Source organism: Frankia sp. QA3 (assembly GCF_000262465.1).
Taxonomy (GTDB): Bacteria; Actinomycetota; Actinomycetes; order Frankiales; family Frankiaceae; genus Frankia.
This window is the reverse complement of sequence record NZ_CM001489.1, coordinates 1615975-1729967: the sequence shown is the minus strand read 5'-3', so window position 1 is coordinate 1729967 and position 113993 is coordinate 1615975. Positions and strand designations below refer to the sequence as shown.

The window sequence follows — 113993 nt, the reverse complement described above, 5'->3', positions numbered from 1 at the left end:
GGCAGATCTTCGGCAGGATCTCGGCGCGCTGGTCCTCGGTGCCGACCCGCAGGATCGTCGGGCCGATCTGGCGGTCGGCCGTCCAGTGGGCGGTGACCGGGGCACCGGCGCGCAGCAGCTCCTCGGTGACGACGAACCGCTCGGTGTTCGACCGCCCGCCGCCGCCGTACTCGGTCGGCCAGGTCATACCGATCCAGCCGCGGCGGCCGAGCTCGCGGGTGAAGTCGGGGTCGTAGCCGCGCAACCAGCTGTCGTTGCGCGCCGCGATGCCGGCCGCGGCGACGAACGCGCGGACCTCCCGGCGCAGCCTGTCGTGGGGGTCGGCCATCAGCCGACCTCGTCGCGGACGACGATCATGATGGTTCCTCCGGGTGCGCAGCCGCCGTGGGACGGCGCTCGCACCGATGTCGGCGGGATGCTTCGCACCGCGGCCCGGGGGGTGCGATCCAGCCCGCACATCGTAGTTGACGATTTCGTCAGGAGTAAACCGGTGCGCCGGCCGCCGGGCCGGCGCGAGCGGGTCCCGGCGGGGGCGGGCGGGTCCCGGCGGGGACGGGTCCCGCGGGCGATGTCCGCCAGCTTGTCTGGGAACGCCGTTCCCACGTAGGGTGCACCCATTCCGGGAGGTTCTGCAGGCCGGGAGGATGCGGAGGTCGGGGCAATGAAGCTGCACGGTTTGGACCTGGCGTTGACCGGGTGGTTCCAGGTGGCGTGGTCGGTCGACATCGGCCCGGAGCAGGTCGTCCCGCTGCGGTATTTCGGCCAGGATCTCGTCGCCTACCGGGGCCGCGACGGCGTGGTCCGCGTCCATGACCGGTACTGCCGGCATCTCGGCGCGAGCCTGGCCCACGGCGGCTGCGTCGTCGACGACGGCATCCGCTGCCCATTCCACGGCTGGGTCTGGAGCCCGCAGGGGCGCAACGTGTCGATCCCCTACCAGGAGCGACCCAACCGCGGTCCGAAGCTGGGGACCTGGACGGCGGTCGAACGCAACGAGGCGATCTACGTCTGGCACGACGCGGCCGGCCGGGAGCCGCTGTGGGACGTCCCCGACGCGCTCGGCGACGCCCCGCACGCGGCGAGCCGGCGCTTCCACCCGGCCGGCGTCGAGGGCCGTCAGCACTTCCGCGACCTGCGCGCCCACCCGCAGATGGTGCTGGAGAACGTCGTCGACCCGCACCACTTCCGGTTCGTCCACCACACCGCGGCCAGCCCGGTGGTGCTCGAGGAGCGGGTGGAGGGGTCGCAGTGGTGGTCGCGGGTCGGCTTCGGCCGCGGCTGGGCACAGCACCCCAACGACGCCGAGGGCAAGCTGCGCACCGACAGCGCGAACACGATCGAGATCCTCTGGTCCGGCCCCGGCGTCAGCGTCAACGTCGAGCACATGGGCGAGGGCGTCCGGGTGATCTCGATCAACACCACGCCGGTCGAGGACGGCCGCACGGAGATCTTCGCGACCTACTGGATCGACGAGCTCGACGGCGACCTCGCCGACGGGACCTACGAGCGGCGCCTGGCCGACGCCAAGCTGGCGCTACCTGACGACATCGTCATCTGGGCCAACCAGACCTTCCTCGACGCGCCGGCGCTGGCGACCGAGGAGGCCCGCGGGTTCCGCGCGCTGCGCAGCTGGTCCGCGCAGTTCTACCCGGACGCGGCGGTCAGCCCCGAGGCCCGTAGGACCGCCGCCGCGCCGGAGGGAGCTGCTAGAGCTGCAGCAGGGACTTGAGGTTGTCCGACAGGATCAGCTTGCGGTCGGAGTCGGAGAGCACGGCGGCGTCGCGGACGAAGGCACCCGGAGTCGGCAGGCCCTCGGGGTGCGGCCAGTCCGAGCCGAAGATGATGTGCCCGACGCCGAGGGCGTCCTTGAGCGCGAGCAGGTCGTCCTCGTAGAACGGCGCGACCCAGACGTGCTCGCGGAAGCTCTCCACCGGGTCGACGGCGAACTTCTGCGGGATCTTGCCGTAGGCGCTGCGGATCCGCCGGACGAGGTCGAGCACCCAGGTGGAGCCCGCCTCGATGGTGGCGACCTTCAGCGCCGGGTGGCGCTCGAACACACCGTGGCCGACCAGCGCCGCGATGGTGTCCTGGATGGGCCGCTCGACGTGCAGCTGCATGATCTCGGGCAGCGGCGTGGTGCGCAGGCCCTCGAAGGCGCCCTCGCCCCACTTCTCGGCGACCCACTCGTAGCCGGCCTCACCGGTGTGGTACGACACCACGATGCCGGCCTCGGCGGCGGTCGCCCAGAACCGGTCGAAGATCGGGTTGCCCGGGGAACGGGTGATCGCACCGGCGCGGACCGGGCCCGGCACCAGCACGACGATCCGCGCGCCGGCGTCGCGCACCCGCTCCAGCTCCTTGACGGCCAGGTCGGGGTCGGCCAGCGACAGCACCGGCGTCGAGATGATGCGGTCCTGGTACGAGTAGCCCCACTCGTCCTCGATCCAGCGGTTGAACGACTCGACGATCGCGTGCAGCGCGTCGGGCTTGTCGGTGAGCAGCCCCTCGACGGCGACCCCGACCGTCGGCAGCATGATGGTCGCGGCGACGCCCTGCTCGTCGAGCTTGGCGATGCGCGCGTCGCGGTCGGTGTACTCGGGCTGGCTCTCCTGCAGCTTGCCGACGAACGCCGCGAGCTCCCGGCCCTCGGTGTTGTTGCTGCGGAAGTACTGCTCGAACACGCCGGGGGCGGCGACGGTGGGGAACGTCGGGTCCGGGTTGGTGGTGTAGAGCTTGTTGTTGATCACCATCCGGGTCCGGCCGTCGGGCGTCTGCAGAATCTTGATCAGCCGCTTGTACTCGGGCGCCAGGTGGCGGGTGAGCGCGTCGGCCGTCTCGTAGTAGTGCTGGTCGGCGTCGTAGAGCGGGTAGCCCAGCGACGGGGTCACGGCCGCGTCGCCGGGGGCTGCCAGGGTGGTCATGGACTCTCCTCGTTCCAGTTCATGCGGATGGTCGGTCGTCGTCTGGGGGGCGGCCCGCCTACGGGGCGGGGGCCGTAGGGGCGGGGGCCGGGGGCGCGAGGGCCTTGCCGAACAGTTCGATCTCGGCCAGGCAGTCGTCGATGCTACGGGCGTGCGACTCGACCGAGAGGTGCGTGACGCCCGCGGCCTCGTACCCGGCGACGGCGGCGGCGAGCGTCTCGGCGGCGCGGGCCGGGTCCCGGCTGACCTGCGGGGTGAAGCAGACGTCGAAGGCGGTCGGGCGGCCCGCCGCCGCGCGCAGCTCGCGCAGGGTGGCGATCCGCTCGCCGATCTCGTCGGCGGCCAGGCTCGGGGTGGTGGTGATCTCCGCCATCTGCGCGGGCTGCTCGAAGGGCAGCCAGCCGTCGGCGACCTCGGCGACCCGGCGCATCGCCGCCCGGCTGTTGCCGCCGATCCAGATCGGCGGGCCGGGCCGCTGCGCCGGGCGGGGCAGCATGACGTGACCCGACGCCGGGAAGTACGGGTCGTCGTCGCGCTCGACGACCTCGCCCGTCCAGGCGGCGTGCATCGCGGCGATGGCCGCGTCGAACCGGCCGCCACGGCCGTCGAACTGCGCGCCGAGCACGTCGAACTCGGGCTTCTGGTACCCGGCGCCCATGCCCACGACCAGCCGGCCGCCGGAGAGCAGGTCGAGGCTGGCCGTGGACTTCGCGGTCAGGTAGGGGTTGCGGTAGCCGGCGACGAGGATGAACGTCAGCAGGCGCACGCGCCGCGTCGCCGCCGCCATGAACGCCAGCGAGACGAACGGGTCGAAGGAGTGGTGGCCGCCGCCGGAGATCCAGGCGCTGGACGGGAAGGGATGGTCCGTCGTGGAGACGATGTCGAAACCGCTCTCCTCAGCGGCGACCGCCACATCGGCGAGGTCACGCTCGCCGATCCACCGCTCCCAGTGCTTCACCGCACGGGTCGGAAACTGGTAGTTGAGTTCCACGGCGTCAGACCGCGACCGGAGTCCGGTCGCCGGCGGGGTCGCGCACCGGCAGGCCGAGCAGCCGCCGCGCGTTGTCACCCATGAAGTCGCGGGTCCGCTTCTCGTCCATGCCCTCGGCGTAGGCGTAGTAGCCGCGCGGCTCGGCGAGCCCCTCCGGGTGCGGGAAGTCGGAGCCGAACAGCACCCGGTCCCAGCCGACCGTGGAGATCACGTCGGCCACGGAGCCCTCCCAGAACGGGCTGACCCACACGTTGCGACGGAACACCTCCAGCGGGTGCTCGGGGAACGCCTGCGGCATCTTGCCGTAGGCGGCCTGCAGGTCGTCGAACAGCGGGTGAATCCAGGCGCTGCCGTTTTCGATGCTGGCGACGCGCAGCTTCGGGAACCGGGTGAACGTGCCGTGGCAGATCAGGCTGGTGAGCATGTCGGCGATCTCGCGGTGACCGAGCGTCACCCAGCGGAACGCGCTCATCTCGGTGAAGTCGTTGGAGTCCGGCGGCTCCCACCGGTTGATGTAGTCGTCCAGCGGCGGCTGGCTGGAGTGCAGCACCACCGGGATGCCGGCGCGCTCGACGTCCGCCCAGAACGGGTCGAACTCCGGCAGCGCCGGGGAGCGCCAGCCCCGCAGACCCTTGACCGGAGCCGGCTTGATCAGGACGACCTTCGCCCCGTTCTCCAGGACGTAGTCGAGCTCGCGGCGAGCGTCGTCGACCAGGGCGCAGCTGATGACCGGCGTCATGAACAACCGGTCGGCGTGGGTGAAGCCCCAGGTGTCGAGCATCCAGCGGTTGAGCGCGTGGATCATCGCGACCACGAGCTCGGGGTCCTCGGCCGCGGAGTGCTCCACCAGGTTCGCCAGCGTCGGGTAGACCAGCGCCTCGTCGACGCCCTGGGCGTCCATCTCCACCAGGCGCGGGGCGGGCTCGCGGAACGACGGGCGGGACTCGATGGCCCGCCCGGTCATCTCCCGCAGCGACTGGCCGTCGCGGTTCTGGCCGGAGAAGAACTTCTCCCAGGCGCCGGGCGCCGCCACGCGGTCGAACGTCGGATTCGGGATGTAGTCGGTGATCTTTCCCTGGATCGCGATCCGGGTCGCCCGGCCGACCTGCACGAACTGCACCGCGCGCCGGTAGCGCTCCGGCAGGTGCCGGGTGAGCGCGTCCGGGGTCTCGTACATGTGCTGGTCGGCGTCGAAGATCGGCGCGTCGGTGAACTGCGTCACGGCTGCTGCTCCTCGCTGCCCGGGGGAACCCGCCGCCCCGTCACGTGCCATCGGCCGTGGGCGACCGGGCTTTCGCCACCTCGGTGCTGTCTCGGGTACTGCTGCGCGAGGCAACAGTAGGCCGACTTGACGAAACTGTCAACTTTGGCGGAACGTACCTGACACGGACATGTGGGGCGCCACCGGGTCGCTTCTACCGACGGCGGGGACCGGCTTCGACATGTCCGTCAGGCCCGGCCGAGAGGCGCCCTCCTACACTGGGAGAATCATGGACGACTCCTCTGCCACCGATGCCGTCGACGCGTCCGCCCCGGGCAGCGCCGTGACGAACTCCGGGGGCGGGATCGGCGAGCCGGGCGGCGGGTACTCCGCCGACGGCATCCTCAACACGGGTGGCGCCGGCACCGGTGCGACGCTCTCGACTACAGCGAGCAACGGCAGGAGCATGGGCCGGCGGGCGGTTCGCACCCGCGACGCGATCCTCGACGCCTCGCGCAAGTTGTTCCTCGAGCGCGGCTACGCGGGCACCCGCGTCAACAACATCACCGACGCCTGCGGCATCTCCCGCGCCGGCTTCTACACGTACTTCCGCGACAAGCGGGAGATCTTCGATACCCTGGGCCAGGCCACCCACCAGGAGATCCTGCAGGTCGTGGCCCTGTGGGAGAGCCTCCCGCGCCCGTGCACCCGGGCCGACGTCGCGGCGTGGGTGTGGGAGTACTTCGCCTTCATGGATCGCCATGGCGCGTTCATCCTGTCCGCCCAGTCCGGTCCCGCCGACGAGGCGGTCGACAAGGCGAGCAAGAAGATGCAGCTGCGCGTGGTCTGGCTGCTCGGGGTCCACCTGCGGGGCCGGCAGCGGACGCCGACCGATGCCCCGGAGGCGCTGGGTCTCGCGGTCCAGTCGATGATGGACCGCGCCTGGTACCACTGCCACGCCCAGCACCTGCCAGTCGACGATGCAGACGTCGTCAACACGATCGCCGGGTTCATCATGGCGGTCCTGACCGTCTGACGGCCGCACCGCACCAACCCCTACGCCCGATCAGAGCTGGCGGGGCTCGAAGCGGGCGCGCAGCTGGGCCTTGGCGACCTTGCCGAGCCCGGTGCGTGGCATGACGTCGATCAGCTCGAGCTGCTCGGGAAGCTTCTGGCGCATCAGCCCGGCCTCGCGCAACCAGCCCGTCAGCTCCGCGAGCGACGGCACGGGCCGACCGGGGCGGCCGACGACGACGGCGCACACCCGCTCGCCGCGCTCGGCGTCGGGCAGGCCGATCACGGCGACGTCGGCCACGTCGGGGTGGCGGCCGAGCAGCGCCTCGATCTCCTGGGGGGCGATGTTCTCGCCCTTGCGGATGATGAGGTCCTTCAGCCTGCCGACGATCTCGATGTGTCCGGTGGGGGTCAGCCGCCCGAGGTCGCCGGTACGGAACCAGCCGTCGGCGGTGAACGCCGCCCGGGTCGCCTCCGGATCGGTGTAGCCGTGGCACACCCCGTGCCCGGCGACCTGCACCTCGCCCACGGAGCCCGGCGCGAGCGCCTCGCCCCGCTCGTCGGCGAAACGCAGCCGGTTGACCGGCACCGGCCGGCCGTCCGTCGCGGCCAGGACGTCCGGCGCGTCCGCGAGGGAGGCCACCGCCACCATCGGCACCTCCGTCATCCCGTAGTCGTGCGCGAGCACCGCGCCGAGCACCCGGTTCACCTCGCCGACCAGGTGCGGCGGGCAGGGGGCGCCGCCGCCCTTGAGCGAGCGCAGCGTCGGGACCAGCCGCTCGCCCGGTCGGGATGCGGCGAGGTCCAGCAGCGCGGTGTAGAAGGGCGTGCTGCCGCCGGTCGTGGTGACGCCATACTCGCGGAAGAGCTCCACGGCCCGGTCGGGCACGAACGCCTCCAGCAGCAGGATCGGGAAGCCGGCGGCGAGGGCGGCGACGAGGTACTGGATCCCGCCGACGTGCGCGACCGGGTAGCCGATCGCGCCGACCTCACCCGCCGCCCGACCGAGACCGCTCAAGCCAGCGAAGCTGACCGCGGGGGCGATCAGCGTGCCGTCGGTGTGCCGGGCGCCCTTCGGAATGCCGGTGGACCCGGAGGTGAAGTAGATCCAGTGCACCTCGTCCGGGACGGGCTCGGGGCGTGCGCCCGCGCCGGGCGGGTCGGCCTCCGGCGCGTCGTGGCCGACCTCCAGCAGCCGCGGCGTGGGGCCACCGCTGGCGGCGACCTCCCGCGCGATCGCCGTGAAGTCGGTGCCCCGCCACGTCCCCGGCACGAGGAAGACCTCCGCCTCGGCGGCGGCGAGCGCGGCACCTACCTCGCGCTCCCGGTAGATGGGGATGACAGGCGCCTGCACGGCGCCGAGCCGGCGCAGCGCGATCATCACGAGCAGGGTGCTGATCCGCGTCGGAAGCTGCCAGGCCACCCGGGTGCCGGCCGTGATGCCCTCGGCCGCCAGCGCCGCGGCGACCCGGTCGACCTTCGCGTCGAACCCGGCGAAGGTCAGCCGGGCGCCGTGCTCGTCGATCAGCATGGGAGCGTCGGGGGTCGCCTGCACGCGGCGGGCCAGTAATCCGTCGACCGTCGGGGCCGCGAGCAGCCACGGCCACTGCTCGGCGGCCCGCATGATGTCCACAGCCTGCTCTGTCCCCGCCGCGCGCCCATTGGCGTCGGAGACGGAGGCGGAGGCGGAGACGGAGTCGGTGGCGGAGACGGAGTCGGTGGCGGAGACGGTGGCGGAGACGGTGGCGGTGGCGGTGGCGGAGTCGGTGGCGGCCCGACCGCCTGCCGCGGGCTGCTCGCTCGGCACGGACGTCATGACGGCCTCCTGAGGAATTCGGCGCCCGGCGAGCAGACCGCTGCGCCTCCGGCGGCGCAGTGGGAGTCCGTGATTGACGGCAGTGTCGGACGGTGCTCTCCTTGACCAGGGCAACCACATCAAAGAGTTGAATCCTTTGTCAACAACGCGCAGGCCGCCGGCGATGGTCGCCGGGTCGACGACCGCCGCACGCATGGAACCATCGCCGCACGCCTAGAAACAGAAGGAGACAGCGGATGCTCGAACGCGGCGATCCGACCACGGCCGCTCCCGTCGGACCGCGGGTCGGCTGGTGAGCGCCGCGACCCCGGCGGCCGGCGGTCCGCTCGCCGGGCTGCGGGTGCTCGACGCCGCCTCCCTGTACGCCGCGCCCCTGCTCGCGAGTCTGCTCGCCGATCAGGGCGCGGACGTGGTCAAGCTGGAGCCGCCCGGCGGGGACGCCTACCGGGCCACCGGGTTCTGGCCGCTGGTCGCCCGGGGCAAGCGGTCGGTCGTCCTCGACCCGGCCGACGCCGACGGGCGGGCGGCGCTGCGCGGCCTGGTCGCCGCCGCCGACGTCGTCGTCGTCAACGAGCCGGCGGCGCGGCTGGCGGCCCGCGGCTTGGATCCCGACACGATGCTCGCCGTCAACCCTGACCTCGTCGTGGCGCACGTCAGCGGCTACGGCGCCGCCGGCCCCGCCGCGGGGCGGCCGGGCAACGGGACGATGGGCGAGGCGTTCGCGGGTCTGACCCACATGACCGGCGACCCGGGCGGGCCGCCGATGCTGCCCTCGGTCCCCCTCGGCGACGCGGTGATGGCCTACGCGGGCGCCTTCGGGGTCGCCGCCGCCTGCCACGACGTGCGGGTCAACGGCGGACCCGGCCGGGTCGTCGACGTGAACCCGGTGGAGGCGATGCTGCACGTCGTCGGCCCGACGCTGGTGGCCGCGGCGGCGGGGATGGCGGCCGGCGCCGAGCCACCCGGCCGCCTCGGTGGGGGGCTCGCGGGCTCGGCGCTACGCGACGTGTTCGCCTGCGCGGACGGCGGCTGGCTCGCGGTGAGCGTCTCCACCCCCCGCCAGCTGCGCGACCTCGCCGTCGTCGTCGGCGCGCCGGTCGGGACGGCGGGCGCGGCGCTCGGCGAGGCGGTGCGGACGTGGGCGGGCGGGCTCGACCGCGCCGAGGCGGTGGAACGCCTCGCCGCCGCGCGGCTACCGGGCGCGCCCGTCAACACCGCCCACGACGTGGTGACAGACCCGCACCTGCGCCACCGGCGAGCCCTGCGCACGCTGCGCACCCCGGACGGCGCCACGGTGACCGTGCCGGCGCCGGCCCCGCGCGCCGGCCACGACCCAAAGTCCGGTCGCCACCCGTCCACGGGCGGTGGGCCGGACGCCGGTGTGCTGCCCACGGCGGGCCAGCACACCGGCGAGGTCCTGCGCGAGTGGACGGCGCCGGCGGCGGCTCAGGAACCGGCGGCGTCGGCGAAGTAGTACCGGGCCAGCAGCTCGACGACGCAGCCGGGCTTGGCGGAGCCGTCGACGTCGATCGTCACCCGGTTGGTGACCTGGACGGCTCCGTCGTCGAGCTTGCGCAGGTCGATGAGGGTCGCGCGGGCGCGGATGCGCGCGCCGGCCCGCACCGGCGAGGGGAAGCGCACCCGGTCCAGGCCGTAGTTGATGCCCATCCGGATGCCCTCGATGGTGCGCAGCTTGTTCATGAAGTACGGCACCAGCGACGCGGTGAGGAAGCCGTGGGCGATCGTCGCGCCGTACGGGCCGCCGGCGGCCCGCTCGGGGTCGACGTGGATCCACTGGTGATCCTCGGTGGCGTCGGCGAACAGGTCGATTCGCGACTGCTCGACGGTGAGCCAGTCGGTGGGGCCGATCTCGGTGCCGAGCGCGGCCTCCAGGTCGGCCGCGCTGCGGTAGATCTCCATCTGGGCGTTCTCCCTCTGCGTCGTGGCGGTGGCGTCGTCCCCGTGGCTCAGCGGGTGCTGAGCAGCATTGCGCCGCCGACCGGGCCGCCGCCGACGCCGACCACCGCGACCTCGGGGTTGTTGCGCGCCTGGCGCTCGCCGCCCTCGCCCCACAGCTGCACGCACGCCTCGTGCAGGAAGCCCATGCCGTGCAGCCGGCCGCCGGAGAGCTGCCCGCCGGAGGTGTTCAGCGGCAGCGGGCCGTCCAGGGCGATGCGCTCGCCGCCCTCGATGAACGGCCCGACCTTGCCGTGCTCGGCGAAGCCCAGCGCCTCCAGCCACATCACGGTCAGGAAGCTGAACCCGTCGTAGAGCTGGGCGTGGTCGACGTCGGCGGGCCCCAGGGTGGTGTGCTCCCACAGGGTGGCGGCCACGTCGTGCGCCGCCATGGTGGTGACGTCGACGCGCTGGTCCCAGGTGGCCCGCTCGAACATCCCGGTGCCGACCGACTCCACCGTCAGCGGGTGGCGCGGCAGGCCCGCCGTGGCGTCGCGCCGGGAGATGATGACCGCGGTCGCCCCGTCGCAGGGCACGTCGCAGTCGAACAGGCACAGCGGCTCGGAGATCATCCGGGCGCCCAGGTAGTCGTCGAGGGTGAGCGGGTCGCGGTAGATCGCGTCCGGGTTGAGCCCGGCGTTGGCGCGGGCGTTGAGCGGAATCGCGGAGAGCTGCTCGCGGGTGAGGCCGAAGTCGTGCATGTAGCGCTGGGCGGGCATGGACAGCCAGTTCGCCGCGGACAGCGCACCGAAGGGCCCCGTGTACTCCAGGTGCCCGGACAGCGCCCCGCCGCCGAACAGCACCGACGCCCGGCCGGCGCCGGCCTGCGCCGTCGACTCCCACACCGAGCGGTAGACGACGACGTGGTTGGCCAGCCCCAGGGTGACGGCCATGCACGCCTCGATCGCCGGGCCGATCTGCCCGGCGGTCTCCGTCGAGGACAGGTACCAGCGGCTGCGCAGGCCGAGGGCGTTGCGGACCTCGGTGATGGTGGCCCCGGAGAAGCCCAGGTCCGGCACGCCGGGCCCCGGGTAGCTGGCGATGCCGTCGATGTCGTCGACGGACAGGCCCGCGTCGGCGATCGCCCGGGTCACCGCCTCGATGGTCAGGTCCAGCCCGGTGCGGCCGAGGCGCCGGCCCACCTGGGACTTGCCCGCCCCGGTGACGACCGCCTTACCGTCGAACGGCCCGCCGCTCATCGCGCACCCCCGACCGCCGCCGTGGCCGGCCGGAACAGCGGCAGCCACACCGGTGAGTCATCCGGACCGGGCTCGGCCGGCCACTGTTCGAAGAACACCTCTACCTCCAGGCCCACGCGCACCTCGTCGAGCGGGACGTCGACGATGTTGGTGATGAGGCGGACGTCCGGCTCGTCGGCGAGCTCCACCATCGCCACCACGTACGGCGGCGGGTAGCCGGGGATCCACGGCTGGCGGTTGATCGTGTAGGCGGCCACCGTCGCCCGGCCGGAGACCGGCTCCGGGCCGACGTCGGTGCTGCGGCAGCGCCAGCACACCGGGCCCGGGGGATGGAAGAAATGTTTGCAGGCCCGACAGTGGCTGATCAGCAGCCGACCGTCGCGCCCGCCGGTCCAGAACGCCTCCGACTCGGCGGTCGGCTGCGGCAACAGCCGCCGCTCGGGCCTCGCGTATGCCGGGGAACTCGCTGGTGCCGGGGAACTCGCATGTGCCGGGGAACTCGCATGTGCCGGGGAATCCGTGTCCGTCACGCCGCCTCCTCCCACGGCCCCCGGCGCCGTCGCGGTGGACGGCACCGGCCGGGCCGCGCGCTCGTCGGACGGCGCCCTCGATGCCGCCGTCCGCAGGTCCCACAGTGGACCTCGGGGGCGGCTGACGCCGCCACCAGCAGCACCCTAGGAGAACTTGACATTTCCGTCAAACAACGGTCTCATGGCCGGGGTGGCGCACCACGGGTGGCGTTCCCAGGCAGGGTAGTGGGCAGTTGACGGGAGATTCACCCCCGGCGGACGAAAGCTGGCCGGAGGCTTCCCGGACGCCCACCGCCCCACGACTGGGCGCCGGGCCCGTACCCCACCCGGCGACGAAGCGGCCGGGGCGTTCGGGCCCGTCCCCGCGGACGCGCCCGCCGCGGACCTACAGACCTTTCAGACCTACCGCATCAGACCTAGCGCATCAGACCTATCGCAGGCGCACAGCAGGACCGACAGGAGAACTGATGGACAACCCGTTCGCGCCGGAGCTGCTCATCGAGGAGAGGGGTCCAGTCCGCCTCGTCACCCTGAACCGGCCGGAGGCGCTCAACGCGACGAACGAGGCGCTGCACCACGCCCTGGTCAGGGTGTGGCGGCACCTGGCGGAGGACCCGGGCGCACGCGCGGTCGTGCTGACCGGAGCGGGCCGGGCGTTCAGCGCCGGCGGCGACTTCCAGCACTTCGTCGAGCTGTGGGACAACCGTGAGCTGCGCCGCGCCGAGATCGACGGCGCCCGGCGGCTGCTCAACGAGATGGTCGACTTCCCGCTGCCGGTGGTGGCCGCGGTCAACGGCGCCGCGGTGGGCCTGGGCTGCAACCTGGCGGTGTGCAGCGACATCGTGCTGCTCGCCGAGAGCGCGTTCATCTCCGACCCGCACGTCGGCGTCGGGCTGACCGCGGCCGACGGCGGCGCGCCGACCTGGCCGCTGCTCATGGGCATGCTGCGCGCCAAGGAGTACCTGCTGACCTCCGAGCGGATTCCCGCCCACCAGGCCGTCTCGCTGGGCCTGGCGAACCGGGTGGTGCCCGACGCGGAGCTGCTCGACGAGGCGCTGAAGGTCGCGGACAAGCTCGCCGCCCAGCCGCCGCAGGCCGTGCAGAGCACCAAGCGCGCGCTGAACATGCACATCAAGCGGGCCGTGGCCGGCGTGCTGGAGTACGCCCTCGGCGAGGAGTTCGCCTCCTTCGACACCCCCGAGCACCAGGCGCTCGTGCGCAGCTTCCTCGAGCGTTCCAAGGCCCGCGCGGCCGCGGCAGGGCGCCCTTCATGACCACCACGACGGCGAGCGGCCCGACGGCCACCGAGGCGGCGGTGACCGACCCGGCGGTGCTGCGCGACGACCTCGACGCCTACGCCCGCGGGCTGCGCGCGTGGCTGGCCAGCGAGCCGGCGCTGGACCGGTGGCGCGGGCGGCACTACCCGAACACCGAGGAGCGCATCGCCGACCACGGCCTGCTCATGGGTGTGCTGTTCCGTGCCGGCTGGAACCGCTACGGCTGGCCGGAGTCGGCCGGCGGGCTCGGCGGGGACGAGCGCCACCGCGCCGTCCTCTACGACGGCCTCGCCGCCGCCGGGCTGCCGATCCCCGCGCCGCACCTGATGCTGGAGACCCTCGGCCCGCCGGTGGTGCACTTCGCCCCCGAGCTCGCCGCCGCCTACCTGCCGGCCTACCTGCGCGGCGAACAATGGTGGGGGCAGGGCTTCTCCGAGCCGGAGGCCGGCAGCGACCTGGCGTCGCTGCGCTGCCGCGCCCGGCGCGAGGGCGACACCTACGTCCTGTCCGGATCGAAGCTGTGGACCAGTCACGGGGCGACCTCGAGCCGGCTGGTGTGCCTGGTGCGCACCGGTACCCCGGAGTCGCGCCACCGCGGCCTGTCCATGATCATGCTCGACGCGGACGCGCCGGGCGTCACGATCCGGCCGATCGCGCTGGCCAGCGGCGAGAACGAGCTCGCCGAGGTCTTCTTCGACGACGTTGTGGTCCCCGCGTCCAACCTCGTGGGCGAGGAGGGCAAGGGCTGGGCCGTCGCGATGTACCTGCTGCAGTGGGAGCGGGCGATGTACGCCTGGCTCAGCGCAGCCGACGCGCTGCGCCGGCTGCGGGACCTGCGCGGGCAGGTCGCCACCCGGCTCGCCGCCGGCGCCCGGCTGCCCGACGGCTCGGCCGCGCGCCTGGGCGCCGTCTACGAGCAGATCATCGCCCTGCGCGCGCGCAGCGCCGCCACCGTGCGCCGCCTCGCCGCGGGCGACACGGTCGGCCCCGAGGCCAGCGTCGACAAGGTCCTGCTGGCCACCGTCGAGATCTCCCTGTTCGACCTCGCCCGCGACCTGCTGGGCACCGAGTTCGTCCTCGGCGCCACCGACGAGGTCAGGGCCTGGCGCAACGAGTGGTGGTTCTCCCGCTCGGCGACGATCCTCGGCGGCTCCGCCGAGGTCCAGCGCACGATCATCGCCGATCACGTCCTCGGCCTGCCGAAGGAGGCGAAGTGACCACTCCGGGACTCGATGACGCCACCGCCGAGCTGCTGGCCGGCTCCCTGCGGGAGGTCCTCGCCGAGGGCGGCGACCTCGCCGCGGCGCTGGCGGAGCTCGGCTGGGCCGAGGTGCTCGCCGACGACCCGGCCCGCGCCACCACCCTGCTGTTCGCCGAGCACGGGCGGGCGCTGGCCCACTCCCGCGTCCTCGACGACGTCCTGCTCGCCGAGCTCGCCGGCGCCCTGCCCGCCGCGACCGGCCCGCGGGCCCTGCTCTACCCGCTGCACTCCGACCAGCCGGCCGACCCACGCGGCCCGCTGACCGGGCTGCTGCTCGGCGGCCTCGACGGCATCACCGAGGTCGTCGTGCCGACCGCCCTCGACGCCGCCGACGCGGGCGACCCGGCCGACGCGGGCGGCGCCACCCTGCGGATCCTGCCGGCCGAGCTGGTCGCGGCGGCCACGCAGCCGGTGCGCGGCTTCGACACCGCCGCGGGCTGGCTCACCGTCTCCGCGGCGCCGGCGGGCGCGGCGGGCCCCGCCACCCCGGCCGGCGAGGCGTGGACCCGCGCGGTCGCGGCCGGGCGCCGGGCGCTCGCCGCCGAGATCATCGGTGCGTGCGAGGCGGCGCTGGCGATCGCGGTCGCGCACACCTCGGCGCGGGTGCAGTACGGCCGGTCCATCGCGACCTTCCAGGCCGTGCGCCACCGCCTCGCCGAGGCGCACGTGGCGGTCGAGTCGCTGCGCTCGGAGCTGACGGTGGCCTGGGGCAGCGCCGGGCAGGCCGACGGCGGCGCCTGGGCGGCGCGGCTGGTCAAGCTGCGGGCCGGGTTCGCCCAGGCCGAGGTCATGCGCCACGCCGTGCAGGTCTGCGGCGCGATGGGGCTGTCGCTGGAAAGCGAGCTGCACCGCTTCGTCGCGCGGACCGCCGCCCTCGACCTGCTGCTCGGCGACTACCACACCCTGGCCGAGCAGCTCGGCACCGAGCTGCTCGCCGGCGCCGAGCTCGAACCGGTCGTCGCGATCTGACCACCGCCGCCGTGGCCGGCGGTCGCCTCGTGCGGCCGCCCGCCACGGCGGCCACGGTCGACGCATTCGAGATGATGGCCATGCAACCGTCCGACACTCCCCGACAACGCGCCCCCGTCTCGGCGGCGGACCTCGGCCCGCGCGCCGCGCGCACCCGGGCTGTCATCGTCGACACCGCCCGCGGGCTGTTCCTGCGCCACGGTTACGCGGGTACCAGCGTCGCCGACATCACCGAGGCGTGCGGCATCTCGCGCGCCGGGTTCTACACCTACTTCCGGGACAAGCGGGAGATCTTCGCCGAGCTCGGCCGGGCCGGCTACCAGTCCAGCCTCGCCGTCGTCGCCCGGCTCACCGCGGTGCCCGACGACTGGCCGGCCACCGCCGTCGAGGAGTGGATCCGGCTCTACTTCACCCATCTCGACCAGCACGGGGCCTTCGCACTGGCCGCGATGCTGTCCGCGCCGACCGATGCGGCCTTCCGCACCGACTCCCACCGCACGCAGATCCGCGTCGCCCGCAAGCTCGGCGAGCTGCTCCACGCCCGCCAGCACGATCCCGCCGGCTCGCCGGAGGCGGTCGGCCTGGTCGTGCTCGCGATGCTGGACCGCTGCTGGTACAAGATCCGGGCCACGGAGATCCGGATGGATGAGGCCGACGTCATCGCCGAGGCCGCGGCCCTGCTCGTCGCCACGATCCACCCCGGCTGAGCCGGGGTGGACTGCCCGCCGCCAGAGTCAGGCAGGCGGGGTCGGGCGGGTCGGGCGGGTCAGGCGGGTTCGGCGGGTCAGGCGGGTTCGGCGGGTCAGGCGGGTTCGGCGGGTCAGGCGGGTTCGGTGGGGCGGCGCACGGCCGAGCGGGGGCGGTCGACGAACTCGACGACGGCACCGTCCGGGTCGTGCAGGAACAGCACCGTGAAGCCGCCGGTCGGCGTGTCCGGCATCGGCATGACGACCGGGTCGTCGACGTCGCCGAGCGCGCCGTCGGCGACGAGCGAGGCGTGCGCCTCGCGGACGTCCTCCACGGCGAGCGCGATCCGGTAGAGGCCCTGGACGTTGGCCGGCGGCGTCGCCGTGGCTCCGGCGGGCGCGGGCTGCTGGACGAACTCCAGGGAGAACGTCGGGTCCTCGGGCAGAACCAGCGACGCGGTGGGTCCGGTCGGGCTCTCGCCGCGGTCGCGCACCGTCCAGCCGATCCCGGTGTACCAGGCGAGGGTGCGCTCGAGGTCGGTGCAGCGCATCCGCTCGTGGGACAGCAACGGCAGCCGGCGCGGGTCGCCGGGGGCGGCGGGGATCTCGACGACCTCGATGGCGGCCCCGTCGGGATCGGTCAGCCGCAGCGCCGGACGGACGGCGCCACGGACCGCCAGGCCCTCGGGCACCGGCGTGAACGCGACGCCGGTGGCCTCCAGGCGCGCGGTGACGATGCGCAGGGACTCGACGCGGTAGCCCAGCGCCGTGAACCCGGTGGGCCGCTGGTCGGCGGTGGCGGGCACGGTGGGTGGCTTGGTCCAGCCGACCAGCTCGACGGCGGGGGCCGAGCGCGGGCCGCGCAGGTCGTAGAGGAACGTGGTGACGCTGGCCGTGCCGGAGCCCAGGCCCATGGTGGCGGTGTCGCCGTCGGTGCTGATCGAGCGCATCCGCGGCTCGCCGCCGAACAGCGCCAGGTGGAAGGCGGCGGACCGGTCGACGTCGACGGTGTTGAGGTTGCAGTGGAGCACGGCGTGCGCATGGTGGGCCGGGCTGGCAGAGGGGGCCGGGCTGGCAGAGGGGGCCGGGCTGGCAGAGGGGGCCGGGCTGGCAGAGGGGGCCGGGCGGCCGGACGGCGACGCCGCCGGGACGCCGCTCGCCGTCGGCTCGGTGCTGGTGCTCATGGGGCGCCTCCGGGATGGGGAGCCGGATCGGCCGCGGGGACCACGGCCGGTCCGGCGGTGCGGTCACGTTCGGTGCGGGTACGCGATGACACTCGGCGGACCGTCACGGGCCCGGCACCGCGGCCATCGGGCTCCGCCTGACCCTAGCCAAAGTTGACACTTCCGCCAACACCTGTCGCGAGGAGCCGCCGGCGGCTCGGCCGGCCCGGCGGCTCAGACAGCGGCGGTGGCGGCGGCCCAGGACGCGGCGAGGTCGTCGACCGTGGTGACGCGGGCGAGCATGGCGATGGTGTTCGCCAGGATGTGCTGGCCGTACTCGGCCGGGGTCGAGGCGGCCGCGTCGCGCGGGACGAGGACGTGGAAGCCCTCGTGGACGGTCTGCCCCACCGCGAGCGGGATGGCGACGTTGAGCGAGACGCCGGCGAAGACGACCGTATTCACCCGGTGCCCGCGCAGAACCGGCAGCAGCTCGCTGCCCCAGGTCGGCGACAGTCCGTGGTGGCGCGGGATGATCAGGTCGGTCGGGTCGAGCAGGTCGGGCACGACCTGGGTCGCCGGGTGGCCGGGGCCCCAGTCCTTGCTGCTCTGGGCGGCGGTCCTCCACAGCGGCGCGGTCCCGGGGTCGGTGGAGCCCAGCCAGCCCTCGAACGTGGCGTGCACGACGAGCACCCCGGCGGACCGCGCGGCGGTGACCAGCCGGCGCAGGCCGTCGCGGATGTCGGCCGCCTCGGCCGCGAGCGACGGCAGCATGGAGTCCGGGCCGAGCACCCCGTTCTGGCACTCCACCAGGACGACCGCGCTGGTCCGGGGGTCGATCGGCCGCGGGGGGCGCTTGCCCGGGGTGTCGTTGTTTGACATCATCGTCAAACATTAACGCTCGGAGCTTCGACGGAGTAGCCCGTGCCGACGAAACACATCCCGGATCCCTGCCTCGCCGACATCCTGCGCCGCAATGCGGAGCGGTTCGGCGACGTTCCCGCCTATCTGTACGAGGGGCGCAGCGTCACCCATCGTGAGCTGCTGCGTCGCGCGACGGCCATCGCGGCGGCCCTCGCCCGCGCCGGCCTGCGCCGCCAGGACCGGGTGGCCCTGCTCGGTCGCAACAGCATCGCCTTCGGCGAGGTGCTGGCCGCCGGGCAGCTCAGCGGCATCGTCATCGCGACCGTCAACTTCCGCCTCGCCGCGCCCGAGATCGCCCGCATCCTCACCGACGCCAAGCCTCGGGCGATCTTCGTCGACGCCGAGTTCCTGCCGATCGTGGCGGCGCTGCGCGCGGAGCTCGGCCTCGAACTGGTCGTCCGCCTCGACGACCCGGCCGCGAGCCCGGATGGCGCGAGCGTGAACGGCGCGAGCGTGGCCGCGGACGGCGCGGGCGGCGAGGTCGTGGGCCTGGCGGAGTTCCGCGACGCCGCGCTCGACGACGCCCTGCCGTTCGCCGCCCGGCCCGACGACATCGCCTGCCTGATCTACACCAGCGGCACCACCGGCCGGCCGAAGGGCTGCATCATGGGCCAGCGGGAGATGTTCCGCGTCGGCCAGACGATGAACGTCGAGATGCGCACCGGCAGCGACGACCGGATCCTGCTGGTGATGCCGCTGTTCCACATCGGTGCGATGGCGATGGCCTTCGGCCTGCACGCCCGCGGCGGCACCGCGGTGCTGCACCGGCAGTTCGACCCGGCGGCGCTGCTGGCCACGGTGCCGGCCGACGGCATCACCGTGCTGCACCTGGCGCCGAGCATGCTGCAGGCGGTGCTGACCGAGGCCGGGGCGGGGCCGGGCGCCGCCGAGCCGGAGCCGGTGGCGGCGCTGCGCGGGGTGCGCTCCATCGTCTACTCGGCCGCGCCCATCACGGCGCCGACGCTGGCCGCGGCGCTCGCCGCGATGCCGGAGACCGGCTTCCTCAACCTGTACGGCCAGACCGAGGTGATCACCTCGGGGCTGCCCCGCGAGCTGCACCGCGGTAGCGGGCCCGACCGGGACCGCCGGCTCACCTCCGTCGGCTTCCCCTACCCGGACACCGAGATCCGCATCCTCGACGACGACGGCGTGGAATGCCCGCCCGGCGTGCCCGGCGAGATCGTCGTGGCCTCCCCGGCGATGTTCCGCGGCTACTGGAACGACTCGGCCACCACCGGCGTGACGCTGGCCGACGGCTGGTGCCACACCGGCGACGTCGGCGTGCTCGATGAGGAAGGCCTGCTGCACCTGGTCGACCGCAAGAAGGACGTCATCATCAGCGGCGGGGAGAACATCTACTCCCTCGAGGTCGAGGACGCCGTGCTGACCCACCCCGCCGTCGTGCAGTGCGCCGTGGTCGGCGTGCCCGACGAGCGCTGGGGCGAGGCCGTGTGCGCCGTCGTCGTCCTTGCCGCCGGTGGGGACCTCACCTCCGGCGAGCTTCGCGAGCACGTGGCCACCAAGATTGCCCGCTACAAGTCGCCGCGGTCCGCGGTGATCGTCGACGAGCTACCCGTCCTGCCCACCGGAAAGATCGACAAGAAGGCGCTGCGTGCCCGGCTGGCGGCCGCGCCACGAGAGGTGCCTGCATGAGCTACCGCTACCTCGACTACGACACGCTCGCCGACGGCCGGATCGCGCGGATCACCCTCAACCGGCCGAAGGCGCGCAACGCCCAGAACCGGGGCCTGCTCGTCGAGCTCGGGGAGGCGTTCGCCCGGGCGGAGGCCGACGACGGCGTGCGCGTGGTCATCCTGCGCGGCGCCGGCGCGTCGTTCTCCGCCGGCCACGACCTCGGCACCCCGGAGAGCCTCGCCGAACGCGACCCGGACAGCCCCGACCTGCACCCCACCTACCAGTGCAACGGGGCCTCCTACGGCGGCGCGGAGAACCGCACCCGCCAGGAGTGGCACTACTACTACGAGAACACGAAGCGCTGGCGGAACCTGCGCAAGATCACCATCGCCCAGGTGCACGGCAACGTGCTGTCCGCAGGGCTGATGCTGGCCTGGTGCTGCGACCTGATCGTCGCCGCCGACGACACCGTGTTCGCCGACGTCGTCGGCACCCGCCTGGGCATGTGCGGGGTGGAGTACTTCGCCCACCCCTGGGAGTTCGGCCCGCGCAAGGCCAAGGAGCTGCTGCTCACCGGCGACTCCCTCGGCGCCGACGAGGCGCACGCGCTGGGCATGGTCAGCAAGGTCTTCCCCGTCGCGGACGTCTCCGAGCGGACGGTGGAGTTCGCCGCCCGGATCGCGAAGGTCCCGACGATGGCGGCGCTGCTGGTCAAGGAGTCGGTCAACCAGGCGCAGGACGCGATGGGCTTCAGCTCGGCGCTCGACGCCTGCTTCACCCTGCACCAGCTCAACCACGCGCACTGGAGCGAGGTCTCCGGCGGCAAGGTGTACGTCGGCACCGCCGAGTACGGCCTGGACGACTGGCGCAACGCCCCCGCCATCCTGCCGGCCGCCAAGGACCGGCCCTGAGCGCAGCCGGCTCGGCTCCTGGCGGGGTCAGGGCCGCCGATCCCCGCACCGCCGTGGTGATCTCCTGGCTGGAGGACCACCTCGGCCGGGTCACCGCGATCGAGCGCCAGCCGCGGTGGCGCCCGGTGTGGTTCGCCGACGTCGAACGCGGCGGCGAGCTGCTGCGGCTGTGCGTGCGCGGGGAGCGCGCCGACACCGACCTGGTGTTCCCGCTGGCGCACGAGATGCGCTTCCAGCGGGTGGCGCACGAGCACGGGATCCCGGTGCCCGCCGTCCATGGCTGGATCGACGAGCTGCCCGCCTTCGTCATGGACCGGGTGCCCGGCCGGCCCGACTTCCCCGACCTCGCCGCGGCGCTCGCGAGCGGTGCGGGCAGGGGCGGTGCGGGCAGGGGCGGTGCGGGCGGGGGCGGTGCGGGCGGGGGCACGGCCGGCGCGGGTGGGGCCGGGGAGGCGGACGGCGAGCTGGCGCGGGCCGTCGCCGAACGCGACCGGGTCGTCGACGAGTACCTGCGGGCGCTCGCCGCGCTGCACAGCGTCGACGTGACCGCGTTCGCCGCCGCCGGGATCGACCGGGCGCGGCAGCCGGAGGACTCGGGCCTGCTCGGGATGCGGCGCTTCGAGGAGCTCTACCGCCGCCAGCAGGTGCGCCCCGACCCGTTCCTGGACTTCTGCCTGGGGTGGCTGCGCCGCCACCCGCCGCGCAGCCACGGCCGCGAGGCTGCGGTGGTCTGGGACTCCGGGCAGTTCCACCACGCGGGCGGGCGGCTGACCGCGCTGGTCGACCTGGAGCTCGGCCACGTCGGCGATCCGATGATGGACCTGGCCGGCTGGCGGATGCGCGACAGCATCATGCACTACGGCGACTTCGACGCGCTCTACCGCCGCTACGGCGAGCTCGTCGGCGAGCCGGTGGACCTGGCCGCGGTTCAGCTGCACCACATCGCGTTCACCCTGACCAACCAGCTCTCGTTCGCCCACACCCTCGCCGAGCCGCCGCCGGCCTCGGACTACGCGACGAACCTGCAGTGGTGCAACGAGACGAACCTGTACGCCACCGAGGCGATCGCCGAATACCTCGGCCTCGAGCTGCCCGGCGTGGAGGAGCCCGAGGTTCGGGACTCCCCCGTCGCGGGCGCGCACGGCCATCTCGTCCGCATGCTGCGCACCGTCCAGGTCGACGATCCCTACGCCCGCCAGCAGATCCGCTCGGCCTTCCGGCTGGCCAACCATCTGCGCCGCAGCGACGAGATCGGCGACGCGCTGAGCGCCGCCGACGTCGACGACGTCCACCGGCTGCTCGACCGGCGTCCCGACGGCTGGCGCGACGCCGAGCGGGAGCTGGAGCGGTTCGTGGCCGCCGACGCCGACCACGGCCGCCACGACGCCGAGCTGCTCGCACTGTTCCACCGGCGCAACCTGCGCGCGCAGATGCGCAACGGTCCGGCGGGCTCCGCGATGAGCCGTCACATCCCCATCCAGCCGTTCGCCGCGCCCCTGACCCCCCACTCCGCGGGTTTCTGAGCCACGCCTTCCTGAGCCACGCCATTCCTGAGCCACCGTGTTCGCGAGCAGTCGCGACGCGGTGGCTCAGGCATTTCCGGCGACTGAACGCTTGTTCAGGTTTTTGAACAGCACTTTGACACGGTGACGGCGATCCGTGAGGGTCATCACATCCCCCTCGCCCGCAACAAGCGGCGACGATCCTCGACCTTGGAGCGCGTCATGATCACCACTGAGAAGCATGCCGAGGTCCGCGAGCTGCTCGACGCCGAGCGGGCGGCCGGGCGGCGGGTCGCCATGGTCGGCACCAGCGGCGGCACCCACTCCGGGCACATCTCCCTGGTCGAACAGGCGAAGAAGGAGTGCGACGTCGTCGCGGTGTTCTGGAACGGCGCGCTGAAGCTGGAATGGGCCTCCGGCGGCGTGCAGGCCTACAACCGCGACCTCGCCCACGACCAGGCGCTGTTCGAGGCGGCCGGCGTCGACGTGTTCTACATCCCGCTGCGCCACGACCTCTACCAGCGGCCCTCGAACACCTTCCTGGCCATGCCGGGGATGCTGCGCCACCTGACCGGCATGCCCGAGGGCGAGCACATGGAGCTGCTCGTCACGATGGTCGCCACCCTGCTCAACATCGCGGGGCCCTGCACGACGTTCTTCGGCGAGAAGGACTGGCAGCAGCTCGTGATGTTCCAGCGGATGGCCGAGGACCTGCACCTGCCGTCGCGGGTCGTCGGCTGCCCCACCCGCCGGGAGCCCGACGGGGTGGCGATCTCCAGCCGCAACACCAAGCTCTCCCCCGAGCAGCGCGCCGCCGCGCCAGCGCTGTACGCCGCGCTGACCGCCGCGGCCGACGCGATCGCCGCCGGGGAACGCGACGCCCACGCCGCGGCCGAGGTCGCCCTGGCCCGGCTGCGCCCGGTCGCCGACCCGGACTACGTCGTCGCCGTCGAGGCCGCGACGCTGCGCCCGCTGGACACCCTCGACCCGGGCGCCGAGGGCGGCCCGAGCGACGGCGAGGTCCGCCTGCTCGCCTCGGTCCGCTTCGGCACCACGCCGCTGGTCGACAACATCGGCGTCACCGTCCCCACCGCCTGAGCGGCCGCACATACGCCCACCGCCTGACAGCCGCCCACGCCAACCGCCACCCACTGACAGGAGCGCCCCCATGGATGTCGGTGACCTCATCCTCGTCAGCGTCGACGACCACGTCGTCGAGCCGCCCACCATGTTCGACGCGCACATCCCCGCCCGCTACCGCGACCGCGCGCCCCACGTCGTCGAGACCGCCGACGGCAACCAGATCTGGACCTACGAGGGGCAGATCACCCCGAACATCGGCCTCAACGCGGTCGCCGGCGTCCGCCCCGAGGACTACGGCTTAGACCCGACCCGGTTCGACCAGATGCGGCCGGGGTGTCACGACATCGACGAGCGCATCCGGGACATGAACGCGGGCGGGGTGCTGGCCAGCCTGAACTTCCCGACGTTCGCCCAGTTCTGCGGCCAGTTCCTGACCCGGGCCACCGCCGACCGTGAGCTGGGGCTCGCCGTCGTGCGCGCCTACAACGACTGGCACATCGACGAGTGGGCCGGCGCGCACCCCGGCCGGATCATCCCGCTGGCCGTCATGCCGCTGTGGGACGCCGAGCTCATGGCCGCCGAGATCCGCCGGGTCGCCGCGAAGGGCTGCCACGCGGTGACGTTCTCGGAGAACCCGGCGAAGCTCGGCCTGCCGAGCCTGCACAGCCGCTCCTGGGACCCGTTCTGGGCGGCCTGCGCCGAGACGAACGTCGTCGTCTGCCTGCACATCGGCTCGTCGTCGCAGGTGCCGGTGACCGCCGAGGACGCGCCGATGGAGGTCTCCATCGCGCTCAGCCCGATGAACACCCAGTCGACCCTGACCGACCTGCTGTTCTCCGGCGTGCTCCCCCGCTTCCCGGACCTGCGGATCGCGCTGTCCGAGGGCGGCATCGGCTGGATCCCGTACACCCTCGAGCGCTGCGACTACGTCTACCGCCACCACCGCGCGTGGACGGGCACCGAGCTCGGCGACCGGCTGCCCAGCGAGCTGTTCCGCGACCAGATCTACAGCTGCTTCATCGACGACCCGGCCGGGCTCGTGCTGCGCGAGCGGGTCGGCCTGCACACGATCATGTGGGAGTGCGACTACCCGCACGGCGACTCGACCTGGCCAAACAGCCCCGAGGAGCTGGCCCGTTCGCTGGCCGGCATCCCCGACGACGAGGTCAACGCGATCACGCACGGCAACGCGCTGCGGGCGTTCGACTTCGACGCCTTCTCCCACCGCCCGCGCGAACGCGCCACCGTCGCCGCGCTGCGCGCCGAGGGCGCCGACGTCGACCTGACGCTGCGTCACATCCTGCGCGAGCACCGCGGCAGCACGCCCGCGGAGCTGGCGGCGATCGCCGTGCAGGCCGCGGGCAGGGGATGAGCGCGCCGCACCAGCAGCAGATCCGGTCGTACCGGTCGCACCGAGAGGACGGCACATGAGGCTTCAGGGCAAGGTCGCGCTGGTCACCGGCGGCACCGCCGGCATCGGCGCCGGGATCGTGCGGATGTTCGTCGACGAGGGCGCGGCGGTGGCGTTCACCGGGCGCAACGAGTCCACCGGCACCGCGCTGGAGAAGGAGTTACGCGACGCCGGCGGCACCGCGACGTTCGTGCGCGCCGACAACAAGATCGAGTCGGACGTCGCCGGCGCCGTTGCCGCGACCGTCGACGCCTACGGCCCGGTCACCGTGCTGGTGAACAACGCGGCGGCGACGGACGTGACGATCAGCGGCGTCGACAACCACGTCGACGAGATCACCAACGAGGACTTCGACTACACCGTCCGCACCGCGCTGTACGGGACGCTGTGGGCGAGCAAGTACGCGATCGGGCACATGCGCGCGGCGGGCGGCGGCTCGATCATCAACATCTCGGCGTCGTCGAGCATCCTGTCCGTGCGCTCCCGACCCGCCTACCAGGCGTCCAAGGGGGCGATCAACTCGCTGACCCGGCAGATGTCGGTCGACTACGGCCCGGACTCCATCCGCGCCAACGCGATCATCGTCGGGTTCATCAACACCGACGGCGACGTCATGCGCAAGCTGCTCGCCGACGAGGAGTACATGCACGTCATCCGCAGCATGCTGTCGCTGCCGCGGCTCGGCGAGCCCGCCGACATCGCCGCCGCCGCGGTCTACCTGGCCGCCGACGAGTCGAAGTACGTCACCGGCACCCAGCTCACCGTCGACGGCGGCGCGACCAGCCACCAGCCGGTCGTCCCCCGCGTCGTCCCCAACGAGCCGGTCGCCGGCTAGACGACAGGTTCGCCAGCACCAGCGATCATGGTGTTCCGAAGAACGCCGGAACCAGTCGTCCAGCTGCTCCGTGGTGGGCGATCCGTGAGCGAAGCATGGCACCGGTCGGGCCGGATCCGCCGGGCGACGGGCGGATCCGGCCCGGGTCACGGGCGGCGGCTCAGGCGGCGGGGGGCTCGCCGAGCACGCCGTCCTTGGTCAGGCGGTCGATCTCCTCGCCGTCGTAGCCCACCTCGCGCAGCACCTCGCGGGAGTGCTCGCCGAGCGCCGGCGCGCCCAGGCGCATCACCGGATGCGCGTCGTCGAACTGGGCCGGCGCGGCGGGCAGGCGCAGCCCGGGGCGGGTCGGATGGGCCATGAGGTAGCCGTTGTCGACGACGGCCGGGTCGCCGACGACCTCCTGCGGCACCGCGTAGAACGAGAAGATGCAGTCCTGCTCCCGCAGCCGGGCGTCGAACTCGGCGCGGGTGAGCGCGCCGATCGCCGCCCGGAACCGCTCGCCCAGCTCGCCCCAGGCGGACCGGCGCGACGCGGCGTCCGGGTAGGCGTCGATCAGCTCGGGCAGGCCGACGGCGGTGCAGGCGGGCTCCCAGTAGCGGGCCTCGTCGAGCATCACGAGGTTGACGAAGCGGCCGTCGCCGGTGCGGTAGGTGTTGACCAGGGGGCTGCGCGGGCCGCCGCCGGTCATCTGCATCTGGCGGCCGGTCAGCGAGCTGTAGGCGAGGTCGGGGCCCATCGTCCAGGTCGCACCGCCCAGCAGGGCGGTGTCGACGACGACGCCCTTGCCGGTGCGCAGGACGTGGACGAGGCCGGCGCAGACCGCGCCGGCGAGGTACATGCCCGTCGGCACGTCGCCGAGGGCCGGGCGCTGCATCGTCGGCTCCGGCGCGTCCGGCGCGGTGAGCACGTGGGCGACGCCGCCGCGGGCCCAGTAGGAGACCCCGTCGTAGCCGCCGGCCTCGGCGTCCGGGCCGGCCTGGCCCTGGCCGTGGCCCTTGGCCACGACGAGCTTCGGGTTGAGGGCCAGCAGGTCCGCGGGCTCGGTGCGCAGCTTGCGCCGCACCCGGGGAAGCTGGTTGGTGATGTACACGTCCGCCCAGCGGACGAGCCGTTCGAAGACCTGCCGGCCGGCCGCCGTCTCCACGTCGAGCGCGACGCCCCGCTTGTTGCGGTTGACCAGCTCGAACATGAACTCCTCGCCGTCGGCCTCGGGCACGAGGCGGTTGGCGTGGATCTGGCGCATCGGATCGCCGGTGGGCCGTTCCAGCTTGACGACGTCCGCGCCGAAGTCGGCCAGCGCCGCCGCGGCGGACGGCACGAACCCGTGCTCGGAGAACTCCAGCACCTTGATACCCGCGAGCGGAAAAGTCATAAGATCAACACCCGGCCTCCCTGTGGTCGGCCTGCCGGCCGCACCCTCTGGTGATCACCAAGTCGTGATCAACTCGTCAGTCTTTCGGGGCAGCCAAAACTTGACGGGATCATCAAGTATCCCCCGCACCGGCCCGGCGCAGGGGGCGGTTTGGCCGCCCACGCCCCGGGCTGCGGCGCCGCCGATGCGTTGACGCTTCCGCCAGGACGTTCCTAGAATTGTGTTCTACATCGCGGCCGCCGGCTTGACCACACCTCGCTCACGGGGCGATCAGCGCTCACAGGTCGATCAGGTCGGGCCTGCCCGCGCCGCGCCCACCGGCGCCCCGCAGGCCGCGATGGGCCGGTGCGACCGGCCGCGTCCCCACCCCGACCACCCACGACGGTCGTGTCCCACCCCGCCGCGAGGCGCAGGCCCCGGACCCGACCGGCGACTCCCGCCCGGTCCCTCGGCCCTCGGCTCGCCGGCCGGGCGAACGAGCGGGCACTGACGCCCAGGAGGCACAGCGCATGGATCTCGGCATCGCCGGCAAGGTCGTCTTCTTAACCGGCGGGAGCAAGGGGATGGGCCGCGAGGCCGCCCGCATGCTCGCCGCCGAAGGCTGCAAGGTCGCGATCGTCGCGCGGACGAAGACCGCCATCGACGCGGCGGTCGAGCAGATCACGGCCGAGGGTGGCACCGCGATCGGGGTCCCGGCCGACCTCACCGACCGCGCCGACGTCGACCGGGCCGTCGCCGAGGTCACCACGACGCTCGGCCCGCCGCTGATCGTGATCGGCCAGACGGTGTTCAACATCCCGGGCGACTTCGCCGACATCACCGAGCCCGAGCACTACGTCGACTCGTTCCGCAGCTACACGATGAGCCAGGTCTACCTGCTGCATGCCGTGCTGCCCGGGATGCGCGAGGCCGGTTGGGGCCGCTTCGTCCACATCGGCTCGGCGACCGCCAAGGAGCCGGTGGGCGCGATCCACCACGCCATCGCCAACGCCACCCGCCCGTCGACGATCGGCCTGCTCAAGACCGTCGCCGACGAGTACGCCCGCTACGGCATCACGGTGAACACGGTGGCGCCGGGCTGGATCGAGACCGCCAACGCGATCGCGTACATGGACGCCAACGTCGGCGTGCACGACGCCCACGCCCGCCGCGAGTGGATGCGCACCAACGCGCGGGTGCCCGCCGCGCGCCTCGGCCGCCCGGACGAGATCGCCTCGATGATCGTGTACCTCTGCTCGGAGCAGGCCGGCTACGTCAACGGAAACTGGATCGAGGTCGACGGCGGCCACCACCGCTCGGCGTTCTGATCCCCACCGGATCGGGTCCCCACCGGATCGGATCGCCACCGGATCGGATCCCCGCCGGGATCGGGTCGCTGCCCGGATCGGGGCGGGTCGTGCGGTTCGATCCGCTGGCGCCCCTTCCATCCTGACAGTAGTCTTAGTAGTGTTGCAGCTCATAGAGCTGCGTCACGTGCCCGCGGCTCACCACCAGGCGAGCGGCCCGCATCGCCGGGCCGCGGCGGCCTGGTCGCCGGGTCTGTCCCGCCGCCCGGCAGCGGACGAGCCGCGCGCTGCGGGCACGGCCCAAACCACCGACGAGGAGCAGGGAGGCATCCGGTGAGATCCGCGCCCTCCCACCGGGACCCGGCAGGACCGGTGCACCCGGACCCACGCACGCTGGTGCGTTCTTCCGCCCTCTGTAAGCGTCAAGGAGTGTCATGCAGGTCGAAGACCTTATCCTGATCAGCGTCGACGACCACGTCGTGGAACCCCCCACGATGTTCGACGCGCACATCCCAGCGAAGTACAAGGACCGGGCTCCGCACATCGTCAAGGGCCCGAACGGCGGCGACCTGTGGGCGTTCGAGGACGGCTTCGCCCCGAACGTCGGCCTCAACGCCGTCGCCGGCTGTCCCCCGGAGGAGTACGGGCTCGACCCGACCGAGTACGCCCAGATGCGCCCCGGCTGCTACGACGCCGACGAGCGCGTGCGGGACATGAGCGCCGGCGGCGTGCTCGCGGGCATCAACTTCCCCACCTTCCCGCACTTCTGCGGCCAGCTGTTCCTGCGCGCCAAGGACAAGGACCTCGCGCTGGCCAGCGTGCGCGCCTACAACGACTGGCACATCGACGAGTGGGCCGGCTCCCACCCGGACCGGTTCATCCCGATCAGCCTGCCCGTGCTGTGGGACCCCGAGCTCGCCGCCGAGGAGGTCCGCCGGGTCGCGGCGAAGGGCGCCCGCGCGGTGACCTTCTCGGAGAACCCGGTCAAGCTGGGCCTGCCGAGCTACCACAGCGACTACTGGGACCCGTTCCTGCGCGCATGCGCGGACAACAACGTGGTCGTCTGCATCCACATCGGCTCGTCGTCGACGGTGACCGTGACCGCCCCGGACGCCCCGCCGGAGGTCATGATCTCCCTGACCCCGGTGAACAGCCTGATGGCGGTCACCGACCTGGTCTTCTCCGGGATCTTCAAGCGGATCCCGAACCTGCAGATGGCCCTGTCCGAGGGCGGCATCGGCTGGCTGCCCTACGCCCTCGAGCGCGCCGACTACGTCTACCAGCACCACCACGCGTGGACGTTCACCGACCTCGGCGGCAAGCTGCCCAGCCAGGTCTTCCACGACCACATCTGGACCTGCTTCATCGACGACCCGGTGGGCGTGAAGCTGCGCGAGGACGTCGGCGTCGACAAGATCATGTGGGAGCTGGACTACCCGCACTCGGACTCCACCTGGCCGTACGGGCCCGAGAAGCTGTTCAAGGACCTCGCCGGGGTTTCCGACGACGAGATCAACAAGATCACCCACGAGAACGCGATGCGGGCGTTCGACTTCAACCCCTTCGCTCACCGGCCGAAGGAGAAGTCCACCGTCGCCGCGCTGCGCGCCGAGGCGGCCGACGTCGACATCGAGCCCAAGAGCATGGGTCGCCGCAAGGCGGAGGCCGACGGCGGCAACACCGCGCTGCTGTCCTCGGTGGCCGCCACGGGCAGCTCCAAGTAGTTCCCCCGCAGTAGTCCCCCCGCAGTAGTCCCCACCCGCGCGGGTCGGCCCCCGGCCGGCCCGCGCGTCCACCCGCGCGCTCGCGCCGGCGCCTGCCAGACGGCGTGTAGCGCCAGCGGCCCGGGAAGGACCTCGTGGCGATGGGAAAGCGCAGGTCGGAACAGGCTGCCACCGACACCGTGAGCGCCGTACTCGTACCGGCAAGCAGGGGTCGGCTCCGGCTAGGCGGTCCCCAGGGTTCGGGGCCGGCGTCGGGGCGGGGCCTTCACCCCTCCTCGGCCAGAGTGAAGTACACCGTCGCAGTGATCTCTTTTATCGACGGATCGGAGGGCCTGGTGTAGGTGATGTCCAGAATGTTGATGGGGCCCAGCCCCTCGATGCTGTCGGCCAACCGGCGCAGGAGGGCCGCGGTGTCGCCCTCGTGATCCGTGATCGCGAACTGGTTGCACGTCCAATCCGTGACCAGTGCGCGGAGGGAGTGGGCGGCGCCGTCCGACATGTCATCCCCCACCACGTTGCTTGCGCTTGTTACGTTCACCTTCGTACTTCTCGTTCTTGATCTGCTTCCGCCTCGCCCGATCGTAGGTCGCTCGGTCGTATGGCTCTCCCGCTTCTTTCCGCCGAATCGCTTCCTCTTCCTCGGCCGTGAGCGTCTCCGGCTGCGCACCGGCCATAAGGTAGCCAATGCCGATCAAGCCTACGGCGACGATCGCGACCGTACCGGCCACCGCCCACCCCGGCGGCCCGGCTGCGGCTTCCACTGGCGCGGCCTCGGCGTCAGCTGTCAGTAGGAACGAGCCAGCCGCGATGAGCGCGGCGGCCGCATCCCGCTGGACGATGAACTCGCTGCCGGCGCGGTGTCGCATCACCGGAATATCACCGACTGCCAGCAGCCGGGACGCGATGTCCGGCAGCGGCTGGCGGGAGACGCCCGGCGCATCGCTGCGGTCCTGCGCCCCGTCCACCCCTACGCTGGCGTCGGGCTCGGAGGCAAGGGTGAGCTGGGCGGCGGCCACCCGCAGGCGGTCGCCGGTAAAGGCAGACACGAGCATCGCCGCCGCCGTCTCGTCACCGTCAGCGGCGACCGCACGCATCTGCTCGAGCGTGCTCGCAACCGTGGGCAGGTACCGCTCGGAGTCCGGTCCGGACCCCGCGTCAGCGTAGATCTGCTCCACTCGTCTGATCAGCTGTCGCAGCGTCGCCTTCGAGTCCGGCACCGATGTCTGCGACGGGGCGTCGTCTGCCTGGCGTTGCACAACCGGGGACAGGGACGGGAGCAGGGCGAGCACGCTCCGAGAAGACGCGGCTCCAGGACTCCGCAGCATGCCCACCGCCGCGTTGCCTGCGCAACGCTGGAGGCCGAGGACATCATCGGCGCCACGCAGTCCCCCGAGGGGTGCCTGCCGGATCTGGCGCGTCACGGTCCGTCCACGGGACTGATGGGGCGACGGCGCGTCGCGGTCTCTGTGACGATCCTGCATAGCCGCCTCCTCGGCCGGAACTATACCGGCGAGCTTCGGCGCCCGTGACCCGCTACGAACAGCCACCGGTGCCGACAGGTCTGCCCGAAAGCCTGACCGGAAGGGTATAGCCGGGTCACCGCCTGCCCACCCGGCGGCGCCCGGAAAAATAGCACGGCGAATACCGCGCAGCGCGACCACGAGGTAGCGAAGAAAGGGGGTAAGGCAGCGCAGGGCCGCCCTCTCCTCGCGAAAGAAGTGCGCCCACAGGCGGCGTCCGGCCTCTCTGGCGGCGATGATGAACGACCGCAACCGCGGGATCACTCGATCACCCCACCCAGGTCAACACGCCGGCGGCGATGCACGACGGCACCTACCGCAATGCTCCGGCCTGGCCTCGAGAACTCGGCGATTGTGTGCGGCGGCTTCGGAGGCGTGGCGGCCGGGTCAGGAGGCGGCGCCTGCTGGGTTTCCGAACCTTTCCTCGAGCACGCGCATTTTGAGTCGAAAATCGGTCATGTCGCTGTCGTGGAACCGCTGGAAGAACCAGTTAGGTACCCGTGGCTGTTGCCGGCGGAGCTGGAACAGCACGTCCTGTATCTGGCGGGTGAACAGAGTAAGAGCAGGTTCCGTTGCGAGGGCAGGGGAGGTGGCATCCTCGCTCGCCGCGCGGAGCAAACCGAGCACTCGAGTGCGTTCACTGGTGATCGAAATCTGTGCCCGATACGTGTCCAGGCAGAGCAGCAGCAGCCCGAACGACGGGACGAACCATCCGCTTGCCAGTTCGCTGATGGTGCTGTTGGTAACGATTCCGACGACTACGCCTGCCGCACACCAAAGCGTGACGACGGCGACCAGCGCAGCTGCGAAACGTCGGCGGACACGTGACCCCCAGGCAAGGTTCTGTTCGAGGCAAAAAAGCATGTCATATGGTGGGGGAACGGCAGCCACCAGGTAGTAGTCACGCAGCCGGCTCTCGTCATGGCGGAATCGGCGGCTGAGCCGGCTTAGTTCGTCCTCGGGCACACGGTCGCCGGCGACGACCGCGTTCCACGGCAGGTTGAACAGTACGACATCGAACATCTCCTGCAATGTCGCGCTGGTCTGCAGGTGCCGTCCAGACCACGGGACGACGAAGATCGCGTACGTGACAGCCCAGAGGGCGCCGACGAACACCGTCGTCGGTGTCATCGCGGGAACCAGCGTGGCCGCCAGGCCCAGGCCCGCGACAACCAGCGATACCGCCAGGCTGACACTCTGTGCCCGCTGGGCATGCCGGTGCGTCACCGCGACTGCCCTCAGCAGGGCCAGACAGTGCTCACTGTTTTGCAACTGATCGATCCGACGGATACCTGTCATCGACCCCTCCGAACACCACGGATCACGACTCGTTGACGAGTCTTGCGTAGGAGGCGGCCATCCTGGTACCGAAACCGTGTGAACGACAACCGGTTACCTCACACTGGTGACCCGGACGAGGCGGAGGGCAGGATCGCAAATGTGCCGTCAATGCCCAGCTCGAAGGGTGCCGGGGTTTGAGACTCCGCGGTTGTCGTGTCGAACCGCCCCAGCCGCCGCCTGGCGACGACTGCCTTGGCGCCCAACGTCCCCGTCAGTCTGACTACGTCGGCCGGCAGGTCGAGGATTACCAGCATCACCCGACTCCTGGGACGCAACCCACAGGCCGGATCGACGGGGCAGAGATCCCAGGCGAGCCGGGGACGACCGACTCCTCGCACGTCGATGCGCACCGTCTCGTCATCACTGGGGCCAGGCGCATCGTAAGCGGGCGGAAGGATGTCAAGGGCTACCACAGCCTCGTTGTCGAACTCGATGTCCACCGTCATCGACTCGTACCTGCGGTTCGCCGGCAGCTTCTCGAGGTCGAACGGCCACTGCACCAACAGGAACTGCTTGCGGTGCAGGTCGGGGCGTAGCTTATGCAAGCCCGTGAACTGGTCGGCTCGAACGGGGTGGACGGTCGGCCGACCGAAGCTGACACTTGCCTGCCGAACCAGACGCGGCTCCGGAGCGGCGAGCACCTGCTCCCGGTTGTACAGGTCGAGACGCAGGATGGTATCCGTGGAGACGGACACCTCGAACCCGGGACCTGTCCCGTCGCCAGCCACCCTGCCATCATAGTCAGCGCAACAGCCCAGCTCAGCGGCGAGGAGTACCGCGTGACGACGGAGCCGGACGCCGTGAGCCGAGCTGCCCTCTCCGGCTTGCTCGGCGCCGACGCCGCAGCCGCCCTGATAGCTTGGGGCGAGCGAGAGGCATTGACGGTCCAGGTACCCGCGGACGCCTGGAAAAACGGGGGTTACACGGCTGCGATCCTGGCGCCCGTATACGTCACCGACACCTGCACTGGCACCCAACTAGTCGTGGTCAAGTGTCTGCCGCCGGAGCAGTCAGCGGAGACGGATGCGCACGGCACGGCCATTCACGAGTGTCCTGCCGAATTCCGCCAGCATCTGGTCGAGCAGCTGTACCCTCCGATCGCGACGGCCGGCGGTCGAACATTGATGTTCCAGTCACAGGCTGGAACGAGTAGCGAATGGCGCCCACTGGCCGAGTTGCCGCCACGCCGTCTGGCCGCCGCCTGCGAGGCGGTTACCCGTTCACTAATCGCCGATTGGAACCCCGATCGACAGGTGCGGACGACCGGGGCCGTCGACTACCTGCGCGGCGAGGTCGACAAGGCCCGGTCCCTAGGTCGCCAGACCCTCGGCCAAGGTGCGGTGGCGCACTTACCATGGGTGCGCACCGGCGAGGATCTGCCGATGCCCAACCCGCTACTCCTGCACACGGGTGAATCCCTGCTCGGCGAGTTTCAGATCGATCTGGTAGTGGGCCGCGCGCACGGCGACCTGCATGGGCAGAACGTGTTGTTGCGCCAGTACGCCGACCATGCCGAGCCGGACACCTTTGTGCTCGTGGACCTGATGACCTACGAGTCGCGTTGTCCGCTGGATCGTGACCTGGTGACGCTGTTGCTGTCCGCGATTTCGCCACTGCTCGCCGACGCGTCAGACCGGCAGCGGCGGTTGATGCTGGACGTCATGGTCGACCAGCAGGCGCCGTGCGACGAGATCGCGCCGGCGTTTGGCGCTACCGTCAGTGCTGTTTGGAGAACCGCGGACGACGCCCTGCGACGTTGCGGGCGCGAGGTGTGGCGCAGGCAGTATCTGCTGTCACTGATCGCCCACGGCTTGATTTTCACTACATTCGATGACCTTGGGCCGGATCGTAGGTGGTGGTACTACCGTCTGGCCGGCTACGCTGCCCGCGAATTGCTTCGTGCCGTTGACGCTGCGCCGGTGCCCGATCAGGTACCGGTTGTGTCCAACCCGTTCACGTCGCCGGTTTCTCCCGGCGGCAGCGATCAAATCGATATTCCCGCCAGCGGAGGCTTGTTGTCGAGTACCGAGGTGCGAGGGCTCGATCTTGGCGGTGCTGGCCGGATTGGCCGTCGCGAGGTCTCCTATTCTGGCCCGGTAAAGGTCCGGGTTTGCCAAGGCTTGTACGCCGAGTGGCCGGAGCTCGCCGACTACGTCGGCGTCCCGGCCTGGGAAAAGGCTCGGTTTAAGGCTGGTCGCGGGGCGTCCGAGGTCTGGGAGTGGTTGGAGCGGCGTTTCCGGATGGACGAGTTGGCGCCTGCGCTGCGTGAGCTGGGCCGTCCGGAGCTAGCGGACATCCTCGACCGGGATCTGACTGGTTAGGCGGCGTCGAGGACAGTGCCGACTGGTATCAGCGGTGCCCAGTGGAAGATTGGTTCGGCACGCATGTCTCCATCTGACAGCAGCCAACGGGTGGCTCGATGTAGCGCGTCTGGCAGGGAACAGTGGGCCATGCCGTTGAGGATCTGTTCCGCGTAGCGGGCGGCTGGATGCGAGTCGCCCAGCTCGCCGACCGTCGCGAGTACCTCGTCCGATCTGGCCGCGAGCGCGAGGGTGGCGAGACTGATCGGGTCGCTGGGCCGTGTCTGGCTGATCGAGCCCGCCCCGCACGCCAGCAGGGCGAGCCTGCGTGGTGTGGAGGCACCGAGCAGATCGGCGGGCACCAACCAGTCGGCATGGTCGAACTCGAGGTAGTGCCCCATCCCGGGAGCCGGTCGACCGTGTCCGATCACCACCATCATCTCCCCGCCGTCGCGCAGTCGGGCGCGGGCTTCAGCAGACGACGGGAGTGGACGAAGATCGAGACGGGCATCGGTGTCGATACCGGTGAGATCGTGGTGCTCCACCAAAGGACTGCGCCAGACATCCACCGTGGTGTCGCCGTCGATGCTGATGGGCGTGCCCGCCTCCGCGGCCCGCGCCGCAAGTAGCCGCTGCACCATGAGTGACGGGCATACGGCGTAGCGGACATGCTCACCGAGCACCGTCTGGTCGGACAGGGGGACGGCGCTCCAGGGAATCATCCACAGCTCACCGACCGGAACAATGAGTAGACGCTGCTCGGGCGCTGACATGAGCGAATCGGTAAATCCCGGCGGCAAAACGGATGCCAACGGCCTGAGATCCCAGATGTGCAGCTGGATACGTGCGGACTCGTCGCCGCAGAGCGTATCCAGCAGCTCCCGAGTGGTGCCGTCGAGCTTGCTGAAACCGAGTCGTGGCGGCTCGCCGGGCGGTCTCCAGAGCCAGCCTATCCGGTCCGACTCGGTCGGATCTGCGAGCAGCTGCAGCAGGTGTGCCCCCGTCGGTGCGGAGGCTAGCAGCGGCGCACCGTCACGCTCGGGCGGCAGGTAGACAGCAGCGAGCTGGTCGTCGAGGGACAACTCGGCCTTGTCAGCCAACCCGTACCGGATGCCCATCGACCCGAGTAGCCGGATGCGCTGTTCGCGGCGACTCTCGCCCTCGACGTCGCGAGGCTGCCTGCGATGCTGGACCAGTCGCTGATCGGCATGTGCCAGCAGACCCTGTAGAAGTTCCAGCTCCTGGCCGGACGTGGGCGCGCCGGCTTCGATGAGTCCGGCCAGACGGCGCCCGGCAAGGCAATCGGCCACCACCGCAAAGACATTGGCGTCACCATGGGTTATTGCGGCGGCCAGCGCACGCGAATACGCCTGGGCAAATCGGTTGCGGTATTCTCGCTGGGAACGTTCATCGCGGTGCGCCGCGCGGAACGCCTCGACCGAGAAGACCGATTCAAGTCGGGTGCGTACCACGGCGTCAGGTTGTTCGAGCTCGGCCTGAGCTTCGGCTATCTTGTCCAGGGCGTGTGTCACACCGTTGATGTCGTCGATCTCTCGGTAGGCGGCCAGCGCCTGCTCGAATTTGGTGACAGCGTCCGCCCACTGGCCGCGGCCGCGCGCCAAACGTGCAATGTCCTGCAACGCGTGGGCCCGAGCACGCGGTAGCCTGGCTTCCTTGGCCTCCTGCAGACCGGCTGTGTACCACCGCTCTGCAGGCTCGAAATCCTGCCGGTCGAGGTGGAGATCGCCGAGACCGCTCAGCACATTAGTCAAACCGACCGGGTCGCGAATCTCGACGTACAGGCTGTGTGCCTGTTCCAGCCACGGGGATGCTTCCGCCAGCCGGCCAGCGCGGTGCAGCAGGGCACCCGTCCGGTGCGCCGCGTTCGCTTTGCCAATCGGTGAGCCAACCTGTTCAAATGCGGTGTACGCGGTGCTGGCGAGATCGATCGCGCCATTAAGGTCACCGGAACGCTCGGCGCAGTCCGCGAGGCCGAGCGCGGCATTGGCCCGATACAGTGGATCTTCGAGTTCGGCGGCCAGCGACTCGGCGAGAGTGAACCGCTCCGTAGCTGTACCCGCGGAGGCGTAAGCGATGGTCAGGTAGCCGAGTGGTACCAGTGCGCGTAGCTGCCCGAAACGGTAGCGGTCGGTGACCGACAACGACAGTGCTTCCTCGTAGGCGGCGATAGCGCTGTCGACCTCGTCCACCGCCCGCGCAACGTCGCCAGCTCCTATGAGCGCGTGTATCCGTACTACCCGGTGGCCCGCCGTGGACTCATGTTCGGCTAGTTGCGTGAACGCCTTTCGCGCCCGGTCGTGGTCGCCTCGCCGGATCGCCAGGTCGCCCTCTGTCTCCAGGTCCAACACCTCACGCCACTGTGACGGCTCCAGACCGGGTTGGAGCGGGCCGTCGGGAGCGATCGGATCGCGCAGATGCCGGTACCTGCTGCGCAACGCAATCGGTCCTGGCGCGGGCACTGCTTTGAGGATCTCCAGTCGCGTGCTGCGATCAGGAGCAAGCCACGCGCGGTAGAGCGGTTCGACCGCATCATGATCCATTTTTCTGCTCTTTCCGAACGGCGCCCGCTCGCAGAACAGCCGGCAGCCGACTGTCCCGCCGAATCGGCTTCTGCCGCTGGTGGGCCGGTCGCATCAATGGTCCGGCCACGCCAGCACGAGGGCGCCCTGACGGCACCAGATCAGGACCTTCCGGCGGCCCACTACAGCGATCGACAACACCCGTGAGCCTAGCGCGATGCGGTGCAACGGCTGCTCTTGGAGCCCGTCCTCGCCGACAGGCGTGATCAGAACCGTGCCGACCCGGTCGCCGGTGACCGCGAATCCCGTACCGTCGACCACGCTGAGGGCAACAGCCGTCACCGGCGTCGCGTGAGAAACGGCTGACTCGCCGTACGGACGCGGGATGGAGGTACGCAGCGACCAGAGCCGGACCGCACCTGCGGCGTCGCCGGTGAGCAGGAGGTCGCCCGACACGGCCGTGCAGGTGTCTGCCTGGCCCAGTGGCCACGTCGGCGCCGCGTCCCAGTCGTCGAGCTCGGCCCAGGCGCGTAGCCGTACGACACCATCCACGTCGCCGCAGGTCACCACCGGGGTGCCGTCAGCGGCGTCCCCGACGGAGATCGAGATGGCGTTGCGAACGCCTGTCTGCACCGTGCGGGACGTGGCCCCGTGCGGCCCGGACACCTCGAGACTGCCGTCGTGCTTGAGGGCGAGCGTGACGAGTTCGCCGTCGATGGTGCTGATCGCGAACGCCCGGAACGGATGGATAAGTATCGGCCGGCGCCGGGAACCGGGCTTGGCCGGTCTCGTCACCAGGTCGGCCCGAAAGGCGCGAAGGTTTCCGTTGCCGTCCACCGTGCCGGTGACCATGACGCCTTCGGTGGGGCCGGGTAGGGGCCATTCGACGAGCTGGTCCTCGGGCCCGAGGGTCCACCGTTCAGCGCCGGATCCCACGCGGCGGAGCACTGAGACCGATGTGACCCCGGCGGAGGCACCGGCGATGTCGATGTCATGCTGCTGTGTGTTTGGAGGGACTGGCGTTCCCGAGAGCGGCCAGACTGCCACCTTGCCGTCGCGGCCGTAGCTGACGCCCATGGTGCCGGTTTCGGTGCGCACGACCGACAAGGCGATCACCTCGTCCTGATGCGGGCGGCCGCGTCGGCGAACCGTGAGGTTCCCGTCGTCGTCGAACACCCAGTAATGCACCATGCCGTCGCCGTCGCCGATGAGGATTCCTCCGTTCGCCGTGTCCGCTGTCCGCGGGACGAACGCGAGGGCGGAGATCCCGGACGTCGTCACGCCCGACCCGGTACCGACCAGCCGAGCGGGGCCGGAGGTCGACTGGTAGAGATAGAGCTCTCGGCCGCCGGTACCGAGTGCAACCGTCGCTGTTTCCCCGTCGCTGACGGTCGCCACCGACCCGATCGACCAGCGCCCGGCCACGCCCAGCGGCTCGACCTGGAAACCGCCTTGTCCATCGGGACGGAACAGCGCGGCGTGGCCGTCCGATGTTGCGCCGACCAGCACCGGCACGTCGCCGGCCAGGAAGAGCGCGACGTGACGGACACCTGGCCTCTCGCCGCGGGCGAGTACCCGGAGGGTGCCGTCGGCGTTGACCCCCGCCAGCGTCAGCGCGCCCACCACGTCGCAGACTGCAAGCAGCGGCCCGGTCTGCAGGGTGAGCGCGGCCAGTTCGACGGCCTGCGCGGCGCCGTGGGCCATCGCCCCAAACGGCACGAGCAGGCCGGCGTCGAGATGCCAGAGTCGTAGGCTGCCGTCCCGTCCAGCGCTGCACAGCAGATGTCGACCGTCCGCCAGTTGGGTGCCGGTCACCGCGGCGATCGGTACGGACGGGGAGTGCGCGGCGTCGCCCGGCAGCGGATAGGCGATCACACCGATCAACTCTCGGACCCGAAGCCGGCTGTCGCGGTCGCCGCTCACCACGACTACCGAGCCGTCGTTGCCGCGCAACAGCGTCGCTGCGGTGGTGCCGTCCTCGAGTTGCGCCGCGACCTCGTGTTCGTCGGGCGTCCGCCAAGCCCCGCCGGTCACCGTCCACGGCAGTGTCAGACCGCAGGAGACGAAGGAGTCGCGTAGGGCGACGTCACCGAGTTGCTGCGCGCTGAGCGCGAGGCAGGCGGCGCGGTGGGCGGAATCGCTCGTGGTCTGCGGCAGTCGACGGTAGGCGCGGGCGACGCGTCCCCCGATGTCGGTACGTACGCGGGCAAGCGCCGGGATCAATCCCACCGGATCTGCCGTCGCCACGAACCGCAGGTCCGTGACCAGCGAGTCGAGCTGGTCGGCCTGCGCGGCGTGCTGGGCCAGATGTGCCGTCAGGTAGGGGTCGGCAGCGTCCCAGTCGAGGTGGCCGTCCGGGGCAGGTGGCACGACCGACCGCCACGCCCGCACCAGCATCGCTTCGGCGTTCCGCTTGCGGCAGCGGTTCCGGAGGTACTGCGCCAGCGCGTCGTGGAACAGCCGGTAGGTACGGCGATCAGTGCGATCGGAGGCGACCAGGTAGGTGGCGGACTCGTCCAGAATGGTGTGGACGTCGGTCGTCGAGTACCTGTGAGCCGGTTGGCTGAGCACGTTCGCCGCAGTTGTCCACAGGTCGTTGTCGGGCAGCCCGTCGCCCAGCGCGAAGGCCAGCGGCGCCAGCAACTCGCGTACGTACCGCTGCCGGTTCTCGTCGCCGAACCGCGCGATGTACTGGTCCATCGCGCCTTCGACGTCGGTCGGGAAAGTGGCCCACCATCGGTGTCGGGTCACATCCACCCGCTCGTCCCGGTCGACCAGGTTGCGGCCGGCCAGCTGCGATACCAGGAAGTTTCCGCCGGCACGCGTCACGACCGCGCTCGCGACGCGGCCGGCCAGATTCTCATGACCCACGTACGGCGAGCGAGGTCGAGCAGTCCCCGAATCGTCTAGCCGGCTTCGTACATAGTGAACGACGTCAGCGAATTCCAGGTAGGGCGCCCGGTCGACCTCGAGCATCGAGTCCGCGGTCGCGCCAAGTACCAATTTTGTGATGTCGTCAAGCGTGGTGCCGTCGGGAGCCCGCCTGACGCTGATCACCACCCGGATTCCCCGACGATCCGGGTCCCGGCTCAACCGAATCAGCAGCGTGGCGATCTGCCTGATGTGATCGCGTTCCGCTTCTTCCAAGCCGTCGATGACGATGTGGAATCCGCCCTGTTGCCGGTGCAGCGCCGCAACCAGGTGGTCTTGATCGGTTGACTCGACCCGGGCGGCCCGTGCCAACTCGGCGACGACGTGCCCGACGGTCTTGCCGGTGGCGCGGACGGCCACGTCGACCGCGCCGACCAACCGACGAGTGCCGACCAACCGACGAGTGCCGGCCGTCCGGTAACGCCGCGGCATCTTCCGCCGCAGTTCCGGGTCCGCCAGCACGAGAACATGGGCCAGCAGCGACGATTTCCCGCTGCCAGGTTCGCCCAGGACGACCAGAGGGGACCGACGGGCCGTCGGTCCGGTCAGGAATTCGGTGATGCGGGCAACGGCGACGCGCCGTCCGCTGAAGTACCAGCCGTCGCCGGCGCTGTCCGGATCGGCGCCGCGGGCGCGAGGCAGCCAATGGGTATCGAGATCTGTGTCCTCCTGGAGTGTCCAGGCGCTTGTGCCCCGTGGTTCAACCACCTGCGCCGGACTCTCGTCAGCGACTGCCTCGACAGGCGAAGGGCGGTCAGCGTCGAGTAGTTCGACGAGGTCGTCACGGTCGATCGTGCTGAGCGCCTCCCGCAGAGCGCCGAGACGGCCTCGGGCGTCCAGCCACTCCCAGATGCCGCGTGCCTGATCACCGCGCTCCAGGCGACCCCGCTCGAAAGGTGACATACCGACCAGATCAGCCAAATCGGTCCAACCCGGGCCCATCCGGTGCGCGAATTCGACCTTGGTCTGCGACGAATACAGGTGGCTCAAGGGTGTTCCCGACGTATCGAGACCGGCCTGCCGAGCCCCATGCCGGCCGCCGCCGCATCAGGATCGGCCGCGGCGGGTCCACGCAGCGGGACGTCGGCCTCCGACCTGGCGATTCGGGCTCCGCCGGCAACGTCCCAGGTCGTCGGCTCGCAGGCGCGGACCGCGCGAAACACCTGGTCTTCCGCGTTCAGTGCCAGCCGCCCGAGGCCGCGTCCGCCCACGTCAACCAGACCACGGAGCAGAATTGTAGCCAGACATGCCTCGATGGAGGAGAAGCGGGAAGCACTGCGCAAACTCGAATTATCTTGCCGCTTTTCGGGTGGACGGTCAGCGACCGCGCCAGGCGGCGAGGATCTCCTCGGCGGGTTCGGCCTCGGTGTGCGGGCGCGGCGGCGGCGCCGGGGTGGCGGAGAAGCGCGGGGTCGGCGCGGCCTGGGTGATCCCGTCGACCTCGACGACCGTGCCGCGGGCGGCGATCTGCGGGTGCGCGGCCACCTCGTCGAAGGTCAGGACCGGGGTCAGACAGGCGTCGAGGTCGGCGAACACGGCCACCCACTCGTCGCGGGTGCGGCGCGCGAAGGCCTCGGTGAACCGGGCGCGCAGCACCGGCCAGCCGCCCTCGTCGTCCTGCGGCGGGAGGTCGGCGTCGGCCAGGCCCAGGCCGCGCAGCAGGTTCGCGTAGAAGGCCGGTTCCATCGCCGCGACGGCGACGAACCGGCCGTCGGCGCAGGTGTAGGTGTCGAAGAACGGGGCGTGCCCGTCGAACAGGTTGCTTTCGCGGGCGTCGTTCCACCGCCCCTGGCCGCGAAACGACCACACCATCTGGGCGAGCAGGCTCACGCCGTCGACGATGGCGGCGTCGACGACCTGGCCGCGCCCGCTGCGTTCCACCTCGTGCAGGGCCGCGAGCACGCCGACGACGCCCATCATCGCGCCGCCGGCGAAGCCGAGCAGGTTCAGCGGCGGCAGCGGTCGTTCCCCGGCGCGTCCCAACGCCCCCAGCACCCCGGTCAACGCGATGTAGTTGACGTCGTGGCCGGCCTGCTGGGCCAGCGGCCCCTGCTGGCCCCAGCCGGTGATCCGGGCGTAGACCAGCCGCGGGTTGCGGGCGAGGCAGTCCTGCGGGCCGATCCCGAGCCGCTCGGCGACGCCGGGGCGCATCGCCTCCAGCACGACGTCAGCCGCCGCGGCGAGGTCGAGGGCCGTGTCCCGGCCCTGCGGCGAGCGCAGGTCAACCGTCACGTGCCGGCGCCCGCGCAGCACCGGATCGCCCGCCGTGGCCGGGTAGGGCCCGCCGCCCGGGCGGTCCAGGCGCACCACGTCCGCGCCGAGGTCGGCGAGCGCCATCGCCGCCATCGCCACCTGCCCGAGCCCGGCGATCTCCAGCACGCGCAGTCCGGCCAGCGGTCCCGCACCCCGATCCATCTGACCTCCGGGTCTCGGCGAAAAGGTAGCTCTACCTATGTGTTTAGCGGATTTCGCCGGGACCGGCTCCCCGCGGCGCGGCGTCGGTCAGCCGGTTGCGCTGGACGCCGGCAGCTCCCGGCCGCACAGCCGCTCGTCGAGGACGTCGAAGGACCCGGCGGCGTTGGCCTGGACGAACGCCAGGCAGGTGGTGGGCCGGCCCAGGTTGGTGCTCAGGTCGATGGGCGAGATCAGGCCCCCGGCGTCGTAGCTGCGCACCGAGCGCAGGGCGTCGACGAAGCCCCGTCGCGTCGGGCAGGCGCCGGCCTCCTGCAGCCCCCGCAGGAACAGGTCGGTGTCGATGTAGCCGATCATCGCGAGGTCCTGGCGGGGGTTGGCGATCTGGGGGGCGTGGCGCGTCATCGCGTCGACGTAACCGGTGATGGGCGCCCCGCCGGCCTCGAAGGGCCGGTAGAACAGCGGCACGACGACGCCGGTCATGGCGCCGCCCGCGTCGGCCAGCAGCTCGCTGTCGTAGCCGCTGGCCGAGAGGATCACCTTCGGGGTCCACCCGGCGGCCGGCAGCTCGCGCAGCACCGCCGGCAGGTCGGGGGTGCCGACGACGGTCACCAGCGTGTCGGCGCCGGTGGCGGCGAGCCGCCGGGCGATCGCGGCCGGGCTGTCGGCGTTCGCGGTGTAGCCGATCTGGTCGACGACGGGGATGCCGACCCCGCGCAGGCTCGCGGCGAACCGGCCCCCGGCGCCGCTGACACCGGCGGACAGGGCGGTCGTGAGCAGGACCGCCCGGGTGCCGCCGCGGGACTTCACGAAGGTGCCGTAGGTGTCGGTCGACGAACCGGTGGTGTAGGAGAAGGAGAACATGTTCCGGTTGGTCGACCAGCTGTCGCTGGCGGCCAGCCCCGCCACCGGCACGTCCCGCTCGGCGAGGTAACGCGCGCTGCCGTCGGCGGCCAGGGAGTACTCGAGGATGCCGAAGTCCTGCTTGCCCTCGATGAGGTCCCGGGCGGCGGTCGCGTTCGCCTCCGTCGTGCCCTGGTCGTCCCGCCAGTCGTAGACGATCTTCCGCCCGTGGATGCCGCCGTTGTCGTTCGCCAGCCCCAGCCGGGCGTCGATGCCGGCCCGGACGGCGGCCAGCGACGACGCGGTCGGGCCCGAGTCCGGGTAGAGCAGGCCGAGGCGGACCTGGTCGGCGGTGACGCCGGGGGTGTCGCAGCCGGCGGCCGCGGGCTGCGTGCCCGACGAGCAGCCGCCCGCCAGACCGGCCAGCGCCAGCAGCACGATGGCCAGAACCAGAGATGAGTACATACGAGGCATACCGGCGGGACTCCCGAGCGAACGCGAGGGGCGTACGGAACACGGACCCGCGGACGCGAAGGATGTCTCCGGGAATCGCCGGACGCGCGCACCCCCGTACTCGCGGATCGTCGTAGCACGGCCGGCCCGGCCATCCGCGCGGCTCCCGCCGCGGCGAGGCACGCTGACCAGCCGTTGGTGACAGTACCGAAATATTGCGACATCCGCCACCTGGCAGTCATCGCGCCGCTGCCGTGGTACGCGGCCCGCGGGCGGCCCGACCCTACCGACACCCGTCCCCGAGAGCTAAATTATCTATATTTTAGAATGCCCCGCACTCCTCCCTCCGCCCGCCCGACCGAAGGAGACAGCGTGGCCGCAGGCGGTCCGCAACGGCCACGTGACGCCATCGGCCGGCGGATGCGCGTGCCGAAGATGGCCGAGCTGGTCGCCTCGGATCTGCGGCAGGCCATCATCCGCAACACCCTCGCCGAGGGCCAGGCGCTGCCGCCCGAGGCGGTGCTCATGGGGCAGTACGGGGTCTCACGGCCCACCCTGCGGGAGGCGCTGCGCATCCTGGAGGCGGAGTCGCTCATCACGGTCCGCCGGGGCGCGGGCGGCGGGGCCCGCGTCCAGTCACCGAACCCGACGGCCGCGGCCCGCTATGCGGGGCTGGTCCTGGAGCACCGCGGCACCACCATCGCCGACGTCTGGGACGCCCGGCTGCTGCTCGAACCGCCGACCGCCGCCGCGCTGGCGCGCCGGCGCACCAAGGCCGACCTGCGGGCGCTGCGCGCCTCCCTGGCCGAGCACGACGCGGCCACCGAGCGGGTGCAGGGGGTGCGGCTGCACAACGAGTTCCACGCCCTCGTGGTCCGCCTCGCCGGCAACGAGACGCTCGCCCTGCTGATCAACCTGCTCAGCGAGATCATCAACCGGACCACCTGGACCCGTGTCAAGGCCGACCTCGGCACCCCGGAGCTGGAGCGCGCCGAGCGCGGCACCGTGCGGGTGCACGCCATGCTGGTCGATCTCATCGAGGCCGGGGACGCCGCCGGCGCGCAGGACCTGTGGCGGCGCCACCTCGGCGCCGGCGCCCGCTACCTCGGCCAGGGCGGGCGCAACGAGGCCACGCTGGACCTGCTCGGGCGCCCCGGCGAACCCGGGGCGCCCGACGCCTCAGGCGGCTGGTTCGCGGGGTAGGCCGAGGACGCGCTCGGCGAGGATGTTGCGCTGCACCTCCGAGGTGCCCGCGTACACCGTCCCCGCCCGCGCGTTCAGCGAGACCTCCCACCAGCTCGTCGTCGACTCCGGGTCGGCGCCCGGGTCGTCGGTCCGCAGCGGCCGCGACGGTCCCTTGCCGACGAGTACCAGGCCGTCGAGGCCCTCGATGTCCAGCGCGAGCTGCGTGACCTCGCGGTGGTACTCGCTCCAGTAGAGCTTCGACACCGACGACGCCGCCCCCAGCTCGCCGCCGGCCAGCACGTCGCTGAGGATCCGGTAGCCGAGGAAGCGCATGACCTCCACCCGGGCCCGGAAGTACGCCAGCCGCCGGCGCACGGTGGGATCGTCGGCCAGTCCGCGCCGGCGGGCCAGCTCCACGAGCCGGTCGAGCTCGGCGGCGAACAGGATCGGGTTGGTCGCCGCCTCCTCGCCGCGCTCGTAGGTCAGCAGGGTCGAGGCGACCTTCCAGCCGTCGCCGGGCCGGCCGACGATGGCGTCCGCGGGGCAGCGGGCGTCGGTGAAGAACACCTCGCAGAAGTCCTCCCCGCCGGTCATGTGCCGGATCGGGCGGACCTCCACGCCCGGCTGGTCCAGCGGCACCAGCAGGAAGGACAGCCCCCGGTGCTTGGCCGCCTCGGGCTCGGTGCGGGCCAGCACGAAGATCCCGGTGCTGCGGTGCGCCCCCGACGTCCAGATCTTCTGCCCGTCGATGTGCCACTCGCCGTCGACCAGGCGCGCTCGTGTCCCCGCCGCGGCGAGGTCGGAGCCGGCGTTCGGCTCGGAGAACCCCTGGCACCAGATCTGCTCGCCGGAGAGCAGCCCGGGCAGGATGGCCGCCTTCTGCGCCTCGGTGCCGTAGCGCAGCAGGGTGTTGCCGAGCATCTTGAACCCGGTCGAGTCCTGCGGCTGCACCCCGAACGGCACCCCGGCCCGGGTCAGCTCCTCCACCAGCACCACCTGGTGCAGGGTGGTCAGCCCCCGGCCGCCGTGCTCGACCGGCCAGGCCACCCCCAGCAGCCCGCGGCGGTGCAGCGTCCGGCGCCATCCGGTCACGAACTCGCGCACCGCCGCCGCGTCGCCCAGGGCGCCCGTCCCCGGCCAGCCCGGGGGCAGTTCCTCCGCCAGGACCGCCCGCACCTCGGCACGGAACTGCTCCACCTCCGCCGGATACCGCGTGTCCACCGGACCTCCCCACACCCGCGACGGCTAGAATCAGATAAACAATATCCCTATCCTTGTGTCTCGAGCACAGGGTCCCGCCGACGTCCACCGACCTCGCCGACGCACTCGGTGTCGCCGGGCCCGGTCACCCCGCTGGAGGTTCCGTGCAGTTCCGGTACAGTCCCGAGCACGACGAGCTGCGCCGCGGCATCCGGCGCTTCTTCGCCGAGGTCGCCGACGCCGATGCGGTGCGGCGCGACATGGCCACGGACACCGGGTGGGACCCGGTCACCTGGCAGCGGCTGTGCGACGAGCTGGAGCTGCCGGCTCTCGCCGTGCCGGAGGAGTACGGCGGGGCCGGGTACGGCCTCGTCGAGCTGGGCATCGCGCTGAGCGAGGCCGGCCGCAGCCTGCTGTGCGCGCCGCTGCTGTCGACCAGCCTCGCCACCCAGGCGCTGCTGCATGCCGGCGACGCTGCGGCCGCCGCCGCCCACCTGCCAAGCCTGGCCGCCGGCACCACCACCGGCACCCTCGCCGCGCGCGAACCCGGTCAGGCCTGGGACGCCACACCCGCGACCACGGCCGAGCGTGCCGGGGACGGCTGGGCGCTGACCGGCGTCAAGGACTGGGTGCTCGACGGGCGCAGCGCCGGGCTGCTCGTCGTCACCGCCACCACCGCCGCCGGGACGTCGCTGTTCCTCGTCGACGCCGGCGCGGCGGGCCTCGCAGTCGAGGCGCTGCCCGTCGTCGACCCGACCCGCCGGGTCACTCGGGTGACCCTCGCCGGCACGCCCGGTGTCCTGCTCGGCACCGACGGCGCCGGCGCGCCGGCCCTGGCCCGGGCCCTGGACGCGGCGGTCACCCTGCTCGCCGCCGAGCAGCTCGGCGTCGCCGAGGCGGCCCTGGCGTCGGCGGTGGACTACGCCAGGCAGCGCGAGCAGTTCGGCCGGCCGATCGGCTCCTTCCAGGCGATCAAGCACAAGCTGGCGACCGTGCTGCTGGAGGTGGAGGCGGCCACGTCGGCGGCGATGTATGCGGCATGGACGGCCGACGAGTCCCCCGCCGAGCTGCCCGAGGTGGCCAGCATCGCCGGCCTGACCTGCTCGGAGGCTGCCCTGCTCGCCGCCGGCGAGAACGTCCAGGTGCACGGCGGCATCGGCTTCACCTGGGAGCACTCCGCCCACCTGTACCTCAAGCGGGCCACGACCGACCGGCTGCTGCTGCGCGACCCGCAGCACCAGCTCGACCGCATCGCCGCGCTCGCCGGCATCACCGCGCAGGCGCCCGCCGCACCGGATGGCGCCGCGTCACCCGACGTCCTCGCCGGGCTCGCCGAGCGGTGAGCCCGGCGGGCGGGCGCCGCGAGGAGGGCGGGTCAGCCGAACATGTCCAGGACGGTGGTGCCGTCGCCGCGCTCCAGGTAGTCCCGGCCGGCGACCAGGTGGCGGCGCCACAGCCGCTCGGCGCGTTCGGCGTCGCGGGCCTCGATGAGGTCGACGACGCGGGCGTGGGCGGCCCGGCTGCGCGCGACCGCCGTGGCCAGGTCGGGCGAGCCGACGTCCGACTGCACCCGCGACCGGTCGGCGAGCTCGACGATGTGCTCGATCATGCCCATGAGGACCCGCAGCGTCTGGTTGCCGGTCAGCTCGATCAGCAGCGGGTGGAACCGCTCGAAGCGGCGCAGCGTCTCCAGCGGCGACTCGGCAGGATCGGCCGGCTCGTCCAGCGCCGCCCGCAGCCGGGCGATCTCCGCCGGCCCGCCGGCGCGGGCCAGGTAGGCGACGGCCTGCGGCTCGGCGACCTCGCGGACCTGCAGCACGTCGGCGAGCGCGGTGCCCTGGTGCTGCAGGATCAGGCCGGCGTAGCGGGCGGCGACGTCGATGTTCGGCGGGCGCACCCGCACCCCACCCCCCGGCCCCATCCGCACCGTGATGAGCGACTCGCTCTCCAGCACGCGGAACGCCTCGCGCAGCGTCGGGCGCGAGACGTGGAACTGCGCCATGAGCTCACTTTCGGAGGGCAGCGCCTCGTCCGCGGCGAGTTCCCCGCGGACGATCTGCCGGCGCAGGTGACCGGCGACGAGCTCGGCCGACTTCGGCAGGCGCACGCGGCGGTCCGTGCCCGGGCGCTCCTCGTGGGCCGCTCCGACGGGCCCGGCAACAGACATGTTCGCAGCTTCCTCACGACGACATTCGCGTCGCCGGCTGTACCGGCCCGCCCTACAACGGGTTCCTTCATACCCCATCCGACGCGCGCCGCGGATCATCGCGGCACGCCGGCCGCCCAGGGTGACCATTCGCTTGACTGGCTGGAAGGTCAGCGCAAATGTGCCCTGGGGGGCCTACCTGACCTCGACAAGCCGTGACCTCAACTGCTAGGAGTGCGCCCGTGTCCGAAACCCCCACCCGCGTCGCGATCGTCACCGGGGCGGCCCGCGGCATCGGCGCCGCGATCGCCCAGCGGCTGTCCCGCGACGGCCTGGCGGTCGCCGTGCTCGACCTGGAGGAGGCCGCCGCCAAGGGCACCGTCGAGGCGATCACCGCGGCCGGCGGTCGGGCCCTGGCGGTCGGCGCGGACGTCGCCGACCCCGAGCAGGTCGCCGCGGCCGTCGCGGCCGTCACCGAGGGGCTCGGCGCGCCGACCGTGCTGATCAACAACGCCGGCATCACCCGGGACAACCTGCTGTTCAAGATGAGCGAGGCCGACTGGGACGCGGTGATCGGCGTGCACCTGCGCGGCGCGTTCCTGATGACCCGCGCGGTCCAGAAGCACATGGTCGACGCCGGCTGGGGCCGCATCGTCAACCTGTCGAGCACGTCGGCGCTGGGCAACCGCGGCCAGCTGAACTACTCCACCGCCAAGGCCGGCCTGCAGGGCTTCACGAAGACGGCGGCGATCGAGCTCGGCAAGTTCGGCGTCACCGCGAACTGCATCGCGCCGGGCTTCATCGCCAGCGACATGACCCGGGCCACCGCCGCCCGCATGGGCAAGACCTGGGAGGAGTACGTCGCCGCGTCGTCGGGGGTGATCCCGGTCGGCCGGGTCGGCGAGGTCGACGACATCGCGCACACCGTGTCGTTCTTCGTCAGCGAGGGCGCCGGCTTCGTCTCCGGCCAGATCATCTACGTCGCCGGCGGGCCGAAGGCTTGACCACGACGACTGGACGGGCCGAGCCGCCCGGCGCCCGGGCCAGGGAGTACGCCGAGACGCGCTTTCGGGTGCTGCCCCCCGTGCACGGCGACGACGGCACCCGGGTGCGGATGCGGACCGGGCCGTGGCTGGCCGGACCCGGCGGCGTCCCGACGGTCGGCTCTCTCGGCGTCGTGGTCGACGACGCGATCGGCTCGACGATCCTGCGGGCCCGCCTCGGCGACCGGCATTCGGTGACCTCCCAGCTCTCGCTGGAGGTCGTCGTCCCCCCGCCGTGGCCCGGCCCGGAGCTGACCGCACACGCCACGCTGCTGGGGCGCGACGCCGTCGGCGGGCTCGCGGCCGCCACCGTGTACGACGGCGACGGTCGGGTGGTGGCCGTGGCCACCGGCCGTTGCCGCTACGTGCCGGCGGATATCCTGCCGCCGGGCGGCATGCGCCCGCCCCTGCCCCCCGCGGACCACGACTCCCTGTTCGAGACCCTCGATCTGGCGTCGGCGTCGGCGTCGGCCGGAGCGATCCCCGAGCAGGCGTCACCGGCGGCCGGGGCGGTATCGGCGGTCGAGGCGGTATCGGCGGTCGAGGCGATGTCGGCGGTCGAGGCGATGTCGGCGGCCGGGGCGGTATCGGCGGTCGAGGCGATGTCGGCGGCCAGGGCGGCGGGGCCCGAGGCAGGCTGGCCGGCGCTCGTCCTGCCGAGCGGTCCCGGGATGCAGAACCCGCACAACACCGTGCACGGCGGTGTGCTGCTGTGCGGCTCCGATCTCGCGGTGGCGCTGGCGGATCCGGACGGGCCGCCGCACACCACGTCGGTCCGGATCAGCTTTCTGCGCCCCGGCGACGGCAACCATCCCGTCACCTTCACGACCCGGGCTGTCCACCGCGGCCGGTCCCTGGCCGTGTACGAGGTCAGCGCGGGCGGCCCGGCGGGCCGTCCGTACACGGTGGCGACGGTGATCCGCGAGCGCTGACAGCCGCTGACACCCCGCACCAGGACAAACCGAGCCTGGGATGCGGTCAGCAGTTGTCTACCGTTGTCTACCGTGCGTGACATCGCTACGTTCGGCGCATGCCGAGTGTCGCGGCCCGGGCCGGAGTCCTGATCGTCGGCGCCGGCCCGACCGGTCTGCTGCTCGCCGCCGAGCTGGTCCGACGCGGGGTACGCACCCGGGTCGCGGAGCGGGCATCAGTCCGGTCCCCCGGCAGCCGTGCCCTCGCCGTCAGCAGCCGCACGCTGATGCTGCTCGACGACCTCGGCCTGGCCGCCGAGGCGGTGCGCCGCGGTCATCCGCTGCGCCAGGTCGAGGTGCACGACGACGCCGCCCGGGTCGTCGTGACCGCCCCCGCCGGCCGGGACACCCGCGACGATCATTCCGGCGGCGCGCATTCCGGCGGCGATCATTCCGGCGGCGATGGCCCCGTCCTCGACCCGGCCGACCGGGCGCGGGCACGCTACGGCGCCGCGATCGGCGAGGCCGTCCTCGTCCGTCCCGACGGCTACCTCGCCTACCGGTCGACCGTCGACCACGTCGGCCAGCTGGAACGCCACCTCCGCGCGCACGGCATCACCCCGGCGCCCGCGGGGGTCGCCGCGCCGGTCGTCGTGATCCTGCCGCGGGCGTTGTACTCGACGATGACGACCTCCGGGTCGGCGGTCTCATGGATCACCATGTCGTCGAACGTCTCCCACCGGACCGGTGCGCTGGCCGCCGCGGCGAAGTAGGCGCGGATCTCCTGCGGCCCGTCCAGACGCGCGGGCACCCCCGCCGGCCGGAACGGCCATTCGATGCAGCCGTGCGGCGCCATCAGGGCGACAACGGCATCGACATCCATCTCCCGTCCGGCTTGTAGCACCTGCTCGACGACCTCGCGGGCGGCAGTGACCACAGCAGTCCCCTTCGTTGAACAGACGTTGATTGAACGACCGTACAACGGCATACCAGTTCGTTCAACGGCCGTACAATCGAGCCGGTGACGGACCCGAACCAGCCACCGGCGGCCGCCCGACCCACCAGGGCGCAGCAGCGCCGCCGGACCGAGAGTCGCATTCTGGGCGCGGCGCGGCAGTTGTTCGCCGAACGCGGGTACGACCGCACCACCATTCGGGCGGTGGCGGCCGCGGCCGGCGTCGACGCCGGCCTGGTCATGCACTACTTCCGCTCGAAGGACGAGCTGTTCGCGCACGCGGCGAAACTGCCGCCCGACGACTTTCCGACCGGCGCCCCGCAGGAGGTTGCCGAGGCGCTCCTCGCATCCCTCGGTAAGCGGCTGGCCGCCGAACCGGTGGCATCGCTCGCCGTCCTGCGCTCGATGCTGACGCATTCCGAAGCGGCCGCGGGCTTCCGGGAGGCGGCCGGGCAGCGCCTGGAACAAATGCAGTCGGTGATCCCGGCCGCCGATGCCGAGCTTCGCGCCGGCCTGGTCAGCGCGATCATAACGGGTGTGATCATAGAGCGCTATCTGGTCCGCGTTGGTCGTCTCGCCGACGCACCACCCGAATCGATCATCGATCTGCTTCGACCGTGCTTTCAGGCGCTGACCGGCGCGCCGACGCCCCCCACGTCATCGCCCTGAGCGGCCCGCGCTGAAACCCCGCACTGGAGGCAGCTCCATCGCTCGCACCCGCGCCGATACCCGCCGCGTCGGCGGTAGTTGGCCTGCGCCGACGGGCCTTCGTCGCTGTGAGGATCCGCCGGTCAAGAGCCGTCCCCGGCAGGATGAGCCCATGGCGGAGAAGGACGGCAGGCGGTGGAATCACAACATCCACCACCACCCTCGCATCCTGCGCGCGATCCCCCATGGCGCCCAGCGCGCCCTGGACATCGGCTGCGGCGAGGGCATGCTCGCCCGCGAGCTTCGGCGGACGGTCCCGCAGGTCACCGGCATCGACCTCGACGGCCCCAGCATCGACCAGGCCCGCGGCTACCCGGACGACGTCGACTACATCCTCGGCGATGTCCTCACCCATCCCTTCGAGCCCGCCTCGTTCGACGTCATCACGTCGGTGGCCGCCCTGCACCACATGGACGCCGCCGCCGCATTGGGTCGCATGCGTGATCTGCTGCACCCCGGCGGCGTCCTGGCCCTCGTCGGCATCGCCCGCAGCACCATGCCAGGCGCAGCCCTACCGCCACCCGGTAGTGGACTCGCCGCGATCGCCGCCGTCGTCACGTGATGGCCGGCGAGGCCGTCGCTCCCGGGTGCTGGTGAGGATGCCGGCACCGATCCGCTGTTGGTGGTTGGTGGCCGGTGCGGAGGCCGTAACCCGCGTGTTGCTCCGTCTGCAGCATCCCGCGACGGCCCCTCCAGCCCGAAAACCGACGGCCCTCACCGACCTGCCGCCGTTCACCTCGACCGACGTGACCGCAGAACCGCCGCCCGACCGAAATCGTCGAAACGCTCTCCCGGACTGGCCGACTCTCCCGGCAGCTGCTCATCCCGGGACCGCCACGGCCGACCACTCTCCGTCCGCCGTGGGGGCCGACGCCGACGTTCTCGAACAGTGCGCTGGATGGTGTGGCGCGCTGCTGGGCGATGCCGTCGCCCCCTGTCCCGGCGGGCAGTGTGGACCGTCCGGATGACCGTCGACCCCGGTCACACAGCCGAACATACGTTCGACATCGGGTCTCTGTTGTCCTACCGTTGACCTATGAGTTTCAAGGAAGGCGCGGGGGACGGGCCGATGCCACCGGCGCGGCTGGCGGTGATCGCCGGGCAGGTCGAAGGGCTGCTGTCGGATGAGCCCTGGCGACTGTCCGACGGTGAGTTGGAGGCGTTGTTGGAAGGGGTTTGCAGGCTGGTCGGGCGGGTCGCGGCGGCACGTGGTCGCCTGCTGGTCGAGGCGCAGGATCGGGGTTTCGCGCTGCGCCAGGGAGCCGTGGACACCGCAGCCTGGTTGCGGGACCGGCTGGCGCTCGCGTCCCGGGAGGCGCGTCGGCAGGTCGCTCTCGCCCGTGATGTCCACGAGGTGTGCCAGGCCACCGGCGCGGCCCTGGCGGCCGGTGAGCTCACGGTCGAACACGCCGTCGTCATCTGCGAGGCGATGCGCTCCCTGCCCGCCGGAGTGACACCCGACCAGCGAGACGAAGCCGAACAGGCCCTGCTCGGTTTCGCCCGCTCGTTCGATCCCTACCAGCTGGTGAAACTCGCCGCCCGCCAACGCGAAGCACTGACCATGGTCGACACCTCCCCTGGCGGCGACGACCCCCACGCCGACAGCCGGACCGGCGAACACGACAACCCCGGCAGTGGCCGCGCGGGCAATGTCGATGCTGGCGGGGATGGGGACAGCACGGACACGAACAACCGCGAGAAACCCAGCCCCGATCCCGCCGACATCCGCCGACTCACCCTCACCGACACCCCCGCCGGCACCACCCTGCTCAGCGGCGAGCTCGACGCCGAAGGCGCCGCGCTGCTCCGCACCGCGTTGGACAGCCTCGCCGCACCCCACCCCGCCGTCGACGGCACCCCCGACCAGCGCACTCCGGCCCGCCGCCGCGCCGACGCTCTGATCGACCTGATCAGCCGGCTGCTCAGCGCCGGCGCCGTCCCCACTGCCGGTGGAACCCGCCCCCACCTGACCGTTGCCATCCCCTGGAACACCCTGCTCGCCGCTGGCACCATCCCCGCCACCACCAGCTGGGGGCTTCCCCTGCCCCGCGCCGCCCTGGCCCGACTGAGCTGCGACGCCGAAATCAGCCGCATCCTGCTCGACCCCGCCGGTGTCCCCCTCGACGTCGGACGATCAACCCGCACCGTTCCCGCGCACCTGCGCCGCGCCCTGGCCATCCGCGACCAGGGGTGCGTGTTCCCGGGCTGCGATCGGCCACCAGCCTGGTGCGAAGCCCACCACGCCGTCCACTGGCGCGACGGCGGACCCACCGCCCTGCACAACCTGCTCCTGCTCTGCCCCACTCATCACCGCCAGGTCCACCACGACGGCTGGGACATCGTCTTCACCGACGATCACCGCCCCGCACTCGTCCCACCCCACCGCATCGACCCGCTACGCCGACCCCGCCGCAACCCCTACAGCCAACCCCCAGAACACCTACGAACCACCGCCTGACCGGCGCGAACCAGCCCGACCCGATCGCCTGTCCGGCCCCTCCCTCGTCACCCGACCAGGAGGAGCGTCTCGGTGACGAACCGGACGTAGTCGGGGTTGGCCGGGCGCGCCGCCATCGGGCCGCCTCAGCCGGCGGGGGACGACGCCAGCGCGGCGGGGGTCGACGGCGCCCACGGGGCGAAGTCGCCGGCCAGGTAGTGGCGGCGGGCGGCGGCTCGCATGATCTTGCCGCTGCTGGTCTTGGGCAGCGTGCCCGGGCGGACCAGCACCAGGTCCGCCAGCGTGAGGTCGTGTTGGCGCACCACCGCGGCGCGGATCGACCCGGCGACGTCCGCGGGGTCCGCGGGGTCCGCGGGGTCCGCGGGGTCGGCGGGGTCGGCGGGGTCGGCGGGGTCGGCGGGGTCGGCGGGGTCGGCCGGGTTCGCCGCGCACCTCCTGGACGATGACGGGGCGGTCCCCGTCAGGGCCGGGCACCGCGAAGGCGGCGCAGCCGCCGGCCCGCAGCGCGGGATGCGCCGCCGCGGCGGTCTGTTCGAGGTCCTGCGGGTAGTGGTTGCGGCCGCGGACGACGAGCATGTCCTTGTGTCGGCCCACGACGTACAGCTCGCCGTCGACGATCAGGCCGAGGTCGCCGGTGCGCAGGTAGGACCGGCCGGGCGTGTCGGCGCAGCGGGCCTGGAAGGTGGCGGCGGTGGCCTGCGGACGGCGCCAGTAGCCGGCTGCCACGTGGTCGCCGGCGACCCAGATCTCCCCGATCCGGTCGGGCGGCCAGCCGCGCCCGGTCTCCGGATCGACGATCCGGACCTCGGCGGCGGCCCACGGCCCGAGCGCCGCGGCGCCCTCGAGATGAATGCCCCCGGGTCCAGCAGGACGCCGGTCGCGCCGAGGTACAGCGGCTGCAGCACGTTGCCGATGAGGCCCAGGTCGTGGAACAGCGGCGCCCAGCCGACGAACGTCGAACGCTGGTCGTGGCCGAAGGCGAGCCGGATCATCTCCTGGTTCGCGGCCAGGTTGCGATGGGTGACCATCACGCCCTTCGGGTCAGCCGTGGACCCCGAGGTGTACTGGAGGAACCCGACCGCGTCCGGCTCAGCGGACCAGCCCGGCGCAGGGATGGGCGGGAGGGTGGCCGCCGGCCGAGCGGCGGGTGGCGGGGCGGTGCCGGATGACTCCCGAGACGAGCCGGGATCGCTCTCGTCGACCGCGATCCAGGCCAGCGGGCCGGCGACGGCCTCCAGCGGCACCCGGACCAGGTCGATCATCGGGCCGGTGGACAGGACGGCGGTGGGCGCGCAGTCCCGGACGATTGCGCGGGTGGCGTCCTGGACGGCGCCGCGCCGGGGCGGGTTGACCGGCACCGCGATGACGTGGGCGTACAGGCAGCCGAAGTAGGCGACGATGAACTCCAGGCCCTGCGGGAAGACCAGCAGGGCCCGCTCCCCCGGCCCGCAGCGGCGGCCCAGCCGGTCGGCGGTGGCCAGCGCCCGGGCGTGCAGCTCCCGGTAGGTCAGCGTCGCCCGCTCGTCGCCGTGCTCGTCGAGCAGGACGAACGCCCGCCCGTCCGGGTCGCCGGCGGCGCGCCGGCGCAGCACGTCCGGCAGCAGCGCGCCGGCCACATTGTGATCGGTCCGTGCCTCCGCCGCCGCTGCGCCCGTCACCAGGACCCTGCCAGCGCGACGGGCAGGCTGGTCAGCCCTCGGACGATGAGACTGTCCTCCTGCCTCGGAAGGCTCCACCCGCCAGGGTCGCCGTGTAGGTCCACCGCGGGCGCGAGGCGTTCGGCACGGCCGGTGAGGCAGCCGAGGACGACCTCGGCCTGGGTCCTGGCGAGCATGCCGCCGAGGCAGCCGTGCATACCGTGACCGAACGCGAGGTGGCCCGCCGCCGGGCGGGTGACGTCGAAGGTGTCCGGCCGGTCGAACACCGCCGGGTCCCGGTTGGCCGCGCCGAGGCAGGCCGGGCTCGAGCAGGAACCGGACGTCGTGCGTCCACCCGCCGACCTCGGCACGCACGTCGTCCGGCAGCGCCATCCAGTCGCTGAGGACGGCGATCGGCAGGGGCGCGGCGAGGTCGGTGATCGCGTCCAGACCGCCGCCGTCGGACCGCGCCCGGTCGAGCAGTCCGCGGGCGAGCGCGACGATCCGGGGCCGCAGCCGGGTGACCTCAGCGGTGGTGAACACCCGGTTGACGAGGGCTCGCAGCCGGGCGTGCTGCGGGTTGTCGGTGAAGACGAGCGAGGTGTGGGCCAGCTGGACCATCCGCTCGGCGTTGGCGGACCTGCCCGAGTCGCCGGCGACGGCGCAGTCGCGGGCGACCGCCGAGCCGCGGGCGTCGCCACCGGCGGCCCGGCTGACCAGCCGCGGGACCAGCCCGGCGCTGAACGTGCGGTCGTGCAGCACGGCGCGGACGTCGGCGTGGCGGGTCAGCACCCACATGCCCATCGTCCGCAGGACCGGCGACGTGCGGCGCAGCTCGCGGTAGACCGGGTAGGGGTCCGCGCGGAACGCGGCGCTGAACGGGTTGAACCGCGGCGCCGCCGGTGCGGCGGACGCGGCCGCGCGGTGCGTCATCCGACCGGTTCTCCGGGGCCGCGGTAGGGGACGAGCACCAGGCGCAGCAGGCAGATCCGGCGCATCCGGAAACCGACCGCCGACAGCCGCAGGTAGCGCTCGTAGCGGGCGACGACCTCCGGCCCGACGAGCGCCACCGCCTCGTCGCGGCGGGCCCGCAGCCGGCGGGCCCACTCCTCGCAGGTGCGGGCGTAGTCGAACCGGCCGTTGTGCAGCGCCCGGACCTCGAAGATCCCCTCGGCGGCGGCGGTGATCTCGGCGAGGGTGGGCAGGTCGGCAGCCGGGAAGATCTCCCGTTGGATGAACCCGTTGGCCTGCTCGCGGCGCATGCTCGCGTAGGCGATCGTCTGCAGGGACAGCACGCCGTCCGGTGTCAGTCAGCGGTGGCAGCGGGTGAAGAACTCGCGGTAGATGCGGATCTACTCGGCCGGCGGGTCCGCCGGCGTGGCGAAGTGCTCGAACGCGCCGATCGAGATGATGCCGTCGAAGCGGTCCTGCGGGGTGTAGTCCAGCCAGTTCTCGAGGCGGACCTCCACGCCGGGATAGGCCTGCGCCCGGACGTGGGCCGCCTGACGCTCGCTGAGGGTGAGGCCGACCGACCGTGGCACCCCGTGCCGCACCGCCAGCCGGGCCAGCACGGATCCCCAGCCACAGCCGACGTCGAGCACCGCGCGGGCCCGATCGGCCCCCACCACGTCGAGGTGGAAGCGCAGCTTGCGTTCCTGGGCGGTCGCCAGGGCGTCCCCGCCGACGTCGAGGTTCTCCCCGGGGACCGGCTCCCACATCGCGCAGGAGTAGGTCAGCGAGCTGTCCAGCCAGAGGCGGTAGAAGTCGTCGCCGACGTCGTAGTGATGACGGACGGGCGCCGTCATCGCGGGGCCGGTGCCGGGGCACCCGGCTCCCGGGCGCCCCGGTCGTGGAGGTAGGCGGCGAGCGCCTTGAGGGTGGGGTTGTCGAACAGCGCCTCGGGGGCCACGTCGACGCCGTAATGGTCCTCGACCGCGATCAGCAGCGAGACCGCGACGGCAGAGTCGACGCCGAGCCGGTCGAAGTCCGCGTCGAGGTCGATCTCGGACACCGGCTGCTCCAGGATGTCCGCGACGTGCTCCCGACACCACTGGGCGATGCCCTCCCGAGCGGCAGCGCCCACCGTCTCCTCCTCCATGCGTCCGGTCAGGCTCCATGCGTCCGGTCAGGCTCCATGCGTCCGGTCAGGGGAATCCGGGGGTCAGGTCAGGGGAATCCGGGGTCAGGCCGCGGGGTCGAGCCCGGCGGCCTCGCGGCGCCCGGTCCGCTGGGCCGCCCGGCGCCGCCCGGACGGCAGCCGGAGGTCCCGGGCGAGCCCGCCGGCCGCCAGGAGCCGGATCAGCCAGTAGCCGGGGTCGAGCCGGTACCAGGTGAGCCCGAACGACGGCGAGTCTGGAAAGGCGTGGTGGTTGTTGTGCCAGGATTCCCCGAAGGTCAGCAGGGCGAAGATCCCGCCGTTGCGGCTGTTCTCCCGGGACTCGTACGGCCGGGTACCGAACATGTGCAGGAAAGAGTTGATCGCCCAGATCGTGTGTTCCAGCACGAACATGCGCACAAGGCCGCCCCAGAGCAGGCCGCTGACCGCGCCCTCCCAACTCCCGTAGGCCAGGCCGCCGACGAGGGCCGGCAGCAGCAGACCCAGCACGACCCACAGGTGATAACGGCGGGCGACGGCGCGGCCGTGAAGGTGCGATGGGTGAACAACCGGTGATATCCGACGCTGATCCCCAGACCGGTCACCAGCCAGAGGGTGAACAGCAGCGCGATGTCGGTGACGCCGAGCGGATGCACCCACAGAAAGGCGACGGCGGCCACGTGCCGACGATCGGGAGCACGTCGAACAACAGGAAGTGACGGCGCTGGAGGCGGTGCAGGAAGGGACTGCTGACCGTCTTGCGTCGCGGCTCCGACGCCACGGCGCGGGCTCCGGCGGCGCGGGCAGCAGGATCGTCGCTCGCCATGCGCGGTCTCCCTCCCGGTCGCGTCGCTGTTCGACGCATCAACCTTCGACGCATCAACCTTCGACGCATCCACATCGGAGCATCCACATCGGAGCATCGGAGCATTTACTCCAGGACGGGCCCAACGCTAACCACGACCGCCCCTGGTCCGCCGTCGCCATTGGTTTATCGAATCGCCGGGGCCGCGTTTCCCGTCGGCGATCCGCGGGGGTGTTCATCAACTCGACGGCTGGGCGACCCCGGCGGGCAAGGCCCGATCCTCCGCGCCGAAATCTGTGCTCGCTTCGCTGGTTGAGCGCCGCCGGGGGCGATGGTCGCCACCCGGGCGCGCTGGAGGATTCGTGGACCGTCGTCGGGTGCTTGCGGGGATCGTCGCAACACCACTCGCCGCCGCTCCGCTCGCCGCCTCGGTGGCGGCGGCCGGACCCGCACTGGCCGCCGGTGCACCCGCCGCCGGTGCACCCGCCGGCGGCGAGCGCCGCCGCTCGACGCTGGTCATCGGACATCGGGGTGCGTCCGGCTACCGCCCCGAGCACACCCTGGCCTCCTACGAGCTGGCCGCGCGGATGGGCGCGGACTTCGTGGAGCCCGATCTGGTGCCCACGAAGGACGGCGTCCTCGTCTGCCGGCACGAACCGGAGATCGGCGGGACGACCAACGTCGCCGACCACCCCGAGTTCGCCGGCCGGAAGAAGACGACCTCGCTCGACGGCGTGGCGACCACCGGCTGGTTCACCGAGGACTTCACCCTGGCGGAGCTGAAGACGCTACGCGCCAAGGAGCGGCTGCCCGAGGTGCGCCAGGAGAACACCCTCTACGACGGGCTGTTCGAGATCCCGACGTTCGCCGAGGTCCTCGACCTGCGGGCCCGGCTGTCGAAGGAGCTCGGCCGCGAGATCGGCGTCTACCCGGAGACCAAGCACCCGACGTACTTCGCCAAGGCCGGGCTGGCCCTGGAGCAGCGCCTCGTCGACACGCTGAACCGCTACGGCCTGAACCGGCGCGAGGCGGCGGTGTTCGTCCAGTCCTTCGAGACGACGAACCTCGCCCAGCTGCGCAGGCTGGGGCTGCGCACCTCGGTGGTGCAGCTGCTGTCGGCCGAGGGGGCGCCGTTCGACCTCGTCGACGCCGGGGACAGGCGGACCTACGCCGACCTCGTGACGCCGGCCGGCCTGCGCGCCATCGCCGCCTACGCCACCGGCATCGGCCCCGACAAGCTGCAGGTCATCCCCAAGGCCGCCGACGGGACGCTGGGGCGGCCGACCTCGCTGGTCACCGACGCGCACGCCGCCGGGCTCGTCCTGCACCCCTACACCTTCCGGGCGGAGAACAACTTCCTGCCGGCGGACTACCGCCGCGGCACCTCCACGAGCGACTTCGGCCGGGCCATCGACGAGCAGGTCGCCTACCTCAAGGCCGGCATCGACGGGCTGTTCACCGACCAGGCCGACATCGGCGTCCTCGCCCGGGCCGTCGCCGCCGGCCAGTCGATCGCGGCCACCCAGCCGAGCCCCCACTCGGCGATCTAGAGCCGCCGCGCCGCTGGTGCGGCAGCGGTGCGGCGGACCAGCCGCGCCGGCCCGGCCCGGCCGGCGGGTCAGGCGCCGGCGCCCCGCTCCAGCCGCTCCACCCAGCTGTGCAGGTCGCGGGCGGTGGACGCGGCGTGCTCGTTCATCATCGACTGGTGGTCACCGGCCACGTCGAAGGAGTCGTGGTCCATCTCCCAGTCGGTGGTCCACGCCTGGTCGGGCCCGGTGACGTCCTCGGCGACGGTGCGCCGGGGCATCCGCTCGGCGGCGCGCAGGAGCATGACCGGCGCGGCGACGGGGCGGGGCCGCCAGTCCTCGAACAGGTCCAGGTAGGCGCCCTGCGCGGTGACCTGGGCCTCGGTCATCAGCGCGAACGCCTGGTCGTTGACGGCGATGCCGCGCAGCTCCTCGTGGATGTCGGCCTCGGGGATGCGGTCGGTGGGCAGCCAGGTGTCCAGCAGCGCCACGGCCGCGGGCCGCACCCCGCGGTCCTCCAGGGTGGCGGCGATCGCGTGCGCCAGCCAGCCGCCCGAGGAGTAGCCGGCGAGGACGACGGGGGTGTCGGGGAAGGCGCGCACCACGGTGTCGGCGTGCAGGTCGACGACGAGCTCGGCGGTGGCGGGCAGCAGCTCGCCGTCGCCGAACCCCGGGTGTGCCAGCGCGTGGACGTCGCGGCGGCCGTGCAGGTGCAGGGCGATGCGGGCGAAGTTGTGCGGCCCCGACGGGGCGACCATCGACGGCAGGCACACCAGCGCGAACGGCGCCGGCCCCGAGGCGAGCCGCACCGGCCGCGGGTGCGCGCCGAACTCGGCGGCCGTGGCGAAGACGGAGCGCAGCCGGGCGGCGGCCCGCAGCACGCCGACACCCGCGGCGAACTTGCCCTGCGCGCACGCCTGCCGGTACTGCCTACGGACCCCGGCGGCCGCGCCGGACGCCGCCGCGGCAGCACCCGCCGCCGCGCCGCTGCCCGGCCGTGCGACACCGCCCGAACCGGCGACACCGCCCGAACCGGCGGCACCACCCGAACCGGCGGCACCACCCGAACCGGCGGCACCACCCAGGCCGGCGGGCGTGGCCTCGGTGGCGAGGGTGTCGAGGTGGGCGGCGAGGTCGGTGACCGTCGGGTGCTCGAACACGACCTGGGTGGCCAGGGTCAGGCCGGTCGCCGCGGCCAGGCGGCGGCTGAGCTCGACGGAGGCGAGCGAGTCGAAGCCGAGTTCGAGGAAACGGCGGGTCGGGTCGAGCTCGTCGGGGGTGTCGTGGCCGAGGATGGCCGCGGCCTCGGCGTGGACCAGCTCGGCCAGCGCCCGGGCGCGCCGCGGGGGCCGCAGGGCGAGCACGGCGGGGGTGCCGTCCACCGCCTGGGCCGCCGACGGCGCCGACTCGCCGGGCCGGCCCGCGGCCGCCTCGGGCAGCTCCTCGAACAAGCGGCTGGGCCGGGCCGCGGTGATGGACGGCAGGAACGTCTCCCAGGCGACGTCGACGACGGTCAACGCCGTCTCGCCCGCGGCGACGGCCCGGGTGAGCGCGGTGACGGCCGGTTGCGGGGCCAGCGGGCGCAGGCCGCGGCGGGTCAGATAGTCGCGCAGCGCCGGTTCGGCGCCGAGGCCGGCCTGCGCCCAGGGGCCGAAGGCCACCGCGGTGGCCGGGCGCCCCTCGGCGCGGCGGCGGGCGGCGAGGGCGTCGAGGTAGGCGTTGCCGGCGCTGTAGGCGGCCTGGTTGCCGCTGCCCCAGACCCCCGCGATCGACGAGAACAGCACGAACGCCGCCACCTTCGCCCCGTCCGGGCCGTCGAGCAGGCGGTCGAGCGCGCCGGCGCCGGCGACCTTTCCGGCGACGACGTCCGCGAACTCGGCCAGCGTCAGCCGGGCCAGCGGCGTGGTCGGGCCGGCGGTGCCGGCGGCGTGCACGACGGCGGTGACCGGTTCGCCGGCGTCGGCCAGCTGGCGCAGCAGGTCGGCGAGCCGGCCGGGGTCGGCGACGTCGCAGGCGTCGATCGTGGCGTGGGTGCCCAGCGCGGCCAGCTCGTCGAGCAGCTCCCGGGCACCGGGGCTGTCGGGGCCGCGTCGGCTGGCCAGGACGAGCCGGCGGGCGCCGTCGCGGGCCAGGCGGCGGGCGGTGTGCGCGCCGAGGGCGCCGGTGCCGCCGGTGATCAGCACGGTCCCGTCCGGTCGCCAGGCCTCTGCGGGCACGGGGTCCGGCTCGGGGATGCGCAGCAGGCGGGGCACCCGGATGCCCTGCGGGCGGGGGGCGAACTGGTCCTCGCCCCCGGGCGCGGTCAGCGCGGTGCCGAACCAGAGCAGGGTCTGATCGTCGAGGCTGGTGGGCAGGTCGATGAGACCACCCCAGACCCGCGGTGCCTCCAGCGCGAGGGTGCGGCCGAGGCCCCAGATCATCGCCTGCTCCGGCTGGGTGACGGGATCCTCGGCGCCCGTCGTGACCGCACCGCGGGTGACGGCCCACAGCGGTGCGCCGACCCGCAGGTCGCCCAGCGCCTGGGCGAGGGTGACGGTGAGGGCGAGCCCGGTGGTGAGAATCGGATGGTCCGGGTGGGGGGTGCCGTCGAGGGCGAGCAGGGACACGACGCCACCGACTCGCTCGTCACCGTCCGCGGTCCCCGCGTGCGGATCGGCCGCGGGCGCAGCCGCGTCGGCGAGCCCCTCCTCGGCCAGCCGCGCGGCGATCGCACCCCGGTCGGCCCGGGTGAGCCGGATCACCAGCGGCGTGCCGCCGAGACGTTCGATGATCCAGGTGACGCGGGCGAGCAGCTCCTCGTCGACCCCGGCCGGCGGGACGAGCACGGGCCACCGGCCGCCCAACGGCGGGATGGCGCCGGCCTGCGCGGCGAGGGCCGCGGTGACGTCGGCGTCGGCCAGCGGCCGCCAGACGGCGCGGTAGCGCCAGGTGCCGGGATCGCCGGCCTCACCCGTCCCCGCAGCCTCGGCCCAGCCCGCCGGTGTGACGGCGGGCCGGGTGGCGGGCGGCGGGGCGGCGGGCGGCGGGGTGGTGGCCGGCGCGGCGTCGGCCTGGCGGGGGACGGGGATGGTGACGCCGGTGCCCGCCAGCCAGTAACGCCTGCGCTGGAACGGGTAGGTGGGCAGGTCGACCACGGTGCCGGCGCGGCCGATGACGGCCCGCCAGTCCACGTCGACACCGTGCGTGTCGAGGCCGGCGAGGGCGGCGAGCAGGGTGTCGGCCTCCGGCCGGCCGGCCCGGGTCGACGCCACCGCCACCGGCTCGGCGGCATCCGTCGGCAGGCAGCCGGGCAGCAGCGCGGTGAGGACCGCGTCGGGGCCGAGTTCGCAGAACGCGGTGGCGCCCTCGGCCTGCAGGCTGCGGGCGGCGTCGAGGAAGCGCACCGCGCCGCGCGCGTGGCGGGCCCAGTAGTCGGGGGTGCGCAGCTGTTCGCCGGTCAGCTCGCCGGTGAGGGTGGACACGATCGGGATCGTCGGCCGGTGGTGGGTGACCTGCCCGGCGATGGCTCGGAACTCGGCGAGCATGCCCGCCATGTGCGGGGAGTGGAAGGCATGGCTGACCGTGAGCCGCTTCGTCGCCTGGCCGCGCGCCGCCCAGCCGGCGGCGATGCGCTCGGCGGCATCGGCGTCCCCGGCGATCACCGTCGCCGCGGGGCCGTTGACGGCGGCGATGTCCACCCGCCCCTCGTACCCGGCCAGCGACGCGGCGACCTCGTCGACACCCGCCCGGATTGCGATCATCGCGCCGCCGGGGCGGCAGGACTGCATGAGCCGGCCGCGGGCCGCGACCAGCGTGACCGCGTCGTCCAGCGACCACACCCCCGCGACATGGGCGGCGGTCAGCTCGCCGATCGAGTGGCCGGCCAGCAGTGCTGGGGTCACCCCCCAGGAGGTGACCAGCCGGTACAGCGCCGTACCGAAGGCGAACAGCGCCGGCTGGGTGTACTCGGTGCGGTGGAGCAGGGCCGCGTCGGGCGTGCCGGGGGCGGCGAACATCACCTCGTGCAGCGGCCGGGCGAGATGGTCGGCGAACCGTTCGCAGATCTCGTCCAGGTCGTCGGCGAACGCGGGGAAGGCGTCGTAGAGCTCCCGGCCCATCCCGTTGCGCTGGCTGCCCTGCCCGGTGAACAGCAGCGCCGTGCGGGCCGGTGTGGCCGCGGACGGCGCGCCGAGGACGACCCCGGCCGCAGGTCGGCCCGCCGCGGAGGGCGGACAGGGCGCCCCGCGAGGCGCCGACCGCCGTCGCCGCCCCGGCGCGAGCCGGCCAGTGCCACGGCCCGGTGCTCGAATCGGGACCGCCCCGGCCAGGGTGTGGGCGACGTCGACCGGGTCGAGGTCCGGATGGCGGTCCAGGTACGCCGCGAGCCGCTCGGCCTGGGCGCGCAGCGCCGCCGGCGTCCGGCCGGACAGCACGATCGGCACCGGCACGCCGGACGCGGTCGGCACAGCGGGCGCGGTCGGCACAGCGGACGCGGTCGGCGTGACAGGTGCGGGCGGCGTGCGGGGTGCCCACGGCGTGACGGGTGCGGACGGCGTGACGGCGCGAGGCCGGTCGGCGGAGCCGCTGCGCGGCGCGGGCGGGCGCGGCTCGGCCGGGGCCTCCTCGATGATGATGTGGGCGTTGGTGCCGCTCACCCCGAACGCGGACACGCCGGCCCGGCGCGGGCGGCCCTCGCGGCGTTGCCAGGCGACGTTGTCGGTGAGCAGCTCGACGTCGCCGGCCGACCAGTCGACGTGCGGCGACGGCTCGCGGACGTGCAGGGTGCGCGGCAGCACCTCGTGCCGCAGCGCCTGGACCATCTTGATGATCCCGCAGACGCCGGCGGCGGCCTGGGCGTGGCCGACGTTGGACTTCAGCGAGCCCAGGTACAGCGGCCGGCCGGCCGGCCGGTCCTGGCCGTAGGTCGCGATGACGGCCTGGGCCTCGATCGGGTCGCCGAGCGTGGTGCCGGTGCCGTGCGCCTCGACCGCGTCGACGTCGGCGGTCCGCAGGCCGGCGTTGGCCAGGGCCTGGCGGATGAGCCGCTGCTGGGACAGGCCGTTGGGGGCGGTCAGCCCGTTGCTGGCCCCGTCCTGGTTGATCGCCGTGCCCCGCAGCACCGCGTGCACCCGGTGGCCGCGGCGGCGCGCGTCGGACAGCCGCTCCAGCAGCAGCACGCCCGCGCCGTCCGCCCAGCCGGTGCCATCGGCGTCGGCGGAGAACGCCTTGCACCGCCCGTCCGGCGCCAGCCCCCGCTTGCGGCTGAACTCCACCAGGATCCCCGGCGTCGACATGACCGTCACCCCGCCGACGAGCGCCAGGTCGCACTCCCCCGCGCGCAGCGACTGGCTGGCGAGATGGGTCGCGACCAGCGAGGCGGAGCACTGGGTGTCCACGCTCAGCGCGGGCCCCTCCAGGCCGAAGGTGTAGGCGACCCGTCCGGCGATCACCCCGGAGGCGTTGCCGGTGAGCAGTTGGCCCTGCGCGTCCGGCGGCGCGGTGTGCCAGGCCGGCCCGTAGTCCTGCAACGAGACCCCGGTGAACACGCCGGTGCGGCTGCCGCGCAGGGAGCGGGGGTCGAAGCCGGCCCGCTCCAGCGCCTCCCAGGAGACCTCCAGCATCAGCCGCTGCTGCGGGTCGAGGGCGCCTGCCTCCCGCGGGCCGATCCCGAAGAACGCCGGGTCGAACTGGTCGATGCCGGTCAGGAAGCCGCCGTGGCGGGTGTAGGCGGTGCCAGGATGGTCGGGGTCCGGGTCGTAGAGCCCGGCCAGGTCCCAGCCCCGGTCCTCGGGCAGGCCGGCGATGGCGTCGCGCCCGGCGTGCACCAGCTCCCACAGCGCCTCCGGCGAGTCGACGCCACCGGCCAGCCGGCAGGCCATGCCGACGATGACGATCGGGTCGTCCGCCGGCCGGTACCCGCCGCCCGCCGCGGCGCCGCCCGCGGCCGGTCCCGCCGCCGGTCCCGCCGTCGGGCTCACGGCGGTGATCTCGTCGCCGATCCCGAGCAGTTCGCGGCGCAGATGGTCCGCGAGGGCCTGCGGTGTCGGCCGGTCGAAGAACAGGGTGGCGGACAGGCGTAGCCCCGTCTGCTCGCCCAGCGCGGCCCGCAGCCGCTCGGCGATGTGGCGGTAGACCCCGAGGGCGCGCCACGGTGCCCGCCGGTCCACGACGCCCGCGCCAGGCCCGGCCACCGCGGCGACCTGGCCCGCGATGAGGTCGAGCAGCAGCTCGTGCTGGGCGTCCGCCGACCGGCCGGCCAGCCGGGCCCGCCACGCCTCGTACGACTCTCCCGCCGCGCGCGGGGACCGTCCGAGGGTCTGGCGCAAATCGCGCATGCGAACTCCCACATTGCTCAGGAACAGGGCAACGATCTGTCGGCGACGGTTGCCTGCGCCCGCACGTGGCCAGCGGACAACCGGCGCGCGGGCGCGACGGGCACGGACGAGGTCCGTGCCCGCGCAGAGGCGACGCGCCAGCCGCCGGTGTGCAGCACAGAAAAAAGACAGCGTCCCGGTGGACCCGGGCCAATCCAGTGCGTCTCCGCGGGCGCGGAAACGCCAACGCGGGCGACCGGTGGGAGATCGGACCGGGTAGCCGTCCACTTCCACTCGGAGTGCGACGGCTCGTTGTTCCGGTCGGACGGCCACTTGCCGGTGCCCGGTCGTTGATCACCTTGGACGCATGGTGGCATCGTGCCCGATATCGCCGAGATCCGACAAATGCCCGTGGCGCGATCGGGCCATGCGGACCTGGCCCGGACCGTCATCTGCGCAGGTGACGGCGGGCGACCGGGGTCGGGGCTGTCTGCATGCTCACGCCCGATTGCCCGTGCGGGGGCGCCCGCGGCCAGGTTTCGGCGTGACGGTGACCGCACCGTCAAGGTTCCTCCGGACGTGCCGACCGGAGTCGTATTCCCCGCCGGATTCCGGGCTCGTGGCACACCGGTTTCCGCGCACTGCGCGGCTGCCGTTCCCACGCCGGCTCCCGCACCGGGAATCGTGACCCTCGCCACGATCCGCCGCGCATGGAATCCGCCGCGCCGTGAATCCGCCGCGCCGTGAATCCGCCATTGCCGCGAGGGACTCACCCCCCCCCCCGAAGGAACCCCCCGGGCGAAGGCACCCCCGCGGCCCCGCCGCGACCCCCGCGGGCGGTCGGACGCCGGGTAACCGGCTACGATGGTTACGTGGGTGGGGGACAGTGGTTCACCGACCGGGCCGGGACCCGGTGGTTCTTCGACTCAGGCGCACTGTGCCTGGACTTCGCCTACACCGGCGATCTCGGGCACGCCAACCCCGCCTGGGAGCGGCTGCACAGCCCCGGCGACCTCGCCGACTGGCTGACGCAGCGGTTCGGGTCGCTGGCCGGTCCGGTGGACGCCACCGTCCTGGCGGCGGCGCTCGGCCTGCGGGCGGCGATCGTCATCGTGGCCCGGGCCCTCGCCGTCGACGCCGCGCCGGACCCGGCGGCGGTGGACGTCGTCAATGCGTTCGCCGCCGGCGCCGACCTGCCCCCGCAGCTGGACGGTGGCACCCTCGCACCGCCCGCCCCGAACGCGCCGCGGGCGCTGGCCACCGTCGCGCGCGACGCCGTGCGCGTCTTCGCCGACGGTGGCGCCCGCATCCGCACCTGCGCGGCCGACGACTGCGCCCTGGTCTTCCACGACGACTCCCGCACCAACTCCCGCCGCTGGTGCTCCATGCGCCGCTGCGGCAACCGCGCCAAGGTGCGCGCGCACCGGTCGGCCGGGCCCAGGTCAGACCCGCCCCCCTGACAGCGACGACGGCGTTCCCGACGACCACGACGTTCCAACGAGTGCAGTTCCCGACAAGTGCAGTTCCCGACAAGTGCAGTTCCCGACGAGCACAGTTCCCGACGGACGCGATGTCCCCGACGAAGGAGCGAGACCATGAGCACCGTCACCCACCTCAACCCGCCCGAGCTGCACTCCTCGCCCGCCTACTCGCAGGCGACGGTGGCCGAGGCGGGCCGGACTCTCTACATCGGCGGCCAGAACGGGACCGATCGCGACGGCGTCATCACCGGCGGGATCGCCGAGCAGACCGCTCAGGCGCTGCGCAACGTCCTCACGCTGCTCGCCGCCGCCGGGGCGGGGCCCGAGCACGTCGCCCGGTTGAACGTCTACCTCGCCGCGGACGTCGATCCCGCCGAGGCGTTCGCGGCGACCGGCGCGGTGTGGGGCGCCCACCCCACGGCCGTCACGGTCGTGCGGGTCGCCAGCCTCGGCCGCCCGGAGGCCCTGGTCGAGATCGAGGCCACCGCAGCCCTCGGCTGACCGCGCCCGCCCGTCTGCAGATAAGCAAGGCTGGGCCAGTTGGCGGCGAGACAATCCCGGAGCTGCGGCGCGGCCGCGAACTGGTTGAGATGCAAGGCCGATCGAAAGGCCGCCTCGATGAAGTACAGCGTTGCGCGACTGGGCGATCCCTGCGCGGCGTCTCGACGCGGGGCGCTGGTCGGGACGTGGGCTGGAGCGAACCCCGCGGCGGGTTGCGCGGCAACATCGGCTCTATCCGCCCCCACGCCGCATGGGAGATCACACCCCGACCGACCATGAGCTCCGAACGCCATCTCGCCATCAAAATCTCCTACACCGCCGTTGATCGACAGTGGGCGGAGTGGGTGGCCTGGAAATTGGAGGACGCCGGCTACCGCGTGTTGATTCAAGCCTGGGACTTCGTCGCGGGCTCAAACTGGCGCTTCAAGATGCAGGAGGGAGTCACTCAGGCAACCCGGACCATCGCGGTGCTGTCCGACGCCTACCTCGCCTCGGTCTACGGGAAGGAGGAGTGGCAAGCCGCGCACGCCGCAGACCCAAAGGGATTGGCCCGTAAGCTGCTTCCGGTCCGGATCGAGGACTGCGACCGTCCAGGGCTACTCGGCGCGGCGGTCTCCATCGATCTATTCGATCTATTCGATCTTTCCGCCGACACGGCCCGATCGTATCTGCTTGTCCAAGTCCGGGGGGCCTTGGACGGCAGGGTGAAACCCGACATCGAACCAGCCTTTCCGGTCCGGCCGCGCCAGACGTCGCCGGATCAACCGCCATCCTTTCCCTATCATCAGGGGTCACCACAGCCAAGATCAGCTAAACCACCTCTGATCGGCGAACCCTTCACTAGCCACACCGGCGCAGTGGAATCGGTAGCTATTGGACCGGATGGGAAGATCCTGGCTACCAGCAGCAGTGAAGGGGTGGTCTGGTTGTGGGATGTGACCGATCCGAGCCGGCCACGCGCGATCGGAAAGTTCCTGACCGGGCATACCACCGGACTCTGGTCGGTAGTGTTCGGGCCAGAAGGAAAGACTCTGGCCACCAGCATCGACAATGGGACTGTACGACTGCGAGATATTTCCGATCCGAGTCGGCCGCACATCATCGGCGAATTTTTGACCGGAGACGATGATCCGGTGTGGTCAGTCGCGTTCAGGCCGGATGGGAGGATTCTTGCTACTGGCAGCGAGGACGGCACGCTAAGGCTATGAAACTTCAACTAACCATATCGGCCGAACCGTAGAAACAGACAGGTTGTCTACCCGATCCGGGGCTTCCGAAGCAAGACACCCAACCGGGGGTCAAGGCGAGCCGGATCAAAACGGCCCCTCGTGACACCGGCCATCCGGTAGCAAAACGGCACCCCACCCGCCCTTACGGCACATTAGTGTGTCCGCCGAAACATGCCAAACTGCGCACAGCACGCAACAGTCCACCCCTCCCGTTCCTCGCCAGCGGTCGGGCGTCCAACCCGCCGGGGCTCGGCGTCTCTGGCGGCATTCGGGCGGGCGCTTAGGCGCGTGGGCCGGAGTGCGGCGCCGGGCGGGACGGCGCCGAGAGTTGCGCGGCGGCGCCGACGAGGGTGAACACCGTCGCCGGCGCCCCAGAGATGAACAGGCCGGCGTCGACCGGTTCACCGACCACCCGCCGGCGCAGTGGCAGCTACAGTCCGCTGTGTACGGTCGAGCCCGCGAAAACGAAGACGCCGCACCGCAACGCGACCGGCGCACCGTAAGTGGCGAGAGTTCGTGGATCGGTCCAACGCCCCGACGACAGGAGCCCCGACGGGGCTGGGACGTCAGGCCGGCGTGGCGGCCGGGGCCGGGGCGGCGGTGGGTTCGGTCGTCGGCTCGGGCTCCCACAGCGTGTCCGGGTAGGCGTGGCGCAGCTCGGGGGCGATGTCGGCGGCGAACCATTCGAGCTGCTCGCGCTGCCAGGCGACCGGCAGGGAGTCGACGCCGATGCCGGTGAGCTGCTGGCCGTAGAGCTCGGTGAACCGGTGGATCTTGTCGAGGACCTGCTGCGGGCTGCCGACGAGGGCCGAGCCCTGCTCGATGAACTCCTCCAGCTCCCAGAAGGGGCTGTTGTTGTGCTTTGCCGCCGGCGTGGCGCGCTGGGCGTTCCAGAACGGCCGGTACGCCTCCAGGGCCTCCTGGGAGGTCCTGCGGATGAGCAGGGCCGGGAATCCGCTGCCGATCAGGGGCTGGCCCGGATGGCCGTGGTCGGCCCAGCGCTGCCGGTAGTGGTCGATGAGGTCCTTGTACTGGGCCACCTTGAAGAAGCCGTTGGCCGAGTACAACGGGTCGCCGTGCTTCGCGGCCAGCTCCGTCGTCTGCCGGCTCGTCGCGCTGCCGTGCCAGACCCGGATCGTCGGCTGGTAGGGGCGCGGCTGCGTCGTCACGTCGACCAGGGGCTCCCGGTAGCGCCCGGACCAGGTCACGCTCTCCTGCGACCACAGCTGGCGCAGCAGCTCGTACTTCTCGGCGAGCACCTCCCACTGCTCGGCCGGGTCGAGCCCGAAGGTCGCGTAGTGCGGCGCGTGGTTGCCCTTCGCGATGACGAGGTCGAGCCGGCCGCCGCTGAGGTGGTCGAGCAGCGCGTACTCCTCGGCCACCCGCACGGGGTCGTGGATGCTCAGCACGGTGACGCCGGTGAGCAGGCGGACCCGGCTGGTGCGGGCGGCGACCGCGGTCAGCAGCACCGCCGGCGAGGAGCACAGGAAGGGTGCGCCGTGCCGCTCGCCGATCTGGTAGGCGTCGTAGCCGAGCTGTTCGACCAGGGCCGCCTGGTCGAGGATGCTGGCGAGCTTGTCGTGCTGGCTCATGGTCACACCCGTGTGCGGGTCCGGAGCATTGATGATCAGCGAAAGCACGACGAACTTCACGGCGGTCAGCATACCGATCGGTCAGGTCGGTTTTCTCCCGAACGTTATATCCGCGCTGGCAGGCGGAGGCGCGCAGCCGGCGCTACGCAGACCGCAGCCGACCGTGCGCTAGAGTGACGGCATGCCCGCGCGCCGGAGTCTCTGGTGGGCCGCCACATCGGCGGCCCGCACCCAGCGCGCGTAGTCCAGCACGCGGCCGCCCACCCCGGCGGCCGCCATCGTCACCTCGGCACAGCGAGGGATGGCCGTCGGCTCCCGACGGTACGCCCGACCCACGAGGACACGATCATGGACCTGCTCCATCCCCTGCTCGCCACCGCCATCGCCGGTGGCGAACCCGGCCCGTTCGCGCTGCTGCGCCGCGAGGGCGCTGACCATCTCGACGTGCTGCGCGGCGAGCTGGACGTCGTCGACCGGCTCGCCGACATCCCCCTGCCCGCGGGTCCCGCCGGGCCGCGCACGCTCGCCCTCGTGCCCTACCGCCAGCTCACCGAACGCGGCCTGACCTGCGTCGACGACGCGATGCCGCTGGAGTGCCTGCGGGTCGGCGAGCACGAGCGGGTCCCGCTCGCGACGGTGCTCGCCGCGCTGCCCGACCGTGCCGTCACCGCCACCGGCGGGCACTTCGACCTCAGCGACGAGCGGTACGCCGAGACCGTCTCCACGGTGCTGCGCGAGGAGATCGGCCGCGGCGAGGGCGCGAACTTCGTCATCCACCGCGTCTACACCGCCACCCTCGACACCCTCGACACCCCACCGCTGGCCGCCGGGCTCGCCGCGCTGCGCCGGCTGCTGCTCGGCGAGCGCGGTGCCTACTGGACGTTCCTCGTCCACACCGGGACCCGGACGCTGGTGGGGGCCACCCCGGAGCGGCACGTCAGCGTCGACGACGGGCTCGTGATGATGAACCCGATCAGCGGCACCCACCGGCTGCCCGCCACCGGCCCGGACCCGGCGGCGCTGCTGCGCTTCCTCGCCGACCCCAAGGAGATCGACGAGCTGTACATGGTGCTCGACGAGGAGCTGAAGATGATGGCCCGGGTCGCCGAGCACGGCGGCGAGGTCATCGGCCCGCAGCTGAAGCAGATGGCCCACCTCGTGCACACCGAGTACCTGCTCGCCGGCCGCGGCGACGCCGACGTGCGCGACGTGCTGCGCGAGACGATGTTCGCCCCGACCGTCACCGGCAGCCCGCTGGACAACGCCCTGCGGGTCATCGCCCGCCACGAGCGCCGGGGGCGGCGCTACTACGCCGGGGTGTGCGCCCTGCTCGGACGCGACGAGGCCGGCCGGCAGACGCTCGACGCCCCGATCCTCATCCGCACGGCGGAGATCACACCCGACGGGCGGCTGCGGGTGCCCGTCGGGGCGACGCTGGTCCGCCACTCCACCGCCGCCGGCGAGGTCGCCGAGACCTACACCAAGGCCGCCGGCGTGCTCGCCGCCCTCGGCCTGCGCCCGCCCGCCGGCCCTCTTCCCGCCGACCCTCTTCCCACCGACTCGCTCCCTGCAGGCTCACTCCCCGCAGGCTCGCTCCCCACCGGCTCCTTCTCCGCAGGCTCCTTCTCCGCCGACCGCGACGCCGATGCTTCGGCCGACCGCGCCACCGGTCCGCGACCGGCCCCCGCCGCGCCCGCACCGGGCCGTCCGGACGCGCCGCTTGCGGCGGATCCGCGGGTAGCGGGGGCGCTCGCCGCCCGCAACACGCACCTCGCCCCCTTCTGGCTGCAGCGGCGGGTGCCGGAGGCGGTCGCGGTGCCCGCGCTGACCGGCCGCAGCGCCCTCATCGTCGACGCCGAGGACAGCTTCACCGGCATGCTCGCCCACCTGCTGCGCGAGCTCGGTCTCACGGTCACCATCCGGCCGTGGCAGCAGGCGGCGGCGCGCCCGGCGCACGACCCGGCCGAACGCGATGCGGACGGCGGCGGCCGGGAGGAGGCCGAACACGGCGCCGGTGGCGGCCCCGTCGGCACGGAGTTCGACCTCGTGGTGGCCGGGCCCGGCCCCGGTGACCCCACCGACGCCGCCGACCCGAAGATGGCGACGATGCGGCGGGTGATCGCGGACCGGCTGGCGGCGCGGCGGCCGCTGCTCGCCGTCTGCCTCGGCCACCAGCTGCTCGCCGAGCTGCTCGGGCTGCGGCTGCGCCGGCGTGGCGCGCCATACCAGGGGCTCGCGCGCACCATCGACCTGTTCGGCCGGCCCCGGCGGGTCGGGTTCTACTCGACCTTCACCGCCCTCGCCGGCAGCGACGAGCTCGCCACCGCGCACGGCCCGGTCCGCCTGGCCCGCGACCGCACCGACGGCTCGGTGCACGCGCTGCGCGGGGCGACGTTCACCGGGCTGCAGTTCCATCCCGAGTCGGTGCTCAGCGAGGACGGCCTGACGGTCCTGCGCGAGCTGCTGGCCGAGCTGCTGGCGTCCTCGGGCGCGCCGGCGGACCAGGTAGCCGGCACAAGCCTCCGAACGGGAGCGGTCCTCGGCAGCGGGGCCGGGACGGGCCTCGACGAGTACGGATCCGCCCCGGCGGATGTGGCCCGCGCCGCGCCGGGCTCAGGAAGTGCTGGAGGCTCAGGAAGTGCTGGAGGCTCAGGAAGTGCTGGAGGCTCAGGAAGTGCTGGAGGCTGATGACAATTGTCCCGGCTCGCGACGGCCATCGACCTCCGGCATCTCCCTGCGCTTAATCGGGTACGGAAAGACGCCCGGCCGTCGCGGCCACACAGCGGTCAGATCACGCCGAGGGATGAGCACGGCATTTCGGGCGCGAACCGTGTCCAGCCCTCGGCACGATTCCGTACCAGACCGATCACGCAAGGACGCCGGCAGTCTGGGGCGGCCAGAACCTCGAGCCACGAACCAGCGGCCAGCCTGGACTCCGGACGTCCTCGCACGGTAGCGGCGGCGCCTCGGTCAGGTCAGCGGCTCCGTTACGACCTCGTGACCGGCGCCGCCGGACGCCGACGCGGGGGATGATCCGGGGACATGGTAACCATCAGGGCAGCCCGACCATCCGATGCCGCCGGCATCCGGGCGGTCTACGCGCCGTTCGTCGCCGGGTCGGCGGCGACCTTCGAGGAGGAGGTCCCGACGGTCGAGGACTTCCACACGCGGATGCTCACCTCCCCACTCCGGCCGTGGCTGGTCGCCGAGACCGGCGGGGGGATCGCCGGCTACGCCTACGCGAGCGCCCACCATCCGCGCGCCTCCTACCGCTGGTCGGTGGACACGTCGATCTATCTCGCCGCCGCGCACCACCGGCAAGGTCTCGGCCGGCGGCTGTACGACCGGCTGATCGCCGAGGTGCGGGCGCTGGGCTACCTCAACCTGTACGCCGCCATCACGCTTCCGAACGCGGCGAGCGTCGCACTGCACACCGCCGTGGGGTTCCGGCCGGTCGGGGTGTACCCCAACTCGGGGTACAAGCTCGGCGCCTGGCACGACGTCGGCTGGTTCGGGCTGACCCCGGTGGACGAGCACCCCGCCGACCCCGCCGAGCCCCGCCCCTGGCTGCCCGGGGGCGAGCCCACGGCCCGCTGACGACCCACACCCGGTCGACGCCGAGCCCGGTGGTCGGCCCGGATGGGCACAATCGGCTGGGGGGGAACCGGCCGGCACGGCACAACCGGCACAGATACAACCGGCACGGACACAGCCGGGCGGGAGGGTCCGGGCGGACGGCGGCCCGGACGGCGTCGTGGGGCAGGGGGTGGGAGGGTCGTGCGGGCGGTAGGGATGGTGCTGCATCCGCGGCGGGACTCGGCCGAGGCCGTCGGGGCGGTCCTCGACTGGGCCGCCGAGCGGGACGTGACCGTGCTCGGCATCGGCGGCGAGATCGAGCGGCTGCGGTGCGCCGCGGTGGCCGTGCCCGCCCAGGAGCTGGCCGAGCGTAGCGACCTGCTGGTCAGTCTCGGCGGGGACGGGACGATGCTGCGCGCGATGCGGCTCGCCGACGGCTGGGCGGCCCCCGTGCTCGGGGTGAACCTGGGCCGGCTGGGCTTCCTCGCCGAGGTCGACGTGCCGGAGCTGGCGGCGGCGCTGTCGGCGATCGACCGCCACCAGTACACGGTGGAGCCGCGCCTCGCCGTCGACGCGCGGATCGGCGCGGTGACCGTGAGCGCCTTCAACGACGTCGCCGTCGTGCGGGTGCCTGGACACGGCGGCAGCGCGGCGGTGGCGCTGCGGGTCGACGGCCGGCCGTTCGTCCGCTATGCCGCGGATGCCGTCGTGGTGTCGACCCCGGCGGGCTCGACGGCGTACAGCTTCTCGGCAGGCGGGCCGATCGTCAGCCCGTCCGTGGAGGCGTTGCTGGTCACCCCGGCCGCGCCGCATTCGGCGTTCAACCGGGGGGTGGTGCTGTCCGTGCGGGACGCCCTCGCCCTCGACGTGCTGCCCGGCAGCGCCCGCCTCGCCGTCGAGGTCGACGGCCGGGTGCACGACTATCTGGAGGCCGGCGCGACGGTCGAGCTGCACCCGCGGCCCGGCGCGGCGGGGGTCGTCCGCCTCGGCCGGACGACCTTCTACGAGCGGGCCGCCCGCAAGCTGCGCCTCGCCAGCTCCGCCGAGGTCGACGGCCCACGGCCCGGCCCGGCCTGACACGGTGGGTCCGGCCTGACACGGTGGGTCCGGCCTGACACGGTGGGTCCGGCCTGACACGGTGGGTCCGGCCTGACACGGTGGGCGAGCCGGGTCAGCGGCCGGCGGCCCAGCGGCGGTCGGACTCGTCCCATTCCTCGTTGCGGTCGTCCAACCGCTGCCGCCAGTGCGCCGCCTGCTCGGCGGTGTCGTAGGGACCGAGGCGGCGGTGTCCCGGCGCGTCCGGCGGGTTCTCCGCCCGCCCGTGATCGAGGCACCACCACCAGCCGGTCGGATTCCACGCCGAGCTGTCCGCCGCCCGGCCGCGGCCCCGGCCGGACGCCGCTCGCTGCAACCACTTGAACATGCCTCGATCAGTACCCCGGATCGCGCCGCGTCCACCACCCCCGGCCACCCGGCTAGCCGACCGCTCGAGCCTGGTCACATTCATGCCTAATATTCGACTGTTTCTGGTCCCGCCCACTTTGGCAGCCCTGCGCCCCAGGAGTCGCCCCATGCCCGTCGACGCAGACCCGCCCGCCCCGACCCGCTCCCCCGCGGGTCTCGCCGCGCTGCTCGGCGTGCGGATTCCCATCGTCCAGGCGCCGATGACCTACATCGCCGGCGCCCAGCTCGCCGCCGCCGTGTCGAGCGCCGGCGCGCTCGGCGTCATCGAGACGACCTCGGCCCAGGGCCGTGAGGACCTCAAGCGGGTGCGCGACCTCACCGACGCGCCGGTAGCGGCGAACATCGCGCTGGCCGCCCGCAACGACCCGTCCACCGTCGACGTGCTCGCCGACGCCGGCATCCGCACCGTGATCACCTCCGCCGGTGACCCCGGGGTCATGACCGCGCGGCTGCAGGACGCCGGGATGACCGTGTTCCACGTCGTCGGCAGCCTGCGCAACGCGCTCAAGGCCGCGGACTCGGGTGTCGACGGCCTGATCGTCGAGGGAGTCGAGGGCGGCGGGTTCAAGAACCCGCAGGCCGCGTCCACCCTCGTCCTGCTGCCCCTGGTCGCCTCCCGGGTCCGCCTGCCGATCATCGCCGCCGGCGGGATCTGCGACGGGCCGTCGATGGCCGCGGCCCTCGTCCTCGGCGCCCAGGGCGTGCAGATGGGCACGCGGATGCTGGCGTCCGCGGAGTCGCCGATCCACGACAACCTCAAGAACGCCGTAGTCGGCGCGGACGAGACCGCCACCGTGATGCTGTCGGTGCGGGGACTGCCGACCATGCGGGTGCTGCGCACCCCCACCGCCGAGCGGGCGCTGGTCGCGGGCCGCTCCGACGTGGGCCTCGACGGCATCCCGACGCTCTACTTCACCGGCGACCTGGCCGCCAGTATGGCGAACACGGGACAGGTGGCCGGCCGGATCGGGCGAGTCGAGGCGGTCGCCGACATCATCGGCCAGACGTGGGCGGGCGCCCGGGCAGCGCTCGACGACGCCCGCGCCCGCCTCGATGCCTGAACCCGGGTGGGCTCAGAACCCGGGTGGGCTCAGAACCCGGCGGCCACCGGGATGACGCGCTCGCCGAGCAGCTCGAGCGGGCGCAGCGTGTCCACGTCCGGCACCGACCCGTGGTAGTGGGTGACGCCGAGCCCCGCCAGCCGCTGAATCTGGCCGAGCAGGGCGTCGATCTTCTCGCCGCCGGGCCCGGGGTCGAGCGGGCCGATCACCGTCTTCTCGATCTCGTCGTAGTCCCGCCCGACGTCCTCGCAGTGCGCGCGCAGCACATCGAGCTTGTGCGCGATGTCCGGGCCGGCGAACAGGTTGCAGGCCTGCGCGTAGCGCGCGACCAGGCGCAGGGTCTTCTTCTCGCCGCTGCCGCCGATGAGGATCGGCGGGTGCGGCCGGCGCAGCGGCGCCGGCACGTTGAGGGTGCGCTCCAGCTGGTAGTGCCGGCCGCTGTAGGGGGCGTCCTTGTCGCTCCACATCTGCAGGCAGATCTCCAGCGCCTCCTCGAGGCGCTCGAACCGCTCGGCCGTCGGGGGGAAGGACAGGCCGAGACCGCGCGCCTCCGGCTCGTTCCAGGCGGCGCCGATGCCGAGCCAGGCCCGGCCCTCGGACAACACGTCGAGCGTGGTCACGAGCTTCGCGAGCAGGCCCGGCTCCCGGTAGACGACCGCGGTCACCCAGGCCAGCAGCTCGATGCGGGTCGTGCGCGCGGCCAGGTAGCCGAGCGTCGTGTACGCCTCGAGCATGTCGTGCTCGGGCGGGCCGATCTGGCCGATCTGCCAGACGTGGTCCATGACGCTGAGCTTCGCGAAGCCCGCGTCCTCGGCGGCGGCCGCCACGCGCGTGAGGTCCTGCGCGATGGTCTGCGGCCCGCCGGACCAGGTGAAGTCGGAGACGTGCAGCCCGATTTTCATGGCCGTCCTTCTCGTCGGGTGGGACCGGTTGCGGCGCGTGCGGCGCGCCGGTGGGGCGGAAGAGTAGTGGAGGATCCTCCGTTTCCGACCCTACCGCCGACCCATCCGGCGCTGACCGACCCCACCCGGGGCGGGATCCGTCGGAGCTTCTCGGACCGGTGGAGCTTCTCGGACCGGTGTCAGTCGAGGACGACGACGAGCTTTCCGCGCACGTGGCCCGCCTCGCTGATCCGATGCGCCTCGCCGAGCTCGGCGAGCGGCAGGGCCCGGGCGACCGGCATCGTGAGCCGGCCCGCGGCCGCGAGCTTCGCCGCCTCCCGCAGGGAGTAGAAGGCCCGTCCCTCCGCGCCGGTGGTGAACGTGACGCCGTGGTTCGCCGCGGTGACGTCGCCGATGGACACGACGCGGTCCGGGCTGCCGGTGAGCGCGATCAGGTCCGGGATCGCACCCTCGCCCGACACCGCGAGGGCGGCGTCGACACCGTCCGGGGCCAGCGGGCCGACCCGCTCGACGAGACCCGGGCCGTAGTCCGTCGCCGCCGCACCGAGCGAGCGCAGGTACTCCTGGTTGTCGCGGCTGGCGGTGCCGATCACCCGCGCCCCGCGTGCCTGCGCGAGCTGGACGGCGGCGAGCCCGACGCCGCCGGCCGCACCGTTGACGAGCAGTGTCTGCCCGGCCGAGAGGCCGAGCAGGTCCAGTCCGCGGGCGGCCGTCTCGACCACCATCGCCAGGCCCCCGGCCTGCGCCCAGGTCAGCTCCGGTGGCTTGGGCGCCCACTCGTCGAGCACCGCGTACTCGGCGGAGGCGTTCTGCGCCGCGCCGAACACCTCGTCGCCGACCGCGACCCCCTCCACGTCGGCGCCGACCTCGTCGACCACGCCCGCGGCCTCCATGCCCGGGATGTGGGGCAGCGGCACGGGCAGGGTGCGCAGGGTCGAGCCGTTGCGGATCTTCCAGTCGACCGGGTTCACGCCGGCCGCCCGGACCGCGATCCGGATCTGCCCCGGCCCGGCGTGCGGCTGCGGCACGTCGACCAGGTGGAGGACCTCCGGACCGCCGGTCTCGTCGAAACTCATCGCCTTCATGCGAGCATCCTCGTTGTCCATGCCTGCATTCTTGTCTCGCCCCCATCTCGCCCGTCCGCGTCCTCGCCCCGTCCGCGTCCTCGCCCCGCCCGCGTCCTCGCCCCGCCCACATCCTCGCCCCGCCCGCGTCCTCGCCCCGCCCACATCCTCGCCCCGCCCACATCCTCGCCCCGCCCACATCCTCGCCGTTGCGAGGCCAGGGCGGGGTGAGCCGGCACGGCCGCGCGAGTCACCCCCACCGCACCCGGGGGCGCGTCCGGCGCGTCGCCCACGCGCCGCACCTGGCGGGTCGGCCGGGGGCCGCACCCGGCGGGTCGCCGGGCCGTGCCCGGATGCCCGTTTCGGGCAGTGGCCGGGCAGTGGCCGGGCAGCGGCCGGGCAGCGGGGCCTCGACGGGCCGAAACCTCCCTGCCATATTTCATGTTTCTGACACGATGTATTCCTGTAACGGAACAGACTTCGCTATCGAGATGATCGGCCGAGATCCGTCCAAGTTCCCTGCCAGCTCTCGATACCCGGCATTCCGCCGGCCCGGCGTCGCCGCGGACCCCGACTCGCCCAGCCGGGTAGGTGCCGTTACCACACCGGAGCGGATCGCATACTCTGACATAGATGTCCGAGAACGAGATCCTCCGACGGGCCAGCTACGGTCCGACCAGCCCCGTGGTCGGCGCGCGCGGCACCCGCACTCGTGCGCGCATCGTCACAGCGGCGCTGGACCTGTTCGAGTCGCAGGGCTTCCACGGAACGTCGGTCGACGAGATCGCCACCGCGGCCGGCGTGTCGCGCGCCACCCTGTACCAGTACTTCGAGAGCAAGGAGACGATTTTCGTCGAGCTGCTCAACGAGTGCGGCGGCGCCCTCATGCGGGTCGTGCGCCGGATCGGGCCGCTCGGGCCCACGGCTCTCGGCTTCGACAACCTGCACTGGTGGCTCGGCGAATGGGCCTGGGTCTACGACAAGTACGCGACGATGTTCGTGCAGTGGGCGAACGTCGACTCGCCGCGGACGTCGGTCCGTCCGATGATCAGCAGATTTCTGGAGTCGTACTACGACCGGATCGCCGAACGCCTGGTCTCCTCGCAGGTCGAGGGCATCGATCCCGTCGACGCCGCGATGACGCTCACCACCCTGGTGAACCGGTTCAACTACTTCCGGCACAGCGGTTTCGGTGACGGGCAGCCCGTCGAGAAGCTCGTCGACAACCTCGCCGTCGTCCTCCAGCTCATCCTGTTCCCGCGCACCCCGGCCAGCGCCTTCGCGCAGCTCGGCGCCGAGGCCGCCGCGCCGGCCCACGCGCCCCGCCCGGTGCGCCGCCCCCCGCTGGCCACGGTCCCGCCCGCACCGGTACCCGAGGTGACCGAGCGGTTCGCCTCGTTGAGCCCGCGGGCGTCGGCGACCGTCCGCCAGATCCTCGACGCCGGCATCCAGTGCTTCGCCGAGCGCGGCTACCACCTCTCCTTCGTCGACGACATCGTCGCGACGGCCGGCCTGGCCCGCGGCACCTTCTACAAGTACTTCGACGAGAAGCTGGACCTGCTGCTCGCGCTGAGCACCGAGGCGTCGGCGATCAGCACCCGCCTCGGCGTCGAGATCCGCGGCATCACGCTCGACCCGGAGGGCCTGGGCCGGCTGCGCGGCTGGCTTGCCGACTTCGTCGCGTTCCACCTGCGCTACGTCGGGGTCACCCGGACCTGGATCGAGTCGGCACCGCAGGACCCCCGCCTGGACGTGGTACGCCGCCAGGTGGGGCACGAGATGTGGGCCGACTACGCGGCCCTGCTCGAGCAGGTGGAGCGGACCTACCCCCTCGACCTCGACGTGGCCGGCCTCGTGTTCTTCTGCCTGCTCGAACGGCTGCCGGACACCGCCGTCAACATGACCCCGCCGAAGACCCCCGACGAGGCCGCCGCGCTGCTGGGCACCGTCATCGAGCGAGGCCTGCTCAACGGCCGGCCGATCGGCCACGCGGCCGCCTGACGCACGCCGACGCGGGGCGGCGCCGGGCTCGGGGACGGGGCGCCGGCGGGGCTACTGCGCGCGGGCGAGCACGCGGCGGGCGGCGACCGCCAACGCCTCGTCGATCATCTCGCCGTCGAGGCCGACTGCGCCGGCGCCGCGGCGATGCGCCTCCTCCAGCGCCGCGAGCACCGCACGGGCGCGGGCGACTTCCTCGGCCCCGGCGGTGAACGTCTCGCGCACGGTGCCGATCTGCGCCGGGTGGATGACCCACTTGCCGTCGTAACCCAGCTCGCGGGCATGCTCGGCGGCCTCGCGCAGCCCGGCGTCGTCCGCGGTGCCGAGGTAGGGCCCGTCGATGGTCCGCAGGCCGTGGGCGCGCGCGGCGGTGAGCACCTGGTCCTGGACGTACAGCCAGCGCTGCGGCGGTGTGCTCGGGGCCCGCCCCAGCGACGCGCCGAGGTCGGCGTACCCGAGGATCAAGCCCTCCAGCCGACCGCCGGACGCCGCGATCTGCGCCACCCGGGACAGGCCCTCGGCGTTCTCGATCAGCGCCTGCACCCGGACCGGGGCCGTGCGCCCGGTGGCCGCGATGATCCCGTCGAGCAGCCGTTCGACGAAGGCGAGATCGCCCGCGTCCGACACCTTGGGGATGACCAGTGACAGCGGGCCGTCGCCGGCCGCCACGCAGGCCGCGATGTCGAGATGGCACCACGGCGACCCGATCGCGTTCACCCGCACGGACACCCCGACGCCGCCCGCCCGGGGCCCCGCGAGGACATCGGCGAGCACACCGGCCAGCAGGGCGCGGGCGTCGTCCTTGCGCTGCGGCGCCACCGCGTCCTCGAGATCGAAGACGAGCTCGTCGGCGCCCCGGTCGAAGGCGCGCAGGATCCGCTTCTCCTCCGTCGCCGGCACCGACAGGATCGCCCGGCAGCGACCCGCGCCCCCGCCCGGACTCGCGGGGCCGCCCGGACTCGCGGGGCCGCCCGGATCCGCGGGGCCGCCGTCGGCGCCGCCCGTGATCTGCCCCTCGTCGTGCTGCCCCGCCGGGTTCCCCGACACCTCACCACTCCCTCGGACCTGGCGCGCCGACCGCCGTGCGGCCGTGACGTGTTCGTCAGACGCACGATACATTTCGCCCGGTTCACAGGACGCTCCGGACGATCGACGCCCGCGGCCGGCACCCGGCAGGCGAACCATTGCTCACCACGCCTCCGGTTCAGCCGCCACCCTCCGGTTCGCCGCCGCCGCCCACCGCCGGCCGGGCCACCTCGCGCTCCGCCCCATCGTGTACGAGCCGTCAGAGGCGAGGGAGCCAACCTCTTGCACGCCATGCCAGATGTGGCATAACGTGCCACGTGTGGCAGGTCACGCTGTCCCCGTTGCCGGACGGGGGCGGCGTGGCCGGCGTTCACGACGTTCCGCCAGGGGCGGCCGGCGGGCAACCGGATGACGGTCCCTGCGGCGGCCACGTCCGCCCGGCCCCCGTGCCGGCTTCACGCGAGGAGTCCCGATGACGTTGGACCTGAAGGCAGCCGCTTCGACGCTGAACGGGCTGCGGCCGTTCCCCGTGGCGGTCACGACCATCCTGAACGGACGAGCGAACGGGCTGATGTCGCTGTCGGCGGGCGCCGCGAGCATCGTGCCCGAGGCGCCGCGCGTGACGATCAGCCTCACGAAGTACAACCTGACCCACGACCTGGTCCTGGAGTCCGGCGTCTTCGCGATGCACCTGCTGGCGGCGACCCCGGAAGAGCAGTTCGCGATCTCTCTCGACATCCTCATGGGCCTGGGCGGCAGCTCCGGCCGCGACGGCGACAAGATCAGCAAGTTCCGGACGAAGCCCGGGGTCACCGGTACCCCGATCCTGCTCGACGCGCTCAGCTACGTCGAGGGACGGGTCGTCCACTCCCTCGACATCGACGAGAGCACACTGTTCGTCGCCGACGTCGTCGCCGCCGAGCAGCTGCACGACGGCGAGCGGCTGCGCGTCGGGCCGGCGTGGGGTGCGCTGCCCAAGGAGTGGATCGAGCAGTACGACCGCAACCACGAGCCCCAGCTCGAAAGCGCTCGCAAGTACCGCGAGCAGGCCAAGTCCTGACACCCCGGGCCCGGCCTCGCCGCCGGGCCGCCCCCATCCACCCATCACGGGAGTGTGAGTGAGCGACAAGCACGAGCTTCTGGTCCGCCAGTTCCTCGACCGGCTGGTCGAACGGGACTACGACGGCGCGGCGGCAACCGTCGCCACGGACGCCCGCTACCACGTGAGCGCGTGGCAGCCGGCGGTCGTCGGGCGCCCGGCCATCCGCGCCGAGTTCGACCGCCAGGCCGCCCTCTACTCGGCGTTCCGCTACGAACTGGTCTCGGTGGCCTCGACCGACACGGTGGTCTTCACCGAGCGGCTCGACAACCTCACCATGGGCGGGCGGTCCATCGTCCTGCACTGGTGCGGGGTGTTCACGTTCGACGCCGACGGCCTGATCTCCGTCATCCGCGACTACTACGACCTCAAGGAGCTGGAGCAGGCCCTGGCGCCAGCCTGACACTGCGCTTCGCCGGGGCGGGCATGCAGACGCGATCCCCGCGTACGGCCGTTGAGGCGTCCGGTGCGCGGGGATTCGTCGTCTGGGGTCGGCGGCTGACCGCCCTTTCCGGCCGGTGACCTTTCCGGCCGGTGACCGTCCCCGGCTACCGCATTCGGCGTGCAGCCGACGACCACCAGCCACCGCACCTTCCGTCATCATTCGGGTACAGAATCGCGCCGAGGGCTGGTTACGGTTTTCGGGCCGAAAACCGTAACCAAGCCTCGGCACGATCTGGCTGCTATCTGGCAGCGAAGGGGCAGCAGGCCGGCAGCCGGGGCCCGCTGCTCTAGGCGCGGCTGGGCATCCCGGTGACGTCCGGTGCCGGTCCGGGCCCGAGGCCGCGGCCAAGCAGGTCGAGCGCGTCGAGCAGGTGCGTGCGCAGGCTGCCCCGACGCGCCGCCCAGCGGCGGGAGCCGACGACGAGCGCGGTGGCCGCGCTGATGCCGGCGAGCTCCGGCCACAGGTCGTCCGCGGCGAGCCCCGCCCGCCCGGCCAGGGCCTCGGTGAGCATCGGGCTGGTGACGGTGACGACGAGCTGCTGGACCCGCTCGTTGCCATAGCTGTGAGCCATGGCGCGCTGCCAACGGCGCAGATAGTCGTTGGTCTCCCCGGTCAGCGCGTCCACGGCGTTGCGCAGCGCCGCGAACGGCGCCTCCCCCGGCGGGCGGCGGGCGGTCTCCTCTGCGATCGCCGTCGCGAGGCGGACCGGCAGCGCCGTAAGGATCATCTCCTTGCCCGGGTAGTACCGGTAGAAGCTGCGCACCGACACCCCGGCGGCGGATGCGATCTGCTCGACGGTGACCTCGTCCATCGGCCGGGTCGTGAACAGCTCCAGCGCGGCCTGCTCGATGAGGTCGGCCGCCATCGCGCGGCGCCGCACGGCCAGGGTCGCGGACAACCGCCCGTTCCCGGCCGCCTCGTCCACCGGGCGGGCCCACCCCTCATCGCCCGCGTCGCCGGCCGCGCGGGTCCGTCCGTCGTCGGACGGGTCGTCGACCGGGCGGGTCCGGCCGTGGCCGCCCGCGTTCACCGGAGGGGTCACGCCGCCGCCCCGGGGCCGGACCCCGCACGCACCGGCACGCGGACCTCCACCGTCTCGAATCCCCTTCGTCGGACCACGGCAGCCGGCCACCGGCGCCCCAGGCGCGGCCATGATGCGGACGCCGGGGCCCGATGGTCACCCCGCCGGGTCTCCATCGTACGGACGGCGACACCACTACCCCGCCGGCCGGACCCCACCCACGGCGGGCGGGGCTAGCGGACCAGCGCGGCGAGCGCGGTGCCGATCCGCTCGACGTCCTCGCGGAACGCGGCCAGGCTGCGGCTGGTCGGCTCGATCGTGATCCAGGTGACGCCGGCGTCCTCGTACGCTCGGTAGGACGCCGCGACGGCGCGGGCGAAGGCGTCGACGTCCGGCAGCAGCTCGGCCTCGTAGGGCACGAACGACACGTCCAGCGGGGCCGCCCCGGCCTCGGCGCGCCGGTCCTGCACGCCGCGCACGGCTTCGGCCAGCGCCGCCACGTCCTCCATCGGCGGCGTCTTGGTGATCTTCGCTACGGCGACGGACTGCCCCATCGGCATCCAGCCGTCGGCGAGGGTGACCGCACGTCGGCGGGCCGCGTTGCTGTTGCCGCCGATCCAGATCGGCGGGCCACCTGCCTGCACCGGTCCGGGCAGCGAGGTGTGCCCGTGCAGCGGGAACGTCGGGTCGTCCCGGTCGACGCTGCGGCCCGTCCAGACCGCCCGCATCGCCGGGATGGCCGCGTCGAGCAGGCGCCCGCGCTGGGCGAAGTCGGCGCCGAGTGCGGCGAACTCGGTCTTCAGGTAGCCTGCGGCGACACCCAGGGTGAGCCGCCCGGCGCTGAGCCGGTCGAGGCTCGCCGCGGACTTCGCCAGCAGGTAGGGGCTGCGGTAGCCGGCGACGGCGACGTAGGTCATCACCCGCAGCCGGGTCGTCGCCGCGGCCAGGAAGCTCAGCGACACGAACGGGTCGAACGCGTGGTGCCCGCCGTTGCCGAGCCAGGCGTCGTCGGGGACCGGGTGCTCGCTCATCGAGACCGCGTCGAACCCGGCCTCCTCCACCAGCCGGCCGACCTCGGCCAGGTCGCCGTCCCCGATCCAGCGGTCGTAGTGCTTCACGGCGCGCATCGGGAACATCAGGTTCAGGCGCATGGACACCTTCCGTCGTTGCCAGCCGGGGACCGGGCGGTCCCGCGGGCTCACTCGTCGTCCGCCGGGGACCGGACGGGCCCGCGGTCTCGCTGGTCGCCGGTGGGACCCGGACTCGGCGGCCACGCAGGCGTGGGCTGATCTGACATCCGCCGCCCGACGCGGATCGGGGGATGCGGGCCCGCTCCGGCACGGATTCGGATCACTTCCGGCGCAAACCCGGCCGCCTACCCGGCTCTCGCGTGCCCGCCGCCCGCGGGCACGGCCGCTTCCGGAGGCGGATGGGCGGCCCTACCCACTATGCTGTTCTGACAGCCACGTCACAAGTGTCGGCGCCGCGGGCCGCTGCCGAGACGCCCGCCCGACGGCGGGAAGCGCGGCCCGCCGTCCGGGCCGCCCGATCTCGTCCGGACCCCGCGGCCCGCCGCCGGACCCCTCGGCTGCGGGGAGCCCGACGGCGAGGTCAGGGAAGGAAACCATCGATGGGTACCCGCCTCGCGGGCAAGACCGTGCTCGTGTCCGGATCGACCCGCGGCATCGGCCGCTCCATGGCGGAGCTGTTCGCCGCCGAGGGGGCGCGTGTGGCCGTGACCGGCCGGACCGTCGCCAAGGGTGAGAAGGTCGTCTCCCGCATCCGCGCGGCCGGCGGCGAGGCGGAGTTCTTCCCCCTCGACATCACCGACGAGGCCAGCGTGCACGGCACGATCGACGCGGTGGCCGCACGCTTCGGCGGTCTGAGCACGCTGGTGAACAACGCCGCCCCCACCGACGCCGTCGCCTCGACGATCAAGAAGATCGCCGACTACACGACCGAGGAGTGGAACCACATCCTGCTCGGCACGCTGACCGGCAACGTGTTCTGGGCCTCGAAGTACGCCTGGCCGTACCTGCGCGAGGCCGACGGGGCCGCGATCGTGAACGTCTCCTCGGGCCAGTCCATCGCCGGGTTCACCGGGTTCGGCGCCTACGCCGCGGCCAAGGGCGGCGTCAACGCCCTGAGCCGGACGCTGGCCGTCGAGGGCGCCGCCGACGGCATCCGCTCCAACACCATCGTCGTCGGGCGGGTCGTGAGCTCCGCGGGCGACTCCGGGGCGCTGACGGGCGGTGGTCGGCTCACCCGCATCGGCAATCCCATGGACATCGCGTACACGGCGGCGTGGCTCGCCTCCGACGAGGCCGCATTCGTCACCGGGGCGACGGTGACGGCCGACGGCGGCTTCAGCGTCAACGGTGACGCCGCCGCCGGCGAGGGCTGAGCGTGCCGGTCGCCGCCCGCCAGGGCACAGTAGACATCACCGTCAGATCCAGGGCTGCCAGCTCCAGGGCTGCCCGCTCCAGGGCTGCCAGCTCCAGGGGCACCGGATCCCTGCTGACTTCCGACGAACAGGAGCCATCCATGGCATCAGCACCCGCCGCACCGCGGCGGCAGGTCCGATGAGCGCGCCGGCGCCGGGCAGCGCTGCCACCGTACCCGCGGCCTCGGACGGGACGGCGTCCCCCGGCGCGTCCGGGGCCGCGGCCGCACCCACCCCAGGCGTGTCCACCCCGGCCGCACCCACCCCGGCCGCACCCACCCCGGCCGGCCCGCTCGGGACCACGGTGCTGCACACGGTCGAGCGCGGGATCGCGACGATCACCCTGAACCGGCCGGAGGCCGCGAACGCCATCCAGCCGGCGATGCGCGACGTCATCATCGAGCTGCTCGCCCAGGCCGACGCCGACCCCGAGGTCCGGGTGGTGGTGCTCGCCTCGAACGGGCGGCACTTCTGCTCCGGCGCCGACGTCACCGGGATCGCGGCGAGCCGCGCGCAGGGCGCCGAGAAGCGGGTGACCGACGCGATGCGCCGCATCATGACCGGTGCGCAGCGGCTGGTGTCCTCGGTCCTCGACTGCGGCAAGCCGGTCATCGCCGTCGTCCAGGGCCCGGCGGCCGGGCTCGGCGCGCACCTGGCCTACGCCAGCGACCTGGTGGTGGCCGCGGAGAACGCGGTCTTCGTCGAGTCGTTCGTGCTGCGCGGCCTGGTCGTCGACGCCGGGGGCGCCTACCTGCTGCCGCGGCGCATCGGCATGCAGAAGGCCAAGGAGCTGGCGTTCTTCGGCGAGAAGCTGCCCGCCCGCGAGGCGCTGGCCCTCGGCCTGGTCAACCGGGTCGTGCCGGCCGACGAGCTCGCCGCCACCGCCGCCGGGTTCGCCGAGCGCCTCGCCGGCGCCGCGACGAGCGCCATCGCGCTGACCAAGCGGCTGTTCAACGAGTCCCCGGACGTCGACCGGGCCGCGGCCTTCCTGGCCGAGGGCATGGCCCAGGAGCTGCAGTCGCACGCCCACGACTCGACCGAAGGGGTGACCGCGTTCGTCCAGCGCCGCTCCCCCGACTACCGCGGTTACTGATCCACCGCGGCTACTGATCCGCGGCCAACGATCCGAGGAGGACACCCATGGCGACCGGCGCACCCCGGGTCGACCTGCCGACCATCGAGGACGAGAACCGGCCCTTCTGGGACGCCGCCCGCCAGGGCCGCTTCCTGATCGCCCGCTGCGCGGCGTGCGGCCAGGCGCACCACTACCCCCGCCCGTTCTGCCCGTTCTGCTGGAGCGAGGACGTGAGCTGGGAGGACGCCAGCGGGCAGGCGACCCTCTACACCTACTCGACGGTGTTCGTGAACGACCTGCACCCGTTCGCCGAGCGGATCCCCTACGTGGCGGCCCTGGTCGACCTGGCGGAGGGCCCCCGGGTGATGACGAACATCATCGACGCCGACCCGGCGGACCTGCACATCGGCATGCCGCTGACGGTCGCCTACCGGGAGCTGACCGACGAGATCACCGCGCCGGTGTTCCGCCCGGCCAGCGCGCAGGCCCCGGCCACCTGAGCCGCCCGTCCCGGCTCGGCCGCCGGCGGCACAGAGCCGCACCGTTCCAGCGACGCACACGTTTCAGCTACGCACACAGGGAGTTCGTATGGCAGGCCTGCTCGACGGCAAGATCGCACTGGTGACCGGCGCCGGCCACGGCATCGGCCGTGGCCACGCGCTCGAACTCGCCAAGCACGGCGCGACCGTCATCGTCAACGACCTCGGCAGCTCGGTCAGCGGCGAGGGCCGCGGCCGTGACGCCGAGGAGGTCGTGAAGATCATCGAGAAGCGCGGCGGCACCGCCGTGGCGGACTTCGGTGACGTCGGCGACGAGGAGCAGGTCGAGGCCACCGTCGCCCGGGCCTTCGACGAGTTCGGCCGGCTCGACATCGTCGTCAACAACGCCGGCATCGTCCGCGACAAGGCCGTGTGGAACATGAGCACGGCCGACTTCGACCTGGTCCTGCGCGTGCACCTGCGCGGCACCTGGCTGGTCAGCCGGGCGGTCGCGAAGCGCTGGCGGGCCGCGGCCAAGGCCGACGGCGGTCGGGTCTACGGCCGGATCATCAACACCACCTCCGGCGCGGGCCTGTCCGGCCACTTCGGCCAGACGAACTACAGCGCGGCGAAGGCCGGCATCGTCGGGCTGACCCTGACGCTGTCCCTGGAGCTGGCGAGCATCGGCGTGACCGTGAACGCGATCGGCCCGGGCGGCCTGACCCGGCTGTCGGGCACGATGTCCGGCCAGGCGAAGGCGCTGGAGCCCGACGAGCGGCCCGAGGACGAGTTCGACCCCAAGGACCCCTCGCTGTGCAGCCCGGTCGTCGCGTGGCTCGCCAGCGACGAGGCCGGGCACGTCAGCGGCCAGGTCATCAAGGCCATCGGCGAGCGCATCCAGCTCATGGGCGGCTGGCACGAGCAGGCCGTGGTGAACAACGGCGGCAAGCGCTGGGACGCCACCAAGCTCGGTGCCCTGTTCGCCACGGACATCTTCCGCACCCGCGCCCCGGGCCTGCGCCTCGGCGGCTGAGCGCGCCTCAAAGGCTGAGCGCGCCTCAAGGCTGAGCGCCGCAGCTCAGCCCGCGGCCAGTGTGCGCAGGGCGGCGGTGTCCACCTTGAGCATGCTGGTCAGCGGGAGTGCCTCGACGACCTCGAGGCGGTCCGGCGCCTTGTAGTCGGCCAGCCGCCCCCGCACCCAGGCCCGCAGCTCGGCAAGGTCGGGCGGGCTCGCGGGGTCGGCCGGCTCGACGAAGGCGACCCCGATCTCGCCGATCACCGGGGCCGGCGCGCCGACGACCGCCGCGCGCCGCACCCGGGGATGCTCCGCCAGCACGTTCTCCACCTCCAGCGGGTACACGTTGTACCCGCCGCGGATGTAGAGGTCGCTGGCCCGGCCGCGCAGCCGCAGGTTGCCGTCGGCGTCCAGCGCCCCGAAGTCGCCGCTGACGAGCCAGCCGTCCGCGCGCAGCACCGCCGCGGTCTGCTCAGGGTCGTTCCAGTAGCCGCGCATCACCGTGTCGCCGCGGACCCAGACCCGGCCGACTTCGCCGGTCGCGACGTCGCGCCCGGCGTCGTCGCGCAGGGCGATCTCGATGCCGGCCTGGGGACGGCCGACCGTGCGGAACTGCACGTCCGGCGGATCGTCCGGCTCGGTGCCGCAGATGCTCGGCGACTCGGTCATCGCGTAGCGGACGACGAGGGGCACCCCGAGCCGGGTGACGACCCGCTCCACCAGCTCGGGGGCCGCCGGCGCGGTCGCGGCGAGCCCCAGGCGCAGCGTCGCGACGGCGCGCACGGTCCGCTCGGCGTCGGGCAGCTCCAGCAGCTTGGCCCACTGGGTCGGCACGGCGCCGGCGACGGTGATCCGCTCGTCGCGCAGGATGTCCGCCATCTGCGCCGCCGACCAGGGCACCGGGCTGATCACCATGGTGGTGCCCCAGGCAAGCTGATCGACAATCTTCGCCATGTACCCGGCGTGGGCGAAGGGGGTCGCGACGAGCCGGCGGTCGAACGGCCGGCTCATCACCCCCGCGGAGGCGACGGCGGCGGCGAGGTTGCGGTGGTCGAACCAGGCCCCCTTGGGCAGCCCGGTCGTCCCGGACGTCCAGATGATGACCACCGGGTCGGCCGGCGCGACCCGCGGGCGGTCACGGCCGAGCCCCGGGTGGCGCCGCAGCGCCGCGAGCTCGGAGCGCGCCAGCACCGGTAGCCCCGCCGGCACCGCGGGCAGCTCCGCCGCGGTGTCGCGGATCACCAGCGCGGGCCGACACCTGTCGAGGATCCCGGTCACCTCGCGCGAGCCGAGGCGGGTGTTCAGCCCGGTGGTGACCGCGCCCAGCCGGGCCGCGGCCGCGTAGCAGATCGCGTAGTCGACCGAGGACGGCAGCATGAGCGCGACGACGTCCCCCGGAGCGACCCCTCGCGCGGCCAACGCCCCGGCCAGCGCGTCGGAGGCCGCCGCCCACTCGGCGAAGCTGATCCGCCCGTCCGGCCCGACGTAGGCCTCCCGCCCGCCGAAGCTCGCCGCGGCTGCGTCCAGCGCCGCGGCGACCGTGGCGTACGAGTCGGGCTCGCCCAGCGGCGGGGACGGCGACGCCGGGAGGCCGCCCACGTCGGTCAGTCCCGGCCGAGGATGACGGTCCCCGACGAGCAGAACCAGCCGCCCGTGCCGCTGACGCAGGCCAGCCGGGCGTCCGGCACCTGCCGGCCCTCGGCCTCGCCGCGCAGCTGGCGCACCGCCTCGACGATGAGGAACAGGCCGCGCTGACCGGGGTGGCACGCCGACAGGCCACCGCCGTCGGTGTTGGTCGGCAGCGCCCCGCCGACGCGCAGCCGGCCGTCGGCCACGAACGGACCGCCCTCGCCCTTCTTGCAGAAGCCGAGGTCCTCCAGGGTGACCATCAGCATGTACGTGAACGCGTCGTAGAGCTCGCAGACGTCGATGTCCTCCGGGCTCACCCCGGCCCGGGAGAACGCCAGCGGCCCGGAGACGGCCGCGGGACCGGTGGTCACGTCCTCCCACTGGCTGGTCGACACGTGCGTCACGCACTCGCCGGTGCCGAGGACCCACACCGGCGGGCGCGGCAGGTCGGCGATGCGGTCCTCGGCGACGAGCACCGCCGCGGCGCCGCCGTCCGAGCGGATGCAGCAGTGCAGCTTGGTGAACGGGTCGGCGATCATCGACCCGGACAGCACGTCGTCGATGGTGATCGGGTCGCGGTAGTACGCCTCGGGGTTCGGGCCGGCGTTGTGGCGGGCGGAGACGGCGATCTCGGCGAGCTGCTCGATCGTCGTGCCGAACTCGTGCATGTGCCGGCGGGCGGCCATGGCGTACTTGGAGATCAGGGTGTGGCCGTAGGGGGCCTCCCACGACTGCGGGCCGCGGCTGCCCCAGTTCAGGCTCGCCGTGCGCAACCGCTTGCGCAGGTCGGACCGCGCCGTCGAACCGTAGGTGAGCAGCACCACGTCCGCGTGCCCGGCGGAGATGGCGTCGGCGGCGTGGGCGGCCATGACCTCCCACGACGCCCCGCCGACCGTGGTGGAGTCGATCCAGCGGGGGCGCAGGCCCAGGTACTCGGCGACGTCGATCGGCGCCAGCGTCCCGAGCGAGGTCGACGCGAGCCCGTCGACGTCACCCGGCCCGAGCCCGGCGTCGGCGAGCGCGCGGCGGCTGGCCTGGGCGATCAGCGCGTACGGGGTGGAGCCGTCGGTGCGGCCCACGTCCGACAGGGCGACCCCGGCGATGGCGACCCGGCGGTTCATCGCCCGGCCACCGCGGGCAGACAGGGGCGCAGGAGGGTCGGGCGGGTCGGCGGTCGAGTCATGTGTCCTCCGATCGGTGCCGGCAAGGGCCGGCTACTGCGCCGCCGGCTGGGCGACCAGGCGCGCGAGATGGTCGGCGGGCTCGCCGAGCAGGTGCTCCAGGACGTGGGCCCGCTTCAGGAACAGGTGCGAGTCGTGCTCGAAGGTGTAGCCCATGCCGCCGTGCACCTGGATCGTGGCGGAGGCGTTCTCGACGGCGAAGCGACCGGCGATGCTCTTGGCGGCCAGCGCCTGGAACTCGGCGTCGGCCCGCCCGTCCTGGACGCAGATCGCCGCGAACAGCACCTGCGACAGCGCGGCCTCGGCCCGCACCGCCATGTCCGCGCAGGCATGCTTGATCGCCTGGTTGACCCCGATGGGCCGGCCGAACTGCACCCGCACCTTGGCATGCTCGGTGGACATGTCCCGCGTCGCCTCGGCGATCCCCACGCTGATCGCCGCCGACAGCACGAGCGCGCGCAGGCGGATCGGCTCCTCCTGGGTGCCCACCCAGGCGAGGATCGGGACGGCGTCCGCGCGCGCCTCGGCCAGCCGGATGCCCGGGTCGATCGCCGGCTCGGAGCGCACGTCGGTCAGGGCGGCGGTCTCCACCAGCGCCGCACCCGCGGGGTCGACCAGCAGGACGTAGCGGGAGTCGGCCGCGTCGAGCAGCTGGAACCGCCCGTCCAGGGTCGAGGGGGTGGTGGCGGCGTCGAACCCTTCCGGGCCGCGGCGCAGGGCCAGGCCCACCGTGGCCTTGCCGGACAGGATCGCCGACGCCGTCTCGTGCTGGCCGGCGAGCGCCGCGACCCGGGCGCCCAGCACGGTCGGTAGGAACGGCCCCGGCACCACGCGGCGGCCCAACTCCCGGAACAGCAGCGTCTCCTCGGCCAGCTCGCACCCGGCGCCACCAAGCTCCTCGGCGATGCCCAGGCCGAACAGGCCCAGCTCCGCGCTCTCCGACCAGATCCGCCGGTCCACGACCACGGGCGCGTCGCGCCGCTCCCGGATGACCGAGATCGGAAGCTCGTTGCCGAAGAAGTCGGCGGCGAGGGAGGCTATCTCCATCTGGGCCGGCGTGGGTAGCAGGTCCACGGTGCGCTCCTCTGGTGGTTCGATGGCTGCTGGGGGATCGGTGGGCTCGGCGGGCGCCGCCCGGAATCAGCGCGGCAGGCCGAGCACCCGGTCGCCGATGATGTTGCGCTGGACCTCGGACGTCCCCCCGCCGATGGACACCGAGTACGAGTACAGGTAGTTGCCGGACCAGCCGCCCGGCTCCCAGCGCGAGACGAACCGCAGGGCGTCGGCGCCGAGCAGGTCGAACGCCAGCCGGTACACCTTCTTGGCGATGTCCGAGTAGAACAGCTTGACCATCGACCCCTCGGGGCCGGGCTGGTCGCGGTGCATGTTGCGGGAGATGCCGGCGTAGGTCATGGCGCGCAGCGACGCGACCTCGGCGCGCGCGGTCGCGAGGCGGCGCGCGATCTCGTCGTCGGCGATCGCCGGGCGCCGCCCGTCGGGGCCGGTGCGCTCCTTCGCCAGGTCGATGAGCTTCTCCACGGTGCTGGCGAGGCGGACCTGGTTGGCGGTGAAGGCGGTGCCGCGTTCGAACGACAGCGTGGACATCGCCACACTCCAGCCGTTGTTCAGCCCCCCGACGACGTTCTCCAGCGGGATGCGGACGTCGTCGTAGAAGACCTCGCAGAACTCGGCGCCGCCCTCGATCGTCTCGATCCCGCGCACCTCGATGCCGGGGGTGTGCATGTCGCAGATCACCCAGGAGATGCCGTGGTGACGCGACCCTTCAGGGTCGGTGCGGACCAGCAGCTCCTGCCAGTCGGCGAGGGTGGCGAAGCTGGTCCAGATCTTCTGCCCGGACACGACGAGCTCGTCGCCCTCGATGCGGGCCCGGGTGCGCAGCGCGGCGAGGTCGGAACCCGCGTCCGGCTCGGAGAACCCCTGGCACCAGATCACCTCTCCGCGCAGGATGCGGGGCAGGTGGTAGGCTTTCTGCTCCTCGCTCGCGCGAGTCATCAGGGTCGGCCCGGCGTGGCTGAGGCCGACGAAACAGGCGTCGATGCCCGGCAGCCCGGCGCGCCCGTACTCCTCGAACCAGATCAGCTGCTGCAGCAGGGAAAGCCCGCGGCCGCCGTACTCCTGCGGCCAGGAGATACCCGCCCAGCCGCCCTCCCACTGGGTGCGCTGCCAGGCGAGATCATACTCACGCATGGCCGGGCCCATCTCGGGCCGGATCTCCCGGGGGGCGTTCTCCTCGAGCCAGGTTCGCACCTGCTCACGGAACTCGACCTGCTCCTTCGAGAAGTCAAGGTCCATTCGTCGGCCTCCGTCCCACCGCCTGGCATCTCGTGACGCCCTTGTCAGATACTAGCTTTACCAGGAGGCCCGGGCGCCCGCTCGCGAACAGGGCTCGACACGGGGCGCGGGCGCCGCCCCCCGAGCCGGAGGATCGATGATCGACCGATGACCACACCGACCAACCCGCCGACGAGCGCCCCCGCCACGAGCGGGGACGCCACCCGCGCGCAACCCGGCAGCGACACGCCCGCCTCTAACGGCGCGACGGGCGCGGCGACGCCCCCGCTCGTTCAGCGGCGCGGCTGGGAGGGGCGCTACTTCGAGGACTTCGCCGTCGGCGACGTCTACGACCATCCCCTCGGCCGGACGATCACCGCCACCGACAACACCTGGTTCACGCTGCTCACCCAGAACACGGCACGCCTGCACTTCGACCAGCACTATGCCGCGCAGACGGGGTTCGGCCGCACGCTGGTGAACTCGACCCTCACCCTCGCCCTCGTCACCGGCCAGAGCGTCATCGACGTCTCGCAGAACGTGATGGCCAACCTGGGTTGGGACGAGGTGCGCCTGCCCCACCCGGTCTTCGAGGGCGACACGGTCTACTCCCGCTCGATCGTGCTCGGGCTGCGGCCGAGCAAGTCCCGACCGGACGTCGGGGTGGTGGAGGTCCGCACCCACGGTTACAACCAGGATGGCGACGAGGTGATCAGTTTCCGCCGCACGCTGCTGGCCTATCGACGCGGCCACGGCCCGCAGCCGCCGGCCCTGCCGCCGCTGCCCGACTCCCCCGCCGCGCGCTGACCCACCGCCTGGCCCTATCCCGCCCCGACCACCCCGCGAGACCATCCAGGCCCGGCCGGCGCGCCGTGGCCCGCGGATGGCGAGGAGACCGCAGTGTCGAGTGTGACCACCCGTCTGAGCCCTGAGGAAGAGCAGATCGTCCGCCTGGTCGCGACCTTCGTCGACGAGAAGGTCCGCCCCGTCGCGCAGGAGCTCGACCACACCAACACCTACCCCGAGGACCTCATCGAGCAGATGAAGGAGATGGGGGTCTACGGTCTCGGGATCCCGGAGCCCTACGGCGACTTCGGCGTGTCGACGTCCTGCTACGCGCGTGTGACCGAGGAGCTGTCGCGCGGCTGGATGAGCCTCGCCGGCGCGTTCGGCGGCCATTCCGTCGTCTCCAAGCTGATCCTGCGGTTCGGCACCCAGGAGCAGCGGGAGAAGTACCTGCCCCGGATGGCCACCGGCGAGCTGCGCGCCACCATGGCGCTCACCGAACCCGGCGGCGGTTCGGACCTGCAGGCCCTGCGCACCGTCGCCCGGCCCGACGGCGACGGCTGGGTGGTCGATGGCGCCAAGACCTGGATCAGCAACGCCCGACGTTCGGGCCTGATCGCACTGCTGTGCAAGACCGACCCCGCGGCGAAGCCGGCGCATCGCGGCATCAGCATCCTGCTCGTCGAGCACGGCCCGGGCTTCACCGTCTCCCGGGACCTGCCCAAGCTGGGCTACAAGGGCATCGAGAGCTGCGAGCTGCACTTCGACGGGTACCGGGCGCCCGGCGACGCCGTTCTCGGCGGCGTGACCGGCAAGGGTTTCAACCAGATGATGGCCGGCCTGGAGGTCGGCCGGATCCAGGTCGCCTCGCGCGCCCTTGGGGTCGCTCGCGCGGCCTTCGACGACGCACTTCGCTACGCCCAGGAGCGCGAGACCTTCGGCAAGCCGATCTGGGAGCACCAGTCGATCGGCAACTACCTCGCGGACATGGGGACGAAGATCCTCGCCGCCCGCCAGCTCATCCTGCACGCGGCCGAAGTGTTCGACTCCGGCGCCCGCGCCGACATGGAGGCCGGCATGGCGAAGCTGTTCGCCTCCGAGATGGCGGCGACGGTGACGCTCGACGCCATTCGCATCCACGGCGGCTACGGCTACTCGACCGAGTTCGACGTCGAGCGCTACTTCCGTGACGCCCCACTGATGATCGTCGGTGAAGGAACCAACGAAATCCAGCGCAACGTCATCGCCCGCCAGCTCGTCCAGCGTCCCAACCCGCTGCGCTGACGGCCGAACCACGGCGGACGGCTCGCACCGTCGGCGAGCGTGCGGGATCTCTCGGCGCCACGATCCCGCACGCTCGCGACGGCCGGCAGCGCCTCGGCTGTCGCCGCCGAGCCACCGGGAGCCGTGTGGGCTGCGCATGTCGAGGTTCATCCGGCGGCGATGCCGTAGAGCAGGTCGTGCGGGTGACGTGAGTAGGGGTTTCGGCGAGGGGCGCGGCTGGCGTCGATCCAGGCCGGGGGCAGGAATTCGGGGCGCCGGTCGGGGCCGAGCCGAACGGTCCAACCCTGGTGGTGGATGACCCGGTGGTGATGGCCGCAGAGGAGCACGCAGTTGTCCAGCGAGGTATGGCCCCCGTCGATCCAGTGTCGAATGTGATGCGCCTCGGTCCAGCCCGCCGGGCGATCGCACTTCGGGAAGGCGCAGCCGTTGTCGCGGGCGACCAGCGCGCGGCGGATGTCGGCGGTGACGGTGCGCTGCGTGCGACCGACATCGAGGGGGACACCGGCGGGGTCGAGGATGATGCGGCTGACCGAGGCGTCGCAGGCCAGGCGACGTAGGACCTCGCGGGGCAGAGGCTGCCCCCAGCCAGTCGTCGCCGGCACACCGGATCGACCGACCAGTGTCGACCAGGGGATCGTCACGGTCAGATGCGGGCGAACACCGCCACCGACAGGCAGCACGGCGGCGTCGAGGGTGCGGCCGAGCAGGTCGACGAGGGCGTCGGCGCGCCGCCGGGCGGGACTACGCGGGTCGAGCGCACCGTCGACGGCCGGGCGCGGCGCCGCGAGCGGGTCCAGCGCGGTGCGGAGCAGGGCGGCGGCTTCGGGGTCGAGCTCGCCGCTGATCCGAGTCATCCCGTCCGGCAACTCGGAGATCCACAGCTCCCGCCGCCCCGCCGGGTCCTCCTCACCCGCAGCGGCGGCATCGTCGGGGCCGCCGGGCTGACCGTCACCCACGCCGTCGCTGCCAGACTCGCCGTCGCCGGGCTCACCACCGCGAGCAGGGTCACCACCCTCGCTGCCACCGCCAGGAGCCGGGTCGGGCGGATCGCCGGCGGGACTGCTATCCACCCAGGTCAGGGTCTCGCGGAGATGACGGGCCAAGCGGGCCAAGGCGGTCGGGTCGAACTCGTCGGCCTGGCGCAGTAGAAACGCCTCGGCCTGCCGGCGCACGTCCACAGTGACCGTGGCCGGCAGCGAGCGCATACCCGCCACGATCACCTGCGCCTGCTCCAGGCTGATCTCCCCCGCGGCCAGCCGCTCCCCCGTCGCGGCCAAAGGACCATCCACAGCCACCGCAACATCGACCAAACGGTTGGCATCCGCCGCGCGGACCCGCAGTCGTTCGCGCAGCAACGCCGCCGTGTCGCTCGCACCCGCGCGCCGCGCCAGCCCCCGGCCGTGCACCTCGGCGACAATCTGAAGGCGAAACGCCGCCAGCCGCGTCAACACGACCGAACAATCCAGCAGAAATTCCAGCAGACCCGCATCGGACAGCGACCACACCGGACCGCCGACCATTGCATCCATCTGCGTGGACACCGCGGTCAACCCGTCGACCAGCACATGCAACCGGCTCGGAGACTCAGGATTCGAGACCATGCGAAGAGCCTAGGCGAACATTAGCCCGATGTCGAACACATGTTCGGATGCGTAACTGCTTTGAGGAATGTTCGCGACGAGGACCGGAACGGTGACACAACACCTAGATTTACGCCCCGGCCGACTCGCGGGAGACTGCCGACCCGCCCGCCTCGCGGTGCCCCCGCCCCCCGAGGAACCCCTGCGGCAGTCCGACCCGGCAGGACGGGAGACGGGACGAGTCCCTGCCCCAAGCCGTGATGGCGAAGGCCTGCGAGCTGGCGCGGACGTCGGAATGCTGCGGTCCTCGGCGACGGTGCGGACCGACCGTCACCGACGCGGCGCCTGGACATGGATGTCGTCCCCGCGGCCGCCGGGAGCGCGGGCAGCGACGGACCAGGAGTGTCACCCGCGATCGTTCTCGCTTGATTTCTCCTGCAGTTCTGCTAAGGGCGACGGAGCCGATGCTGCCGGACTTGACGTAGCGGGCGTGAGCGTGCTCCGATATCTCAGGAACGTCGCCATGACGCGCACTCCCAGTCACCGCATCAAGAACATCTCCCGATTCCCAGTAATGTGGTGAGAACTCAACGAAAGAAACAGCGCGCCTGCCCGCAAGAAAAGGGGCTGCGCCTTCCCGAAGGTGGTGAGGCAGAATTGACCAACGACCAGATAACCACAGCGGCAGGTATCCGTGCCAAGGCCGAGTCCGGCCCAGGCGGCCCTGGTCACGCGCAGGCACGCCACGAGTCCGCCCGCGCGGGGCCTCCGAGCGGGGCCGCAGAAGGCGCCAGCGATGCACCAGGCAGGCGAAATCGGCACCGTCGAGTCGGACAGCGCCGACGGGCCATCGAATCTTCCTCGGACTGCGCCAGTGGGCAGCGTGGCAAGTCAGACGGCGTTGACGGGGTCGCGGAATGCGTCAGGACGGCACGGACGGGCCGCCACCCAGCGGGTCAGACGACGATGGCGGGTCGCCGGACGAGTCACGACGGCACGGGCGGGTCGCCCAGCGGGTCAGACGGCGCCGGCGGCGCGCAGGCGGGCCGTGTCGGCGGGGTCGTAGCCGAGCTCGGCGAGCAGTGCGTCGGTGTGCTCGCCGACGGCGGGCACGGGGCCCATCACCGGGTCCACCCCGCCGATGCGGACGGGCGGACGCACCGCGCGCACCGGGCCGACCGGCGAGTCCACCTCCCGCCAGCGGTCGCCCACGTCGAGCTGGGGATGGGTGAGCAGGTCACCGATGGTGTTGATCCGGCCGTTGGCGATGCCCGCCTCGTCCAGCCGGGCGAGGGTCTGCTCGGTGGTGACCTCGGCGAGGGCCGCCTCGACGTCGGCGGTCAGCGCGTCGCGGTGGCGCACCCGGCCCGCGTTCGTCGCGTACCGGGGGTCAGCCAGCAGCTCGGGCCGGCGGAGCACCTCCTCGCAGAACCGCCGCCACTCCCGCTCGTTCTGCACGCCGAGCTGCACGCTGCCGCCGTCGCCGGTCCGGAAGCCGCCGTAGGGGGCGATGGAAGCGTGGCTGGTGCCGGTGCGGGCCGGGGGGACGCCGGTGTACATGGCGTAGTACATCGGCTGGGCCATCCACTCGGTGAGCGAGTCGAACAGCGACACCTCGAGCGCGGCGCCCTCCCCCGTGCGCTCCCGCATGAACAGCGCGGTGAGGACCGCTGTGTAGGCGTACATGCCGGCGGAGATGTCGGCCACGGAGATACCGACCTTGGCCGGTGCGTCGGGCGCCCCGGTGACCGACAACAGTCCGGTCTCGCACTGAATCAGCAGGTCGTAGGCCTTCTTGTCGCGCAGCGGGCCGGCCGAGCCGTAGCCGGAGACGTCGCAGACGATCATCCGGGGATCGCGGGCACGCAGTGTCGCCGCGTCCAGGCCCAGGCGGGTCGCGGCGCCGGGGGCGAGATTCTGCACGAAGACGTCGGCTCCGGCCAGCAGGCCGGCCAGCACCTCGCGGGCCTCGGGGTGCTTGAGGTCGAGGGTCAGCGATTCCTTCGCCCGGTTCAACCAGACGAAGTAGCTGGCCAGACCCTTGACGGTCTCGTCATAGCCGCGGGCGAAGTCCCCCGCGCCCGGCCGCTCGATCTTGATCACCCGCGCCCCGAGATCGGCAAGCTGACGGGTGGCGAACGGGGCCGCCACGGCCTGCTCGATGGAAACGACGGTGATTCCCGCCAGGGGCTTGCCGGCCGCCAGGCCACCCGCCGGCGACGCGGCCCGCCTCGGTGCGGGGACGGCTGCGGTGTCAGGCAGCGCGCTGGCATCAGGCAGCGCGGTGGGGTCGGGGGTCTCGGTCACGGCGCGCGCCTCTCAGCCGAGGACGAACGGGTCGCGGGTGGCACCCGTCGTCTCGATCCAGACGGCCTTCTCCTGCAGGTACTCGTGCAGTCCCTCGGTGCCGTTCTCGCGGCCGAACCCGCTGCTCTTGATGCCACCGAAGGGCATCGCGTAGTTCAACGTCCGGTAGGCGTTGACCCACACGGTGCCGACCCGCAGTGCCTTGGTCATCCGGAAGGCGCGGCGGATGTCGGCGGTCCAGATGCCGGCGGCGAGGCCGTAGCGCGAGTCGTTGGCGATGGCAATCGCCTCCTCCTCGGAGGAGAAGCGCAGCACGCTCAGCACCGGGCCGAAGATCTCCTCCTGGCAGACCACGGCGTCGTTGGTGACGTTCGCGACGATGGTCGGCTCGAAGAACAAGCCGCCGAGCCCGCCGTCACCGCCGCCGCCGACGATGTCGGCGCCCTGCTCCTTGGCCTGCGCCACGAACCGGCGGATCTTCTCGTGCTGGCCGGGGAAGCAGATCGGGCCCATCTCGGTCTCGGGGTCCTTCGGGTCACCGAGACGGATACGGGCGGCCCGCTCGGCCACGCGGGCGACGACCTCCTCGTAGACGTCGGCGTGCACGAGCGCCCGCGAACCCGCGATGCAGGTCTGCCCGGCGGCGGCAAAGATGCCGGCGATCAGCCCGTTGGACGCGGCAGCCAGGTCCGCATCGGGGAAGACGATGTTCGCCGACTTGCCGCCGAGCTCGAGGGTGACCGGGGCAAGGTGCTTCGCCGCCGCGGCGGCCACCGCCGCCCCGGTGATCTCCGAGCCGGTGAAGGACACCCGGTCGACGCCCGGATGGCCGACGAGCCACTCCCCGACCTCGCGGGAAGCGCCGCTGACGGTGTTGAACACACCGGGCGGGAACCCGGCCTCTTCGAACAGGTCGGCGAACTTCAGGATCGACACCGGAGCCTGCTCGGACGGCTTCGCGACGATCGTGCAGCCCGCCGCCAGCGCGGGGGCGATCTTGAAGGTGAGCAGCAGCAGCGGGGAGTTCCATGGCAGCACCGCGCCGACGACGCCGATCGGCTCGCGGGTGACGAAACCGAAGTAGTCCGGGCGGCCGGTGTCGACGACCCGACCGTCGATCTTGTCGGCCAAGCCGGCGTAGTACTCGTACCAGGCGGACAGGCTGCGAACCTGCCCGCCCATCTCCCGCAGCAGCTTGCCGTTGTCGCGGGTTTCGGCGAGGCCGAGCTCGTCAGCGTGCTCCTCGATGACGGCCGCGAGGCGACGCATCAGCCGGCCCCGCTCCCGGCCCGACAGCTTGCTCCACTCCCCGCCGTCGAAGGCTGCCCGCGCGGCGGCGACCGCGTCGTCGACGTCGGCGCGGCTCGCCTCGGCGACCGTCGCCCACGGCTCGCCGGTGTAGGGGTCGATCGAGTCGAAGGTCGTCGTGCCCGCGCGCCGCTCGGCGCCGATGCGCATCGTTACCGTGGTGGTCACAGCGTCGCGCTCCCTGAGTTCGGGGTTGAGCCTGAGGCAGGGGTTGAGCCTGAGGTCGGGGGTGAGGTCGAGCCGATCTTCTCCGCGACGTCGCGGTAGCGGGCGGCCAGCTCCTCGCTGCCGCGGGCCAGCAGGGTCACGTCCGCCCCCACCAGGATGAACCGGACGCCGAGGGAGAGGTAGCGCCGCGCCAGCGGCTCGGCGAACGCGTTCACCCCGGCCGCCTTGCCCGCCGCGTTCACCACCGCGACCGCCGACGTGATCGCCTCGACCACGTCGGGGTGGTCGGGGCGGCCCAGGTGCCCGAGGGACGCGGCGAGGTCCGCGGGCCCGAAGAAGACCCCGTCGACGCCGTCGACGGCGGCGATCGCCGCGCACTCGGCGAGCCCGGCCGCGGACTCGATCTGGACCATCACGCAGATCTCGTCGTTGGCCCGGTGCAGGTAGCCCTCGACCCGGGTCCACCGGGACACCCGGGCGAACGCACTGCCGACGCCGCGGATCCCGGCGGGTGGGTAGCGGGTGGCCGCGACGATGGCCGCGGCCTGCTCGGCGGACTCCACCATCGGCAGCAACAGGTTCTCGGCGCCGATGTCGAGCAGCTGCTTGATGAGCACGGGGTCGTCGGTCGGGGGGCGCACGATCGGGGCGACCGGGTACGGCGCGACCGCCTGCAGCTGGGCGAGGAAGCTGCGCACGTCGTTCGGGGCGTGCTCACCGTCGATGAGCAGCCAGTCCAGGCCGCCGCCGGCGCAGATCTCGGCGTTGTAGGGATTGCCGCTGGCCACCCACATGCCGATCGCCGGCCTGGGGTCGCGCAGCCGGCGCCGGAAGGCCCCGCTGGTCACGCCCGCGGTCCCCGCCGCGCCGCCGCCCGTCATCGCCGACCGCCCGTCATCGCCGACCGCCCGTCATCGCCGTCGCCCCCATGCTCCACACATCAGCAAGCCCTCCTCCTCGCGCGCCCGCCCGGCACCGCCGCCCGCCGCGCCGCTCAGGCGAAGCGGCAGGTGATCGCGCCCAGCGGGCCATAGTCGGCGTGGAAGGTGTCGCCGGAACGGGCGAACACCGGCCGGGTGAACGAGCCTGCCAGAATCACCTGGCCCGGGTCGAGACCCACCTTGTACGGGGCGAGCTTGTTCGCCAGCCACGCGACGCCGTTCGCCGGATGGTTCAGCACCGCCGCGGCGACCCCGGACTCCTCGATCGTCTCGTTGCGGTACAGCAACGCCGACACCCAGCGCAGGTCCACCTCGTCGGGGCGCACGGCGCGCCCGCCGAGCACCAGCCCCGCGTCGGCGGCGTTGTCGGAGATGGTGTCGACGATGGTGCGCAGATGCCCGGTCGCCGGGTCGCTCATCTGCACCCGGGCGTCGAGGATCTCCAGCGCCGGGGTGACGTAGCGGGTCGCGTCGAGCACGTCGTAGATCGTGACCCCCGGGCCCTGCAGCGGCTCGGCGAGCACGAAGGCGAGCTCGACCTCGACCCGGGGCCGGATGAACCGGCCGGCGGGCACGACCCCGGAGTCGTCGAAGAACATGTCGTCGTAGATCGCGCCGTAGTCCGGCTCAGTGATCGAGACGGCCTGCTGCATCGCCCGCGACGTCAGGCCGATCTTGCGCCCACGCAGCTCACGGCCGCTGGCCAGCTTGCGTTCGGTCCAGGCGCGCTGGACGGCGTAGGCGTCCTCGATCGTCATGTCCGGGTACTGCAGGGACAGCTGCGGGATCGGGGTCAGCGTGCGCTCGGCCTCGTCGAGGCGCGCCGCGGCGTCCTCGACGAGTTCGGGATCGAGCGTCATGCGTTCTCGGACTCGTTCTGCCCACCCAGCAGGAACGCCAGCGCCGCCGGGTTGAACAGCTCCGGGTCCTCGAAGTGCGGCCAGTGCTTGACCTCGGGCATCTCCAGGACCTGGGAGTCCGGGATCAGCCGGGCGACCTGGCGGGCGGTGTTCTGGTACTCGCCGAAGTCCTTGCCGGAGGCGACGACGAGCGTCGGGGCGGCGATGCGCGACCACTGGTCCGGCGGGATGAGGTTGCGCTCGCGGGCGTCGGGGTCCTGCAGGATCAGCACGTGGTCGATGACCTTGCGGGTCTCCGGCAGCCGGTAGATCGCCTGGCGCAGGGCGATGACGTCGGGCAGCCGGTTGGCCTCGTCGGCGATCAGGTGGTTGAACATCGCCTTGGTGGACTCCCAGGTGGGGTTGTCCACGGCGGCGGTGCGCTCGGCCCGGATGCGGGCCATGTTCGACGCGGTCGCGATGAGGCCCGCGGGCGACATCAGGATGAGCTTGCGGACCCGGTCCGGCTCGTCGATGGCGAGCCGGGCGGCGACCCACGCACCCAGCGACATGCCGATGATGTAGGTGGTCTGCACGCCGAGCGCGTCGAGCAGGCCGAGCAGGTGGCGCTCATAGACGGCGATCTCGTAGTCGTAGTCCGGCTTGCTGGAGAAGCCGTTGCCGACCATGTCCACCGCGATGCAGCGGAAGTGCTTGCTCAGCGGGCCGATGGTGGGCGCGAAGGTCTCCCAGTGCCCCCCGGTGCCGTGCAGCATCAGCACGGCCGGAGCGTCGGGGGAACCGGCCTCGACGTAGCGGGTGGACACCCCGTCGATGTCGATCCAGTCCTGGCGGAACGGCACGTCCCGCAGGTAGGTCCAGATGCTGCGGTACGGGACCTCGTCGCTCATGCGCTGCTCACGATCCTCGTTGGTCGGGTCGGATGACTCGTCGGGCGCGGACGCCCCCTGCGCGCGGGCAGGGTCGTCGGTCGGGTGCGGGACGACCCGCCGGCGCGGGTGGACCACCGCCGTGGGCGGGGTCCTCGGCGGGGGCGGTCAGTCGCTCTCGGCGGCGCGCAGGCGCTCCGCCACCGATGCGCTCCACGTCTCCACCGGCGACCAGGTGGCGGTCTCCTCGATGAGGGCCTGGGTCTTCTCCCGGATCACCTCGTCGGTGTCGGCCAGGTCCAGCGCGACCCGCCAGGGCTGGCTGACGTACCACGGCGTCGGGGTGTAGAGCTCCAACCGGTTCCCTTCCGGGTCCAGGAAGTAGATGCTCCAACTGTTGCCGTGGTTACGACCCTCCATGCCGGTCGCGCCGAGCTCCAGGGCCTTGTCGTGGAACCAGCGCAGCGAGGTGAGGTCGTCGTCGGTGAGACGGAAGGAGACCTGGCTGAGCAGAGCGATCTCACCCTCGGGGACCTTGCGGCCGGAGACGAGCACGAGCTGGTGGTGCTCGTCCGCGCGGCGGCTGAGGAAGGTGAGCCGGCGGCCCAGGAAGTCGCCCTGGTCGATGACGATCAGGCCGAGCAGCTTCGTGTAGAAGCCGACCATGCGGTCGACGTCGTCGACGTACAGGCCGACGTGGGTGAGCTGAGCGGGCGGCGGAGCAGCCATGATCCATCCCTCGGGTCGACGGGAACGCTAGTCCTCGGCGGGTAGGCGAGGTCCCGTGGCCGGGCCACGACCCGCATCCGGCGGACGCCCTGGGCCGCGGGCGGCGAAGGCGGCGGGATCGAGCGTGAGTCCAGCACCGTTTCTGACAGTGAGTATACCCTAGGGCCATGAACCGTCCCGCCTCCACCAGATCCCCCGGAGCGCGCCCGCCCGCAACCGGTGCCGCCGGCGGGCGGCCGGCCCGCCGAGGGCGGCACCGGTGAGCCGGCCGCGCCGCGACGGCCTGGAGTCCGCCGAGCTCGCCAACGAGTTCGCCGCCGTGCGGATTTCGGTGGACCGCCGCGGAAACTCCCCCCGCCTGCTGGTCGAGGACCTGGAGACGGGCGAGTCGATCCTGCTGTCCCCGATCGAGCTGGCGAGCCTGTGCCTGGCCGCGCCCGAGGACCGCCTCGACTGGCTGCGCGTGGGCGCCTACCGGGAGGAGCGCAGCCCTGTGCGGCGCTCCGCGCTTGCGGGCCCGGGAGCCCAGAGCTGATGGCCTCGTCCCTGGAACCCGCGGTCGTCGGTCTCGGTCTGACATCCATGTCTCTTTCGGCCGGCGGCGTGCCCGTCGACCTCGCCATCGAGGCCGTCGCGGGCGCGCTCGCCGACGCGGGGCTCACTGCCCGTGACGTCGACGGCCTGCTCGTCAACTCCAGCCAGGGGGTCCGCCCGGACCGGCTGGGGGTGGCGCTGGCCCGCCAGGGCGGGCTCGGGGACCTGCGCCTGCTCGAGCACGTCGAGATCAAGGGCGCCACCGCGGTCGCCATGATCCAGCGGGCGGTGCTCGCCATCCGGGCGGGCCTGGCCAGCACCGTGGTCTGCGTCTTCGCCGACGCTCCGCTGCGTGCGGGCGGCACGTCCGGGTCGACCTACGCCCACAGCGGCGGCAGCGACGGGGCGCGCGGGCTGGAGCGGGCCAGCGGCGTGCTCGGCTCGGTCCCCACCTACGCCCTGCTCGCCTCGCGCTACTTCGCGGTGTCCGGCGGCGACCCCGAGGACCTGTGCGCCGTGGCCGTGTCGACCCGTGCCTGGGCGCTGGGCAACCCGGACGCGGTGGTGCGCAAGCCGCTGGACGCCGAGGGCTACTTCGCCAGCCGCATGATCTCCACCCCGCTGCGCGTGCTCGACTGCGCGCGGCCGGTCAACGGGGCGGTCGCCCTCGTCGTCAGCGGCGAGGCCACGCCCGGCCCCGCCCCGCGTATCCACGTGCGCGGGATGGGCCAGGCCCACCCGATGCGCCGACGCCGCGCCCCGGGCGAGTCGTGGTTCGGCGGCGGTCGGGCCGCCGTCGACGGTGCGCTGGCGATGGCCGGACTCACCCGCGCCGACCTCGACGTCGTCGAGCTCTACGACCCGTTCAGCGTGGTGACCCTGCTGCTGCTGGAGGAGTACGGCCTGGTCGAGCCCGGGCAGGCGGGCAAGGTGGTCCGCTCCGGCGCGACCGCCCCCGGCGGCGACCTGCCGGTCAACACCGGCGGCGGCCAGCTCTCCGGGTTCTACCTGCAGGGGATGACGCCGCTGGCCGAGGCCGTGGTGCAGCTGCGCGGCACCGGCGGGGCACGCCAGGTGCCCGGGGCGAGCACGGCCCTCGTCGGCGGCATCGGCGGCCGGGGCGACCACCACGCCTGCCTGATCCTCGACCTGGAGCCGTCCCGATGAGCCCGAACACCGACGCCACCATCCCCGCCGTGCTCGCCGCGCCGGATGCGCCGGACGCCGAGGACTGGCTGGTCGACGCGGCGCTGGCGCCGCTGGCCGACGGGTCGCTCGCCCCGCTCTACGCCGGCGCCGCCGCGGGGGAGCTGACGCTGCCGTTCTGCGCGACCTGCGGGCTGGCCCTCGAACTGGAGCAGCGGGCCTGCGACGGCTGTGGTGCCACCGACATCCGCTGGCGCCCGGTCGAGCGCGCCGGCACCGTACATGCGGTCACCCTCGTGCACCGGCGGGAGCCGGGACTGGTCCGGGTCACCGAGCCCTACCCCGTCGTGGATATCGAGCTCACCAGCGGGCATCGACTGATCATGACCACACTGACCGCCACCGGGTCCGCGCCCGCGATCGGCCGGCCCGTCACCGTCGGCTTTCGGGTCGTCGGCGGCGTGGCGGTGCCCGCCGCAGTCCTCAGTACCACCGAATCCTCCGCACCCTCCGAACCCTCCGACGCCGCCACCCCCGACTCGCCCAGGGCAACCGGCACCGCCCCCGCACCAGTCCCATCCGAGACGGAGGTCTCACAATGACCGAGTTGGACACGTCGGCGCAGGTCGGCAAGGTGGACGTCGCCGCGCTCGTCGAACCCGACCGCGTCCACGGTTCCGTCTACACCTCCCAGGAGGTGTACGACCAGGAGATGGACCGGATCTTCCGCAACGGCTGGGTGTTCGTCGCCCACGACAGCGAGGTCCCGGAGCCCGGCGACTACGTCACCCGCCGCATCGCCGGCGAGCCGTGGATCGTCGTGCGGGGCAAGGACGGCGAGGTCCGGGTCCTGGCCAACCGCTGCACGCACCGCGGTAACCGGCTGTGCAACGCCGACGCCGGCAACAGCTCGTCGTTCCGCTGCCCCTACCACGGCTGGACGTTCAGCAACGACGGCCACCTCACCGGCGTGCCGATGCGCGACGGCTACGGCTCGAGCTTCCACGCGGTGCGCGACGCGATGGGGCTCGCGCCAGCCGCGGCCGTCGACAGCTACGGCGGCTTCGTCTTCGCCTCGCTGAACCCGCCGGCGATCACCCTGCGCGAGCACCTCGGCAACTCCACGGTCGCCCTCGACCGGCTGCTGGCGCTGTCCCCCACCGGCGAGCTGAACCTGCGCGCCGGCTGGATGAAGCACGACATGCGCTGCAACTGGAAGATGGTCATGGAGAACAACGTGGACGGCTACCACGCGCTGTTCACCCATGCCTCCGTGTACGACGCGGTGAAGCCGGCGAAGGTCTCCCACGTCCCCTCCAAGGTCGAGGTGTACGTCCGCGACCTCGGCAACGGCCACTCCGAGATCGACTACGCCAAGGAGTACACCCGCCTCGACGAGGAGTTCATCTGGTTCGGCCGGATCCGCCGGGAGAAGCTGCCGCAGTACGTGGCCGCCATGGAGGAGGCGCGCGGGCCGGCGGACACCCACCGGGCGTTCGTCGTCGGCCCCCCGCACACGCTGATCTTCCCGAACCTGTTCCTCGCCGAGATGAACATCATGACGGTGGAGCCGCTGGGTCCGGGCCGGGCGATCGCCTACACCACGCCCGCCCTCATCCCGGGCGCGGACGAGGTCAACGAGAAGACCCTGCGCCGCAGCGAGGGTGCCATGGGGCCGGCCGGATTCCTCATCGCCGACGACGGCGAGATCGGCGCCCGCAACCAGCTCGGTCTTGCGGCGGGCTCGCCGGAATGGGTCGTGCTGCGCCGCGGCGAGGAATCCGACATCACCGACGAGACCGGCATCGTCAACCACGACAAGTCGGCGGAGACGCCGCAGCGCGGCTGGTGGAAGCACTGGTCGCAGGTGCTCACCGGGACCACCACCGCCGCCGCCCCCGACGCCTGACCGGGGCGTTCGCCACCCCAGGCAGCCGTCCGCCATCGCAGCAGGGAGCCCGCCCACCATGTCCGACCTCACCAGCATCGGTGCCGCCGCCGCGGCGCCCGCCGGCGCCGTGCCCGCCGCCGGTGTCGACCCCGCTCTGGCCTCCTTCATCTACACCGAGGCCCGCCTCGCCGACGAGGCGCGGTACTCGGAGTGGGAGGCACTGTGGGACGACGACGCCAAGTACTGGGTGCCGATGCACCCCGACCACGACCCGAAGGTCAACGTCTCCTACATCTACGACAACCGCCGCCGGATCCGCAGCCGGGTCGCGCAGCTCAACTCCGGCAACCGGCACTCGCAGACCCCGCCGTCGGTGCTGCGCCGGCTGATCACGAACCTGGAGGTCGTCGCCCAGGACGCCGACACGACGACCGTGGCCGGCAACTTCGTGATCTACGAGTACCGGTTCGACCTGACCGTCTGGGCCGGCCGTTACGAGTACCGGATCCGCGCGCGGGGCGGGGACCTGAAGCTGGCCGCGAAGACCGTCCACCTGGTCAACGCCGGCGGCCCCGTCTCCACGATGTCCTTCCTGATCTGAGGCGGCCCGCCTTGAGCTGAGACGGCCCGCCTTGAGCTGAGGCGGCCCGCCTTGAGCTGAGGCGGCCCGTTCGATCCCGGGCCGCCCTTCCTGATCCGAATTCCGGCGCCACCGGCCCGACCTTGCGTCGGCGCCGGTCGGCTCCGCCCGCCCGAGTTGCGAGGAACGATGCTGATCGGCGACATAGCCCGGCGCAATGCCCGCCGCTACCCCGACAAGGCCGCGGTGGTGTACGAGGACACCGAGCTGTCCTGGCGTTCGCTGGACCAGCGCGCCAACCGCATCGCCACCTACCTGCTCGGGCGGGGGCTGGCCAAGGGCGACCGGGTCGCCGTCTGCGCGCGCAACACCCCGGAGTGGCCGGAGATCACCTACGGGCTCGCCAAGGCGGGCCTGGTGCTCGTCCCGATCAACATCCGGCTCTCCGGGCCGGAGGTCGACTACGTCCTGTCCGACAGCGGGGCGCGGGCGGCCATCGTGCACACCGATCACGTCGACGGGCCGGGGGCGCCGCTGGCCGCCCTGGACACCGTCATCGAGATCGGCGGGGACTCCATCGGCGTGAACTACGCCAAGGCGCTCGCCGCCGGCCGCGACGCCGACCCCACCCCGGCGGACCTCACCGACAGCGACATCCACCTGCTGCTCTACACCAGCGGGACGACCGGTCGCCCCAAGGCCGTGGTGCACGAGCACCGCACCCTGCTCGCCCAGGTGCTCGACACCACGATCTCCACCGAGTCCCGCCACGACGACGTGTTCCTGGCGACCACCCCGTTCTTCACCGCGGGTGGGATGATCCGGACGCTGTCGTGGCTGTACCTGGGCCAGACGATGGTCATCCATCCCCGCTTCGACCCCGTCGCCGTGCTGGAGACGATCGAGCGGTGGAAGGTCACGATGACCACGTTCATCCCCACCATGCTGATCCGCACGCTGCGCGAGCTCGACGCCCGGCCCGGCATCGACGTGTCCAGCCTGCGACGGATCAGCTACGGCTCGGCGCCCGCCCCGCCCGGCCTCGCCGAGGAGGCGGCCCACAAGCTCGGCTGCGACCTGCAGCAGCGCTACGGCTCCACCGAGGCCGGCGGGCAGGTCACGATCCTCACCCCCGAGGATCACCGGGCGATCTTCGCCGGGGACGACGCGCTGCGCAGCTCGTGCGGCAAGGAGACGCCACACGCGGAGATCCGCATCGTCGGCGACGACGGCGCCGAGCTGCCCCGGGGCGAGGTCGGCGAGATCGTCGTCAAGGCCGACTCGGTGGCCCGCGGCTACTGGAACCGGCCCGAGGCCAACGCCGAGACCTTCCGGCCCGACGGCCTGTGGACCGGTGACCTGGGCCGGCTCGACGAGCGCGGCTACCTGCACATCGCCGGCCGCAAGACCGATATGATCATCTCTGGTGGGTTCAACGTGTACCCGGCCGAGATCGAGCGGGTGCTCGGCGCGCACCCGAACGTCGACCTGGTGGCCGTCGTCGGCGTCCCGCACCCGGAGTGGGGCGAGACCCCGATCGCGGTCGTGGTGCCCAAGGGCGAGATCACCGCCGAGGACCTGGAGGCGCAGCTGCGCACCCTCGCCCGCGAGCAGCTCGCCGGCTACAAGCAGCCGCGCGGCTTCGCGTTCCGCACCCAGATGCCCCTCGGCCCGGCCGGCAAGATCCTCAAGCGGGAGCTACGGGCGGAGCTCGCCGCGCCCGCCACCCCGTGAGCCCGGCGTCGGCCACCCCCGCCGCCCCGACGTCCACCGCCGGGGCGGGGGTGACGGGGGCGGCGTCGCTGTGGGAGCTCGCCCGCACGCGGGCCGCGCTGACACCCGACGCCCTGCTCGCGGTGGACGCGGGCGGCGACCGGGTCACGTTCGCGCAGTTCCGCGACCGGGCCGAGCGGCTCGCCGCGGGGCTGGCGGCGCGCGGCATCGGCCGCGACGACGTCGTCTCCTGGCAGCTGCCGAACCGGATCTCGACGATGGTGCTCGCCGCGGCGCTCAGCCGGCTCGGCGCGGTCCAGAACCCGCTGGTGACGATGCTGCGCGAGCGCGAGGTCGGGTTCATCACCCGGCAGGCGGGCACCCGGCTGCTCGTCGTCGCGGCGAGCTTCCGCGGGTTCGACCACCTCGCCATGGCCCGCGCCGTCGCCGCGGAGGTGCCCGGCCTCGACGTGGCCGACGCGGCCGAGCTGACCGACGCCGACCCAGCCGGCCTCCCCCCGGACCTGCCGAGCGAGTCCGACCGCGTGCGCTGGCTGCTCTACACCTCGGGCACCACCTCGGCGCCCAAGGGCGCCCGGCACACCGACCGGGCGCTGCTCGCCGCGTCCACCACGTTCAGCGACGCGCTGGCGGTCGGCGCCGCCGACCGGGTCGCGGTGCTGGCGCCGATCGCCCACATCGGCGGGCTCGCCCATCTCGTCACGGCGCTGCGCCGCGGCAGCTCGATCGTGACCGCGGAGGTGTTCGACCCGGCGAGCACGCCGGACCTGCTGGCCGCCCACGGCGTGACGATCGTCGGGTCCGGGGTGCCGTTCATCCGGGCGTACCTGGCCCGCCAGGCCGCCGCCCCGGACGTCCGGCTGTTCCCGCAGGCGCGGGTGTTCCTCTGCGGCGGCTCCCCGCGCCCGGCGAGCCTGCACGCCGAGGTCCGCGACGCCCTCGGCGGGGTAGGCGTCGTCTCCGGCTACGGGATGACCGAATGCCCCTACGTCTGCTGGGGGCGGGCGGACGACGCCGACGCCGACCATGCGAGCACCGAGGGGCCGCCCGGCGAGGGCGCCGAGGTCGTCGTCGTGCGCCCCGACGGGACCCGCGCCGACCCCGGGGAATCCGGGGAGATCCGGGTCCGCGGCCCGCAGCTCATGCTCGGCTACGTCGACGCCACCCTCGACGCCGAGGCGTTCGACGCCGACGGCTTCTTCCGCACCGGCGATCTCGGTTTCGTCGACGAGCGGTCCTACCTCACCGTCACCGGCCGACTCAAGGAGGTGATCATCCGGAACATGGAGAACATCTCCGCCCGGGAGGTCGCCGAGCCGCTGGCCGCGCATCCCGGGGTCGCCGACGTGGCGGTGCTCGGCGTGCCGGATCCGGTGACGGGCGAGCGGGTCTGCGCCGTGGTCGTGCCCGCGGACGCCGCGGCCCCGCCGGCGCTGGCGCAGCTCTGCGAGCACCTGCTCGCCGGCGGCCTGAACAAGCGCAAGCTCCCGGAGCGGCTGGAGATCGTCGACGCGCTGCCGCGCAACGCGATGGGCAAGGTCTCCCTGCCCGACCTGCGCCGGCGCATCGGCGTCTGACAGAGCGGGCGCCAGGCCCCGGAGTCCCTGCGGAGAGGACGATCAGCATGCTCATCATCGGCCGGCCGGCGCTGGTCATCAGCGAGTTCCAACGCGGCATCGTGGATCCGGCGGTGAGCCGGTTACCGGCGCTCGCCGAGCAGGCCGAGTCGCGGGGCGT

At 72.7% G+C, this 113993-nt stretch carries 93 protein-coding genes and 4 pseudogenes (2 of these 97 only partly in view); 50 read left to right on the top strand and 47 right to left on the bottom strand.

Translation table 11 applies throughout. The annotated features are described in order from the left end of the window. Positions 1–328 carry the 5' portion of an acyl-CoA dehydrogenase family protein gene (locus FRAQA3DRAFT_RS06805; RefSeq protein ID WP_009738330.1) on the bottom strand. The gene continues 770 nt to the left of window position 1, outside the view, so only the first 328 of its 1098 coding nucleotides appear in the window; the start codon lies at positions 326–328; the stop codon falls past the left edge of the window. Between the two features lie 333 nt (positions 329–661). Here FRAQA3DRAFT_RS06805 and FRAQA3DRAFT_RS06800 point away from each other — a divergent pair, with 333 nt between their 5' ends. Next, entirely contained in the window at positions 662–1729 is a 1068-nt protein-coding gene (locus FRAQA3DRAFT_RS06800) for a Rieske 2Fe-2S domain-containing protein (protein WP_009738329.1), read from the top strand. Here FRAQA3DRAFT_RS06800 and FRAQA3DRAFT_RS06795 read toward each other — a convergent pair. Genes FRAQA3DRAFT_RS06795 through FRAQA3DRAFT_RS06785 form a run of 3 tightly spaced genes read right to left on the bottom strand, consistent with a single transcriptional unit; the run spans position 1707 to position 5134 of the window. Further along, positions 1707–2921 carry an amidohydrolase family protein gene (locus tag FRAQA3DRAFT_RS06795; RefSeq protein ID WP_009738328.1) on the bottom strand — a complete coding sequence of 405 codons (1215 nt, stop codon included), beginning with the start codon at positions 2919–2921 and terminating at the stop codon, positions 1707–1709. The genes FRAQA3DRAFT_RS06800 and FRAQA3DRAFT_RS06795 overlap by 23 nt on opposite strands. 58 nt (positions 2922–2979) lie before the next feature. Next, positions 2980–3912 carry a TIGR03619 family F420-dependent LLM class oxidoreductase gene (locus FRAQA3DRAFT_RS06790; RefSeq protein WP_009738327.1) on the bottom strand — a complete coding sequence of 311 codons (933 nt, stop codon included), beginning with the start codon at positions 3910–3912 and terminating at the stop codon, positions 2980–2982. A gap of 4 nt (positions 3913–3916) precedes the next feature. After that, positions 3917–5134, bottom strand: a complete 1218-nt coding sequence (locus FRAQA3DRAFT_RS06785; protein ID WP_009738326.1) for an amidohydrolase family protein — start codon at positions 5132–5134, stop codon at positions 3917–3919. A 268-nt stretch (positions 5135–5402) separates the two neighbouring features. On the opposite strand from FRAQA3DRAFT_RS06785, the gene FRAQA3DRAFT_RS06780 reads away from it, so the two are divergent. Beyond that, positions 5403–6149 carry a TetR/AcrR family transcriptional regulator gene (locus FRAQA3DRAFT_RS06780; protein ID WP_083873511.1) on the top strand — a complete coding sequence of 249 codons (747 nt, stop codon included), beginning with the start codon at positions 5403–5405 and terminating at the stop codon, positions 6147–6149. A gap of 30 nt (positions 6150–6179) precedes the next feature. Here the strand turns inward: FRAQA3DRAFT_RS06780 and FRAQA3DRAFT_RS06775 are convergent, their stop codons facing one another. Continuing rightward, positions 6180–7943 carry an AMP-binding protein gene (locus tag FRAQA3DRAFT_RS06775; RefSeq protein WP_009738324.1) on the bottom strand — a complete coding sequence of 588 codons (1764 nt, stop codon included), beginning with the start codon at positions 7941–7943 and terminating at the stop codon, positions 6180–6182. A gap of 292 nt (positions 7944–8235) precedes the next feature. Here FRAQA3DRAFT_RS06775 and FRAQA3DRAFT_RS06770 point away from each other — a divergent pair, with 292 nt between their 5' ends. Continuing rightward, the gene (locus tag FRAQA3DRAFT_RS06770; RefSeq protein ID WP_009738323.1) at positions 8236–9417 is read left to right on the top strand and encodes a CoA transferase; all 1182 of its coding nucleotides are present in this window, start codon (positions 8236–8238) and stop codon (positions 9415–9417) included. Here FRAQA3DRAFT_RS06770 and FRAQA3DRAFT_RS06765 read toward each other — a convergent pair. The 3 genes from FRAQA3DRAFT_RS06765 to FRAQA3DRAFT_RS36805 are packed head-to-tail and all read right to left on the bottom strand — an operon-like array spanning position 9390 to position 11628. Next, positions 9390–9863 carry a MaoC family dehydratase gene (locus FRAQA3DRAFT_RS06765; RefSeq protein ID WP_009738322.1) on the bottom strand — a complete coding sequence of 158 codons (474 nt, stop codon included), beginning with the start codon at positions 9861–9863 and terminating at the stop codon, positions 9390–9392. The two genes, FRAQA3DRAFT_RS06770 and FRAQA3DRAFT_RS06765, sit on opposite strands and share 28 nt — an antisense overlap. Positions 9864–9910: 47 nt before the next feature. Then, positions 9911–11098 (bottom strand): thiolase family protein, encoded by a 1188-nt coding sequence (locus tag FRAQA3DRAFT_RS06760; protein WP_009738321.1) that lies wholly within the window; start codon positions 11096–11098, stop codon positions 9911–9913. Then, positions 11095–11628: a Zn-ribbon domain-containing OB-fold protein gene (locus FRAQA3DRAFT_RS36805; protein ID WP_009738320.1), complete on the bottom strand. Its 534-nt coding sequence runs from the start codon at positions 11626–11628 to the stop codon at positions 11095–11097. The genes FRAQA3DRAFT_RS06760 and FRAQA3DRAFT_RS36805 overlap by 4 nt, the downstream gene beginning before the upstream one ends. A gap of 467 nt (positions 11629–12095) precedes the next feature. Here FRAQA3DRAFT_RS36805 and FRAQA3DRAFT_RS06750 point away from each other — a divergent pair, with 467 nt between their 5' ends. The 4 genes from FRAQA3DRAFT_RS06750 to FRAQA3DRAFT_RS06735 all read left to right on the top strand — a co-directional run bounded on the left by FRAQA3DRAFT_RS06750 (position 12096) and on the right by FRAQA3DRAFT_RS06735 (position 15842). Next, positions 12096–12902, top strand: a complete 807-nt coding sequence (locus FRAQA3DRAFT_RS06750) for an enoyl-CoA hydratase/isomerase family protein (protein WP_009738319.1) — start codon at positions 12096–12098, stop codon at positions 12900–12902. After that, a complete protein-coding gene (locus FRAQA3DRAFT_RS06745; RefSeq protein ID WP_009738318.1) occupies positions 12899–14122 on the top strand; it encodes an acyl-CoA dehydrogenase family protein in 1224 nt (407 codons plus the stop codon). The genes FRAQA3DRAFT_RS06750 and FRAQA3DRAFT_RS06745 overlap by 4 nt, the downstream gene beginning before the upstream one ends. Beyond that, positions 14119–15135: an acyl-CoA dehydrogenase family protein gene (locus FRAQA3DRAFT_RS06740; protein ID WP_009738317.1), complete on the top strand. Its 1017-nt coding sequence runs from the start codon at positions 14119–14121 to the stop codon at positions 15133–15135. The genes FRAQA3DRAFT_RS06745 and FRAQA3DRAFT_RS06740 overlap by 4 nt, the downstream gene beginning before the upstream one ends. A gap of 80 nt (positions 15136–15215) precedes the next feature. Continuing rightward, positions 15216–15842 carry a TetR/AcrR family transcriptional regulator gene (locus tag FRAQA3DRAFT_RS06735; RefSeq protein WP_232291945.1) on the top strand — a complete coding sequence of 209 codons (627 nt, stop codon included), beginning with the start codon at positions 15216–15218 and terminating at the stop codon, positions 15840–15842. Positions 15843–15955: 113 nt separating this feature from the next. Here the strand turns inward: FRAQA3DRAFT_RS06735 and FRAQA3DRAFT_RS06730 are convergent, their stop codons facing one another. After that, positions 15956–17005, bottom strand: a complete 1050-nt coding sequence (locus FRAQA3DRAFT_RS06730; protein WP_009738315.1) for a VOC family protein — start codon at positions 17003–17005, stop codon at positions 15956–15958. A 213-nt stretch (positions 17006–17218) separates the two neighbouring features. Then, positions 17219–17866 carry a cysteine hydrolase gene (locus tag FRAQA3DRAFT_RS06725; RefSeq protein WP_009738314.1) on the bottom strand — a complete coding sequence of 216 codons (648 nt, stop codon included), beginning with the start codon at positions 17864–17866 and terminating at the stop codon, positions 17219–17221. A 39-nt stretch (positions 17867–17905) separates the two neighbouring features. On the opposite strand from FRAQA3DRAFT_RS06725, the gene FRAQA3DRAFT_RS06720 reads away from it, so the two are divergent. The 6 genes from FRAQA3DRAFT_RS06720 to FRAQA3DRAFT_RS06695 all read left to right on the top strand — a co-directional run bounded on the left by FRAQA3DRAFT_RS06720 (position 17906) and on the right by FRAQA3DRAFT_RS06695 (position 25282). After that, positions 17906–19558 carry an AMP-binding protein gene (locus FRAQA3DRAFT_RS06720; RefSeq protein ID WP_009738313.1) on the top strand — a complete coding sequence of 551 codons (1653 nt, stop codon included), beginning with the start codon at positions 17906–17908 and terminating at the stop codon, positions 19556–19558. Then, positions 19555–20451 carry an enoyl-CoA hydratase gene (locus tag FRAQA3DRAFT_RS06715; protein ID WP_009738312.1) on the top strand — a complete coding sequence of 299 codons (897 nt, stop codon included), beginning with the start codon at positions 19555–19557 and terminating at the stop codon, positions 20449–20451. The genes FRAQA3DRAFT_RS06720 and FRAQA3DRAFT_RS06715 overlap by 4 nt, the downstream gene beginning before the upstream one ends. 53 nt (positions 20452–20504) lie before the next feature. Continuing rightward, entirely contained in the window at positions 20505–21974 is a 1470-nt protein-coding gene (locus tag FRAQA3DRAFT_RS35800; RefSeq protein WP_009738311.1) for a phosphotransferase, read from the top strand. 201 nt (positions 21975–22175) lie between these two features. Next, positions 22176–23051, top strand: coding sequence for a pantoate--beta-alanine ligase (locus FRAQA3DRAFT_RS06705; RefSeq protein ID WP_009738310.1), 876 nt, complete (start codon positions 22176–22178; stop codon positions 23049–23051). A 70-nt stretch (positions 23052–23121) separates the two neighbouring features. Continuing rightward, a complete protein-coding gene (locus FRAQA3DRAFT_RS06700) occupies positions 23122–24408 on the top strand; it encodes an amidohydrolase family protein (RefSeq protein WP_009738309.1) in 1287 nt (428 codons plus the stop codon). Between the two features lie 55 nt (positions 24409–24463). Continuing rightward, entirely contained in the window at positions 24464–25282 is an 819-nt protein-coding gene (locus tag FRAQA3DRAFT_RS06695) for an SDR family NAD(P)-dependent oxidoreductase (RefSeq protein WP_009738308.1), read from the top strand. Positions 25283–25442: 160 nt separating this feature from the next. On the opposite strand, the gene FRAQA3DRAFT_RS06690 is transcribed toward FRAQA3DRAFT_RS06695, so the two are convergent. Then, positions 25443–26654 carry a CoA transferase gene (locus FRAQA3DRAFT_RS06690; RefSeq protein WP_009738307.1) on the bottom strand — a complete coding sequence of 404 codons (1212 nt, stop codon included), beginning with the start codon at positions 26652–26654 and terminating at the stop codon, positions 25443–25445. A gap of 509 nt (positions 26655–27163) precedes the next feature. Between FRAQA3DRAFT_RS06690 and FRAQA3DRAFT_RS06685 the strand changes: the two genes are divergently transcribed. Together FRAQA3DRAFT_RS06685 and FRAQA3DRAFT_RS06680 are read left to right on the top strand one after the other, a co-directional pair. Then, complete coding sequence (locus FRAQA3DRAFT_RS06685; RefSeq protein WP_009738306.1) at positions 27164–27961, top strand: SDR family oxidoreductase; 798 nt, start codon at positions 27164–27166, stop codon at positions 27959–27961. Positions 27962–28374: 413 nt separating this feature from the next. Then, positions 28375–29664, top strand: coding sequence for an amidohydrolase family protein (locus FRAQA3DRAFT_RS06680; RefSeq protein ID WP_009738305.1), 1290 nt, complete (start codon positions 28375–28377; stop codon positions 29662–29664). Positions 29665–29929: 265 nt separating this feature from the next. Here FRAQA3DRAFT_RS06680 and FRAQA3DRAFT_RS06675 read toward each other — a convergent pair whose 3' ends face one another. From FRAQA3DRAFT_RS06675 to FRAQA3DRAFT_RS06660, 4 genes are all read right to left on the bottom strand, one after another. Next, positions 29930–30163 carry a hypothetical protein gene (locus FRAQA3DRAFT_RS06675; protein WP_009738304.1) on the bottom strand — a complete coding sequence of 78 codons (234 nt, stop codon included), beginning with the start codon at positions 30161–30163 and terminating at the stop codon, positions 29930–29932. Between the two features lies 1 nt (position 30164). After that, a complete protein-coding gene (locus tag FRAQA3DRAFT_RS06670) occupies positions 30165–30839 on the bottom strand; it encodes a hypothetical protein (RefSeq protein ID WP_157467164.1) in 675 nt (224 codons plus the stop codon). 732 nt (positions 30840–31571) lie between these two features. Further along, positions 31572–32483, bottom strand: coding sequence for an S-4TM family putative pore-forming effector (locus tag FRAQA3DRAFT_RS06665; RefSeq protein WP_009738302.1), 912 nt, complete (start codon positions 32481–32483; stop codon positions 31572–31574). A 98-nt stretch (positions 32484–32581) separates the two neighbouring features. Further along, on the bottom strand, positions 32582–33253 hold the full coding sequence (locus tag FRAQA3DRAFT_RS06660) for a hypothetical protein (RefSeq protein WP_035920638.1): 672 nt from the start codon (positions 33251–33253) through the stop codon (positions 32582–32584). A 51-nt stretch (positions 33254–33304) separates the two neighbouring features. Here FRAQA3DRAFT_RS06660 and FRAQA3DRAFT_RS06655 point away from each other — a divergent pair, with 51 nt between their 5' ends. Then, on the top strand, positions 33305–34846 hold the full coding sequence (locus FRAQA3DRAFT_RS06655) for a hypothetical protein (RefSeq protein WP_009738300.1): 1542 nt from the start codon (positions 33305–33307) through the stop codon (positions 34844–34846). Here FRAQA3DRAFT_RS06655 and FRAQA3DRAFT_RS06650 read toward each other — a convergent pair. From FRAQA3DRAFT_RS06650 to FRAQA3DRAFT_RS06635, 4 genes are all read right to left on the bottom strand, one after another. Beyond that, positions 34843–37386 (bottom strand): tetratricopeptide repeat protein, encoded by a 2544-nt coding sequence (locus FRAQA3DRAFT_RS06650; protein ID WP_083873510.1) that lies wholly within the window; start codon positions 37384–37386, stop codon positions 34843–34845. The two genes, FRAQA3DRAFT_RS06655 and FRAQA3DRAFT_RS06650, sit on opposite strands and share 4 nt — an antisense overlap. Positions 37387–37479: 93 nt before the next feature. Continuing rightward, positions 37480–41238 carry a hypothetical protein gene (locus FRAQA3DRAFT_RS06645; RefSeq protein ID WP_369809444.1) on the bottom strand — a complete coding sequence of 1253 codons (3759 nt, stop codon included), beginning with the start codon at positions 41236–41238 and terminating at the stop codon, positions 37480–37482. A gap of 375 nt (positions 41239–41613) precedes the next feature. After that, complete coding sequence (locus FRAQA3DRAFT_RS06640) at positions 41614–42711, bottom strand: CaiB/BaiF CoA-transferase family protein (protein ID WP_009738297.1); 1098 nt, start codon at positions 42709–42711, stop codon at positions 41614–41616. Between the two features lie 87 nt (positions 42712–42798). Further along, the gene (locus FRAQA3DRAFT_RS06635; protein WP_009738296.1) at positions 42799–44025 is read right to left on the bottom strand and encodes an ABC transporter substrate-binding protein; all 1227 of its coding nucleotides are present in this window, start codon (positions 44023–44025) and stop codon (positions 42799–42801) included. A gap of 351 nt (positions 44026–44376) precedes the next feature. Between FRAQA3DRAFT_RS06635 and FRAQA3DRAFT_RS06630 the strand changes: the two genes are divergently transcribed. After that, positions 44377–45207, top strand: coding sequence for a FadR/GntR family transcriptional regulator (locus FRAQA3DRAFT_RS06630; protein WP_009738295.1), 831 nt, complete (start codon positions 44377–44379; stop codon positions 45205–45207). On the opposite strand, the gene FRAQA3DRAFT_RS06625 is transcribed toward FRAQA3DRAFT_RS06630, so the two are convergent. Next, the gene (locus FRAQA3DRAFT_RS06625; protein WP_009738294.1) at positions 45184–46410 is read right to left on the bottom strand and encodes an acyl-CoA dehydrogenase family protein; all 1227 of its coding nucleotides are present in this window, start codon (positions 46408–46410) and stop codon (positions 45184–45186) included. The two genes, FRAQA3DRAFT_RS06630 and FRAQA3DRAFT_RS06625, sit on opposite strands and share 24 nt — an antisense overlap. 143 nt (positions 46411–46553) lie before the next feature. Between FRAQA3DRAFT_RS06625 and FRAQA3DRAFT_RS06620 the strand changes: the two genes are divergently transcribed. Beyond that, a complete protein-coding gene (locus FRAQA3DRAFT_RS06620) occupies positions 46554–47732 on the top strand; it encodes an acyl-CoA dehydrogenase family protein (protein WP_009738293.1) in 1179 nt (392 codons plus the stop codon). A 32-nt stretch (positions 47733–47764) separates the two neighbouring features. Here FRAQA3DRAFT_RS06620 and FRAQA3DRAFT_RS06615 read toward each other — a convergent pair whose 3' ends face one another. Further along, positions 47765–48556 carry a FadR/GntR family transcriptional regulator gene (locus FRAQA3DRAFT_RS06615; protein ID WP_009738292.1) on the bottom strand — a complete coding sequence of 264 codons (792 nt, stop codon included), beginning with the start codon at positions 48554–48556 and terminating at the stop codon, positions 47765–47767. A 221-nt stretch (positions 48557–48777) separates the two neighbouring features. Between FRAQA3DRAFT_RS06615 and FRAQA3DRAFT_RS06610 the strand changes: the two genes are divergently transcribed. The 3 genes and pseudogenes from FRAQA3DRAFT_RS06610 to FRAQA3DRAFT_RS36800 form a co-directional block, all read left to right on the top strand. Next, the gene (locus FRAQA3DRAFT_RS06610; protein WP_009738291.1) at positions 48778–49539 is read left to right on the top strand and encodes an SDR family oxidoreductase; all 762 of its coding nucleotides are present in this window, start codon (positions 48778–48780) and stop codon (positions 49537–49539) included. Then, a complete protein-coding gene (locus tag FRAQA3DRAFT_RS06605; RefSeq protein ID WP_009738290.1) occupies positions 49536–50510 on the top strand; it encodes a PaaI family thioesterase in 975 nt (324 codons plus the stop codon). Before FRAQA3DRAFT_RS06610 ends, FRAQA3DRAFT_RS06605 begins: the two co-directional genes overlap by 4 nt. 98 nt (positions 50511–50608) lie before the next feature. Further along, a pseudogene (locus tag FRAQA3DRAFT_RS36800) lies at positions 50609–50785 on the top strand (FAD-dependent monooxygenase); the annotation flags it as partial. Between the two features lie 260 nt (positions 50786–51045). Here FRAQA3DRAFT_RS36800 and FRAQA3DRAFT_RS32540 read toward each other — a convergent pair. Continuing rightward, a complete protein-coding gene (locus FRAQA3DRAFT_RS32540) occupies positions 51046–51345 on the bottom strand; it encodes a hypothetical protein (RefSeq protein ID WP_232292093.1) in 300 nt (99 codons plus the stop codon). A gap of 165 nt (positions 51346–51510) precedes the next feature. Here FRAQA3DRAFT_RS32540 and FRAQA3DRAFT_RS06595 point away from each other — a divergent pair, with 165 nt between their 5' ends. The 3 genes from FRAQA3DRAFT_RS06595 to FRAQA3DRAFT_RS06585 all read left to right on the top strand — a co-directional run bounded on the left by FRAQA3DRAFT_RS06595 (position 51511) and on the right by FRAQA3DRAFT_RS06585 (position 54610). Then, positions 51511–52113 (top strand): TetR/AcrR family transcriptional regulator, encoded by a 603-nt coding sequence (locus FRAQA3DRAFT_RS06595; protein WP_009738288.1) that lies wholly within the window; start codon positions 51511–51513, stop codon positions 52111–52113. Between the two features lie 151 nt (positions 52114–52264). Further along, positions 52265–52714, top strand: coding sequence for a bifunctional 2-polyprenyl-6-hydroxyphenol methylase/3-demethylubiquinol 3-O-methyltransferase UbiG (locus tag FRAQA3DRAFT_RS06590; protein WP_009738287.1), 450 nt, complete (start codon positions 52265–52267; stop codon positions 52712–52714). A gap of 474 nt (positions 52715–53188) precedes the next feature. After that, the gene (locus tag FRAQA3DRAFT_RS06585; RefSeq protein WP_009738286.1) at positions 53189–54610 is read left to right on the top strand and encodes an HNH endonuclease signature motif containing protein; all 1422 of its coding nucleotides are present in this window, start codon (positions 53189–53191) and stop codon (positions 54608–54610) included. 125 nt (positions 54611–54735) lie between these two features. Here the strand turns inward: FRAQA3DRAFT_RS06585 and FRAQA3DRAFT_RS36795 are convergent, their stop codons facing one another. The 3 genes and pseudogenes from FRAQA3DRAFT_RS36795 to FRAQA3DRAFT_RS38455 form a co-directional block, all read right to left on the bottom strand. After that, a complete protein-coding gene (locus FRAQA3DRAFT_RS36795; RefSeq protein WP_051054177.1) occupies positions 54736–54915 on the bottom strand; it encodes a hypothetical protein in 180 nt (59 codons plus the stop codon). Positions 54916–55521: 606 nt separating this feature from the next. After that, a pseudogene (locus FRAQA3DRAFT_RS36785) lies at positions 55522–56202 on the bottom strand (AMP-binding protein); the annotation flags it as partial. 62 nt (positions 56203–56264) lie between these two features. Next, positions 56265–56534 (bottom strand): hypothetical protein, encoded by a 270-nt coding sequence (locus tag FRAQA3DRAFT_RS38455; protein ID WP_369809443.1) that lies wholly within the window; start codon positions 56532–56534, stop codon positions 56265–56267. A 299-nt stretch (positions 56535–56833) separates the two neighbouring features. On the opposite strand from FRAQA3DRAFT_RS38455, the gene FRAQA3DRAFT_RS38450 reads away from it, so the two are divergent. Continuing rightward, complete coding sequence (locus tag FRAQA3DRAFT_RS38450) at positions 56834–57091, top strand: hypothetical protein (RefSeq protein ID WP_369809395.1); 258 nt, start codon at positions 56834–56836, stop codon at positions 57089–57091. 85 nt (positions 57092–57176) lie between these two features. On the opposite strand, the pseudogene FRAQA3DRAFT_RS06570 reads toward FRAQA3DRAFT_RS38450, so the two are convergent. The 3 genes and pseudogenes from FRAQA3DRAFT_RS06570 to FRAQA3DRAFT_RS38445 form a co-directional block, all read right to left on the bottom strand. Further along, positions 57177–58052, bottom strand: a pseudogene (locus tag FRAQA3DRAFT_RS06570) (class I SAM-dependent methyltransferase). Beyond that, positions 58049–58330, bottom strand: a complete 282-nt coding sequence (locus tag FRAQA3DRAFT_RS06565) for an acyl carrier protein (protein WP_009738285.1) — start codon at positions 58328–58330, stop codon at positions 58049–58051. The pseudogene FRAQA3DRAFT_RS06570 and the gene FRAQA3DRAFT_RS06565 overlap by 4 nt, the downstream one beginning before the upstream one ends. Before the next feature lie 99 nt (positions 58331–58429). Beyond that, positions 58430–59168: pseudogene (locus FRAQA3DRAFT_RS38445) on the bottom strand (acyl-CoA desaturase). A 341-nt stretch (positions 59169–59509) separates the two neighbouring features. Between FRAQA3DRAFT_RS38445 and FRAQA3DRAFT_RS06555 the strand changes: the two are divergent. Further along, the gene (locus FRAQA3DRAFT_RS06555; RefSeq protein ID WP_009738284.1) at positions 59510–60697 is read left to right on the top strand and encodes a glycerophosphodiester phosphodiesterase; all 1188 of its coding nucleotides are present in this window, start codon (positions 59510–59512) and stop codon (positions 60695–60697) included. Between the two features lie 68 nt (positions 60698–60765). Here the strand turns inward: FRAQA3DRAFT_RS06555 and FRAQA3DRAFT_RS06550 are convergent, their stop codons facing one another. Beyond that, positions 60766–66987, bottom strand: coding sequence for a type I polyketide synthase (locus tag FRAQA3DRAFT_RS06550; RefSeq protein ID WP_009738283.1), 6222 nt, complete (start codon positions 66985–66987; stop codon positions 60766–60768). 851 nt (positions 66988–67838) lie between these two features. Here FRAQA3DRAFT_RS06550 and FRAQA3DRAFT_RS06545 point away from each other — a divergent pair. From FRAQA3DRAFT_RS06545 to FRAQA3DRAFT_RS32530, 3 genes are all read left to right on the top strand, one after another. After that, positions 67839–68426 carry an ABATE domain-containing protein gene (locus FRAQA3DRAFT_RS06545; RefSeq protein ID WP_009738281.1) on the top strand — a complete coding sequence of 196 codons (588 nt, stop codon included), beginning with the start codon at positions 67839–67841 and terminating at the stop codon, positions 68424–68426. A gap of 135 nt (positions 68427–68561) precedes the next feature. Further along, on the top strand, positions 68562–68948 hold the full coding sequence (locus FRAQA3DRAFT_RS06540) for a RidA family protein (protein WP_009738280.1): 387 nt from the start codon (positions 68562–68564) through the stop codon (positions 68946–68948). Positions 68949–69133: 185 nt separating this feature from the next. After that, positions 69134–70156, top strand: a complete 1023-nt coding sequence (locus tag FRAQA3DRAFT_RS32530) for a toll/interleukin-1 receptor domain-containing protein (RefSeq protein ID WP_232291943.1) — start codon at positions 69134–69136, stop codon at positions 70154–70156. 587 nt (positions 70157–70743) lie between these two features. On the opposite strand, the gene FRAQA3DRAFT_RS06535 is transcribed toward FRAQA3DRAFT_RS32530, so the two are convergent. Further along, the gene (locus FRAQA3DRAFT_RS06535) at positions 70744–71841 is read right to left on the bottom strand and encodes an LLM class flavin-dependent oxidoreductase (protein WP_009738278.1); all 1098 of its coding nucleotides are present in this window, start codon (positions 71839–71841) and stop codon (positions 70744–70746) included. Between the two features lie 276 nt (positions 71842–72117). Between FRAQA3DRAFT_RS06535 and FRAQA3DRAFT_RS32525 the strand changes: the two genes are divergently transcribed. The 3 genes from FRAQA3DRAFT_RS32525 (at position 72118) to FRAQA3DRAFT_RS06520 (ending at position 76422) form a co-directional block, all read left to right on the top strand. Beyond that, entirely contained in the window at positions 72118–74457 is a 2340-nt protein-coding gene (locus FRAQA3DRAFT_RS32525; RefSeq protein WP_009738277.1) for an anthranilate synthase family protein, read from the top strand. A 354-nt stretch (positions 74458–74811) separates the two neighbouring features. After that, positions 74812–75366, top strand: a complete 555-nt coding sequence (locus FRAQA3DRAFT_RS06525) for a GNAT family N-acetyltransferase (RefSeq protein WP_009738276.1) — start codon at positions 74812–74814, stop codon at positions 75364–75366. Between the two features lie 180 nt (positions 75367–75546). Beyond that, on the top strand, positions 75547–76422 hold the full coding sequence (locus FRAQA3DRAFT_RS06520) for an NAD(+)/NADH kinase (protein WP_035920633.1): 876 nt from the start codon (positions 75547–75549) through the stop codon (positions 76420–76422). A gap of 94 nt (positions 76423–76516) precedes the next feature. Here FRAQA3DRAFT_RS06520 and FRAQA3DRAFT_RS06515 read toward each other — a convergent pair whose 3' ends face one another. After that, positions 76517–76768, bottom strand: a complete 252-nt coding sequence (locus FRAQA3DRAFT_RS06515; RefSeq protein ID WP_009738274.1) for a hypothetical protein — start codon at positions 76766–76768, stop codon at positions 76517–76519. 148 nt (positions 76769–76916) lie between these two features. Between FRAQA3DRAFT_RS06515 and FRAQA3DRAFT_RS06510 the strand changes: the two genes are divergently transcribed. After that, entirely contained in the window at positions 76917–77870 is a 954-nt protein-coding gene (locus FRAQA3DRAFT_RS06510) for a nitronate monooxygenase family protein (protein WP_009738273.1), read from the top strand. Positions 77871–77899: 29 nt separating this feature from the next. On the opposite strand, the gene FRAQA3DRAFT_RS06505 is transcribed toward FRAQA3DRAFT_RS06510, so the two are convergent. Together FRAQA3DRAFT_RS06505 and FRAQA3DRAFT_RS06500 are read right to left on the bottom strand one after the other, a co-directional pair. Continuing rightward, on the bottom strand, positions 77900–78772 hold the full coding sequence (locus FRAQA3DRAFT_RS06505) for an LLM class F420-dependent oxidoreductase (RefSeq protein ID WP_009738272.1): 873 nt from the start codon (positions 78770–78772) through the stop codon (positions 77900–77902). 179 nt (positions 78773–78951) lie between these two features. After that, entirely contained in the window at positions 78952–79857 is a 906-nt protein-coding gene (locus FRAQA3DRAFT_RS06500; protein ID WP_009738271.1) for an NADP-dependent oxidoreductase, read from the bottom strand. 612 nt (positions 79858–80469) lie between these two features. Between FRAQA3DRAFT_RS06500 and FRAQA3DRAFT_RS06495 the strand changes: the two genes are divergently transcribed. Next, the gene (locus tag FRAQA3DRAFT_RS06495; protein WP_009738270.1) at positions 80470–81837 is read left to right on the top strand and encodes a TetR/AcrR family transcriptional regulator; all 1368 of its coding nucleotides are present in this window, start codon (positions 80470–80472) and stop codon (positions 81835–81837) included. A 51-nt stretch (positions 81838–81888) separates the two neighbouring features. On the opposite strand, the gene FRAQA3DRAFT_RS06490 is transcribed toward FRAQA3DRAFT_RS06495, so the two are convergent. Next, positions 81889–82734: a CoA ester lyase gene (locus FRAQA3DRAFT_RS06490; protein ID WP_157468076.1), complete on the bottom strand. Its 846-nt coding sequence runs from the start codon at positions 82732–82734 to the stop codon at positions 81889–81891. A 598-nt stretch (positions 82735–83332) separates the two neighbouring features. Between FRAQA3DRAFT_RS06490 and FRAQA3DRAFT_RS06485 the strand changes: the two genes are divergently transcribed. Further along, on the top strand, positions 83333–83920 hold the full coding sequence (locus FRAQA3DRAFT_RS06485) for a flavin reductase family protein (protein WP_009738268.1): 588 nt from the start codon (positions 83333–83335) through the stop codon (positions 83918–83920). A 58-nt stretch (positions 83921–83978) separates the two neighbouring features. Then, positions 83979–84362, top strand: coding sequence for a limonene-1,2-epoxide hydrolase family protein (locus FRAQA3DRAFT_RS06480; protein WP_009738267.1), 384 nt, complete (start codon positions 83979–83981; stop codon positions 84360–84362). Positions 84363–84690: 328 nt separating this feature from the next. Here FRAQA3DRAFT_RS06480 and FRAQA3DRAFT_RS31290 read toward each other — a convergent pair whose 3' ends face one another. Next, positions 84691–85446, bottom strand: coding sequence for a TetR/AcrR family transcriptional regulator (locus FRAQA3DRAFT_RS31290; protein WP_009738266.1), 756 nt, complete (start codon positions 85444–85446; stop codon positions 84691–84693). A gap of 212 nt (positions 85447–85658) precedes the next feature. Beyond that, a complete protein-coding gene (locus tag FRAQA3DRAFT_RS06470; RefSeq protein WP_009738265.1) occupies positions 85659–86576 on the bottom strand; it encodes an LLM class F420-dependent oxidoreductase in 918 nt (305 codons plus the stop codon). 479 nt (positions 86577–87055) lie between these two features. Here FRAQA3DRAFT_RS06470 and FRAQA3DRAFT_RS06465 point away from each other — a divergent pair, with 479 nt between their 5' ends. The 4 genes from FRAQA3DRAFT_RS06465 to FRAQA3DRAFT_RS06450 all read left to right on the top strand — a co-directional run bounded on the left by FRAQA3DRAFT_RS06465 (position 87056) and on the right by FRAQA3DRAFT_RS06450 (position 90455). Beyond that, positions 87056–87829: an SDR family NAD(P)-dependent oxidoreductase gene (locus tag FRAQA3DRAFT_RS06465; RefSeq protein WP_009738264.1), complete on the top strand. Its 774-nt coding sequence runs from the start codon at positions 87056–87058 to the stop codon at positions 87827–87829. A gap of 178 nt (positions 87830–88007) precedes the next feature. Next, positions 88008–88961 carry an enoyl-CoA hydratase/isomerase family protein gene (locus FRAQA3DRAFT_RS06460; protein WP_009738263.1) on the top strand — a complete coding sequence of 318 codons (954 nt, stop codon included), beginning with the start codon at positions 88008–88010 and terminating at the stop codon, positions 88959–88961. A 47-nt stretch (positions 88962–89008) separates the two neighbouring features. Then, positions 89009–89443, top strand: coding sequence for a Zn-ribbon domain-containing OB-fold protein (locus tag FRAQA3DRAFT_RS06455; RefSeq protein ID WP_009738262.1), 435 nt, complete (start codon positions 89009–89011; stop codon positions 89441–89443). A gap of 88 nt (positions 89444–89531) precedes the next feature. After that, positions 89532–90455, top strand: a complete 924-nt coding sequence (locus FRAQA3DRAFT_RS06450; RefSeq protein ID WP_009738261.1) for an SDR family NAD(P)-dependent oxidoreductase — start codon at positions 89532–89534, stop codon at positions 90453–90455. A 45-nt stretch (positions 90456–90500) separates the two neighbouring features. On the opposite strand, the gene FRAQA3DRAFT_RS06445 is transcribed toward FRAQA3DRAFT_RS06450, so the two are convergent. The 4 genes from FRAQA3DRAFT_RS06445 to FRAQA3DRAFT_RS06430 all read right to left on the bottom strand — a co-directional run bounded on the left by FRAQA3DRAFT_RS06445 (position 90501) and on the right by FRAQA3DRAFT_RS06430 (position 95560). Further along, positions 90501–92036 carry a class I adenylate-forming enzyme family protein gene (locus tag FRAQA3DRAFT_RS06445; protein WP_009738260.1) on the bottom strand — a complete coding sequence of 512 codons (1536 nt, stop codon included), beginning with the start codon at positions 92034–92036 and terminating at the stop codon, positions 90501–90503. Between the two features lie 5 nt (positions 92037–92041). Beyond that, positions 92042–93187, bottom strand: coding sequence for an acetyl-CoA acetyltransferase (locus FRAQA3DRAFT_RS06440; RefSeq protein ID WP_009738259.1), 1146 nt, complete (start codon positions 93185–93187; stop codon positions 92042–92044). Between the two features lie 93 nt (positions 93188–93280). Further along, positions 93281–94321 carry an acyl-CoA dehydrogenase family protein gene (locus FRAQA3DRAFT_RS06435; RefSeq protein ID WP_009738258.1) on the bottom strand — a complete coding sequence of 347 codons (1041 nt, stop codon included), beginning with the start codon at positions 94319–94321 and terminating at the stop codon, positions 93281–93283. 66 nt (positions 94322–94387) lie between these two features. Further along, complete coding sequence (locus tag FRAQA3DRAFT_RS06430) at positions 94388–95560, bottom strand: acyl-CoA dehydrogenase family protein (protein ID WP_009738257.1); 1173 nt, start codon at positions 95558–95560, stop codon at positions 94388–94390. Between the two features lie 147 nt (positions 95561–95707). On the opposite strand from FRAQA3DRAFT_RS06430, the gene FRAQA3DRAFT_RS06425 reads away from it, so the two are divergent. Then, a complete protein-coding gene (locus FRAQA3DRAFT_RS06425) occupies positions 95708–96346 on the top strand; it encodes a MaoC family dehydratase (protein ID WP_009738256.1) in 639 nt (212 codons plus the stop codon). A gap of 93 nt (positions 96347–96439) precedes the next feature. Beyond that, positions 96440–97609 (top strand): acyl-CoA dehydrogenase family protein, encoded by a 1170-nt coding sequence (locus FRAQA3DRAFT_RS06420; protein WP_009738255.1) that lies wholly within the window; start codon positions 96440–96442, stop codon positions 97607–97609. 146 nt (positions 97610–97755) lie between these two features. Here the strand turns inward: FRAQA3DRAFT_RS06420 and FRAQA3DRAFT_RS06415 are convergent, their stop codons facing one another. The 7 genes from FRAQA3DRAFT_RS06415 to FRAQA3DRAFT_RS06385 form a co-directional block, all read right to left on the bottom strand. Beyond that, a complete protein-coding gene (locus FRAQA3DRAFT_RS06415) occupies positions 97756–99210 on the bottom strand; it encodes an HNH endonuclease signature motif containing protein (RefSeq protein WP_009738254.1) in 1455 nt (484 codons plus the stop codon). 996 nt (positions 99211–100206) lie between these two features. Then, positions 100207–101496, bottom strand: coding sequence for a CaiB/BaiF CoA-transferase family protein (locus FRAQA3DRAFT_RS06410; protein ID WP_009738253.1), 1290 nt, complete (start codon positions 101494–101496; stop codon positions 100207–100209). Positions 101497–101508: 12 nt separating this feature from the next. Next, positions 101509–102972, bottom strand: coding sequence for an aldehyde dehydrogenase (locus FRAQA3DRAFT_RS06405; RefSeq protein WP_009738252.1), 1464 nt, complete (start codon positions 102970–102972; stop codon positions 101509–101511). After that, positions 102969–103853, bottom strand: a complete 885-nt coding sequence (locus FRAQA3DRAFT_RS06400) for an aldolase/citrate lyase family protein (RefSeq protein WP_009738251.1) — start codon at positions 103851–103853, stop codon at positions 102969–102971. The genes FRAQA3DRAFT_RS06405 and FRAQA3DRAFT_RS06400 overlap by 4 nt, the downstream gene beginning before the upstream one ends. A 113-nt stretch (positions 103854–103966) precedes the next feature. Then, positions 103967–104773, bottom strand: a complete 807-nt coding sequence (gene hpaH, locus FRAQA3DRAFT_RS06395) for a 2-oxo-hept-4-ene-1,7-dioate hydratase (protein WP_009738250.1) — start codon at positions 104771–104773, stop codon at positions 103967–103969. Continuing rightward, entirely contained in the window at positions 104770–105663 is an 894-nt protein-coding gene (locus FRAQA3DRAFT_RS06390) for an alpha/beta fold hydrolase (protein WP_035922368.1), read from the bottom strand. Before FRAQA3DRAFT_RS06390 ends, hpaH begins: the two co-directional genes overlap by 4 nt. 147 nt (positions 105664–105810) lie before the next feature. After that, positions 105811–106371 carry a VOC family protein gene (locus tag FRAQA3DRAFT_RS06385; RefSeq protein WP_009738248.1) on the bottom strand — a complete coding sequence of 187 codons (561 nt, stop codon included), beginning with the start codon at positions 106369–106371 and terminating at the stop codon, positions 105811–105813. A 259-nt stretch (positions 106372–106630) separates the two neighbouring features. Here FRAQA3DRAFT_RS06385 and FRAQA3DRAFT_RS06380 point away from each other — a divergent pair, with 259 nt between their 5' ends. The 8 genes from FRAQA3DRAFT_RS06380 to FRAQA3DRAFT_RS06345 all read left to right on the top strand — a co-directional run. Continuing rightward, positions 106631–106906, top strand: a complete 276-nt coding sequence (locus tag FRAQA3DRAFT_RS06380; RefSeq protein ID WP_009738247.1) for a hypothetical protein — start codon at positions 106631–106633, stop codon at positions 106904–106906. Beyond that, positions 106906–108072 (top strand): thiolase family protein, encoded by a 1167-nt coding sequence (locus FRAQA3DRAFT_RS06375; RefSeq protein ID WP_009738246.1) that lies wholly within the window; start codon positions 106906–106908, stop codon positions 108070–108072. The genes FRAQA3DRAFT_RS06380 and FRAQA3DRAFT_RS06375 overlap by 1 nt, the downstream gene beginning before the upstream one ends. Further along, entirely contained in the window at positions 108069–108653 is a 585-nt protein-coding gene (locus FRAQA3DRAFT_RS06370) for a Zn-ribbon domain-containing OB-fold protein (RefSeq protein WP_009738245.1), read from the top strand. Before FRAQA3DRAFT_RS06375 ends, FRAQA3DRAFT_RS06370 begins: the two co-directional genes overlap by 4 nt. Beyond that, on the top strand, positions 108650–109960 hold the full coding sequence (locus FRAQA3DRAFT_RS06365; protein WP_009738244.1) for a Rieske 2Fe-2S domain-containing protein: 1311 nt from the start codon (positions 108650–108652) through the stop codon (positions 109958–109960). The genes FRAQA3DRAFT_RS06370 and FRAQA3DRAFT_RS06365 overlap by 4 nt, the downstream gene beginning before the upstream one ends. Positions 109961–110018: 58 nt before the next feature. Continuing rightward, entirely contained in the window at positions 110019–110543 is a 525-nt protein-coding gene (locus FRAQA3DRAFT_RS06360) for an aromatic-ring-hydroxylating dioxygenase subunit beta (protein WP_009738243.1), read from the top strand. A gap of 168 nt (positions 110544–110711) precedes the next feature. Next, positions 110712–112256: a class I adenylate-forming enzyme family protein gene (locus tag FRAQA3DRAFT_RS06355; RefSeq protein WP_009738242.1), complete on the top strand. Its 1545-nt coding sequence runs from the start codon at positions 110712–110714 to the stop codon at positions 112254–112256. After that, on the top strand, positions 112253–113833 hold the full coding sequence (locus tag FRAQA3DRAFT_RS06350) for a class I adenylate-forming enzyme family protein (protein ID WP_009738241.1): 1581 nt from the start codon (positions 112253–112255) through the stop codon (positions 113831–113833). Before FRAQA3DRAFT_RS06355 ends, FRAQA3DRAFT_RS06350 begins: the two co-directional genes overlap by 4 nt. A 47-nt stretch (positions 113834–113880) precedes the next feature. Further along, positions 113881–113993 carry the beginning of a cysteine hydrolase gene (locus FRAQA3DRAFT_RS06345; protein WP_009738240.1) on the top strand. Its footprint extends 517 nt past the window's final position, so only the first 113 of its 630 coding nucleotides appear in the window; it begins with the start codon at positions 113881–113883; its stop codon lies off the right edge, out of view.

Excerpts from the sequence above, each read along its gene's own strand:
- FRAQA3DRAFT_RS06640 (WP_009738297.1), bottom strand. The coding sequence starts at position 42,711 with ATGGATCGGGGTGCGGGACCGCTGGCCGGACTGCGCGTGCTGGAGATC.
- FRAQA3DRAFT_RS06795 (WP_009738328.1), bottom strand. The coding sequence starts at position 2,921 with ATGACCACCCTGGCAGCCCCCGGCGACGCGGCCGTGACCCCGTCGCTG.
- FRAQA3DRAFT_RS06470 (WP_009738265.1), bottom strand. The coding sequence starts at position 86,576 with ATGCGCCTGAACCTGATGTTCCCGATGCGCGCCGTGAAGCACTACGAC.
- FRAQA3DRAFT_RS06705 (WP_009738310.1), top strand. The coding sequence starts at position 22,176 with ATGATCACCACTGAGAAGCATGCCGAGGTCCGCGAGCTGCTCGACGCC.
- FRAQA3DRAFT_RS06775 (WP_009738324.1), bottom strand. The coding sequence starts at position 7,943 with ATGACGTCCGTGCCGAGCGAGCAGCCCGCGGCAGGCGGTCGGGCCGCC.
- FRAQA3DRAFT_RS06430 (WP_009738257.1), bottom strand. The coding sequence starts at position 95,560 with ATGGACCTTGACTTCTCGAAGGAGCAGGTCGAGTTCCGTGAGCAGGTG.
- FRAQA3DRAFT_RS06725 (WP_009738314.1), bottom strand. The coding sequence starts at position 17,866 with ATGATGTCAAACAACGACACCCCGGGCAAGCGCCCCCCGCGGCCGATC.
- FRAQA3DRAFT_RS06750 (WP_009738319.1), top strand. The coding sequence starts at position 12,096 with ATGGACAACCCGTTCGCGCCGGAGCTGCTCATCGAGGAGAGGGGTCCA.
- FRAQA3DRAFT_RS06645 (WP_369809444.1), bottom strand. The coding sequence starts at position 41,238 with ATGGGCCCGGGTTGGACCGATTTGGCTGATCTGGTCGGTATGTCACCT.
- FRAQA3DRAFT_RS06590 (WP_009738287.1), top strand. The coding sequence starts at position 52,265 with ATGGCGGAGAAGGACGGCAGGCGGTGGAATCACAACATCCACCACCAC.
- FRAQA3DRAFT_RS06765 (WP_009738322.1), bottom strand. The coding sequence starts at position 9,863 with ATGGAGATCTACCGCAGCGCGGCCGACCTGGAGGCCGCGCTCGGCACC.
- FRAQA3DRAFT_RS06535 (WP_009738278.1), bottom strand. The coding sequence starts at position 71,841 with ATGCTGACCGCCGTGAAGTTCGTCGTGCTTTCGCTGATCATCAATGCT.
- FRAQA3DRAFT_RS06715 (WP_009738312.1), top strand. The coding sequence starts at position 19,555 with ATGAGCTACCGCTACCTCGACTACGACACGCTCGCCGACGGCCGGATC.
- FRAQA3DRAFT_RS06550 (WP_009738283.1), bottom strand. The coding sequence starts at position 66,987 with ATGCGCGATTTGCGCCAGACCCTCGGACGGTCCCCGCGCGCGGCGGGA.
- FRAQA3DRAFT_RS06460 (WP_009738263.1), top strand. The coding sequence starts at position 88,008 with ATGAGCGCGCCGGCGCCGGGCAGCGCTGCCACCGTACCCGCGGCCTCG.
- FRAQA3DRAFT_RS06465 (WP_009738264.1), top strand. The coding sequence starts at position 87,056 with ATGGGTACCCGCCTCGCGGGCAAGACCGTGCTCGTGTCCGGATCGACC.
- FRAQA3DRAFT_RS06735 (WP_232291945.1), top strand. The coding sequence starts at position 15,216 with ATGCAACCGTCCGACACTCCCCGACAACGCGCCCCCGTCTCGGCGGCG.
- FRAQA3DRAFT_RS06730 (WP_009738315.1), bottom strand. The coding sequence starts at position 17,005 with ATGAGCACCAGCACCGAGCCGACGGCGAGCGGCGTCCCGGCGGCGTCG.
- FRAQA3DRAFT_RS06780 (WP_083873511.1), top strand. The coding sequence starts at position 5,403 with ATGGACGACTCCTCTGCCACCGATGCCGTCGACGCGTCCGCCCCGGGC.
- FRAQA3DRAFT_RS06800 (WP_009738329.1), top strand. The coding sequence starts at position 662 with ATGAAGCTGCACGGTTTGGACCTGGCGTTGACCGGGTGGTTCCAGGTG.
- FRAQA3DRAFT_RS06525 (WP_009738276.1), top strand. The coding sequence starts at position 74,812 with ATGGTAACCATCAGGGCAGCCCGACCATCCGATGCCGCCGGCATCCGG.
- FRAQA3DRAFT_RS06505 (WP_009738272.1), bottom strand. The coding sequence starts at position 78,772 with ATGAAAATCGGGCTGCACGTCTCCGACTTCACCTGGTCCGGCGGGCCG.
- FRAQA3DRAFT_RS06685 (WP_009738306.1), top strand. The coding sequence starts at position 27,164 with ATGGATCTCGGCATCGCCGGCAAGGTCGTCTTCTTAACCGGCGGGAGC.
- FRAQA3DRAFT_RS06440 (WP_009738259.1), bottom strand. The coding sequence starts at position 93,187 with ATGAACCGCCGGGTCGCCATCGCCGGGGTCGCCCTGTCGGACGTGGGC.
- FRAQA3DRAFT_RS06485 (WP_009738268.1), top strand. The coding sequence starts at position 83,333 with ATGACGTTGGACCTGAAGGCAGCCGCTTCGACGCTGAACGGGCTGCGG.
- FRAQA3DRAFT_RS06700 (WP_009738309.1), top strand. The coding sequence starts at position 23,122 with ATGGATGTCGGTGACCTCATCCTCGTCAGCGTCGACGACCACGTCGTC.
- FRAQA3DRAFT_RS06355 (WP_009738242.1), top strand. The coding sequence starts at position 110,712 with ATGCTGATCGGCGACATAGCCCGGCGCAATGCCCGCCGCTACCCCGAC.
- FRAQA3DRAFT_RS06425 (WP_009738256.1), top strand. The coding sequence starts at position 95,708 with ATGACCACACCGACCAACCCGCCGACGAGCGCCCCCGCCACGAGCGGG.
- FRAQA3DRAFT_RS32525 (WP_009738277.1), top strand. The coding sequence starts at position 72,118 with ATGGACCTGCTCCATCCCCTGCTCGCCACCGCCATCGCCGGTGGCGAA.
- FRAQA3DRAFT_RS06415 (WP_009738254.1), bottom strand. The coding sequence starts at position 99,210 with ATGGTCTCGAATCCTGAGTCTCCGAGCCGGTTGCATGTGCTGGTCGAC.
- FRAQA3DRAFT_RS06635 (WP_009738296.1), bottom strand. The coding sequence starts at position 44,025 with ATGCCTCGTATGTACTCATCTCTGGTTCTGGCCATCGTGCTGCTGGCG.
- FRAQA3DRAFT_RS06665 (WP_009738302.1), bottom strand. The coding sequence starts at position 32,483 with ATGACAGGTATCCGTCGGATCGATCAGTTGCAAAACAGTGAGCACTGT.
- FRAQA3DRAFT_RS06745 (WP_009738318.1), top strand. The coding sequence starts at position 12,899 with ATGACCACCACGACGGCGAGCGGCCCGACGGCCACCGAGGCGGCGGTG.
- FRAQA3DRAFT_RS06500 (WP_009738271.1), bottom strand. The coding sequence starts at position 79,857 with ATGAAGGCGATGAGTTTCGACGAGACCGGCGGTCCGGAGGTCCTCCAC.
- FRAQA3DRAFT_RS06585 (WP_009738286.1), top strand. The coding sequence starts at position 53,189 with ATGAGTTTCAAGGAAGGCGCGGGGGACGGGCCGATGCCACCGGCGCGG.
- FRAQA3DRAFT_RS06360 (WP_009738243.1), top strand. The coding sequence starts at position 110,019 with ATGTCCGACCTCACCAGCATCGGTGCCGCCGCCGCGGCGCCCGCCGGC.
- FRAQA3DRAFT_RS06515 (WP_009738274.1), bottom strand. The coding sequence starts at position 76,768 with ATGTTCAAGTGGTTGCAGCGAGCGGCGTCCGGCCGGGGCCGCGGCCGG.
- FRAQA3DRAFT_RS06390 (WP_035922368.1), bottom strand. The coding sequence starts at position 105,663 with ATGAGCGACGAGGTCCCGTACCGCAGCATCTGGACCTACCTGCGGGAC.
- FRAQA3DRAFT_RS06675 (WP_009738304.1), bottom strand. The coding sequence starts at position 30,163 with ATGTCGGACGGCGCCGCCCACTCCCTCCGCGCACTGGTCACGGATTGG.
- FRAQA3DRAFT_RS06680 (WP_009738305.1), top strand. The coding sequence starts at position 28,375 with ATGCAGGTCGAAGACCTTATCCTGATCAGCGTCGACGACCACGTCGTG.
- FRAQA3DRAFT_RS06450 (WP_009738261.1), top strand. The coding sequence starts at position 89,532 with ATGGCAGGCCTGCTCGACGGCAAGATCGCACTGGTGACCGGCGCCGGC.
- FRAQA3DRAFT_RS06760 (WP_009738321.1), bottom strand. The coding sequence starts at position 11,098 with ATGAGCGGCGGGCCGTTCGACGGTAAGGCGGTCGTCACCGGGGCGGGC.
- FRAQA3DRAFT_RS06690 (WP_009738307.1), bottom strand. The coding sequence starts at position 26,654 with ATGACTTTTCCGCTCGCGGGTATCAAGGTGCTGGAGTTCTCCGAGCAC.
- FRAQA3DRAFT_RS06615 (WP_009738292.1), bottom strand. The coding sequence starts at position 48,556 with ATGTCTGTTGCCGGGCCCGTCGGAGCGGCCCACGAGGAGCGCCCGGGC.
- FRAQA3DRAFT_RS06400 (WP_009738251.1), bottom strand. The coding sequence starts at position 103,853 with ATGACGGGCGGCGGCGCGGCGGGGACCGCGGGCGTGACCAGCGGGGCC.
- FRAQA3DRAFT_RS06540 (WP_009738280.1), top strand. The coding sequence starts at position 68,562 with ATGAGCACCGTCACCCACCTCAACCCGCCCGAGCTGCACTCCTCGCCC.
- FRAQA3DRAFT_RS06650 (WP_083873510.1), bottom strand. The coding sequence starts at position 37,386 with ATGGATCATGATGCGGTCGAACCGCTCTACCGCGCGTGGCTTGCTCCT.
- FRAQA3DRAFT_RS06495 (WP_009738270.1), top strand. The coding sequence starts at position 80,470 with ATGTCCGAGAACGAGATCCTCCGACGGGCCAGCTACGGTCCGACCAGC.
- FRAQA3DRAFT_RS06510 (WP_009738273.1), top strand. The coding sequence starts at position 76,917 with ATGCCCGTCGACGCAGACCCGCCCGCCCCGACCCGCTCCCCCGCGGGT.
- FRAQA3DRAFT_RS32540 (WP_232292093.1), bottom strand. The coding sequence starts at position 51,345 with ATGGCGCCGCACGGCTGCATCGAATGGCCGTTCCGGCCGGCGGGGGTG.
- FRAQA3DRAFT_RS06365 (WP_009738244.1), top strand. The coding sequence starts at position 108,650 with ATGACCGAGTTGGACACGTCGGCGCAGGTCGGCAAGGTGGACGTCGCC.
- FRAQA3DRAFT_RS06455 (WP_009738262.1), top strand. The coding sequence starts at position 89,009 with ATGGCGACCGGCGCACCCCGGGTCGACCTGCCGACCATCGAGGACGAG.
- FRAQA3DRAFT_RS06695 (WP_009738308.1), top strand. The coding sequence starts at position 24,464 with ATGAGGCTTCAGGGCAAGGTCGCGCTGGTCACCGGCGGCACCGCCGGC.
- hpaH (WP_009738250.1), bottom strand. The coding sequence starts at position 104,773 with ATGACGCTCGATCCCGAACTCGTCGAGGACGCCGCGGCGCGCCTCGAC.
- FRAQA3DRAFT_RS06385 (WP_009738248.1), bottom strand. The coding sequence starts at position 106,371 with ATGGCTGCTCCGCCGCCCGCTCAGCTCACCCACGTCGGCCTGTACGTC.
- FRAQA3DRAFT_RS06370 (WP_009738245.1), top strand. The coding sequence starts at position 108,069 with ATGAGCCCGAACACCGACGCCACCATCCCCGCCGTGCTCGCCGCGCCG.
- FRAQA3DRAFT_RS06375 (WP_009738246.1), top strand. The coding sequence starts at position 106,906 with ATGGCCTCGTCCCTGGAACCCGCGGTCGTCGGTCTCGGTCTGACATCC.